This is a genomic window from Planococcus notacanthi (assembly GCF_030407825.1).
In the GTDB taxonomy this organism is placed as follows: Bacteria; Bacillota; Bacilli; order Bacillales_A; family Planococcaceae; genus Planococcus; species Planococcus notacanthi.
In genome coordinates, this window is the sequence record NZ_JASDCQ010000003.1 from 168043 (window position 1) to 281474 (window position 113432).

General features: G+C 45.0%; 119 protein-coding genes and 1 riboswitch (2 of these 120 only partly in view). Of the genes, 87 read left to right on the forward strand and 32 right to left on the reverse strand.

Annotated elements, in window-relative coordinates; genetic code table 11:
- Nucleotides 1-860 carry the 3' portion of an ABC transporter substrate-binding protein gene (locus QMA01_RS12105; RefSeq protein ID WP_290215089.1) on the forward strand. Its footprint begins 343 nt before the window's first position, so 860 of the gene's 1203 nt are visible here — the last part of the coding sequence; its start codon lies beyond the left edge, outside the window; the stop codon is at nt 858-860.
- 118 nt (nt 861-978) lie between these two features.
- Nucleotides 979-1554, forward strand: coding sequence for a TetR/AcrR family transcriptional regulator (locus QMA01_RS12110; protein WP_203340598.1), 576 nt, complete (start codon nt 979-981; stop codon nt 1552-1554).
- Between the two features lie 15 nt (nt 1555-1569).
- Here the strand turns inward: QMA01_RS12110 and QMA01_RS12115 are convergent, their stop codons facing one another.
- The gene (locus QMA01_RS12115) at nt 1570-2121 is read right to left on the reverse strand and encodes a methylated-DNA--[protein]-cysteine S-methyltransferase (protein ID WP_290215090.1); all 552 of its coding nucleotides are present in this window, start codon (nt 2119-2121) and stop codon (nt 1570-1572) included.
- Nucleotides 2122-2317: 196 nt separating this feature from the next.
- Here QMA01_RS12115 and QMA01_RS12120 point away from each other — a divergent pair, with 196 nt between their 5' ends.
- From QMA01_RS12120 to QMA01_RS12165, 10 genes are all read left to right on the forward strand, one after another.
- The gene (locus tag QMA01_RS12120; protein WP_290186248.1) at nt 2318-2470 is read left to right on the forward strand and encodes a hypothetical protein; all 153 of its coding nucleotides are present in this window, start codon (nt 2318-2320) and stop codon (nt 2468-2470) included.
- Between the two features lie 106 nt (nt 2471-2576).
- Nucleotides 2577-3539: a hypothetical protein gene (locus QMA01_RS12125; RefSeq protein WP_290186246.1), complete on the forward strand. Its 963-nt coding sequence runs from the start codon at nt 2577-2579 to the stop codon at nt 3537-3539.
- 160 nt (nt 3540-3699) lie between these two features.
- Complete coding sequence (locus QMA01_RS12130; RefSeq protein WP_290215091.1) at nt 3700-5364, forward strand: formate--tetrahydrofolate ligase; 1665 nt, start codon at nt 3700-3702, stop codon at nt 5362-5364.
- Nucleotides 5365-5526: 162 nt separating this feature from the next.
- A complete protein-coding gene (locus QMA01_RS12135; protein WP_290215092.1) occupies nt 5527-7026 on the forward strand; it encodes a carboxylesterase/lipase family protein in 1500 nt (499 codons plus the stop codon).
- A 31-nt stretch (nt 7027-7057) separates the two neighbouring features.
- Entirely contained in the window at nt 7058-7288 is a 231-nt protein-coding gene (locus tag QMA01_RS12140; RefSeq protein ID WP_290215093.1) for a hypothetical protein, read from the forward strand.
- Nucleotides 7289-7404: 116 nt separating this feature from the next.
- Nucleotides 7405-8718: a DUF4139 domain-containing protein gene (locus tag QMA01_RS12145; RefSeq protein ID WP_290186237.1), complete on the forward strand. Its 1314-nt coding sequence runs from the start codon at nt 7405-7407 to the stop codon at nt 8716-8718.
- A 120-nt stretch (nt 8719-8838) separates the two neighbouring features.
- A complete protein-coding gene (locus tag QMA01_RS12150; RefSeq protein WP_191715354.1) occupies nt 8839-9453 on the forward strand; it encodes a PH domain-containing protein in 615 nt (204 codons plus the stop codon).
- A 131-nt stretch (nt 9454-9584) separates the two neighbouring features.
- A complete protein-coding gene (locus tag QMA01_RS12155; RefSeq protein ID WP_191715355.1) occupies nt 9585-9989 on the forward strand; it encodes an acyl-CoA thioesterase in 405 nt (134 codons plus the stop codon).
- 76 nt (nt 9990-10065) lie between these two features.
- A riboswitch (purine riboswitch) is annotated at nt 10066-10167 on the forward strand.
- A gap of 148 nt (nt 10168-10315) precedes the next feature.
- Nucleotides 10316-10903: a xanthine phosphoribosyltransferase gene (locus tag QMA01_RS12160; protein WP_290186235.1), complete on the forward strand. Its 588-nt coding sequence runs from the start codon at nt 10316-10318 to the stop codon at nt 10901-10903.
- On the forward strand, nt 10900-12219 hold the full coding sequence (locus tag QMA01_RS12165) for a nucleobase:cation symporter-2 family protein (protein WP_290186233.1): 1320 nt from the start codon (nt 10900-10902) through the stop codon (nt 12217-12219). Before QMA01_RS12160 ends, QMA01_RS12165 begins: the two co-directional genes overlap by 4 nt.
- Nucleotides 12220-12262: 43 nt before the next feature.
- Here QMA01_RS12165 and QMA01_RS12170 read toward each other — a convergent pair whose 3' ends face one another.
- Nucleotides 12263-13258 (reverse strand): alpha/beta hydrolase, encoded by a 996-nt coding sequence (locus tag QMA01_RS12170; protein ID WP_290215094.1) that lies wholly within the window; start codon nt 13256-13258, stop codon nt 12263-12265.
- Between the two features lie 262 nt (nt 13259-13520).
- Here QMA01_RS12170 and QMA01_RS12175 point away from each other — a divergent pair, with 262 nt between their 5' ends.
- Together QMA01_RS12175 and QMA01_RS12180 are read left to right on the forward strand one after the other, a co-directional pair.
- On the forward strand, nt 13521-14258 hold the full coding sequence (locus tag QMA01_RS12175; RefSeq protein WP_290215095.1) for a hypothetical protein: 738 nt from the start codon (nt 13521-13523) through the stop codon (nt 14256-14258).
- A gap of 111 nt (nt 14259-14369) precedes the next feature.
- Entirely contained in the window at nt 14370-15308 is a 939-nt protein-coding gene (locus QMA01_RS12180) for a ring-cleaving dioxygenase (RefSeq protein ID WP_290215096.1), read from the forward strand.
- 93 nt (nt 15309-15401) lie between these two features.
- Here QMA01_RS12180 and QMA01_RS12185 read toward each other — a convergent pair whose 3' ends face one another.
- A complete protein-coding gene (locus QMA01_RS12185; RefSeq protein WP_290186229.1) occupies nt 15402-16310 on the reverse strand; it encodes a proline dehydrogenase family protein in 909 nt (302 codons plus the stop codon).
- A 246-nt stretch (nt 16311-16556) separates the two neighbouring features.
- On the opposite strand from QMA01_RS12185, the gene QMA01_RS12190 reads away from it, so the two are divergent.
- On the forward strand, nt 16557-17966 hold the full coding sequence (locus QMA01_RS12190; RefSeq protein WP_290186228.1) for a hypothetical protein: 1410 nt from the start codon (nt 16557-16559) through the stop codon (nt 17964-17966).
- 147 nt (nt 17967-18113) lie between these two features.
- On the opposite strand, the gene QMA01_RS12195 is transcribed toward QMA01_RS12190, so the two are convergent.
- A complete protein-coding gene (locus QMA01_RS12195) occupies nt 18114-18674 on the reverse strand; it encodes a shikimate kinase (protein ID WP_203340581.1) in 561 nt (186 codons plus the stop codon).
- A 186-nt stretch (nt 18675-18860) separates the two neighbouring features.
- Between QMA01_RS12195 and QMA01_RS12200 the strand changes: the two genes are divergently transcribed.
- On the forward strand, nt 18861-19901 hold the full coding sequence (locus tag QMA01_RS12200) for a lactonase family protein (protein ID WP_290186225.1): 1041 nt from the start codon (nt 18861-18863) through the stop codon (nt 19899-19901).
- A gap of 41 nt (nt 19902-19942) precedes the next feature.
- Here the strand turns inward: QMA01_RS12200 and QMA01_RS12205 are convergent, their stop codons facing one another.
- Nucleotides 19943-20272 carry a hypothetical protein gene (locus QMA01_RS12205; RefSeq protein WP_290186223.1) on the reverse strand — a complete coding sequence of 110 codons (330 nt, stop codon included), beginning with the start codon at nt 20270-20272 and terminating at the stop codon, nt 19943-19945.
- 3 nt (nt 20273-20275) lie between these two features.
- Nucleotides 20276-20854 (reverse strand): SCO family protein, encoded by a 579-nt coding sequence (locus QMA01_RS12210; RefSeq protein ID WP_290186221.1) that lies wholly within the window; start codon nt 20852-20854, stop codon nt 20276-20278.
- A 231-nt stretch (nt 20855-21085) separates the two neighbouring features.
- Here QMA01_RS12210 and glgB point away from each other — a divergent pair, with 231 nt between their 5' ends.
- The 8 genes from glgB to QMA01_RS12250 all read left to right on the forward strand — a co-directional run bounded on the left by glgB (nt 21086) and on the right by QMA01_RS12250 (nt 31294).
- Nucleotides 21086-22954 carry a 1,4-alpha-glucan branching protein GlgB gene (gene glgB / locus QMA01_RS12215; RefSeq protein ID WP_290215097.1) on the forward strand — a complete coding sequence of 623 codons (1869 nt, stop codon included), beginning with the start codon at nt 21086-21088 and terminating at the stop codon, nt 22952-22954.
- The gene (locus tag QMA01_RS12220; protein ID WP_290186216.1) at nt 22944-24095 is read left to right on the forward strand and encodes a glucose-1-phosphate adenylyltransferase; all 1152 of its coding nucleotides are present in this window, start codon (nt 22944-22946) and stop codon (nt 24093-24095) included. Before glgB ends, QMA01_RS12220 begins: the two co-directional genes overlap by 11 nt.
- Nucleotides 24092-25114, forward strand: coding sequence for a GlgC family sugar phosphate nucleotidyltransferase (locus QMA01_RS12225; protein ID WP_290215098.1), 1023 nt, complete (start codon nt 24092-24094; stop codon nt 25112-25114). The genes QMA01_RS12220 and QMA01_RS12225 overlap by 4 nt, the downstream gene beginning before the upstream one ends.
- Nucleotides 25111-26538 (forward strand): glycogen synthase, encoded by a 1428-nt coding sequence (locus QMA01_RS12230; protein ID WP_290215099.1) that lies wholly within the window; start codon nt 25111-25113, stop codon nt 26536-26538. Before QMA01_RS12225 ends, QMA01_RS12230 begins: the two co-directional genes overlap by 4 nt.
- A gap of 15 nt (nt 26539-26553) precedes the next feature.
- Entirely contained in the window at nt 26554-28941 is a 2388-nt protein-coding gene (locus QMA01_RS12235) for a glycogen/starch/alpha-glucan phosphorylase (protein ID WP_290215100.1), read from the forward strand.
- Nucleotides 28942-28960: 19 nt separating this feature from the next.
- Nucleotides 28961-29770: an SDR family oxidoreductase gene (locus tag QMA01_RS12240; RefSeq protein ID WP_290215101.1), complete on the forward strand. Its 810-nt coding sequence runs from the start codon at nt 28961-28963 to the stop codon at nt 29768-29770.
- Nucleotides 29771-29871: 101 nt separating this feature from the next.
- Nucleotides 29872-31029: an MBL fold metallo-hydrolase gene (locus tag QMA01_RS12245; RefSeq protein ID WP_290186483.1), complete on the forward strand. Its 1158-nt coding sequence runs from the start codon at nt 29872-29874 to the stop codon at nt 31027-31029.
- A gap of 4 nt (nt 31030-31033) precedes the next feature.
- Nucleotides 31034-31294, forward strand: coding sequence for a DUF3006 domain-containing protein (locus QMA01_RS12250; protein WP_290186207.1), 261 nt, complete (start codon nt 31034-31036; stop codon nt 31292-31294).
- Between the two features lie 45 nt (nt 31295-31339).
- Here QMA01_RS12250 and QMA01_RS12255 read toward each other — a convergent pair whose 3' ends face one another.
- The 4 genes from QMA01_RS12255 to QMA01_RS12270 form a co-directional block, all read right to left on the reverse strand.
- On the reverse strand, nt 31340-31639 hold the full coding sequence (locus QMA01_RS12255) for a DUF3219 family protein (protein WP_290215102.1): 300 nt from the start codon (nt 31637-31639) through the stop codon (nt 31340-31342).
- A gap of 3 nt (nt 31640-31642) precedes the next feature.
- Nucleotides 31643-32806 carry an acyl-CoA dehydrogenase family protein gene (locus QMA01_RS12260; protein ID WP_290215103.1) on the reverse strand — a complete coding sequence of 388 codons (1164 nt, stop codon included), beginning with the start codon at nt 32804-32806 and terminating at the stop codon, nt 31643-31645.
- A gap of 362 nt (nt 32807-33168) precedes the next feature.
- Nucleotides 33169-34227 (reverse strand): YkvI family membrane protein, encoded by a 1059-nt coding sequence (locus QMA01_RS12265; RefSeq protein ID WP_290186203.1) that lies wholly within the window; start codon nt 34225-34227, stop codon nt 33169-33171.
- Between the two features lie 256 nt (nt 34228-34483).
- The gene (locus QMA01_RS12270; protein ID WP_203340567.1) at nt 34484-34813 is read right to left on the reverse strand and encodes a YflT domain-containing protein; all 330 of its coding nucleotides are present in this window, start codon (nt 34811-34813) and stop codon (nt 34484-34486) included.
- 123 nt (nt 34814-34936) lie between these two features.
- Here QMA01_RS12270 and QMA01_RS12275 point away from each other — a divergent pair, with 123 nt between their 5' ends.
- The 5 genes from QMA01_RS12275 (at nt 34937) to QMA01_RS12295 (ending at nt 39349) form a co-directional block, all read left to right on the forward strand.
- On the forward strand, nt 34937-35671 hold the full coding sequence (locus QMA01_RS12275) for an MBL fold metallo-hydrolase (protein ID WP_290186201.1): 735 nt from the start codon (nt 34937-34939) through the stop codon (nt 35669-35671).
- A gap of 108 nt (nt 35672-35779) precedes the next feature.
- The gene (locus tag QMA01_RS12280) at nt 35780-36802 is read left to right on the forward strand and encodes an LLM class flavin-dependent oxidoreductase (protein WP_290186199.1); all 1023 of its coding nucleotides are present in this window, start codon (nt 35780-35782) and stop codon (nt 36800-36802) included.
- A gap of 108 nt (nt 36803-36910) precedes the next feature.
- Complete coding sequence (locus tag QMA01_RS12285; protein WP_203340564.1) at nt 36911-37552, forward strand: NAD(P)-dependent oxidoreductase; 642 nt, start codon at nt 36911-36913, stop codon at nt 37550-37552.
- Between the two features lie 158 nt (nt 37553-37710).
- Nucleotides 37711-37980, forward strand: a complete 270-nt coding sequence (locus QMA01_RS12290; protein ID WP_203340563.1) for a hypothetical protein — start codon at nt 37711-37713, stop codon at nt 37978-37980.
- A gap of 82 nt (nt 37981-38062) precedes the next feature.
- Nucleotides 38063-39349: a purine/pyrimidine permease gene (locus tag QMA01_RS12295; RefSeq protein ID WP_290215104.1), complete on the forward strand. Its 1287-nt coding sequence runs from the start codon at nt 38063-38065 to the stop codon at nt 39347-39349.
- A gap of 91 nt (nt 39350-39440) precedes the next feature.
- On the opposite strand, the gene pepF is transcribed toward QMA01_RS12295, so the two are convergent.
- Nucleotides 39441-41252, reverse strand: coding sequence for an oligoendopeptidase F (gene pepF, locus QMA01_RS12300; RefSeq protein ID WP_290215105.1), 1812 nt, complete (start codon nt 41250-41252; stop codon nt 39441-39443).
- A gap of 642 nt (nt 41253-41894) precedes the next feature.
- Here pepF and QMA01_RS12305 point away from each other — a divergent pair.
- The 3 genes from QMA01_RS12305 (at nt 41895) to QMA01_RS12315 (ending at nt 43789) form a co-directional block, all read left to right on the forward strand.
- Nucleotides 41895-42374 carry a PaaI family thioesterase gene (locus QMA01_RS12305; RefSeq protein WP_290215106.1) on the forward strand — a complete coding sequence of 160 codons (480 nt, stop codon included), beginning with the start codon at nt 41895-41897 and terminating at the stop codon, nt 42372-42374.
- A gap of 155 nt (nt 42375-42529) precedes the next feature.
- Nucleotides 42530-43480, forward strand: coding sequence for an ATP-grasp domain-containing protein (locus QMA01_RS12310; RefSeq protein WP_191715385.1), 951 nt, complete (start codon nt 42530-42532; stop codon nt 43478-43480).
- A gap of 105 nt (nt 43481-43585) precedes the next feature.
- On the forward strand, nt 43586-43789 hold the full coding sequence (locus QMA01_RS12315) for a hypothetical protein (RefSeq protein ID WP_225218483.1): 204 nt from the start codon (nt 43586-43588) through the stop codon (nt 43787-43789).
- 29 nt (nt 43790-43818) lie between these two features.
- Here QMA01_RS12315 and QMA01_RS12320 read toward each other — a convergent pair whose 3' ends face one another.
- Nucleotides 43819-44115 (reverse strand): hypothetical protein, encoded by a 297-nt coding sequence (locus tag QMA01_RS12320; RefSeq protein WP_191715386.1) that lies wholly within the window; start codon nt 44113-44115, stop codon nt 43819-43821.
- A 129-nt stretch (nt 44116-44244) separates the two neighbouring features.
- Between QMA01_RS12320 and QMA01_RS12325 the strand changes: the two genes are divergently transcribed.
- The gene (locus tag QMA01_RS12325; protein WP_191715387.1) at nt 44245-44922 is read left to right on the forward strand and encodes a hypothetical protein; all 678 of its coding nucleotides are present in this window, start codon (nt 44245-44247) and stop codon (nt 44920-44922) included.
- A 44-nt stretch (nt 44923-44966) separates the two neighbouring features.
- Here QMA01_RS12325 and QMA01_RS12330 read toward each other — a convergent pair whose 3' ends face one another.
- From QMA01_RS12330 to QMA01_RS12340, 3 genes are all read right to left on the reverse strand, one after another.
- Complete coding sequence (locus QMA01_RS12330) at nt 44967-45902, reverse strand: aldo/keto reductase (protein ID WP_290215107.1); 936 nt, start codon at nt 45900-45902, stop codon at nt 44967-44969.
- Nucleotides 45903-45992: 90 nt separating this feature from the next.
- Nucleotides 45993-47237, reverse strand: a complete 1245-nt coding sequence (locus QMA01_RS12335) for an erythromycin esterase family protein (protein ID WP_290215108.1) — start codon at nt 47235-47237, stop codon at nt 45993-45995.
- A gap of 91 nt (nt 47238-47328) precedes the next feature.
- Nucleotides 47329-47598, reverse strand: coding sequence for a GNAT family N-acetyltransferase (locus QMA01_RS12340; protein ID WP_203340554.1), 270 nt, complete (start codon nt 47596-47598; stop codon nt 47329-47331).
- Nucleotides 47599-47762: 164 nt separating this feature from the next.
- Between QMA01_RS12340 and QMA01_RS12345 the strand changes: the two genes are divergently transcribed.
- On the forward strand, nt 47763-48677 hold the full coding sequence (locus tag QMA01_RS12345; protein ID WP_290215109.1) for a catalase family peroxidase: 915 nt from the start codon (nt 47763-47765) through the stop codon (nt 48675-48677).
- Nucleotides 48678-49186: 509 nt separating this feature from the next.
- Here the strand turns inward: QMA01_RS12345 and QMA01_RS12350 are convergent.
- From QMA01_RS12350 to QMA01_RS12360, 3 genes are all read right to left on the reverse strand, one after another.
- A complete protein-coding gene (locus tag QMA01_RS12350; RefSeq protein WP_290215110.1) occupies nt 49187-50560 on the reverse strand; it encodes a Glu/Leu/Phe/Val family dehydrogenase in 1374 nt (457 codons plus the stop codon).
- A 106-nt stretch (nt 50561-50666) separates the two neighbouring features.
- On the reverse strand, nt 50667-52157 hold the full coding sequence (locus tag QMA01_RS12355) for a glycine betaine uptake BCCT transporter (RefSeq protein WP_191715393.1): 1491 nt from the start codon (nt 52155-52157) through the stop codon (nt 50667-50669).
- Between the two features lie 89 nt (nt 52158-52246).
- Nucleotides 52247-52807, reverse strand: coding sequence for an SLOG family protein (locus tag QMA01_RS12360; protein ID WP_191715394.1), 561 nt, complete (start codon nt 52805-52807; stop codon nt 52247-52249).
- Between the two features lie 187 nt (nt 52808-52994).
- Between QMA01_RS12360 and QMA01_RS12365 the strand changes: the two genes are divergently transcribed.
- The 14 genes from QMA01_RS12365 to QMA01_RS12430 all read left to right on the forward strand — a co-directional run bounded on the left by QMA01_RS12365 (nt 52995) and on the right by QMA01_RS12430 (nt 65419).
- Nucleotides 52995-53945 carry a threonine ammonia-lyase gene (locus tag QMA01_RS12365; protein ID WP_290186184.1) on the forward strand — a complete coding sequence of 317 codons (951 nt, stop codon included), beginning with the start codon at nt 52995-52997 and terminating at the stop codon, nt 53943-53945.
- 73 nt (nt 53946-54018) lie between these two features.
- Nucleotides 54019-54183 carry a YfhE family protein gene (locus QMA01_RS12370; protein ID WP_290186183.1) on the forward strand — a complete coding sequence of 55 codons (165 nt, stop codon included), beginning with the start codon at nt 54019-54021 and terminating at the stop codon, nt 54181-54183.
- Nucleotides 54184-54338: 155 nt separating this feature from the next.
- A complete protein-coding gene (locus QMA01_RS12375; protein ID WP_191715397.1) occupies nt 54339-55112 on the forward strand; it encodes an SDR family oxidoreductase in 774 nt (257 codons plus the stop codon).
- Between the two features lie 31 nt (nt 55113-55143).
- Entirely contained in the window at nt 55144-55701 is a 558-nt protein-coding gene (locus tag QMA01_RS12380) for a TetR/AcrR family transcriptional regulator (protein WP_191715398.1), read from the forward strand.
- A gap of 19 nt (nt 55702-55720) precedes the next feature.
- Nucleotides 55721-56143 (forward strand): acyl-CoA thioesterase, encoded by a 423-nt coding sequence (locus QMA01_RS12385; protein ID WP_191715399.1) that lies wholly within the window; start codon nt 55721-55723, stop codon nt 56141-56143.
- The gene (locus tag QMA01_RS12390) at nt 56133-57899 is read left to right on the forward strand and encodes an acyl-CoA dehydrogenase family protein (protein WP_290215111.1); all 1767 of its coding nucleotides are present in this window, start codon (nt 56133-56135) and stop codon (nt 57897-57899) included. The genes QMA01_RS12385 and QMA01_RS12390 overlap by 11 nt, the downstream gene beginning before the upstream one ends.
- A gap of 12 nt (nt 57900-57911) precedes the next feature.
- The gene (locus QMA01_RS12395; protein ID WP_191715401.1) at nt 57912-58886 is read left to right on the forward strand and encodes a quinone oxidoreductase family protein; all 975 of its coding nucleotides are present in this window, start codon (nt 57912-57914) and stop codon (nt 58884-58886) included.
- The gene (locus tag QMA01_RS12400; protein ID WP_290186179.1) at nt 58883-59866 is read left to right on the forward strand and encodes an MBL fold metallo-hydrolase; all 984 of its coding nucleotides are present in this window, start codon (nt 58883-58885) and stop codon (nt 59864-59866) included. The genes QMA01_RS12395 and QMA01_RS12400 overlap by 4 nt, the downstream gene beginning before the upstream one ends.
- Before the next feature lie 15 nt (nt 59867-59881).
- Complete coding sequence (locus QMA01_RS12405; protein WP_290215112.1) at nt 59882-60808, forward strand: ketopantoate reductase family protein; 927 nt, start codon at nt 59882-59884, stop codon at nt 60806-60808.
- A 171-nt stretch (nt 60809-60979) separates the two neighbouring features.
- Nucleotides 60980-62716, forward strand: coding sequence for a carbon starvation CstA family protein (locus QMA01_RS12410; RefSeq protein ID WP_191715403.1), 1737 nt, complete (start codon nt 60980-60982; stop codon nt 62714-62716).
- Between the two features lie 115 nt (nt 62717-62831).
- Entirely contained in the window at nt 62832-63095 is a 264-nt protein-coding gene (locus QMA01_RS12415) for a cory-CC-star protein (protein ID WP_191715404.1), read from the forward strand.
- A 24-nt stretch (nt 63096-63119) separates the two neighbouring features.
- Entirely contained in the window at nt 63120-64052 is a 933-nt protein-coding gene (locus QMA01_RS12420) for an ArsA family ATPase (protein WP_191715405.1), read from the forward strand.
- 5 nt (nt 64053-64057) lie between these two features.
- The gene (locus tag QMA01_RS12425) at nt 64058-65041 is read left to right on the forward strand and encodes a zinc-binding dehydrogenase (protein WP_191715406.1); all 984 of its coding nucleotides are present in this window, start codon (nt 64058-64060) and stop codon (nt 65039-65041) included.
- Between the two features lie 69 nt (nt 65042-65110).
- Entirely contained in the window at nt 65111-65419 is a 309-nt protein-coding gene (locus QMA01_RS12430; RefSeq protein WP_191715407.1) for a magnetosome magnetite crystal formation protein family, read from the forward strand.
- 200 nt (nt 65420-65619) lie between these two features.
- Here QMA01_RS12430 and QMA01_RS12435 read toward each other — a convergent pair whose 3' ends face one another.
- Together QMA01_RS12435 and QMA01_RS12440 are read right to left on the reverse strand one after the other, a co-directional pair.
- Nucleotides 65620-66060 carry a YtoQ family protein gene (locus QMA01_RS12435; RefSeq protein WP_191715600.1) on the reverse strand — a complete coding sequence of 147 codons (441 nt, stop codon included), beginning with the start codon at nt 66058-66060 and terminating at the stop codon, nt 65620-65622.
- A gap of 54 nt (nt 66061-66114) precedes the next feature.
- Nucleotides 66115-66336 (reverse strand): transcriptional regulator, encoded by a 222-nt coding sequence (locus QMA01_RS12440; RefSeq protein WP_191715408.1) that lies wholly within the window; start codon nt 66334-66336, stop codon nt 66115-66117.
- A gap of 129 nt (nt 66337-66465) precedes the next feature.
- Between QMA01_RS12440 and QMA01_RS12445 the strand changes: the two genes are divergently transcribed.
- From QMA01_RS12445 to QMA01_RS12475, 7 genes are all read left to right on the forward strand, one after another.
- Nucleotides 66466-67632 (forward strand): exonuclease SbcCD subunit D, encoded by a 1167-nt coding sequence (locus QMA01_RS12445; protein WP_290215113.1) that lies wholly within the window; start codon nt 66466-66468, stop codon nt 67630-67632.
- Entirely contained in the window at nt 67629-70718 is a 3090-nt protein-coding gene (locus QMA01_RS12450; RefSeq protein ID WP_290215114.1) for an AAA family ATPase, read from the forward strand. The genes QMA01_RS12445 and QMA01_RS12450 overlap by 4 nt, the downstream gene beginning before the upstream one ends.
- An 83-nt stretch (nt 70719-70801) precedes the next feature.
- The gene (locus QMA01_RS12455; protein WP_290215115.1) at nt 70802-71488 is read left to right on the forward strand and encodes a hypothetical protein; all 687 of its coding nucleotides are present in this window, start codon (nt 70802-70804) and stop codon (nt 71486-71488) included.
- Entirely contained in the window at nt 71469-71681 is a 213-nt protein-coding gene (locus QMA01_RS12460) for a hypothetical protein (protein ID WP_290215116.1), read from the forward strand. Before QMA01_RS12455 ends, QMA01_RS12460 begins: the two co-directional genes overlap by 20 nt.
- Before the next feature lie 114 nt (nt 71682-71795).
- Entirely contained in the window at nt 71796-73064 is a 1269-nt protein-coding gene (locus tag QMA01_RS12465) for an acetyl-CoA hydrolase/transferase family protein (protein WP_290215117.1), read from the forward strand.
- Nucleotides 73065-73181: 117 nt separating this feature from the next.
- Nucleotides 73182-73625 carry a MarR family winged helix-turn-helix transcriptional regulator gene (locus tag QMA01_RS12470; RefSeq protein WP_290215118.1) on the forward strand — a complete coding sequence of 148 codons (444 nt, stop codon included), beginning with the start codon at nt 73182-73184 and terminating at the stop codon, nt 73623-73625.
- Entirely contained in the window at nt 73618-74790 is a 1173-nt protein-coding gene (locus QMA01_RS12475) for an MFS transporter (RefSeq protein WP_290215119.1), read from the forward strand. The genes QMA01_RS12470 and QMA01_RS12475 overlap by 8 nt, the downstream gene beginning before the upstream one ends.
- 50 nt (nt 74791-74840) lie before the next feature.
- Here the strand turns inward: QMA01_RS12475 and QMA01_RS12480 are convergent, their stop codons facing one another.
- Together QMA01_RS12480 and trhA are read right to left on the reverse strand one after the other, a co-directional pair.
- Complete coding sequence (locus QMA01_RS12480) at nt 74841-75620, reverse strand: 2-keto-4-pentenoate hydratase (RefSeq protein WP_191715416.1); 780 nt, start codon at nt 75618-75620, stop codon at nt 74841-74843.
- A 370-nt stretch (nt 75621-75990) separates the two neighbouring features.
- Nucleotides 75991-76638, reverse strand: a complete 648-nt coding sequence (gene trhA, locus QMA01_RS12485; protein ID WP_290215120.1) for a PAQR family membrane homeostasis protein TrhA — start codon at nt 76636-76638, stop codon at nt 75991-75993.
- Nucleotides 76639-76779: 141 nt separating this feature from the next.
- Here trhA and QMA01_RS12490 point away from each other — a divergent pair, with 141 nt between their 5' ends.
- Together QMA01_RS12490 and QMA01_RS12495 are read left to right on the forward strand one after the other, a co-directional pair.
- On the forward strand, nt 76780-77358 hold the full coding sequence (locus QMA01_RS12490; protein ID WP_191715418.1) for a DUF1836 domain-containing protein: 579 nt from the start codon (nt 76780-76782) through the stop codon (nt 77356-77358).
- On the forward strand, nt 77351-77815 hold the full coding sequence (locus QMA01_RS12495; RefSeq protein ID WP_290186930.1) for a YaiI/YqxD family protein: 465 nt from the start codon (nt 77351-77353) through the stop codon (nt 77813-77815). The genes QMA01_RS12490 and QMA01_RS12495 overlap by 8 nt, the downstream gene beginning before the upstream one ends.
- 29 nt (nt 77816-77844) lie before the next feature.
- Here the strand turns inward: QMA01_RS12495 and QMA01_RS12500 are convergent, their stop codons facing one another.
- Nucleotides 77845-78948, reverse strand: coding sequence for an S-layer homology domain-containing protein (locus QMA01_RS12500; protein WP_290215121.1), 1104 nt, complete (start codon nt 78946-78948; stop codon nt 77845-77847).
- A 169-nt stretch (nt 78949-79117) separates the two neighbouring features.
- Here QMA01_RS12500 and QMA01_RS12505 point away from each other — a divergent pair, with 169 nt between their 5' ends.
- Complete coding sequence (locus tag QMA01_RS12505) at nt 79118-79813, forward strand: type 1 glutamine amidotransferase domain-containing protein (RefSeq protein WP_290186928.1); 696 nt, start codon at nt 79118-79120, stop codon at nt 79811-79813.
- A 13-nt stretch (nt 79814-79826) separates the two neighbouring features.
- Here QMA01_RS12505 and QMA01_RS12510 read toward each other — a convergent pair whose 3' ends face one another.
- Nucleotides 79827-80696 (reverse strand): glycerophosphodiester phosphodiesterase family protein, encoded by an 870-nt coding sequence (locus tag QMA01_RS12510; RefSeq protein WP_290186927.1) that lies wholly within the window; start codon nt 80694-80696, stop codon nt 79827-79829.
- Nucleotides 80697-80905: 209 nt separating this feature from the next.
- Between QMA01_RS12510 and QMA01_RS12515 the strand changes: the two genes are divergently transcribed.
- The 5 genes from QMA01_RS12515 (at nt 80906) to QMA01_RS12535 (ending at nt 84703) form a co-directional block, all read left to right on the forward strand.
- Entirely contained in the window at nt 80906-81187 is a 282-nt protein-coding gene (locus tag QMA01_RS12515; protein WP_290186926.1) for a hypothetical protein, read from the forward strand.
- A 92-nt stretch (nt 81188-81279) separates the two neighbouring features.
- On the forward strand, nt 81280-82368 hold the full coding sequence (locus tag QMA01_RS12520; protein WP_290215122.1) for an AI-2E family transporter: 1089 nt from the start codon (nt 81280-81282) through the stop codon (nt 82366-82368).
- Nucleotides 82369-82487: 119 nt separating this feature from the next.
- Nucleotides 82488-83276 carry a transporter substrate-binding domain-containing protein gene (locus QMA01_RS12525; RefSeq protein ID WP_203340525.1) on the forward strand — a complete coding sequence of 263 codons (789 nt, stop codon included), beginning with the start codon at nt 82488-82490 and terminating at the stop codon, nt 83274-83276.
- A 57-nt stretch (nt 83277-83333) separates the two neighbouring features.
- Nucleotides 83334-83978, forward strand: a complete 645-nt coding sequence (locus QMA01_RS12530; protein WP_203340524.1) for an amino acid ABC transporter permease — start codon at nt 83334-83336, stop codon at nt 83976-83978.
- Nucleotides 83975-84703 carry an amino acid ABC transporter ATP-binding protein gene (locus tag QMA01_RS12535; RefSeq protein ID WP_290215123.1) on the forward strand — a complete coding sequence of 243 codons (729 nt, stop codon included), beginning with the start codon at nt 83975-83977 and terminating at the stop codon, nt 84701-84703. The genes QMA01_RS12530 and QMA01_RS12535 overlap by 4 nt, the downstream gene beginning before the upstream one ends.
- Before the next feature lie 245 nt (nt 84704-84948).
- On the opposite strand, the gene QMA01_RS12540 is transcribed toward QMA01_RS12535, so the two are convergent.
- Together QMA01_RS12540 and QMA01_RS12545 are read right to left on the reverse strand one after the other, a co-directional pair.
- Entirely contained in the window at nt 84949-85389 is a 441-nt protein-coding gene (locus tag QMA01_RS12540) for a peptidylprolyl isomerase (RefSeq protein WP_146558378.1), read from the reverse strand.
- Nucleotides 85390-85466: 77 nt separating this feature from the next.
- Entirely contained in the window at nt 85467-86258 is a 792-nt protein-coding gene (locus QMA01_RS12545) for an SDR family oxidoreductase (protein ID WP_290186919.1), read from the reverse strand.
- 157 nt (nt 86259-86415) lie between these two features.
- Here QMA01_RS12545 and QMA01_RS12550 point away from each other — a divergent pair, with 157 nt between their 5' ends.
- Entirely contained in the window at nt 86416-87402 is a 987-nt protein-coding gene (locus tag QMA01_RS12550) for an NAD(P)/FAD-dependent oxidoreductase (RefSeq protein ID WP_191715428.1), read from the forward strand.
- A gap of 42 nt (nt 87403-87444) precedes the next feature.
- Here QMA01_RS12550 and QMA01_RS12555 read toward each other — a convergent pair whose 3' ends face one another.
- Complete coding sequence (locus QMA01_RS12555; RefSeq protein ID WP_290215124.1) at nt 87445-88944, reverse strand: BCCT family transporter; 1500 nt, start codon at nt 88942-88944, stop codon at nt 87445-87447.
- Between the two features lie 252 nt (nt 88945-89196).
- Between QMA01_RS12555 and QMA01_RS12560 the strand changes: the two genes are divergently transcribed.
- The 9 genes from QMA01_RS12560 to QMA01_RS12600 all read left to right on the forward strand — a co-directional run bounded on the left by QMA01_RS12560 (nt 89197) and on the right by QMA01_RS12600 (nt 96385).
- Nucleotides 89197-89988 (forward strand): LysM peptidoglycan-binding domain-containing protein, encoded by a 792-nt coding sequence (locus tag QMA01_RS12560; protein WP_290215125.1) that lies wholly within the window; start codon nt 89197-89199, stop codon nt 89986-89988.
- Nucleotides 89989-90245: 257 nt separating this feature from the next.
- A complete protein-coding gene (locus QMA01_RS12565) occupies nt 90246-90998 on the forward strand; it encodes a gluconate 2-dehydrogenase subunit 3 family protein (RefSeq protein WP_290215126.1) in 753 nt (250 codons plus the stop codon).
- A gap of 19 nt (nt 90999-91017) precedes the next feature.
- Nucleotides 91018-92730 carry a GMC family oxidoreductase gene (locus tag QMA01_RS12570; protein WP_290215127.1) on the forward strand — a complete coding sequence of 571 codons (1713 nt, stop codon included), beginning with the start codon at nt 91018-91020 and terminating at the stop codon, nt 92728-92730.
- A gap of 99 nt (nt 92731-92829) precedes the next feature.
- Nucleotides 92830-93054, forward strand: coding sequence for a twin-arginine translocase TatA/TatE family subunit (tatA, locus tag QMA01_RS12575; RefSeq protein ID WP_191715433.1), 225 nt, complete (start codon nt 92830-92832; stop codon nt 93052-93054).
- 10 nt (nt 93055-93064) lie between these two features.
- A complete protein-coding gene (tatC, locus tag QMA01_RS12580) occupies nt 93065-93919 on the forward strand; it encodes a twin-arginine translocase subunit TatC (protein WP_290215128.1) in 855 nt (284 codons plus the stop codon).
- Nucleotides 93920-94080: 161 nt separating this feature from the next.
- Nucleotides 94081-94554, forward strand: a complete 474-nt coding sequence (locus tag QMA01_RS12585; protein ID WP_290215129.1) for a GNAT family N-acetyltransferase — start codon at nt 94081-94083, stop codon at nt 94552-94554.
- A gap of 175 nt (nt 94555-94729) precedes the next feature.
- Nucleotides 94730-95137, forward strand: a complete 408-nt coding sequence (locus QMA01_RS12590) for an NUDIX hydrolase (protein ID WP_191715602.1) — start codon at nt 94730-94732, stop codon at nt 95135-95137.
- An 81-nt stretch (nt 95138-95218) separates the two neighbouring features.
- Nucleotides 95219-95386, forward strand: a complete 168-nt coding sequence (locus QMA01_RS12595) for a hypothetical protein (RefSeq protein ID WP_290215130.1) — start codon at nt 95219-95221, stop codon at nt 95384-95386.
- 57 nt (nt 95387-95443) lie between these two features.
- Nucleotides 95444-96385: a magnesium transporter CorA family protein gene (locus QMA01_RS12600; protein WP_290215131.1), complete on the forward strand. Its 942-nt coding sequence runs from the start codon at nt 95444-95446 to the stop codon at nt 96383-96385.
- Between the two features lie 36 nt (nt 96386-96421).
- Here QMA01_RS12600 and QMA01_RS12605 read toward each other — a convergent pair whose 3' ends face one another.
- Nucleotides 96422-96733, reverse strand: a complete 312-nt coding sequence (locus QMA01_RS12605; RefSeq protein WP_290215132.1) for a hypothetical protein — start codon at nt 96731-96733, stop codon at nt 96422-96424.
- 172 nt (nt 96734-96905) lie between these two features.
- Here QMA01_RS12605 and QMA01_RS12610 point away from each other — a divergent pair, with 172 nt between their 5' ends.
- The 3 genes from QMA01_RS12610 to QMA01_RS12620 all read left to right on the forward strand — a co-directional run bounded on the left by QMA01_RS12610 (nt 96906) and on the right by QMA01_RS12620 (nt 99621).
- Complete coding sequence (locus QMA01_RS12610; protein ID WP_191715439.1) at nt 96906-97043, forward strand: hypothetical protein; 138 nt, start codon at nt 96906-96908, stop codon at nt 97041-97043.
- A 97-nt stretch (nt 97044-97140) separates the two neighbouring features.
- Entirely contained in the window at nt 97141-98772 is a 1632-nt protein-coding gene (gene abc-f / locus QMA01_RS12615) for a ribosomal protection-like ABC-F family protein (protein ID WP_290215133.1), read from the forward strand.
- 87 nt (nt 98773-98859) lie between these two features.
- The gene (locus tag QMA01_RS12620; protein WP_290186907.1) at nt 98860-99621 is read left to right on the forward strand and encodes an STAS domain-containing protein; all 762 of its coding nucleotides are present in this window, start codon (nt 98860-98862) and stop codon (nt 99619-99621) included.
- Nucleotides 99622-99703: 82 nt separating this feature from the next.
- Here QMA01_RS12620 and QMA01_RS12625 read toward each other — a convergent pair whose 3' ends face one another.
- Nucleotides 99704-100033: a winged helix-turn-helix transcriptional regulator gene (locus QMA01_RS12625; RefSeq protein ID WP_191715441.1), complete on the reverse strand. Its 330-nt coding sequence runs from the start codon at nt 100031-100033 to the stop codon at nt 99704-99706.
- A 130-nt stretch (nt 100034-100163) separates the two neighbouring features.
- Between QMA01_RS12625 and QMA01_RS12630 the strand changes: the two genes are divergently transcribed.
- Nucleotides 100164-101012: a VOC family protein gene (locus QMA01_RS12630; RefSeq protein ID WP_191715442.1), complete on the forward strand. Its 849-nt coding sequence runs from the start codon at nt 100164-100166 to the stop codon at nt 101010-101012.
- A 41-nt stretch (nt 101013-101053) separates the two neighbouring features.
- Here the strand turns inward: QMA01_RS12630 and QMA01_RS12635 are convergent, their stop codons facing one another.
- Nucleotides 101054-101314, reverse strand: coding sequence for a hypothetical protein (locus QMA01_RS12635; RefSeq protein ID WP_191715443.1), 261 nt, complete (start codon nt 101312-101314; stop codon nt 101054-101056).
- Between the two features lie 142 nt (nt 101315-101456).
- On the opposite strand from QMA01_RS12635, the gene QMA01_RS12640 reads away from it, so the two are divergent.
- The 3 genes from QMA01_RS12640 (at nt 101457) to QMA01_RS12650 (ending at nt 104895) form a co-directional block, all read left to right on the forward strand.
- Nucleotides 101457-102527 carry an NAD(P)H-dependent flavin oxidoreductase gene (locus QMA01_RS12640; protein WP_290215134.1) on the forward strand — a complete coding sequence of 357 codons (1071 nt, stop codon included), beginning with the start codon at nt 101457-101459 and terminating at the stop codon, nt 102525-102527.
- Between the two features lie 96 nt (nt 102528-102623).
- Nucleotides 102624-103457: a DUF368 domain-containing protein gene (locus QMA01_RS12645; protein WP_191715445.1), complete on the forward strand. Its 834-nt coding sequence runs from the start codon at nt 102624-102626 to the stop codon at nt 103455-103457.
- A gap of 304 nt (nt 103458-103761) precedes the next feature.
- Nucleotides 103762-104895, forward strand: coding sequence for a CAP domain-containing protein (locus QMA01_RS12650; RefSeq protein ID WP_290215135.1), 1134 nt, complete (start codon nt 103762-103764; stop codon nt 104893-104895).
- A gap of 77 nt (nt 104896-104972) precedes the next feature.
- On the opposite strand, the gene QMA01_RS12655 is transcribed toward QMA01_RS12650, so the two are convergent.
- Nucleotides 104973-105803, reverse strand: a complete 831-nt coding sequence (locus QMA01_RS12655) for an undecaprenyl-diphosphate phosphatase (protein WP_191715447.1) — start codon at nt 105801-105803, stop codon at nt 104973-104975.
- Nucleotides 105804-105949: 146 nt separating this feature from the next.
- Between QMA01_RS12655 and QMA01_RS12660 the strand changes: the two genes are divergently transcribed.
- The 7 genes from QMA01_RS12660 to QMA01_RS12685 all read left to right on the forward strand — a co-directional run bounded on the left by QMA01_RS12660 (nt 105950) and on the right by QMA01_RS12685 (nt 113103).
- Entirely contained in the window at nt 105950-107032 is a 1083-nt protein-coding gene (locus QMA01_RS12660; protein WP_191715448.1) for an AI-2E family transporter, read from the forward strand.
- Nucleotides 107033-107144: 112 nt separating this feature from the next.
- On the forward strand, nt 107145-107588 hold the full coding sequence (locus tag QMA01_RS12665) for a MarR family winged helix-turn-helix transcriptional regulator (RefSeq protein ID WP_191715449.1): 444 nt from the start codon (nt 107145-107147) through the stop codon (nt 107586-107588).
- Nucleotides 107589-107591: 3 nt separating this feature from the next.
- Nucleotides 107592-110210, forward strand: coding sequence for an MMPL family transporter (locus tag QMA01_RS12670; protein WP_290215136.1), 2619 nt, complete (start codon nt 107592-107594; stop codon nt 110208-110210).
- 214 nt (nt 110211-110424) lie between these two features.
- Entirely contained in the window at nt 110425-110877 is a 453-nt protein-coding gene (locus QMA01_RS12675; protein ID WP_191715451.1) for a hypothetical protein, read from the forward strand.
- Entirely contained in the window at nt 110874-111164 is a 291-nt protein-coding gene (locus QMA01_RS18220; RefSeq protein WP_301610500.1) for a GNAT family N-acetyltransferase, read from the forward strand. Before QMA01_RS12675 ends, QMA01_RS18220 begins: the two co-directional genes overlap by 4 nt.
- On the forward strand, nt 111103-111345 hold the full coding sequence (locus QMA01_RS18225) for a GNAT family N-acetyltransferase (protein ID WP_301610499.1): 243 nt from the start codon (nt 111103-111105) through the stop codon (nt 111343-111345). Before QMA01_RS18220 ends, QMA01_RS18225 begins: the two co-directional genes overlap by 62 nt.
- A 108-nt stretch (nt 111346-111453) precedes the next feature.
- Nucleotides 111454-113103, forward strand: a complete 1650-nt coding sequence (locus QMA01_RS12685) for a serine hydrolase (RefSeq protein ID WP_290215137.1) — start codon at nt 111454-111456, stop codon at nt 113101-113103.
- Between the two features lie 235 nt (nt 113104-113338).
- Here the strand turns inward: QMA01_RS12685 and QMA01_RS12690 are convergent, their stop codons facing one another.
- Nucleotides 113339-113432 carry the 3' end of a cold-shock protein gene (locus QMA01_RS12690; protein ID WP_006830093.1) on the reverse strand. It continues 107 nt past the right edge of the window, so the window shows 94 of its 201 coding nt (coding positions 108-201); its start codon lies beyond the right edge, outside the window — the gene reads right to left on this strand; it ends in the stop codon at nt 113339-113341.

A 113432-nucleotide genomic window follows, 5' to 3' on the forward strand; every position in this document is an offset into this window, starting at 1 on the left:
AAGAAGACGCGAAGTTTATCTACAGCCCGCACAGCGGCGGTATTTACGCTATGCAAGTATTTAATGAAATGGAAGATTTCGTCATTATGGGTTACACAAGTGAACCGGGTGTCACAGATCAAGGCAATACATTGAACGTCCGGATTCCTCCTCGTTATGACCAATATTTAGAGCCGTTTACAGAGTATGAAATGGAACGTTTCGGTGAGAAAATTGCATTCCTTCCAACAGCAAGCCAATACGGAAAAGACTGGTCTGAAATGCTTCAGCCGGTTTGGGAAGAAAAAGGCGGGGAAGTGGTCTTTAATGAATCCATCGATTTCAGCAAAGACACAGATTTCCAGACCATTGTATCGAATGCTCTAGAACAGGATCCGGATGTTATGTTCATTGGCGGTCCCTCTGAACCGACAGCGCTAGTGGCAAAGCAGGCACGCGATCTTGGATTTGAAGGCGGATTCCTGATTATGGACCAAGCGAAACTGGATGAAATGGCTGCTGTTCTGGGCGGCGACTACAGCATGCTTGAAGGGGCGATTTCCACGACGCCATTGGTCAAATCGGAATTCCCGGGCACTGCGGAATATGTTGCGAAATACAAAGAAAATAATGACCGGGATCCGAGCGCAGAGTCAGCTTTCCATTACGTTTCAATGTATGTATTGGCAGAAGCGATGAAAGCTGCTGGAACGGTGGATGATACAAAAGCCATCATGGCAGCAATGGATGAAGGAGCCAAAAACCTTCCGGAAAACAAACAAGTGTATACAGTTCCTGGAGTCGGAGAAGACGGCGGCTTCGATTCAATGCTCCGCGTTTCTTATATCGAAGATGGTGAAATAATAGTGGTCGGTGATTAACGCTGAAACCAGAGGAGAGTACAGCCTGTACTCTCTTTTGCTTTATCTTTATGGATGGAGGCAAAAGAAATGTTATAATACGACAAGGCTTTTAAGACTAAGAAAGGCAGTGGGCTGCGTGAAAAGTGAACTAATCAAACAAAGCATCAATCTTTTTGTGGAGAAAGGATTCAGTGCCACTTCCATACAAGATATCGTTGATACAATCGGGGTAACAAAAGGTTCTTTCTACTATCATTTCAAAAGCAAGGAAGCACTTTTGATGGATATCCATTCGCATTATATTGATGATCTGTTAAGAAGGCAGAGGGCCATTCTGGATACTGAGAAAAGCCATAAGGATAAGTTGATGGCCATTGTTGAACTCATTATTGTCGATATTGAAAAACAAGGGGCAGTAGGCCGTGTGTATTTCCGTGAAATTCGCCATTTGAAAGAAGAAAATGCAGCCATCATCCGGGAAAAACGGGCTGATTTCCGCAACAATATCGAAGTGTTGCTGAAAGAAGGCATTGAAGCGAATGAATTCAGAAAAGAGCTGCAGCCTAAAATCATTACATTTGCCATTTTGGGCATCACGAATTGGAGCTACCAATGGTTCAATGTCGAAGGCAGTTTGACCGTAAAAGAACTTTCTGCGATGTACACGGATTTTATCCTGCATGGCATTCAATCTCCTGATGCGTCCAACTAAGAGCGTCTCCTAACTTCAATCATTGGAGTTGGGGAGGTGCTTTTTCTTATTGCCATTATTAGTTTCCAGCTCCAGCAAAAACCGCTTGAAATCAAGTCCGCCTCTGTAACCGCCGATGGTGCCATTTTTGCTGATGACCCGGTGGCATGGCACAGTGATGAGCAAAGGGTTTGCACCGATGGCGGAGGCGACTGCCCGCACAGCTGATGGCTTGCCGATCTGTTCGGCAATTTCGGAATAGGTGACGGTTTGGCCGTAGGGAATCTTATGGAGTGCTTCCCAGACTTGTTGCTGAAAAGTTGTTCCTGGTGCATCGGCAGACAAAGAAAATTCCTGTTGGGACCCATCCAGGTAAGCTGTTAATTCTTGTTTAGAGTCCGACAGCAAACTGTCGTTTTGTTCCAGGCTTGCCGCTGGAAAATGCTTATGGATATAAACCGATAACTCGCTGAAACTGTCACCGGGTGAGCCGATGTAACACAAACCGTTTTCAGTTTTGGCGATGTGCAGTTGCCATTGGCCATGTTCGAAAATAGACCAATAAATGCGGGAACCAGTTGTACGCATGCGCTTCTCATCCTTTCTGATAGTTGAAGAGTTTTCCTGGGTAGGATGGTTGTGTATCTGTGCTGTTACTTCTTACTTTCTTCAAAATAAGGTTTTAGTACAGGAAAAGCAAGCGGATAAAATAGTGGATGAAGAACAGTTTTAATCATTGCGATACGGGAATAAAGGGACTAGCAAAAGAAAGGGAGGGATTACGATGGCAAGAGATAAAAATTTGGAAGAACTGAAGGAAAAACAGTTGGAAAAGGAACAAAGAGAACAGGAGAAAGAGATGGAAATGACAGACAGCGGACGGATCCCCAATCTGGAAGACGACACGGAAGAGCGTACAGAAGAGAAAGAACAATAGCAGCTGACTTGATTTCCCGCATCCTGGTTTCGACCGGGGAGCGGGTTTTTCATGGGAAGGCGTGTTACTATAGACATTATCAAAAAACAAAGAGAGAGTGGTCTATATGTTCAACTCCTTAATTGAATTAATGGAAGCGAAAGATTTGAAAGACAAGCGTTCAATTCCATGGAATCAAATATGCCAAGAAGAGCGATTATCCGAACGATTTATTAAAGAAAACGTGGACCAAGTGAATTGGAAGCTGATTTCAACCCATCAGGAATTGTCTGAAACGTTCATCCGTAAGTATAGAAACCGTCTGTTTTGGGATGAGATCATCAAAGTTCAAAAGCTTTCCGAAGCCTTTATCGAGAAATTTGCAGATGAAAAGAAATGGCGTCCCATTGCAAAAGAAGAGCTGAGCAAAAAGCAGCAAAAGACATTCGAAAAAGAAGGGCAGCCATTCGATTCAACAGAATATTGGAAGTTTGTCTCGATGAAGCAGCAGTTGGCCAACTCCAAAGGGTTGTCGCCTGCGTTTATTGAAAAGCACCAAGACAAATTAGATTGGACAGAGTTGTGCCGCCATCAGTATTTACCGATGCCGCTGATCCATCGCCATGCCCGCAAAGTGAATTGGACACTGGTGACGCGCCATCAAGTTTTATCCGAACGTTTTATCGAGAAGTACAGCAATGACGTCGAATGGGAAACCATCACTTTTCATCAATCGCTATCCGAACGCTTCATCAACCGCCACCAAGCGAAAATGAGTTTTATTTCAGCGGAAGAAAGGCGTTCTGAAGCCTTTTTATATACCCATTTCAACAAGTTGGATGCGGCGTCGATTCTGGAACATCAACAATTACAGAATGTAAAAAAGTATGATCCTTTGGACGTCTATGTGCTGACTAAAAACAGCGAAAAGAAGTATATTTTGAAGTTTCACGATCTTACGGAAAGTTTAGAACCGGTCCGGAAAGCCGATGAAGAGGAACTTTACGAGCACTTGGAAGAACACGATTTATTGGCAACTGCAGGAGAAGATTTTCCTGAACTGTTGATCGTCGGTGACCTGCGGTTCTGATAAGGGTTAGTCCTTTACGGAAATTGCTGATGATCAGGAAAAATCGAAAACTGATTGATGTAAATAACCGCCTCTCTGCCAGATGGAGAGACGGTTATTTTTTGTTTTTGCGGAAAACAGGTTATACTGAATAAAAAAATTGAAAGTTGGGATTCTATACATGGCGTTTACTGATTTATCAATTGCGAGCGAAGCGACGATCCAGCCAATTTTGGAAATTGCAGAACAGGCGGGGATCTCTAAAAAAGCCTTGGAATTATACGGAAACTATAAAGCGAAAATAAACGTGGATCAATTGCCGCCAGTCCAAAAAATGGGACAAGTGGTGCTGGTGACAGCAATTAGCCCAACACCTGCAGGAGAAGGGAAGTCTACTGTAACTGTAGGGTTAGCGGATGCCTTCAAGCAATTGAATGAATCAGTGGCTGTTGCGTTGCGTGAACCCTCTTTGGGACCGGTAATGGGTGTTAAAGGCGGAGCTACTGGCGGCGGGTTTGCGCAAGTACTGCCAATGGAAGACATCAATCTGCATTTCACAGGAGATATCCATGCCATTACATCAGCGAATAATGCATTGGCAGCCTTGATCGACAATCACTTGCACCAAGGAAATGTCTTGAAAATCGACCCGCGCCGCATCACCTGGAAGCGTGCGCTGGACATCAATGACCGAGCTTTGCGGCAAGTGACCATCGGCCTTGGTGGGCCTGGACAAGGAGTGCCAAGGCAAGACGGTTTTGATATTACGGTAGCTTCGGAAATTATGGCGGTGCTTTGTTTGGCGGGTTCATTGGTGGACTTGAAAGAACGGTTGGCACAAATGGTCATCGGCTATACGTACGACAGAGATCCTATAACGGTAAGAGACCTTGGAGCGGAAGGGGCTTTAACGCTCTTGCTGAAAGAGGCTTTTAAGCCGAACTTGGTGCAGACAATTGAAGGTACACCTGCTATTATCCACGGCGGTCCGTTTGCGAACATCGCCCATGGCTGCAACTCACTGATTGCCACGAATACGGCAAGAAGAGTGGCTGATATTGTCGTCACAGAAGCGGGGTTCGGTGCAGATTTGGGTGCGGAGAAGTTCATGCACATCAAATCAAGAAAAGGCGGTTTCCATCCGGATGCGGTGGTCATTGTGGCGACTGTGCGTGCGCTTAAAATGCATGGAGGCGTTGCGAAAACTCTATTGGCTGAAGAAGATGCGGAAGCAGTCAAACGAGGCATGGTCAATTTAGCAAAGCATGTGGATACGATCCGGCAATTCGGTATCGAGCCGGTTGTAGCATTGAACCGCTTTTCTGGGGACAGCGAAGCGGAATTGGCTGCAGTGCTCGATTGGGCAGAAGCAGAAGGTGTGGCAGTTGCCATGACAGAAGTCTGGGAAAAAGGCGGAGCTGGAGGCATTGCCTTGGCGAGGCTGGTTAAACAGGAACTGGAGCGTCCGACAGATTTCCATCACTTGTATCAGGAAGACGATTCGATCGAAGAAAAACTTCGGACGATTGTCCAGAAAGTTTACGGTGGAGCGGATATTCAATTATCGGATTTGGCACAAAAGCAACTGGTTGAATTGAAGAAATACGGCTGGGATTCCTTGCCGATCTGTATGGCGAAAACCCAGTACTCGTTATCGGATCAGCCTAAACTGCTGGGGCGGCCAGAAGGATTCACCATCACGATCCGGGAAATCATTCCGAAGCTTGGAGCGGGATTCTTGGTCTGTCTAACGGGTGACATTATGACGATGCCAGGTCTGCCAAAACAACCGGCTGCTTTGAATATGGATGTTACTTCTGACGGCAAGGCTGTCGGTTTATTTTAAAGAAAAGGGCTCGCAGCTTATATGCGAGTCCTTTTTTGGTTTTTAAAAAATTGAAATCCTACTCGCTTTAATTTAACTTAATAATCAGAAAAAATAACGCCATTATGGGAAATGAATGGTAGAATATAGGTGTCAAAGCATCATCAGTAAGGGGAGGAAATTATGCCAGGGACCATTGTTGAAAGTATTTACGGAAAGCTGCGAGGCCAGCAACAGGGCAATGTCATTGTTTGGAAAGGCATCCCCTATGCGAAGCCGCCTACCGGCAACCGTCGCTTTCGGGCACCTCAGCCGCCGGAGCCGTGGTCGGAAGTGCGCGAAGCCCTTCTATTCGGACCATCAGCTATACAAGCCAGCAATGGCATCATGGAGTTTTTAGAAAATCGAGCAGACAACACCAGTGAAGATTGCTTGTACTTGAATGTTTGGTCGCCAGCAGCTGATAACCATCGCCGTCCGGTTATGGTATGGATCCATGGCGGGGCTTTTACTACTGGTGCCGGATCCAGCAAAACCTATGACGGCAGTTCTTTCGCAACTGAAGGAGACGTTGTCGTTGTCACTTTCAACTACCGTCTGGGTGCTCTTGGATTTTTGCATTTAGGGGGCATCGGAGGTGCTGACTTTTCGGGTTCCTGCAATTGTGGCATCTTAGATCAACTGGCTGCACTTCAATGGGTTCAGGACAATATTGAAAAGTTCGGTGGAGATCCGGACCGGGTAACGGTTTTCGGGGAATCTGCCGGTGCGATGAGCATAGGGGTCCTGATGGCGATTCCCAAGGCAAAAGGGCTGTTCCAACAGGCAATCCTGCAAAGTGGGGCAGCAGCAAATGTCCTCAGTTCTTCCATTGCGGAAAAAGTCAGCAGCCGTCTTTTGGCTGCATTGAACATCGGGCATGGAGAAGTAGACAAAATCAGGGAGATTCCAGCGCAGCAATTAGTGGATACGGCTGCTTTGCTTCCGGCGATGAGCCTGGTTCCAGTTATAGAAGGCGATTTGCTTCCAGTACACCCTGAGCAGGCACTTGCCAAAGGGATAGCTAAAGATATGCCGGTACTGATTGGCACAAATAAAGATGAATACCGGCTCTTCAGCTTTTTTGACCCTCGTTGGAAACAAGGGGATCAAGAGGAAATCATTTCGATTTTTGAACATACATTTGGCCTTAACTGGTTGGGAATTTCACAGTATTTGCTAAATGGAGAAGAATTGAACCAAAACATTTACGATAAGCTGATGACGATGAGCCTATTTACATTTCCCGCGCTGGAGCTTGCAGAACTGCAGGCTAAGCAGGGTGCTCCTGTTTGGATGTATCGTTTCGACTGGGAGACGCCGGTTTTTGGAGGAGAGCTGAAAGCTTGCCATAGCCTGGAGCTTCCGTTTGTCTGGAACACATTATCTAAAGAAGGCACCGAGCGGTTGACCGGGAACTCGGAGGAACGGCACAAACTGGCGGAAGAAATACACCATTCCTGGATCAGATTTGCCAGAAGCGGCAATCCCAATGCGCCGAAACTGCCGGAGTGGAGGGCTTATAATTTGGAACACCGCCCCGTCATGATTTTTAATCGGGAGAATGTGCTCGTCCATGATCCGAACAGCGAAGAACGAAAGAAATGGAAAAATCTCATGGTTCATCTGGAAAAGTCCCGTTAACAGCAGAAACGGATGAACGGGAGGGACGAATATGAAAAATGAAATCAGGGTCACAGATTTTATTGAACAAGGAACAGCGATCTACGTAAAGGCTGAAGTTTACGATCATCAACAAAACCAATGGTACGAAGAAGAACTGAGGTTTTTGGATGAGTTGCTGTATGGCGATTTGGTTCATCCCAGAAAGTCGCCTTTAACAGAACAATGCCGTTTGGAAACCATTGCCTATTTAAAACAGTATTTTGGACGCGCTACCGATTGAACTGACAAATTCCATCTGTGGATCTTGCAGAGCCATGTCCCGCCTTTTTGTGCAAGCGAGTTCTTTTGGTGAATCTAGTTATGGTCAAAACAGGTTCTTGAAAGGGAGAGGTCCGTATGAAATTCCAATCAACGCGCCAGCAACAGACAGCTTTAAGTTTGACTGTTTACAACGATGGATTCGCCTTAGTCAAAGAGACACGAATGATTCCAGGAAACCATGAATTGGAGGAAGTTCAGTTTATGGATATCGCTTCACGGATTGAGGCGGATTCCGTCTTGGTTGATGGGCTTCACGTACTCGAACAAAGTTATGACTGCGATTTGATCAGTAAGGAAAAACTCCTGGAGAAATACATTGATGAAGTGTTGACTGTCAGGAATGCGGAGTTGGGGGAAGAGATGCAAATCCGGCTTCTCAGTGTGACAGGCAGTATTATTGGGAAACGGGTCGATACAAAGGAAATCGTAATTGACCCTGTTGGCCAATTGATTCTTCCGGCGCTGCCGGAGGGGTTATTGACAAAACCGACTCTGGTTTGGAAAATAGCGCCTATTGAAACAGACACAGAAGCGAGAATTTCTTATTTGACTCAAGGCTTGGAATGGCGAGCAAATTATGTGGCGGAAATCCGCGATTCTAAGCTGGTTTTTTCAGGCTGGATTCAACTTTCCAACAATAGCGGGATGGATTTTTTCGATAGCCGGCTAAAATTGGCTTCCGGAAAGGTGAACCGATTTGCAGATGCCTATCCACTGAATGAATCAATCAGACTGTTTGCCAAAGCAGAGGAACCTGATTCGGCATTTGAAGAACATGGCTTTGCCGATTATCATGCTTACAGCATGGAACGGGCAATAACCATCATAAGGGAACAGACCAAACAAATCAGTTTCCTGAAAGTGGGGAATGCAGCATTTCGTAAGCTTTACAAAGTGGAAACTGGAAGCAAACAAGTAAAAGTCATTCTTGAATTTGATAATACGGAAGCCAATAACTTGGGCATGCCCTTGCCTAAGGGATTGCTCAAAGTATATGAACAAGACCAGGACGGTGAAATGGAGTTTATCGGAGAAAATGCGATTAACCATGTGGCAGCCGAACAGAAACTATCCTTGGTGATTGGAGATGCGTTTGATCTCATCAGTAAAAACTGGGAGAAAAAGCGCGACAGACGCGGACATTTTGACTATGTCACGCATGTTTATAAAATAAAGAACCAAAAGGCGGAGAATGTTCGGATCGATGTCAGCCATCGAATACCTGAGCGGATTTGGCAGATGGAATCATCTACACATGATTACGAAGTAAAGCAGTCAAATGAACTTGAATTCCGAGTCCGCATCCCTTCGGGGAAAACGGCCGAAGTGGAATTCACATATAAAGTGGATCGGACCGATGAGCGTCTTAAGCAAAGTCATGAAAAGTGAGAAGCATCCTCTTATTGGAAGCTGATAAAATTAATTTCCTTTTAATGGTGATGTTTTAGCTGAGGTTTGATAAAATTATTTTAAGCATCATCATTTTATGGACAAAGGGGAATTGGTAAGATGTTTAAAAAAATGGCTTCTGAAGCACTTGGATTATCGGATATTGGGAAAATAATTGACCCGCAGGATTTTGACAAAACGGATTCTGATGATTATGTCATGACTGAAGATGGAGAGAAAATCTATTTTCTGATCAAAACAAAAGCGGATGAATATTGCTTCACTAATTTGGCCATCATCCATGTCGATGGAGAAAGTGCGATGTCTTCAAAACGTACGTTGAGACGCTATCCATATTCTCAGTACAGCATTTCAAATGTTGTTCTTGAAACTGCGGGCAAGATCGATTTAGATGTTGAACTTGCGTTTACTGTAGGGTCGATTCCTTTTAAGATTGATGTCCAAAAACAGCAGGCGGAGCGTTTGACAGACCTGTATAAATCGCTTTTAAGAATCGCTGAACATACCCATGAAAATGCAATCATCATCAATATGGCCAACGACAGCCTGGAAAAAGCGGTGACGGTTCTGCAGAATTCAAGATCGGGTGATGTGGCATTAAGCGATCAGTATTCGAAGCTGACCGATTTTGGTTTTACCTGGATGACATCTGTCCGCAACCAATACCATGTCAAAGACTTTGGCGATGTATTTGAAAAGTACATCAACAATTGAAATGAAAAAGATGGATGCCGAATGGGTTCCATCTTTTTTTAGTATGGTCCTGCAACAGTGAAACTGAAAAATACGGACAGGAAATTAGAGTGACAGTCTAGAGAGCTGCCTGACAATGAAGGAGGAAGCCAATGTATAAAACGATATTGACGCCAAGGGTTTCAGAGACGGATGGTGTGGGCCATATCAACAATACAACCTTGCCGGTATGGTTTGAAGCAGCCAGAAATCCCTTATTCGATTTGTTCACACCCGACCATGATTTTGCGAAGTGGAAAATGGTCATCGTCAAGACTGTCTTGGAATTCACGGGACAAATCTATTTTGGCAAAGACGTGGCAGTGAATGTATGGGTCAAGAAAATCGGCAACAGCAGCCTGGAATTATACGAAGAACTTTACCAGGAAGGAAATCTTTGCGCACGGAACACGGCCGTTTATGTGAATTATGATTTGGACAGCCAGAAATCTGAAAAGATTCCAGAAGCGATCCGCCAGGAATTGGCTAAACACCTTTGGGAAGAAAAAGATAAATAATATTTTGTCTGAATAAACGGAATACTTATTTAACAGAAGCATCTCTTGAAAAGTGGAAACAGCGTGCTATAATAAGACCATTCAAATACGATTCACTCATATAATCGCGGGGATATGGCCCGCAAGTTTCTACCGGTTTGCCGTAAACGAACTGACTATGAGAAGCAACGAAGCACAGGAAATGCGTCTTTTTGGCGTTTATTTCTTTTTGTTTCCTTTCGAATTTTAAGCTCGAAGGACATTGCTCCACTCATGGTTATGGATGGATGCACGTTCTGAGGGCTTTTTTTCTTGCCTTCAGCCGTGACAGAAGAGGAGCTGACAGCATGAAGAAATTACAGGATAAAATCATATCGGACGGCAAAGTCTTGTCGGAATCGGTATTAAAAGTAGATTCATTTTTAAATCACCAAATTGACCCGCCGTTGATGCAGGCAATTGGAGAAGAATTCGCTTCACGCTTTAAAGAAGACGGCATTACAAAAATCCTGACACTGGAATCTTCAGGGATTGCTCCAGCGATGATGACTGGACTGGTCTTAGGCGTACCGGCGGTATTTGCCAGAAAACGCAAGTCGTTGACATTGGTTGACCACATGTACACTGCAAGTGTCCATTCATTTACGAAAAATGAAACCAATGATATTTCCGTATCAAAAGACTTTTTGAAAAAAGAGGATGTCGTGCTGGTCATGGATGATTTCCTAGCTAACGGGCAAGCGGCGCTGGGCTTATTGGACATCGTTGAACAAGCGGGCGCCAAACTGGCAGGCATTGGCATCGTCATCGAGAAAGGGTTCCAGCCAGGCGGCAAGTTGCTGCGTGAACGCGGCATCCGTATTGAAACCTTAGCGAATATTTCATCTTTGGAAAATGGCAGCGTGTCCTTTTATGAGGAGGCAAACATTCAATGAAGAAAGCTTTAGGAGAAACGGCTTTAGGATTCCAGCATGTATTGGCTATGTACGCAGGAGCCGTATTGGTTCCATTAATCGTGGGAGAAGCTCTTGGTCTGACGCCAGAGCAATTAACGTACCTGGTCGCAATTGATATTCTTCTTTGTGGAGTCGCGACCATTCTTCAAATCGTGAGCAACCGGTTCTTCGGTATCGGGCTTCCTGTTGTGCTTGGCTGCACATTTACTGCCGTTGGGCCGATGATTGCAATCGGTGGCCAATATGGCATTTCCGCCATTTACGGGGCGATTCTTGTTTCCGGAGTGTTTGTTGTGTTGATCAGCGGATTTTTCGGCAGCCTCGTGCGCTTCTTCCCACCAGTTGTTACAGGAACCGTCGTTACCATTATCGGTATTACGCTCATTCCAGTAGCCATCAATAACATGGGTGGAGGACAGGGAGCTAGTGACTTTGGTTCTCTTGCCAACATCGGTCTGGCTTTCGGAACGTTATTGTTCATTGTCATCATGTACCGTTTTTCTACAGGTTTTCTCAGAGCGATCTCTATTCTGTTGGGGTTAATTGTCGGCACTGTAGCTGCTGCTTTTCTTGGCAAGGTGGATGTTTCTCCTATCGCTGATGCTTCGTACTTTCACATGGTTGAGCCTTTCTATTTCGGAACGCCGACGTTTGAATGGCCAGCCATCCTGACGATGATTCTGGTGGCCATGGTGTCATTGGTCGAATCGACCGGCGTTTACTTTGCACTTGGTGATATCACGAAAAAGAAACTCAAGGAAAAGGATTTGGCAAAAGGATACCGCGCAGAAGGGTTAGCCATTGTACTTGGAGGAATATTCAACTCCTTCCCGTACACAGCATTTTCACAAAACGTGGGGCTGATTCAGATGTCGGGCGTCAAATCACGAAAAATCATTTTGATTACAGGAATCATGCTGATTACGCTTGGATTTGTTCCGAAAATCGCAGCGGTCACGACAATCATCCCGCCGTCAGTTCTTGGCGGCGCCATGATTGCGATGTTCGGCATGGTTATCGCGCAAGGCATTAAAATGCTCAGCACCATTATCACGGATTCACAAGAAAACTCCATGATCATCGCCTGTTCTGTCGGAATCGGCCTGGGAGTTACAGTAGTTCCTGAATTGTTTGTCCAGTTGCCTTCAAGCGTTCAGATTTTGACAAGCAATGGGATCGTAGCCGGCAGTGTTACAGCTATTGTCTTGAACATCCTGTTCAATATGCTTCCTTCTAAAAAGCGACAGCGTGCAACTGCTCCTGTGGTGAAAGAAAGCGCAATGAATCAAGGGTGAAAATAAAAATGAGCAAACCGCTTAATTGCGGTTTGCTCATTTTTTATTTGCTGTGCACAGAAAGAAATTGAAGGGTTTTCTTAAATGTGTCTTGTGCATCTTCCGTATTTAAATCGTATTGATATTCGTGCTTCAGGTTTTTCTGGGTTCCTTCAAAAAAGACGGAGCTGAATTGAACTTGATTGTTTTTCAAAACTTCAACCAGTTCAATGGACTGGGAAACGAATGGGTCTGCATCGCCGACTGTTATGAAAACCGGTGGGTATTCAGGGCTGATATGCTGGACTGTGGAAAGTTCATCGATTTTGGGAGAAGATTCAAAAGGTTCAGCCCCTGTATAAGCTGTCAAAAAATAATCGATATTTGGAAAAGCAGTGGCTCGTACAGTGTCTAAATTGTATAGGCCACACAATAGCAATGCTCCTTGCAGTTGGCTATTGGCAATGGCTGGTTGGATGGCCATGGTTTCAGCTAACTCAACATTTGATACCAGCGCTGCCACCTGGCTGGCAATTTGCGCCCCTGCAGAATCGCCTCCTACAAAGACCCGTTCCATGTCACCGCCATATTCAGCAGCGTGAAGCTGCAAATAAGCAAGAGCCTGGTTGGCCTGCAGCACAGGGCCTGGATAAAGGGCTTCTGGTGCTAATGCATAATCGATATTCGCTACTACATAACCGGCATCTGCTAATGCCAGCGCATAATCCTGGCGGCTGTCTTTGGATCCGCCGACATACCCGCCACCGTGAATCCATAAAATGACCGGCATGGATACAGTGGAATTTTTAGGATGGTAGATATCTAGAAAACTGTTAGCCGAATCACTGTACGACAAGTTTTTGATGATTTTGACCCGCTCAGTAATTTCATTGATGTCAGGTGGAGGGCTGAAAACAGCAGAACCCGAAAGTTGAAGGGATGCTGAAGCATCGGAAGAAGCATTAATTTCCTCAAAAATGATGACGGCAAACATAAGCGCGACCAGAGAGGCAGAAGCGATCCAATTTTTTTGAGTCCAAGTTCTGGGTTTAGCTCTCACACGATTCATCCTTTAAAGTGAATTTTCATTGATGGTGTCAAGGTGATAATCGATCCGTCAAGAATAAATTTGGTGTTCTATTGCCTGCTATATTGTCCAGCGTCTTTATATAATAGCTATGCTAACACGAATAAAGACAGGGACCAAAGAATTAAGTTCATCAAAAAGAAATATATTTGTAATGTTTAAAAGACGGGTATGTAATACAAAAAGGGTATTCAATCGGGTAAGGCTTTTTTAGGCTTTCGAAAGGAGTGAGCGGATGTTTGGATTAGCCGATTTAATATCGTTGATCATTTCTGCATTTATTATTTTACCAATTGTTGTTTTTTTGAGAGAATCGGGTTATTTAGTGATGAGTTTGATATTGGGAGTAAAGAATCCAAGAATGACGATTGGGTCAGGACCGCGTATCGTTAAGATTGGAATGTTTGATATCCGGAGATACTACCATTTATACAGTTGGTTTTCTTACGACTCACTGAAAAGACAAGGAAAGTTTGCCTATGTATCGTTGTATGCAGGCCCAATCTTAGTGAATATGATTGTAGCCTTAATCATAAATGCCCTGTTGGCAAATGGCATAATTGAAGAGTATGCGACGTTTTGGGACCGCTTTGTCTTTTACGCCTTTTATTATGTAGTATTTGATATTGTGCCGATGAAAACTGCAAACGGTATGCCGAATAACGGACTGATTATTTATGAAATGTTCCGATACGGCAGAAGAACCGACTTTAATAACGAGCCATTCCTACCGTCTACTTCTGAAGTAGAAGAAGAGTACCAAGAGGATATGGAAAAAATAGAAGAAGTTAAAGAACAGCAAAAAGAACAAATTGAAGAAGAACAGAAAAAGTCGAATATTTCTCCGGCTGAAGAAAAACAGATCAAAGAAGAAATTGAAGAAGACAAAAGAGAAACTCAGGAGTATTTGGAGAAAGTTAAAGATAATAAGCAAAAAGATCTGGAGAAGCATGAAGACAATCTGCCGAAATAATTTTGCTGTGTCTTATCGCTCTAAGAAATCAGAAGAGATATCTTTAGTTCGAGATAATGAAGTGATAAGATAAGTACGTAGATATAAAGTAAGACGAAGGAGTGCAGCAGAATGTCAAAACAAACAATGGGAATTCACCATATTACAGCAATTGTTGGAGATCCACAGGAAAACGTAGATTTTTATGCAGGAGTATTGGGATTGCGGCTGGTAAAGAAAACAGTAAACTTTGACGATCCGAACACCTATCATTTGTACTTTGGAGATGAAACGGCGAAACCCGGCACCATCATCACCTTCTTTCCGTGGGGAAATGCCTATAAAGGGAAAATCGGTGATGGCCAAGTAGGCGTGACAAGCTATGCAGTTCCATCTGGCGCTTTAGTGTTTTGGCAAAAGAGACTGGAAAAATTCAAAGTTCCGTTTTTAATAGAAACCCGTTTTGGAGAACAGTATATAAGTTTTGATGATCCACATGGCCTGCATCTGGAGCTGGTTGAACGGCAGGATGGAGAACCGAACACGTGGGAAATCGGCGAAGTGACGAAAGATGTGGCCATTAAAGGATTTGGCGGAGCCACACTGTATACAGCCAATGCAGAGAAAACGGCTGAATTGCTGGAGACGGTCATGGGCCTTGAAAAAATCGGCGAAGAAGATGATTTAATGCGCTTCCGCGCTGCAAGTGACCTTGGCAACCTGATTGATGTAAAATTGTCCCGAGTCGGTACAGGGCAGATGGGTGTTGGGACGGTTCACCATATTGCATGGCGGGCACAAGATGATGCAGACCAATTGGAGTGGAAAGAGCAAGTGGAAGCCTATGGACTCGGCGTAACTCCGGTCCAGGACCGAAATTATTTTAATGCCATTTATTTCCGCGAATACGGAGATCTTCTATTTGAAATTGCGACCGATCCACCAGGATTCGCGATTGATGAATCACCTGAAGCACTCGGCGAAGCTTTAATGCTGCCAGAGCAATATGAAAGCCAAAGAAAAAATCTTCAGCGGAACCTGCCGCCAATTCAAGTAAAAAACGTGGATTAAAGAAACATGGAAGTGGCCAAAGAGAAAAGTAGCAAGTGGCCATCAAATAGAAATAACAGAAAGCACCTCCAGAAAACCTGGAGGTGCTTTCTGTTATTTGGATACGAAACTTTTCAATGCCAAGTTGATATTTTGAGGGCGTTCAGCCAGCCGTCTCATGTAATAAGCGTACCAGTCTTGGCCAAAAGGGACATAGGTAGTGAAAGAATAACCTTCTTTTGCCAGGTCTTTTTGCATTTCTGTCCGAAAGCCATAGAGCATCTGGAATTCAAAGCTGTTCAAAGGAATGTTCTTTTCTTTTACAAAAGCTTTAACTTCTTCGATAATATGATGGTCATGCGTCGCAATGGATGTATATCCCGAAGATTGAAGGTGAATTTTAATCAGTTTCAGGTAGTTGTCATCAATTTCTTTTTTGTCCTGCAAAGAGACTTCTTCGCTTTCTTTATAAGCCCCTTTTACGAGACGGAGACGGACATTCTGCAGATTTTCAATGTCCTTTTCGGATCGGTATAAATAAGCTTGGATGACAGTCCCGACATTGTCGTAATCCTTCAGCAAGGCTTCGAGAATATCGAGTGTTTGCTGAAGATGGGCGTAGTCCTCCATATCCAAGTTGATGAAAATATCATAGCGGGCAGCAGCTGCCACGATTTCCTGAATATTTTTCAAGCAAAAAGCGAAATCGACGTCGAGGCCGATTTGTGTTAATTTAACAGACATATGAGCGTTCACACCGTAGACTTGAATGGCTTCCAACGTTTCCAGGATGGCCTCTTTAGCTTGAATCGCTTCCTCTTTGGTCCTTACGAATTCACCGAGATTATCGATAGTGGCACCGATTCCATTGGCATTTAGTTCCTTTACCGACTGCATCATACTGTTGATGTCAGTTCCCGCAACAACTTTGCCGGCACCCAATTTCAAGCCCCATTTTTTAGCACCGCTGTTTAACGCCTGATTTTTGGATAACGCAATGAAAAAGCTTCTTGTTACTCCCACTCCTAATTCCTCCAATACTGTTATAACACTATGTCGATAGGCCAAACTCTTAGAACAGGGAAACGCTTTGCTCAATGAAATACAATCGGTTTTCCGGAAGGAATTGCTGTATAATTCATTGTTATCTCAGAGCATATCACATATTTACTGAAAACAAAAAATATTGGGAAGGCGTAGGGTGCACCCTTTTGCACTTCCCGCCTTAAAATAAAAACAGGGTAAAAAAAGCCGAGAGGAGGATCTGAAGTGAATCGGTTTGCCGTTAAAGGATTTATATTTACAGTTTCTATCTACGCTTTATTGCATTTTATTACATACTTTTATGAAAACGCGGCTTTAAGCCTGCTGCTTTCTGCTGTCGGCGTCTTGGTCTTATTGTCGGCATTGCTGCTATTGCCTTTCAAGAAAATTCAATTGCAATTGTTTCTGATGTTGATGGCGTTGCTCGTATTGTATGCGACGAGCAATTCTTTTGGAGCCGATTTGATTCAGGCATTGCAGCAAATGAGGAGCCTGATCGGATTGCTGCTGATTGTGCCGATGATCAGTTGGGTTCTGAAAGAAGAGCCGTATATAGAAGAAATCATGAGTTTCGCACATAATTTCCTGAACAAAAGCCAGAAATTCTATTTTGGACTCATGGCGATGACACAAGTCATCTCCCATTTTCTTCTGTTTGGTTCAGTTCCGATGATGTATCGTTTTATCGATACCTTTTTGAAGGAACACAAAGACGAAGCCTGGGAAAATTTCAAAGGAACCGCAATCCTGCGAGGCTTTGGGCTTTCGACCTTATGGGTCATCAGCATTCCGAGTTTCATTTTTGCTGTGGAGGCGCTGGAAGCGACGCTATGGAAATCGATGGCACTCGGATTCGTCTTTGCCTTGGCAGGTACTTTCTTGTCGGTAATCTTTTCATATTATCAGGAAAAGAAATACGGAGTGGACTTTTCTTTGGTTCTGAAGCAGGAGATCGATAAGGCTCTGAAGAATTCACGGAATCAAGGGAAGTGGAACAAGGATGTTGCGGAATTCGTTTTCCTTTTCGTTTCTTTGTTTGGCACCATTTTCCTTGTCCATGAACTAACCGGATTGGAATTTTTGTTGACTATTCCGTTGGTGATTCTGGGATGGACCTTATTTTATTTTCTATTTAAGAAAAAATCCTCTAATCTTGTGGTGGAAACCCGCTACTATTTTTCGGCGGGCATTGCTAAACAAGCTCAGCAATTCAGTATTTTAATCGCGGCGGGTTTACTGATTTATGCCTTAAATCAATCAAATGTCGGTGATTATGTCATCAGCGGCATGAATTTATTGACAGACGTTGTTCCGGTACTGAATATCCTTTTCCTGGTCCCATTCATTGTCATTTTACTGGGCTTTATCGGGTTGGGGCCCTTGCCGGTTATTGTATTGGTGACAGGAGTCTTAGAAGCAATTCCATTTCCGTATCCGCCTGAATTGGTGGTGTTGGCTGTAACTTCCGGAAGCGTCATTTCTATCATCTTGTCGCCCTTCGTTATGCCGGTGATTATTTTGAGCAGCATCAATGGATTGAGCGGAATTCAGAACGGCCTCCGATTCAATTTGAAGTTCGCAATAGCTTTTTATATTATGGTCCAATTGTTCATCCAGACGCTCATTCATTTATGAAGGATTTTGACAAGCTAATCAGAGTGGAAATTGAAAGCTAATAATCGATGGCGTATAATCGAAATAACTGAAAATTGAAATGAAAGAGGGGATAACGGAATGAGTGTCCAATAAAAAACCGCCATACAAGGATGGCGGTTTTGAGTTTCACTGTGGTTGAGGTGCATGGATTTCCCAGGACAACTTCAAGGCATCTGCTAAATAATCGGCAGCTTCTTCAGCTTTGAAATTGTCTACTTGGAATTTAGAGTGGTTTAACGAATAAATGGTTTGCCGCTCAAGAAACAGCGTTTCAATCTCTTCAAGAGAACGTTCTTTTAACAATGGCCGGTTGTCAATGAGAATGTGGACACGGTCTTTCCACGACTCCCAAGAAATATCGAGAAATAGGACGATACAGTTGGCCATACAAATATCCTGAATTTCTTTTTGCAGAAACGCACCGCCGCCAACAGAAATGATATTCAATGGCTGCTGACTGTATTTCACAATCAATTCTTTTTCTTTGGCGCGAAATGCCTGCTCTCCGTAAACTTCGAATATTTGCGGAATCGGCATAGCGAATTCCTTTTCAATCTCTGCATCGATGTCTACAAAACTGCGATAAAGCTTTTGGGCAAGTAATTTTCCGACAGTTGTTTTTCCAACTCCCATAAAACCGATGCACACAATGCTTTTTTCACGGATGGATAAACCGAAATTTCTCATTGGCAACCCTCTTTCTCATGTTATGGACTGATCAGGTTTCATAGCTTACTTTACCTCATCTGCACCGGAAATTCACGGGAATTTGAAATTATGTAACTTTGGTTGGGAAGTTTCTTTTTAGAGGTGCTTTTCTTCAGGGTGTTCAGCAGTTGTATAATTTACTTTAGAAAGTCGAGGAGGAATTTGATGGCAACCAGCTACCTGCTGACAGGATCGTATTCATCAGAACAAGAACCAGGCATTAAACTATGGGAATTCGAAGACGGTACCGGCGAAATGATAGAATTGGTGGGCGTACCGGGTATTGAACGACCTTCTTTTATCGCTGTCCATCCCAACGGCACAAGCTTTGTTGCAACAAGTGAAGTGGGGAATGGCGAGTTGGTGAGCTACTGGATCCATCCAGTTTCAAGAAAAATAATGGAAATCAACCGGCAATCTTCCAATGGAGACCATCCGGCGCATGTCACCATCGATGAAACCGGAAGATGGCTATTGTCCGTTACATACTCAGGCGCTACTGTAAATGTTCATCCGCTCCACTCCGACGGAGCAATCGGGGAACTGGCGCATTCGGTAAAGCATGAAGGCTCTGGACCGAATAGGGAACGTCAGGATGCAGCCCATCCGCATTCCGTCATACAGATGCCTGGGAAAAATTTATTTTTGGTATCCGATTTAGGGACGGACACCATCTCTACTTATAAAATGGATTCCAGTAATGGGGAATTGACGTTTCAATACAAGGTCCAAACAGAACCGGGTGCCGGTCCCCGCCATTTATGCTTCCACCCTACAAAGCCGCTGGTCTATTCATTGAATGAAATAAATTCCACCCTTATGGTCTATCGAATCAGTCAGGAAGGGCAATTGGAATTTTTGCAACTGCTGCCGTTATTGCCTGACAGCTACAAAGAGCCGAACACCAGCGCAGAAGTTGCTGTTTCCAGTAATGGCCGTTTTGTCTATGCATCGAACCGAGGCCACGACAGCATAGCTTCATTTGCCATTCAAGACAACGGAACTCTGGAGAACTTGGGGTTAACCGGATCAGGAGGTGAAGGACCGAGGCACTTCGCTGTCATTCCCGGCAACAACTGGATGGTGGTGGCCAATGAAAACTCCCATACACTTGCAGCTTTGAAAATGGGACATTCAGGCGCACCGTGTACAGTTGAACAAATTGTCCAAACCACTGCTCCAGTGTGTGTCAAAGTGATCAAGTAAAAGAAAAACAGACAGAGAAAATTCTCTGTCTGTTTTTTTTCTTACCAATCTTTCGATTCTTTTTCCATGACGCCTAATTCTTTCATCAAGCGGATAAATCCACTGTCCCGATTGCCTTCGAAAGCTTCTTCTGTGCAGGAAGAATGCGGTGGATACTCCAGCTCCTGAGCTTTTGCGAGCGTCGATTCTTCCAGGAAGTTGGTGGCATCAGCCTCTTCAAAGCAGGAAGGGGCAATGTAGGTACGGAACGAATGCTCCAGGATGACGCGGCTTTCAGGTGCCGGAACGTTTTCTCTTGGCATGAAAAAGAGCAACAGCAAAACAGCAGCGGCAAGGAGCAGCACAACTATCCAGATTTTTCTTCGCTTCATTTTTTATTCCTCCGTCAGCAGGATTTCCGCATCCGACAAAATTTCTTCAACTGGCGGATTTAATCCATCATACGATTTCATGATGACGCCTTCCTGATTCACCAAGTAGAAGTATGTGCCATGAATGACTTGGTCATCATTTTCAGGTTTCCGGGCCAAAGTCTGGAAATTATCCACAGCAAATTCATCGATTTCCTGTGGGCTGTAGCCTGTCAACAAGTTCCAACTGGATAAGTCGGCCCCGTAATTCTCAGCATAAGATTTTAAAGTTTCCGGCTGGTCGAACGTTGGATCCACGCTGAATGAAACAATCTGTACATCCAACCCTTCAGCTTCCAATTGTCCCTGCAAATCAGTCATATTCGCCATCATCGGGAGACAGACGGTGGTGCAGTTGGTGAAAACAAAATCAGCAAGCCAGACTTCGCCTTTCAGGTCGGCCGATCCAAATTCTTCGTTATTGTGATTAGTGAACGTAAAATCTTCTATTTCCCATTCAAGGGGGTCTTCAATCCCCTGGTTGCATGCAGCTAAAAACAGGGTAAGCAGCAAAGCGAGTAAAAGTCCTCTATATTTTGGCACGAATCTTAGCCTCTCTTTCAATAAACAGATATCCTCCTAAGCCTAGTGGATATTCTTCCTTCAAACAAGGGTATATGGGAAAAGAAATGTGTAAACATTTCGAACAGAAGGGTCGAAAGCTATTTCAATTTAACGAAATATTTGAATAATTATCATTCTTAACAAGGGATTTACATGGCTTATGTAGAATTAAAAGAGACGCGGAACTGTAAAAATTTTGGAGGTGTGAAGATGAATGAGCTGCAAAGTCTGCTTACGCAGGAAAAGCTGGAAGCTTTCCATGCTGGTCTCATGCAAGATGCCTACCTGTACTTTGGGGCACATGCCAATGGAGAGGGGACACGGTTCGTTCTTTGGGTCCCGGATGTTTCCCATGTGGCGGTAGCCTGTACAAATCCTGAAAATATGGAGGAAGCAGTTTATCAAATGGAACAGCATCCCCAGGATGCAACAGTTTGGCAAGTACACATTCCCCATAAAATGATCGGTTATTCATATGAATATATTATTGAAATGTCGAATGGGGTGTTGTTTCGGAAATCTGATCCTTATGCTCAGGCCAGCGAACTGAGACCCAATACTAAATCAGTAATCGCTCCGGTATCCAAACACAGCTGGTCAAAAACGGTTTTACAACGAAAAAAAATCCAAAATAAAGATCATCGTGAAAAACCGATGGCGATTTATGAATTACATATCGGAACTTGGAAACGTACTGCCCAAGGCGGGTTTCTGAATTACCGGGAATTGGCTTCGGAACTGATTCCGTATATTTTAGAAATGGGCTTTACCCATATAGAAATTCTGCCGATAACAGAGCATCCCTTGGATGAATCCTGGGGATATCAGACAACCGGTTATTTTGCGCCAACCAGCCGATATGGAACTGCAGATGATTTGAAATACTTTATCGCCAAATGCGCTGAAAATAAAATCGGACTCATCTTGGATTGGATACCCGGACATTTTTGTGTCGATGAGCATGCACTTGCTCTTTTCAACGGAGGTCCCTTATACGAAGAAGAACGGTTGGAACGGCGCGCCAATCCGGACTGGGGGACATTGAATTTCGATGTCCAAAAAGGAGAAGTCGTCAGTTTTCTGCTATCAAGCGCCCATTACTGGATGAATGAATTTAAATTTGATGGATTCCGAATGGATGCACTGGTGTGTCTGCTGTTTATCCCCAACAGAGAAGAACGGCCCCATAATCCCGAAGGAACTGATTTTCTCCGGAAACTGACGAATAGTTTAAAGGAATTCTATCCGGAAGCGCTGTTGATTGCAGAAGATGCCTGGCATTACCCAAAAGTGACGCATGATGTCTCAGAAGGCGGCGTCGGCTTTCATTATAAATGGAATTTCGGCTGGATGCGCGACACATTGGATTACATGGAAACGCAGCCTTCCAAACGTTCCGAAGTCCATCAAAAGATGAATTTTTCCTTGGTATATCAATACGAAGAACGTTATCTTTTGGCACTTTCCCATGATGAAGTGGTGAATGGCCAAGGCTCTTTATTGAACAAACTTCCCGGGACACTGGATGAACGTTTTCTGCAGTTGCGGCTGTTGCTCGGTTTTTGGATTGCCCATCCGGGAAAGAAATTGCTGTTCATGGGCCAGGAGTTCGGCCACTTCGAGGAATGGGAATTTAAACCCGAATTGGATTGGCCATCACTGGAAACCGAAGAGCATAGAAAAATGGCGGAGTTTACAAAAAATCTTCTGGCTTTCTATAAAACCGAAAAAGCATTTTTTGAATTGGATGACCATCCGGATGGCTTCACCTGGATAGATGCAGATAATCATGAACAAAGCGTGGCTGCTTTTATTCGCAGAGGATATCTGCCACAGGATGAGTGCATCGTTGTCTGTAACTTCTCTGACCGCCATTATGAAAAGTTTAAATTGGGGGTTCCGGAAAGCGCAGAATACGAAGGGATTTTTTCAAGCGGATATGAGTATCAAAAAGCAGCAATTAAAGCGGCGGATATCCCATATGATGATTTGCCGTATTCAGTGGAGATGGATTTGCCTGCATTCACCATGACTGTATGGAAACAAAAAAAGATGGGAGTGGAGCAAGATGAACGATAAAGTAATCGCAATGCTGTTGGCCGGTGGACAAGGAAGCCGGTTAAAGTCCTTAACTTATACGATAGCCAAGCCCGCGCTTCCATTTGGCGGGAAATATCGGATCATCGATTTTCCGTTATCCAATTGCACGAATTCGGGAATTGAGACGGTTGGCGTGTTAACGCAATACCAACCACACGTACTGCATCAATATATCGGCTTGGGAACACCCTGGGACTTGGACCGTCGGAGCGGCGGAGTAACCATGCTTCCGCCTTATGCAGAAATCGATGGCATTAAATGGTACGCAGGAACAGCGAGTGCCATTTACCAGAACATCAGTTTTTTAAAGTCCTGTGACCCGGCATATGTGCTGATTTTATCAGGGGACCATATTTACAAAATGGACTACGAGGCTTTAATTGACTACCACAAAGAGCATCAGGCGGATGTCACGATTTCCGTGTTGGAAGTGCCGTGGGAAGAAGCCAGCCGTTTTGGAGTCGTCAACGTTGATGATGGAATGAATATTGAGGAATTTGATGAAAAACCGGAAAATCCGAAAAGCAATTTGGCTTCGATGGGGGTCTACGTCTTTAATTGGAACGTCCTGGAGGAATACTTGAAATTGGATAACGCAGATGAAGAATCCAGCCATGACTTCGGCAAAGATATCTTGCCAGCTATGCTCGATAAAAAGCAAAAGATGGTGGCTTATCCTTTTAAAGGTTATTGGAAAGATGTGGGGACGGTTGAAAGCCTTTGGGAAGCGAACATGGACTTGCTCGATTTGAATGCAGGATTGAATCTTCATGACCCGGGCTGGCGTATTTATTCTTCGAATCCGCAGCTGCCTCCACAAGTCATCAATGAAACAGGCAATGTCCAAGAATCCATGGTAAATGAAGGGTGCGTCATTTCCGGGGAAGTGTTCAAGTCCGTCATCTTTCAGAATGTAACAATTGAAGAAGGAGCCTCCGTATCGGAAAGTGTGGTCATGAGCGGGGCTACAATCCGTAAAGATGCAAAACTTAGCCGGGTCATTGTACCGCCGAAGTTAGATGTGCCTGAAGGGTTTGAACTTCTCCAGCAAAAAGAAGGAGAAGTGGTCTTGTTGACACAAGAACAGATGGATGAATGGAAGGAGCGTGTCGGAAAATGAAGTTATTGGCTGTAATTGATACGTCTGTAAAAAAAGAAGGGCTGCAGGATTTAACAATACACCGGGCCGTTTCATCCATTCCTTTTGCCGGACGTTACCGGTTAATTGACTTTCCATTATCAAATCTTGTCAATTCAGGGGTTACTACAGTTGGCGTCTTTCCATCCTATCCGTTTGCTTCTTTGCTGGACCATATTGGTGTGGGTAAGAGCTGGGATTTAGATAGAAGAAAAAACGGACTGTTTTTCCTGCCGATTACTCAGCGGGATGGAGGGTTATCCACTGTTGGAGCTTTTGCGGGTCTGGAAGAGCATATGCAGTTTTTTACAAAAAGTATTCAGCCCCATGTAATCGTCAGTAATGGTTTTGTCATCAATCAACTGGACGTTAAAGATATGCTGGACAACCACATCCAATCGGGTGCAGATATTACGGAAGCTGTGATGGATGGGGTTTCGTTAAAAAAATATATTTTATCCAAAGATCTGTTGGTTGAATTAATCCAGACCCACCGCGAAAAAAATGTCGTGAGTGTGGAAGATGTGGTGAATTTGAAGAAGAGCCCCTATACATTCAATCAATATGAATACGAAGGGTATTATGCCATCATTGATTCCGTCCAAAGTTATTTCCAGGCATCATTGGCATTGCTGGATGAAGAAAACAGAAAGCAGCTGTTTCTTCCAGACCGTCCGATCTATACCAAGGTGAAGGATGAGCCTCCAACACGGTATATTGCGGGATCCAAAGTTAGGCGGGCACTGATTGCGAACGGAAGCACCATCATGGGTGAAGTGGCGGACAGCATCATCAGCCGTGGCGTGTACATCAAGAAAAACGCACGTTTAGAAAAATGCATCATCATGCAGAAATGCGTGATTGAAGAAAATTGTAATCTGTCTTATGTTATTGCGGATAAAGATGTCTATATCGGTGAAGGGGTTGAGCTGCATGGAACCGCTGAGCAGCCAATTGTTTTGCGTAAAGGGGAGACGGTCACCAAGGAGGATTTACGATGAAAATCATTATGGCAGCAGCAGAATGCGCACCTTTCGCAAAAGCTGGTGGACTGGCGGATGTGATGGGAGCATTGCCGAAAGAACTCAGCAGATTAGGCCATGAAATCATGGTCGTCGTCCCCAAATACAGTTTGATTGCCGCAGAATACAACGCAGAATTCGTTTTGAAGGAATCGGTTGAATTCAGTTTCAAGGGGCAGCAAAAGACTTTTGGCGTTTTTCAATATGATCAGGCCGGAGTGGAATTTCTGTTCGTGGAAAATGATAGCTACTTCAAAAGAGATCAGATTTATGGACAGCCAGACGATGCCGAGCGCTATGCTTTTTTCAACCGGGCCGTACTGGAAATCGTTCAGCGCGAACAGCAGCCGCCGGATGTGGTTCATGTCCATGACTGGCATACCGCTGCCATTCCATTTTTGCTGAAGGAAGATCCACGGTACGCGTCCGTCCAAGCAGTAAAAACTATTTTGACGATCCATAATCTGCAATTTCAAGGGAAGTTCTCCAAACAGACATTCCTGGAGAACTTTGAGATGGAGGAGCATTATTATGACGAAGGGATTGTGTCTTGGAAAGGTAACTTTAATGCCTTGAAAACGGGCATTTCCTATGTAGACAAAGTGACGACAGTCAGCCCTACTTACCGAAATGAAATCTTGACGGAGTTTTACGGCGAGAAGCTCCATACTTTGTTGCAGGAAAAAGAGCAGGACTTGATCGGTATATTGAATGGCATCGATACCGGGGTCTACAACCCTGCAACGGATCTGGCCATTGAACGGGAGTTTGACGTCATGAACTTGGAAGAGAAGCAAGTCAACAAACGGGCAGTACAATTGAAGGCGGGCCTTCCGGAACGTGGAGATGTACCTTTGTTGACCATGATCTCCAGGTTGGCAGGGCAAAAAGGGATTGATGTTCTGCAAGAGGTGCTTCCTGCTTTATTGGCGGAACAGGAAGTTCAATTTGTATTGCTGGGTTCAGGTGAAGAGAAGTATGAACAGTTTTTCAAAGGACTGGCGGCTGATTTTCCCACTAAAGTTTATGTCCATGTCGGTTTTGATGAAGCATTCGCCCATTTGTTGTATGCCGGGGCAGACATCTTTTTGATGCCTTCTCATTTTGAACCTTGTGGCTTGAGCCAGTTGATATCGATGCGTTATGGAACTGTTCCTGTGGCCAACAAAACCGGGGGGTTGAAAGATACGGTTATTGAATACGATGAAAGCTTGAAGAGCGGAAATGGGTTCTTAAGCGACTTTCAACAGGATGAGCCCTATGATGTAGCCTTGAACCGCTGCCTATCTTTTTATCAGCAGCCAGAGCATTGGGAAGCCATCAAAAAAAATGGGATGGAAGGCGATTATTCCTGGTCGCGATCTGCGGCGGAATACGCTAAACTTTACGAAAGGCTAATCTAAAGGGGCGTGCCAATTATGTTTTCTTCCAAAGAAGAGTTTAAACAAAGCTTTGTCACTCGCATGGAACACAAGGGACTGGAAAAGACTTCGGAACTGGCCTACGAAACACTTTGGGAAATGATGCAGGAATGGATACAGGAACGGTGGAACCGGACTAGCCAATTGTACAAAGAGAATGGCGAAAAGCAGCTGTATTATTTCTCTATTGAATTTCTGATCGGACGAGTCTTAGGGCAAAACCTCATTAATGCAAATCATTACAATCTGGTCAAAGAAGGGTTGGAGGAACTCGGTTTTCAACTGTCCGAATTGGAAGAACTTGAGACGGAACCCGGACTTGGAAATGGCGGGTTGGGAAGGCTGGCTGCCTGCTTCCTGGATTCCTTGGCTTCACTTGAACTGCCGGGACATGGGTATGGACTGCGCTATAAAGGCGGTTTATTTACCCAGCACTTTGTTGATGGCTACCAAACTGAGCAGCCCACTCAGTGGATACAGGAAGAAAACAACGTCGACGTTCGGCGCGAGGAATTGGCAGTGGACATCCCTTATTATGGAGATCCCCAATTAGTCATGGGACTGGATGGCTTAAAAGTGAAAGTGGAGAATGCGGAATGGGTCAAGGCCGTGCCTTATGACCTTCCTGTAGTCGGGGCAAATGGAGGCACTGTCAATACACTTCGTCTATGGCAGGCGGAAGTGTCTGATCGGCCATTTCCCGGGAATAAGGATTACGCAGTCTATCAAAGCGAAACGGCTAAAATCACTGACCGGCTGTATCCCGATGATTCTTTGGATGCCGGAAAAATTCTACGCCTCAAGCAGCAGTATTTTCTTTGCAGTGCATCGCTCCAAAACATTTTGAACAACCGCAATTTTGCTGTAGAGACACTTCCGGACAATGTCGCCATCCAAATCAATGATACCCATCCGGCACTGGCCATTCCGGAATTGATGCGTCTTCTGGTTGACGAGCATGCCTTGAGTTGGGAAGAGGCCTGGGGTATTACGACACGCACTATTTCCTATACCAATCATACAATTCTGGAAGAAGCTATGGAGAAATGGGACAGCCGATTGATTCAATCTTTGCTGCCCCGAATTTACTCCATCATCGAAGAAATTGACCGGCGCTTCAAAGAAAGCTTAGAACAGCAGCCAATGGATGAAGAATCCCTCCATAAACTTTCCATCATCGAAAACGGAATCATTAAAATGGCAGTGCTGGCGGTAGTGGGAAGCTATAAAGTGAATGGCGTGGCAAAATTGCATACGGAAATTTTGAAGAAGCGTGAAATGAAAGAGCTGAATGAGCAATTCCCCGACAAGTTCCATAACAAAACCAATGGCATTACACATCGCCGGTGGTTGCTCAAAGCGAACCGGGAGTTGTCCGGATTGATTTCGGAGACGATTGGGACGCAATGGATCAAAGAGCCTGAGCGATTGAAAGAATTACATTATTTTGCTCAAAATCATTCTTTTCTTCAAGACTTCCAAGTAATCAAAAGCTTGAAAAAAGACCATTTGATCCATCATCTCCAACGCGATCAGAATGTCATTGTGGATCCGGATTCTATTTTTGATATTCACATCAAACGATTCCATGGCTATAAACGCCAATTGATGAATATTCTTCATATCCAGATGCTGTATGACCGGATCAAACGGGATTCAACTTATCGTCCCTATCCGCGCACCTTCTTTTTTGGAGGAAAAGCGGCGCCAAGTTATCATTTTGCAAAGCAAGTCATCAAGATGATCAATACAGTTGCTATGAAAGTAAACAGTGATCCTTTGGTGAGGAAACACCTCCATATCGTTTTTGTTGAGAACTACAACGTCACGCAAGCGGAATACCTGATACCGGCAGCGGATGTCAGCGAACAAATATCGACAGCGTCTAAAGAAGCTTCGGGTACAGGAAATATGAAGCTCATGATGAACGGTGCCTTGACCATTGGTACCTTTGATGGTGCGAATGTCGAAATATTCGATCAGGTCGGCAAAGAAAATGCTTTTGTCTTCGGAATGCGTGCAGAACAGGTGATGGAATATGAAAAAGAACAATCCTACAATCCGAAAGGCATCATCGAAGCCGATCCGGAAATAGCCCAATTGATGGAAGAGTTGGTTAAAGGGGAATGGACAGAAGGAAAAACGAATGTTGACTTTATTGTAGAGCAGCTGTTGGAAGACAGGGATCCATATTTCGTATTAAAGGACATCCGCAGCTATTCCAAAGCGCATGAGCAATTATTGGAGGTTTATGCCCAACCGGAAAAATGGGCGGAAATGTGCGTCAAGAACATTGCGGCATCGGGTATTTTCTCGAGCGACCGCACCATCCAGCAGTATTCAGATGATGTTTGGCATTTAACGAAGATCCCCAGTGTGCATTAGAACATGAAAGGGTGGAACTATGGAAGATAAAGGGTTTGATAATACCGATTTAAAAGATTATAAAGCCAGTGGAGCGCTGGCTGGAAAAGTGGCGATTGTCACGGGGGCAAGCAGCGGCATCGGTCAGGCTGTGGCAATTGCTTATGCCAAAGAAGGCGCAAAAGTGGTCATCGGTTACCTTGGTGACGACGAAGGCGCTCAAAAAACAATCGAGTTGATTGAGGGCTATGGAGGAAAAGCCAAAGCGCTAAGTGGCGATTTAGGGAAGTCGGAGAATTGTGACCGGTTGGTCCAATTCACATTAGCGGAATTTGGCCAAGTGGATATTCTGGTCAATAATGCCGGGTATCAGTATCCTCAGACATCTCCGCTTGATATCACAGATGAACAAATGCTGAAGACTTTTGAAATCAAGGCGTTCGCGATGTTTTATCTGACACGGGCGGCTCTTCCTCATTTGAAGAAAGGTTCACGCATCATCAACACGGCTTCGATCAATGCTTATCGGGGACATTCGGATTTGATTGATTATGCAGGGGCCAATGGTGCGATGGTGGCGATGACACGCTCACTGGCTCGCCGGCTGGTACGCGAGGAAATTGCAGTGAATGGCATTGCCCCGGGACCGATTTGGACGCCATTGATCACCAAAACTTTCGGTGGCTTGAATCCCGATGTCGGTGAAGATTTTGGTGAGGACGTTCCGGCAGGGCGTCCGGGACAGCCTTATGAGCTGGTAAAAGCTTATGTATTTTTGGCCGATCCCCAAAATTCCTATATGACAGGCCAGTTTCTTCATATGAATGGCGGAGACTATATGTCTACTTAAATCAAAGCATGCAGGGCAAGGGAATTTCTTGCCCTGCTTTTTCATTTCTGTTTGCATATGGTAAAATTCACTGAAGAAAGAGGAGTGAGTTTTTGAAAAAGATGATATGGTCTTTACTAGCAGTTGTTGTTTTGGTCTTGTTGGCTGCTTGTGTTGAGGTTTCTGAAAAACCAAAAGAAGAACGCGAACCTGCAGAAGCGAATCAGGAAAGTGAACCGGCAAAAGTGGAAGAGTCTAAAGACATTGAATATTCAGATGGAAATAAGAAACCTGTGGGAGAAGAAGTGGCTTTAGAGGGGTTGACCGTGCATTATATCAATGTTGGACAAGGGGATTCCACATTGTTGGAATTTGATGGGTTTTCAATGTTGATTGATGCAGGAAATTGGAATTCCAAAGAAGCTGTGGATTACTTGAAGCAACAGGAAATCAAAGACATTGATATCGTGGTCGGAACGCATCCCGATGCTGACCATATTGGCCAATTGGCTCAGGTGATTGGGGAGTTTGAGATCGGGGAAGTATGGATGTCCGGCAACACAAGCAGTTCCAATACATTCCTTAACGTGCTGCAAGCCATTGAAGCTAGCGGATCGGATTATGTGGAACCGAGAAGCGGTGATGTATTTGATGTGGGATCCATGAAAATTGAAGTGCTCTATCCAGATGAAATTACCGGTTCGGCGAATGAAGAATCGGTTTCCTTGAAAATGACTTACGGCGATGTCCGATTTGTTTTCACAGGAGATGCAGGAATCAAGCAAGAGCAGGAAATGATCGATAGCGGCATGGATCTCGATGCGGAAATCCTGCACCTGGGACATCATGGATCCAATACATCGACAAGTTCTGCCTTTTTGGAAGCGGTAACGCCTGAAGTGGCGATTTACAGTGCTGGTGACGATAATTCCTACGGGCATCCGCATGCAGAGGTGATTGCGGCGGTGGAAAATGCTGGAGCTAAAGTTTATGGAACAGACGTCAATGGGACTATTCTTGTTAAAACAGATGGAAAGTCCTATAACGTGGAGATCCAACAGGAAGGCGTGCCGACTGAAGGCGAGAACCGCTGCATTGATTTGAATGTCGCATCTTCCGCAGAACTACAGGGAATTTCCGGAATCGGAAAAACTTATGCGCAGGCGATTATCGACCAGCGGCCTTTTGAGAGCGTCGAAGAACTGCTGGACATTAAAGGGATTGGCCAAGGAACGCTGAGTGCTATTCAAGAGCAGGGCTTGGCATGCGTAGGAGGATGATGAAATGAAAGGGATTTTGGATCGAATTGAAGACGGCAGACATGCGGTCATTTTGGTTGAAGAAGAAGGGGTCGAACTGGTCTTGCCTGCCAATCGCCTTCCTGAAGGAAGCCAAGTCAATTCCTGGTTTACCATCGATGCGGAAAATGGACAATTAGCTGTCACGTTGGATGAAGAAACATCCATCGCCAAGACTGGACAAGCTGAAGAACTGATGACAAGGCTCCGAACGAAGAAAAAAAGAAGCCGCTTCAAGCGGAATTAAAAAGAAGCCCATAACCTGGATCAGGTTATGGGCTTCTTCTCATGTTTAGACCTGTTCAATCAATTCCAAATAGTAATCGGCTACTTGCCCAGGTTTGTAAAGGTCAGTGATGGATGTTGAATAATTGGAAATGGAAGCATCAAATTCCAAATCTTGTTCGGGGACACGAATCCGGAAATTCATTTTATAGAGAAGTACGGCGACGTCATGGTATTCTTCGCTGGTCACTTTAAAGTCAAAGCTGATTTTTCTTTTTTGCTGCCTGGAATTGGCATCGTTGGCTGTCTCTTCTTTAAAGTTGTATGCGTTGATCTGTGTGTCATTGATCCAAACAGTAGTTTCCATATTTTATTTCACCTCTGACTTTGATGGTTGCGTAAAACTTTTGATTGCTTTTGTGGCCAATTGGCCCTTGACCATATCCTCCATTGGCGGGTTGTAGAGCCCTGCACGGACGTTTAGGTAATGGCGGTGCATTGGATTGTCTTCTGAAAGGGCACGGGACCCAACGATTTTCATGGCTTTGTCTACGACGGCCATCGCTGCCTGCGTGACAGCAATTTTTGTGACGTTCAAAGCTTCGTCCATCTCACTCTTATTGCGGGCAAGAGCATAACGTTCTGCCGTGCCATATAAAAGATGGCGGGCAGTCGCTAGTTCCAGTTCCATTTCACCGATGGTTTGCTGAATGGCAGATGTTTCTGCAATGGGTTTGCCGAGAGACGCAGGTATGTAATTGGCTGCGAATTCAACTGCGTAGGCTCTTGCTGCAGCGGCGATTCCAATATAGCAAGCTGGAATATGCAGCAGCCAACCTTTAGCAGGGGCAATGCCCATGGGTTTCAAGATATAGGTTTTGGGAATCCGGACATCGTTGAGGACCAGTGTGTGGCTTGCTGTGCCCCGCATCGCCAGCATGTCCCAGGTTTCATCAATCGATACTCCCTCGGCGTGGCGAGGAATGATGACAGTAATGACTTCGTCATTTTCTGCAGCAGCCGTCACAAAAATATAATCGAGTGCAGGTGCCATGGAAGTATAGGTTTTTTCTCCGTTAATAATATAATGGTCTCCGTCGGACACGGCGGAAGTGCGCGGCAAAGCGCCACGGGCAGGGCTGCCGGCATTCGCTTCTGTAGCGGCAGTGTTGATGAGAGCACCTTTTGCGATTTCAGCCATCAGCCATTCTGCTGATTTTGTGTGCCAATGACGGTTTTCTGCATACTCGAGAACGATTCCAACATGCCAGCCGATGGAAAGAGCGGTCGCCCCTGAACCTTCCGCTATGGTTTCCTGTGCCAGTACATATTCGTATAATCCAAAACCCTGGCCGCCAAATTCCTTCGGCAAGGTCAAGTTATGATAATTCATTTTTTTCAGGTCTTTGATGTTTTCAAAAGGGAAGGAGCCGCGTGCATCCAGCTCCGGCTCACGCGCCTGAAAAACGGGCTGAAGGGCACGGAGTTGATCGACTAACGCTTGCTGTTCAGGTGTTTTGATAAATTGATTCATAAAAAAGACTCCTTCTTCTTTTGTTATCGGGTTGCGGCGCCCAGTTGCATCATTTCTTTGTCCAGACTCCAGCGGCCAGATTCTCGGGATCATAAGTCAACCCAGCTGTGCGGCAAAGAACGCCACCCTGCTGATCTGCCTTATGCCTGTCGAATCTAGACGGCCGCTTCCGCTTTTCTTTGTCCAGTTGCGGCGCCCAGCTCCTCGGGGTCTTAAGTCAGCCCAGCCCAGCGGCACAGATACGCCGCAAGACTGATTTGCCTTAAGCCTGTCGGAGCTCCATGAACGCCTCCACATTTCCTTTATTTACCGTACCATAAAAAGCCGCCAAAGCTGTATTGCAGGCTTTGGCGGTCTGGGTGTTATGGGCGGTTCAATTTTTTATGTGGTTTTCGGATGTCAGCAACGATTAAGACTACAACGAGGACCAGTCCAAGATAACCGACAATCGGATAAAACAGTCGGACGAGCTCAGTGAACCCGACAAAACTTAAGATATAAGCGACAATCCCAACGATGATAACGAAAATACGGAATTTTGCTGTACCCATCACGACAAAACGCGCTGAGAATGAAAACAGCATACTGACTGCCGTATTGTAAATCATCCCGAAGAGAATAAATGACATAAAGACACCGAGAACCGGTGAAATGTCATCGGCGATTTGCAGCAATGGCATTTCTGCGCTGCCGACTACGTCCACTTTGGAGAAAATCGCCAAATGGCTCAGGATAATCAACGCTCCGAGAATAAGGCCGCCGATCAACCCGCCGCGTGCTGCGATTTTTTCGTCCTTTTCTGTTCCACCCATGACGATAGCCATCGAAGCGCCAACGGCAATATTAAATGACACATAATTGATGGCGGATCGGAACCAGTTCGGCAATGCTGAAACTTGTTCTTTGGCAATATCATCCAGTGATGCAAAGCTGGCATCCATTGTCAGCAAACTGTATGCAGACAAACCGACGACAGCAATAATTAGAAATGGCGTGATGCTGCCGATAATGGCAATGACTTTTTTGACATTCAACATAATGGTCAAAACGACCAGAACGGCCATAACAGTGCTTCCTAACGGAGCCGGCAATCCAAATTGCTGGGAGAAAATAGAGCCTGCCCCTGCAATCATGACAACGCCTACACCAAACAAAGTCAGAATGATGATGTAATCGATGATCGTCCCGATAATTCTTCCACTGACGCCAAAAATGGCTTCTTTATGCGATGTGGTTTTCATTCGGCTGCCGAGTCTTGTTAAACTCATACCTAAATATGCAAATAATGCTGTTGAGAGGATGGCGGCAACAGTCCCCATATAGCCGAAGCTTGTAAAATACTGAAGAATTTCCTGTCCGGAAGCAAATCCGGCCCCCACGATGATGCCGACAAAGGCACTCCCCATTTTTAAACTTTTCATGCTGCTCCCCCTTGGTGCAAACTATCGCGCTAGTAAGTTTTTTAAAAATTAAAAATCCCTATCTAAATATAGCAAAAAAAGCATTTACACTCAATGGAAAATAAGGTGCATATGTATAGTTCACTCTATATACCTAGAAATGGATTTGGGTAAAAATAACATAGGAGAATAATAAAAAAATTAGAATTTTTTATTGGTTAAAAAATCTCAACAGAAAAGCATCACCGAATTAATCGGTGATGCTTAGGGGTATGCTTTATTCTACGCTTTTATTCGCGACAATAACCAATTTTCCTTTATCAAGTTCTTCTTCGTATTGTTCTGCTTCCTGATCGGATAATCCGGCAGCTGCCAATTTAGCGCGAAGTTCATCGCCACGTGAACTCGTCATGTTTTTCATGCTGTCCAGGAAGCCTTGTTCTTTCAAACCGACTTCTTCTGTATCCAATGCTTTAGTAATGTCTTTCGTGCGTTTCTTATCATGTGCGAAAATGTAGATGTCATCAAGTGTATAACCTTGCGTTTCTAGTTTTTCGATTTCCTTTTTGGCTTGCAATGCGTTTTCGACTGTCATTTTTAAAGTCAATGTAATCCCTCCAAGTAATTTCTATCTTATTACCATGCATACCACGATGAGCAACAGGTTAAACAAGAGGATCTGTTGGCAATCGGGTATACTGTAGAAAATCAGAAACAGGGAGTGATTTTTTTGAACATTATACCGATTGGCATTTGGGGTGGCTACCCCAATAAAAATGAGGCGACTTCTTCGTTTTTAATCGAACAAGATGGGTTCCGTTGTTTAGTGGATTGCGGAAGCGGAGTTTTGGCAGCTGTTCAAAACTACACAAAGTTAAGTGATTTGGATGCGGTGATCATCAGCCATTACCATCCGGACCATGTGGCGGATATTGGTGTACTGCAACATGCTGCGATGGTGGGGATGCAGTTGAAGGAATGGGAAACGCCTTTGCTGATTTATGCCCATGACAGAGAACCGGCAGAATTCGAGAAACTGTCATATAAAGGCGTTACAGAAGGGCGGGCCATACAAGAAGCGGAAACCTTGGAGCTGGGTCCATGGCAAGTATCGTTCTGTGAAACGATCCATCCGGTGTATTGTTTAGCCCTGAAATTCACTTCTAATGGCAGGAGTGTCGTATTTACGGCAGATACCAGCTGGAAAGAAGAGTTGATCGGGTTTTCAGAAGGGGCGGATCTTTTGGTTGCCGAATCCAACCTTTATGAAAAATACTTGGGCATCATCCAAGGGCATCTCAGCGGCAGCCAAGCAGGAGAATTGGCTGAACGCGCCGGTGCCAAACGCTTGCTGTTGACCCACTTACCGCAATATGGAGAACTCAATGAAATTTTGGACGCGGCAAAGTCCAGTTATTCAGGCAAAGTGGAGTTCGCAGCAATAGGCGAACGCTATGAAATTTAAACGGCCGGACATCTCTGCATGATTCAGCTGAAAGCAGGCAGATAGTTTGTATACCAGATATTTTCCTTTTATCCTTAAAGCATATGAAAGATGAAAGGAAGTTAAAAAATGCCACAACCGATAGATTCATTTCCGATTTCCGTTCTGGATTTGGTTCCAGTCCGTGAAGGAGGAACGACGAAAGACGCATTGGATGAAATGGTTGCAATCGCTCAGCACGCAGAGAAGTTAGGTTACAACCGTTTCTGGTTATCTGAGCATCATAATACAGCTACACTTGCCAGCTCTGCTACGGCAATTTTGATTTCCAAAGTTCTTGAACATACGGATTCCATTCAGGTGGGATCGGGCGGCATTATGTTGCCAAACCATACACCACTAGTGGTCGCGGAACAATTCGGCACCTTGGAAACCATGCATCCAGGCCGCTTGAACTTGGGCCTTGGGCGCGCTCCGGGTACGGATATGCAGACAGCGCATGCGCTCCGCAGAACAACACAGGAAACGGCATTTGCTTTTCCGCAGGACGTGGTTGAATTACAGAATTACTTGAAGCCGCTTGATAGTCAGGGGCCGGTTCAGGCGCATCCTGGTGTGGGAACGGCAGTGCCGGTTTATATCCTCGGCTCAAGCACCTCAAGTGCCCAATTGGCCGCAAGTCTTGGCCTGCCTTATGTATTTGCTGCACATTTTGCGCCGCAGCAGCTTGAACAGGCCCTGCAGATTTACCGCAACGGCTTCAAACCTTCTGAATACTTGGCGGAACCATATGTAATGGTCTGTGTAAACGTCGTTGCTGCCGACTCCAATGCAGAAGCGGAGAAATTGGCGACATCCAGTGATCAGTTCTATTTGAACGTTGTGAGAGGCAGCAAGAACTTGCTTCAGCCGCCTTTGGATACGATGGACGGCCAATGGAGTTACCGTGAAGAAATGATGGTGCGTGGCATGTCACAATACACCTTCAAAGGCGATGAACAGACAATCAGCGAACAGCTGGGGAAATTTGTAGCTCAATTGCAGGTTGACGAAGTGATTGCAGTGTCCTATATCTACGATCAGGAAAAAAGAAAACGTTCATTTGAAGTGCTAAAGCAAGCAGCAAATCGTTTCAATGTGACGACTGCCTAATATTTACTTGAACTGTTCCACGGCAGTTGCTCTTCATGATTCACTGGTTTCAAACCAGAACGAAGCTGTTCGTTTGTATGTAGATCATAGAGACTGGAGGAGAAGTAAATGAAAATAGGGATAATTGGTGCGACAGGAAAAGCGGGTAATTTAATTTTAAAAGAAGCGTTAAAAAGGGGCCATGAAGTAACGGCCATCGTCCGAAATTCACAAAAGGTCGAGAACCCGGATGTTCCGGTATTTGAGAAGGATGTTTTCAGTTTAACCGCAGAAGATTTGGCGCCTTTTGATGTGATCGTCAATGCATTTGGCGTACCGCCTGAAAAAGCAGAACAGCATATCGAAGCCGGCAGAATTCTGATTGACGCACTCAAAGAAGCTCCTGATACTCGTCTGATTGTAGTCGGAGGTGCTGGCAGCTTGTTTGTTGATGAAGCACGGACCACTCGTTTGGCTGAAACTCCAGAGTTTCCTGAAGCGTTCAAATCGATTGCCAATAGCCAAGCGCAAAACTTGTCTGATTTAGAAGCCTCGGAAGGAATCCAATGGACATTCTTGAGTCCTGCGGCATTCTTTGATCCGGAAGGCCGCCGAACAGGGCGCTACCAAAAAGGTGACGATGGTTTTATTGTCAACAGCAAAGGAAAAAGCTATATCAGCTATGCAGATTATGCACTGGCGTTAGTCGATGAAATCGAGAGCGGCGAACATAAAAACAGACGATTTACCGTGGTTTCGGAAAATCCTTAATCGTTTTGGAGAAAAGCCGATTTCACTGGAAGTCGGCTTTTCTAGTAGATCTGCATTAGCGTAACTTGCCATGAAATGTTCACGTTCCTTGAGAAAACAGAACCCTCAATCATGTATAATGAAATGAAACTTGAGGTTTAAAGGTGGGAATCAACACAATGGATTTTTTATATTTTCCTGAAGACAAATCAGAATACATCCCTGGAATTATTTCAGTCGTGATCATATTCATTTTATCCGTGCTGATTGTGCGGTTATTGGTTAAAGCTTCGCGCAAGCAAGTGAAGCAATTAGAAGAACAAGGTTATCCGGTTGTCTACAAGGACGGTTTTGACGCGGAGAAACCAAACGAAGACCGTATCGATCCGCAAGAAAAAGTCTACAAAGTGAATAAAGAAAAAGCAGCTCGCGAGAAACCGAAGTCCTGACAACCGTCAGGGCTTTTTTTGATCTTTTCAATAGGTGTATACTGAATGCAAACAAGGCACTGAAGAAGTGGGGACGACGATTATGAAAAATATTTTTGGCGGTGTGCAATGGGCGGTCTTCTTGATTGCATCTTCCATTGCAGCGCCGATAGCAATTGCCAGCATCTTTGGCATGGACACGGCAGATACTGCACTGTTTGTGCAGCGGACCATGTTTGTGCTTGGCATCGCCTGCTTGGTGCAGGCATCCATCGGACACCGCATGCCGATCAATGAAGGGCCCGCTGGTTTATGGTGGGGCATCTTCATTGTTTATGCCGGCTTGGTCGGCATCATGTATGGCACCATGGAAGAATCCCTGCAGGCATTGCAAAGCGGATTATTGTATAGTGGCGTCTTGTTCATCGTGTTCGCTTATACCGGTTTGGTCGATAAATTGAAGATCCTGTTTACACCAACCATCACATTTGTGTACTTGCTGCTGTTGGTTCTCCAAATCAGCGAATCGATTTTAACGGGTTTATTGGGCATCGTCTCAGAAGGCGATCCTGTGGATGGTGTAATCCTGATGGGCGGAATTGCGGTTATTTTGCTGACATTCTTTTTCATGGGCCACAAACGGCCTTGGATCAGCCGTTATTCCATTCTGTTCGCGATTGCAGCAGGCTGGCTGATTTTCTGGATTCTTGGCAAAGCGCCGGAAGCGGAAGGTGCGGCGGGTGCTTTGGTTTCGTTGCCGGAAATGCTGGTCTTTGGGCCTTTGCTTTGGGACAGCGGAATGTTCGTTACAGCTTTGTTCTTGACCCTTCTGCTGATCGCCAATATGATGGCGTCTGTCCGCGTGATGGAAAGCGTTTTGAAGAATTCCTTTTCGATTGAAGCGCCAGACCGCATCAAGCAAGCTTCGACAGCTTCTGGCATCAATCACATCATTGCAGGCTTGTTTTCCTCCATCGGCCCTGTGCCGATTTCGGGAGCGGCAGGATTTGTCAGCGCCACCCGGACACCAGGTCTGAAGCCGTTCGTCTTCGGTGGGATCATCGTTGTGCTGATCAGTTTTTTTCCTGCGCTCATGGCTATTTTAGCTTCTTTGCCGGCACCGGTTGCCTATGCAGTCATTTTTGCAGTATTCACCAAAATGGTGGAAATGGCGTTCACGGAATTGGAAAATGAAAAGAATCGCCAGCATTCTTATAAAGTGGCGGCATTTGGGTTGATGAGCGGCGTCGGCATCATGTTTGTTCCGCCTGAAAGCATGGCGAACCTGCCTTCGGTTTTGGCTGCCACTTTATCGAACGGCTTGATTACCGGTACCATCATCGCCATCTTTGTGGAACAGCTTTTGTTGTGGCGCAATAGGAAATCGTGAGATGTTTTGTACTCCAATGAAAAGCGGCGCTTAACAGAAGTATCCCAACAATTTAAAAAGCCGTACGCATTAGGCGCACGGCTTTTTAAATTTATTCTTTTTCGATCTCTTCAGTCAAACGCTCCAATTCATCCACCAGTTCGCCGATATAGGCAACGGTGTCACGCAATGGCTGTTCGGTTGTGATATCGACTCCCGCCATTTGTGCGAGCTCTACAGGTGTTTTAGTGCCCCCGGCTTTCAGGACCTCAAGCCATTCTTCGACAGCTGGTTGGCCTTCATTCAAAATCCGTTTGGACACTTGAGTCGAAATGGTCAATCCGGCACTGTATGTGTATGGATACAAGCCCATGTAATAATGCGGCTGGCGCATCCACGTCAATTCAGCGCCATCTGTGATATCGACGGCATCTCCCCAGAATTCCTCCAGCACGCCGCGCTTGATGTCATTCAAAATTCCGGCATTGACGCTTTGTCCGGCATCAATCCGCTCGTATACTTTGCGTTGATACGCTGCTTCAAGCAGATGGGTAACGAAGTTGTGGTAATAAGTTCTGGCCACAATCGAAGAAATCACCCAGCGTTTGAATTTCGGATCTCCCGAGCTTTTCAGCAGGTGGTTGGCTACCAGCATTTCATTCATCGTCGAAGGAGCCTCGATAAAGTAAAGGGATGGACGTGCATTAAGGACGTTCTGTTCGCGGTTTGCATTATAGAAATGTCCGGCATGCCCAAGTTCATGAGCCAGTACAAAAACTTCGTTCATGCGGCCGGTCCAGGAAATCAAAATATACGGATGATTGCCATACGGGCTGGAACAGAAGGCACCGGTCGATTTGCCTTTATTTTGCGCAAAGTCGATCCATCTTTCCGAATACGACCGATCGACCATTTCAATATAATCAGTCCCCATAATGGAAAGGGCATCGTCGATATATTTTTTGGACTCTTCCACTGTTATTTCCGGTTCGTAGCTTGGATCTAGGGAAATCTTCAAATCGGCGAATGTCATGTGGTCCAGTCCATGAGCTTTCTGCAGGAGCTTGGCGTACTTTTGCATATGCGGCGCCAGTTCCTTGGTGATCAAGTCAATTTGCCGGTTGTAGAGAGAACGGTCCACTTCCTGGTTAAAGAGAAGATAATCGAAAATGCTGTCATAGCCGCGCAGGTCTGCGGTTGTTTTTTCCATCTGCAATTGCATATCGTAAGTTTTGGCAGTTGTGTGCTGGTAATCCTTCAGTTTGTTCGAGAACGCTTCAAATGCGGCACGGCGAAGCTCTGTATTAGGCTCCGCTTCCCAGTCTCCTTCAAAGGATACATAGCTGAGCGGATAGGTTTGGCCATTTACTTCAAAATCCTCGAAGTTCATGTCGACCATTTTAGTGGTGTTGTAAAGGCCATAAGGCGCGCTGAAAGTAGAGGAATAGGCGGCAAGGCTTTTTTCCACTTCCGGATGCAGCTGATGGGGTTTTCGGCGCAGCAATTTCTCCAAAAACACGTGGAATTCTTCAGATTCCTGCATCGCCTGTTCCAACGTTTCTTTCGGCAGCTCGAGAAGTTCGCTGTTGATGAAAGACAGCTTGCTGCTGATTTTGGCAGCGGCTGCGCCGAATTTGCTGGACTGTAGTGGAACCTCGTTATTGGTTTGGTCTGTGCTGATCGTTAAACTGGCATAAGTGCTCAGCGGCACTAACTTTTCCAAGAAGGCCACGTAATCCGTTAAAACCTGAATGGCAGAAGAAGCATCTACAATAGTGCCTTGTGCTTTTTTACTGAGAGCATCTGCATCTTGCTCTAAGCTTTCCAAAGCCTGATCAAATTCTTCAGAACTTGAAAATAAACTCGACAAATCCCAAGTCTCTTCAACCGGGACAGCTGAACGTGCAGGTAAACTTTTAACCATATGATCTCTCCTCTATGTATTACGGAATTCGAACTAATTATCAGTATAGAGGCTGGATAAGAAAAAGTAAAAATATTCTTCAGAATTTAATAAAAATTTTAGAAAAACAGGTTTATATTTATGGAGAAGGTGGGTACTATAACAATACAAGGCGGAATCACCGTCGGAAGAATACGACTGGATTCGATCCAGAATCGCCTTCAGACGAGAAACTGCACAGCCTTGGCGGGAAATTTGCTTTACTGACGATATTCACTCTTGTCAGGGACCATTGTTATTCGGGTTTCTATCCGGAAAGTGTTTCAAACAGTAAGCCGTAAGTTTTTTGTGGAAGTGCAATTGAAAGCCTGACTGCAGAACCAAAAAATTCACTGAGATGTATATGTGAACCTTATTGCCCTATCGGCAAGTGACAGTCAGCGCAACTAAACTGCAATGACGAGAGTTTCGTATTCGTCAGAGATGTACAGTTTGTAGGAAGAATTTAATAAAATTTTCCGCGTGCAAAAAATCCCTCAGGATTTTCGAGGGATGGAAAAAGGAAAAGCATGATCTGATGAAAAGGATCATGCTTTTTCCTTTGTCTGATGAAAAGCGTTAATGTCTCTGGATTACATACTTCAATGAAATGAGGAAAAAAACATGGAAAAACAGTTAGTAAATGCGATACAGGATGAATATGCAGAAGAATTTGCCTGGTGTTACGGCTGCGGCCGCCTCAATAAAGAAGGGCACCAGTTCCGCACCGCATGGGACGGCGAAGAAACAGTCACTTTGTATGAACCAAAGCAAGCGCATACAGCGATTCCCGGTTTCGTATACGGTGGATTGATCGCTTCGCTGGTGGATTGCCACGGGACAGGTTCGGCTTCATTGGCACTTCACCGGAAAAATGGTTTTGAGCCGGAGAGCGGGGAAGAACCCCCGCGTTTTGTTACAGCTAGTTTGCATGTGGATTACTTGAAGCCGACGCCTCAAGGAGTTGTCTTGAAGGCAGTGGGCACGGTTGAGGAAATTCATCCGAAAAAGTTCAAAGTGGCAGTAAAAGTATATGCGGGTGAAACGTTATGTGCGACAGGGGAAGTCGCAGCAGTTGTCATGCCTGCTTCTTTCGCTAAATGATGGAAGGGTCCTTTCCAGGGAAGAAGATAAAGTCTAGTTTACTGGTAAGAATATCTTGGATTATTGTATACTGATTTTATTCTAGAAGATTGAATTTTGTGAGCAGCACCATAAAGAAAAGCGTTTAAAGCGCTTCACATCTGGGAGGATACGGCATGTCTGAGAAAATTTACGTTATACATGAAAACGAAGAATGGACTAACCATCTTTTTAAACGGCTCGATGAATTGGGGCTCCCTTATGAAGATTGGTTTATTAACGAAACCTTGGTTGATTTGAATGAAACACCGCCGGAAGGCGTATTTTACAGTCGTATGAGCGCTTCTTCGCACACTAGAGGGCATCGTTTTGCGCCTGAAATGACTGAATCTGTGCTGGCTTGGCTGGAACATCATGGCCGTACGGTTTTTAACGGCAGCCGTGCCCTGCGACTTGAAGTCAGCAAAGTCAACCAATACATGGCATTGAATGCAGCGGGAATCCGGACGCCGAAAACGATTGCGGCAAACGGCAAAGAGCAGATTTTGAAAGCTGCTGAAAAAATGGCTGTCCCGTCATTCATCACCAAACATAATCGGGCGGGCAAAGGATTGGGTGTGCGTTTGTTCCATTCACTTGAAGCGTTGAAGGAATATGTTGATGGCCCTGAATTTGAACCGTCCATTGATGGAATTACCTTGATCCAGGAGTATATTCAGGCACCACAACCTTTTATCACGCGCTGTGAATTTGTCGGCGGAAAATTTGTCTACGCAGTTCAAGTGGATACTTCAGAAGGATTTGAACTATGCCCAGCAGATGCCTGCCGCATCGACGACTTGTTCTGTCCGGTAGGAGAAGAAGCTGAAGAAAAACCGAAGTTCCAAGTGATTAATGGGTTTGATGATCCGATCTTGAAAAAATACGAAGCGTTCCTGAGCAGCAACGGAATTGATGTGGCCGGTATTGAATTTATCCGCAACGCTGAAGGGGAAATCTTTACGTATGATGTCAACACCAATACGAATTACAATGCCGATGCAGAAGCAGTGGCTGGAAAATTTGGCATGCTCGAGCTTGCTGAATTTCTTGGGCGAGCATTAAAAGACATGAAACTGCCTGTCTAACAAAGAATGGCGGCTGTCGATTCATTAGAGAAAGCCGCCTCTTTTGTTTACAAAGGGCTGAGCAAGGGGAAAATTCAGTTAAGGAAAATCACAAAGGGGTGTTTGATGGTGGTGGAAGAGAGAAAAGAAGAAGAATTGGCAGAACGTCCAGAGCCTGTAGAAGCCGAAGAAGCGGAAGGCGCTGAACCGGTCGAAGATGATTCGAAGTTCGATAAAATCTACAGCAATGTAGCATCCAACCGGTATGAGAACTTGCGCACGAGCTATATTGAAAACAAAGCCAAAGAACTGCGGAAACGCAAAAAATAAAAGATCGAGTGCTTGCGCACTTCGATCTTTTATTTTTTAGGGAACTTGTCAATTTCTTCAGAAACGACAAAAGCCAGATCATCATTTCCAAACATCTGCAGGACATCGAGCAACGTTTCGTGGTCGATTTCCAGTTCTTCTGTACCTGCTTGCTCGATGGCAGCAGACAGAACGGGGCTTTGCAATTGTCCGGGATAGGCACGCTGGTATAGTTCAGCGGCGTCCAATTGATGGTTCATGCACCATTGAACAAAAAGTTGGACCATCACTTCTTCATCCTGCTGGTATTTTTTTATGATGTATTCGTCTCTATTTTCGTTGTCCATGTATAGGAACCTCCATCACTAATCGTTTTGTGATAGTAGCATACCAAACAATTCAAGTGCTTGCATGGACTTCTACCCATTTTTCCTCTAGAATGAAGCCATGGCAATGACAGTATCGGAGGGCAAATTATGAAATTACTTCAAGTAAGAAAAGGACAATTCGTCTATTACCAAAATGAATTGCACAAAGTGTATTCTGTAAAACCGTTGGCTAAAAAGTCGGTGCTGATGTTCCGCATCAAGGATATGGAGCAAGTCGCCAGCAAGGCTGAAGAAGTCACGTTCTACAAACCGAAACATATGGATTCTTTCCTATTTTTTGGTGCTAGGTACACGTTGCATGAAGACCGTCCGGCAGAAGAAGGCGGCTATATCTTAATCACTAAACCGGATCCTGATTATATGGATCATTACTCATTGAATGAATTCGAAAAAGTGGAATCTGTTGAAGGCAAGAATGTCATCACCACTCGCCAAAACACAGTGAAATCGAGAGAATTTCTCGTTATGGTGTCTGGAGAAGAACAGGGCAGCAACGATATCGTCTACTTGGATAAGTCAAAAGTTTCAGCTGAACAGCTGGAGCAGGACTCTCAGCTAGAGGAAGTGTTGCGTGAAAAGAATGCGGTCCGTCCGTCTATCGGGGATGTTTATTTGAACCTCGATAACACTGGGACAGCAATGGTAGTAGCAATTGCCGGAGAAGAAGTGACACTTGGAACCGGTGAACGCATTACGTTCCATGAATTGTATAAAGCGGATAACTGGAGTTATTTATATAATATCAATGATGGCGAATTCAGATGAAATCACAAAAAGGCGATCCCTGGGGATCGCCTTTTTTATTTGGATTAACCTTTAAAAATAGAACCGATTTCCAGAATTTCTTCCGTGCTCAATTGGACGTCGAGTGCGCTTAAGTTCGACAATACCTGGTCGGCACGTTTAGCACCGGGAATTACGCCGTCAATTTCGGGGCGCGCCAGATACCAGGCCAACACCACGTGTGCTGTTTCCGTGCCTTTGGCTTCTGCAATATTCGTTAGTTTTCGTACCTTCTCCAAGTTGCGCTCAAATTCGTCTCCTTGAAGGTGGGGCATGTTTGTCCGCAAATCATCGAAAGTTTTGTTTTTATCGTATTTCCCCGCCAACAAACCGGCAGCAAATGGGAAGTAAGGGACGTAGGAAATTCCGTGTTCTTTTACATAAGGAAAATAATCTTCTTCAGCCTGGCGCTTCAACAGATTGTACTCGCCTTGAAAAACATCGACGTAACCGTCTTTATTGGCATCCTTTAATTGGTCCATGGAGAAATTGGAAACGCCGATCGAACGGATTTTCCCTTCTTCTTTCAGGCGCTGCAATGCGCCGACTGCTTCTGCTTTCGGTGTTTGCTCATCAGGAAAATGAATGTAGAACAAGTCAATATAATCAGTTTGAAGGCGTTTTAGGCTATCTTCCACCGACTGCTTCAAAAATGCCGGTGAGTTATCAGTGACATGCTCATCACCATGGCGGCGCTGAGCACCTTTAGTGGCAACCACCAGCTCATGGCGTGCCCCGGATTCCTGCAGCACTTCACCCAATAATTCTTCTGATCGGCCATAGCCGTAGGAATAAGCAGTATCAATAAAGTTCAACCCATTGTCAATGCCGGCGTGAACCAGCTCTTTGCCGGTGTCTTCGTTTAAATCCGGATAAAGATTATGTCCGCCTACAGCATTGATGCCGAGGCCGATGGGATTGATGTATAAGCCTGTTTTTCCAAGTTGCGTCTTTTCAGTCATGAATAGTCCAGCTCCTCTGAGTAAGTCTGACTTTATCATAACATTCTAAAATTTTTGGGAGAAAGATAACGCTCAGGAAAGACTATCCGTTTAAAGAGGCCGGAGCGCATGGGTGCGATCAATGAAAATAAAGGCGTCATATCGCTGCGACATTTTTGACGGGACATAATTGCCATATGCTTCGTGTTCAGGGTTATAGACGACGCCGATTGCGCGGTGACCGACCCAACGATCAAAAAGAGCGAAATTCTCCGAATGAAACAAAAAGAATTTATTGAAAGCGCCGGTTCGGTGCAGAACATCTTCCCACGTATTGGGCGTGGCAGGCGGGATTATCATTTCTTCGGCCGGGTCTCCCCAAGAAGGGGCGGCAATGACCGTTCCGGAGTGCGTCCCGAAGCCGACTGCATAAACATCCTCTAAGCGGTTTTGTTCACGCAGAATCTGCCCTACATTGGTCATTCCCTCCTTTCTCATATCCGTGGCACTGGCATCTCCGATGTGGGTATTGTGCTCCCAAATGATAATTTTTGCCTCTCTGCCATGATAATCCCGAACTTCGTTGATCGCTTCCACCATATGTTCATCACGGATATTCCAGGAAATTTCACCACTTTGCACCATCGCCCGGTAATAAGCTTCTGCATTTTTTAGGACCAGCGCATTGATCTTTAAATTCAGATCTTCCTCATATTCATCCTTGTACAGGTCTTCGTTTGAACGGATGGAGGCCAACAATTTTGTGACTTCCTCCACGCATGCCTTGGAAAAGTCCATAGCAGTCACTGCGTAATTTTCCGGTTCACGGTTAAATGGTTCAAAGCAGGAAAATGCTTTCTTGGCCAATTCAGCATCTCCGCCGGACGGATTAATGTCGGTTAAATAGCGAATCACTTCTTCCATCGATTCCCAAAGACTGTATACATCAATGCCATAAAAACCAACTTTTTGGGAAGTTGCTTGATTGTACTCTCTCAGCCAACTGACAAAATCAGCGATTTCTTTATTGGCCCACATCCAGGTCGGCCATCTGGTAAAAGCCGCAAGCAGTTCATCCGGTTTTTTCCCGTTCCCTTCAAAGTCTTTGATGTAGCGGTTTACCTGTTGGCAGGAAGGCCAATCACCTTCAACGGCAATCAGCGAAAAGCCTTTTTCCAAAATTAATCTTTTGGTCAACGCTGCCCGCCAGGTATAAAATTCGGATGTTCCGTGTGTTGCTTCTCCCAGAAGAACAAATTTCGCATCACCGATCGCTTCTAATAGTGGCGTCAATTCTTCAACTGAGCGGAAGGGTTGTGCGCACATTTGCACGGCTTCCTCAAGCGATGTCTTCATCTGTTCCACCCCTTTTTACTGTTCATGTTCCCCTTGTTAAAGCTCTCAAACAAAGGCAAAAGAAAAAGCATCCGCTTTTGCGGATGCTCTCTCATTTAGCCAATACGTCTTGGAATTCAGGTGTTTTTTCAATGACACTGTGTGCAAATGGACATTGAGGGTCGATTGTTTTGTTTTCGCTGCGTGCGAACTCAACGACCTGTGAAACTAATTTTTTGCCGATTCCTTGGCCCTCCAGTTTGGGGGATACCTCGGTATGGTCGACGGTCAATACATCCCCATTTTCTACATAACTCAGGTAAGCCAGTTCTTCGGAATTCTCCACAGCCGAGAATTTATTGTTTTCATGTTTGAAATCCACTGATGTTGCCTCCTTTAGTTTGTATGATGCGTTCTTTTTTTGTATTCCCTCTATAATATAGAATATTCAATCCCAATGAAGAAATTATATTGCGGGAAAAATAAATATACAGATTTACTCCTTGTATAAACAGGGTATGGATTCTCATGAAGAGGTGATAAGGAATGAAAAAGTCACAGTTAGCAGAAACAGCCATTGACCGAATTGAAAAGGTATTTGGCAGACATCAAGGGTACCGAAGAGCCCATGCCAGAGGGAAAAGTTACCGAGCCCGTTTTACAGCGACAGGTTCCGCCAGTGAGTTGACAACAGCATCGCATCTGCAAAAAGGGGAAAGCAGAGCTTTTGTTCGTTTTTCGCATTTCTCTCCAGACCCGACATGGGCAGATGCAATGTCTCCAGTCAAAGGAATGGCCGTCCAATTCGAATTGGCGAACGGAGAGGCGACCAATATCGTGGGTGTCACGTCTCCCATTTTCTTTGCAAAAACACCCGAAATTTTCACAGAAATGCTGGGTGTCGCAAAATCGTTCAAGAAAGGCAAGCCCAGCATAACGGAACTGGCAGGCTTGCTGAAAGATTATCCGGAAAGTGGAGCGATGCTCAACAACATCCGCAAAATGCAGGCACCGGCCAGTTTTGCGACCGGCCAGTATAACTCGGTCCATGCATTTTATTTTATTGGCCTAAACGGCCAGCGTAGACCGATTAAATACGTATGGGAACCGGAAGGAGAGGTGGAAACCTTGTCGCCGCTCGATGCCGTTAAATTGCCAGTCGGTTCTTTTGAAGCGGATATTGAGGACCGGATTGCAAAAGGTCCGGTGAATTTCCGACTGGATGTCATTTTGGGGCAACCGGAAGATCCTGTCGACGATCCGACAAAAGAATGGCCGGACGACCGGGAAAAGCTGACGATCGGTTATTTGGCGATCGTGGAAGAGGCGCCGGAAGCGGACGAGATTGTTTTTGATCCGACGCTTGTTACGGAAGGCATTGCATGTTCAGAAGACCGTATTCTAAACTTCCGCCACGACGCGTACAGAATTTCCCACCAACGAAGAATGTCCGAGCAGTAAAAAACGCACAGCCCAATTTTAAGGGCTGTGCGTTTTAAGTCATTTTCTACTTTTAGGCGCTTGCGCTTTTCTTTGTCCAGACTCCAGCAGCCAGCCTCTCGAGTCGCTTCAGCCTTACCAGCAATGGCAAAGACCGCCATTACCGATAAGGCTTCCAGCGCTTGTCGAGGCTAAACGGCTGCTTGCGCTTTTCTTTGTCCAGACTCCAGCGCCCAGCTCTTCGGGTCATAAGTCAACCCAGCTGTGTGGCAAAAAGCGCCACTTCGCTGGTCTGCCTAAAACCTTATTGCTCCTGCAGCACTCTGTGCTTCGTCGCAAAGAGATGGCTCAAACTACCTTTGAGCCATCTCTTGCCTGTCAGAACTACACGGGCGCTTGCGCTTTTCTTTGTCCAGACTCCAGCAGCCAGCCTCTCGAGTCGCTTCAGCCTTACCAGCAATGGCAAAGACCGCCATTACCGATAAGGCTTCCAGCGCTTGTCGAGGCTAAACGGCTGCTTCCGCTTTTCTCTAGTAAAGCTTTCCTTGCCGGTAAATTACAGTGGATAATTTCTTGACGGCATGGATAAAGCAATTTTGGCGCAGTGCGTATGGATCTCCATAATATTGTGGAAGCATCATATCCATTGTTTCCTGCATTTTTTCGATCAATAATCGATAAACTTCTTTTTCTGTATAGAACTGCGTTTCACGGCCTTGCAGCCATTCGAAATAAGAAACGATAACCCCGCCGGCATTTGCCAGAATGTCAGGGATGACAACAACGCCTTGCTCATTCAGGTATTCGTCGGCTTCAGCTGTCGTAGGTGCGTTTGCACCTTCTATGATAATCCGTGCCTGTACGTCTCTTACATTGTCTTCGCGGATTTGGTTTTCGAGTGCCGCCAATAGCAAGACATCTACTGGCAAGGTGACCAGGATCTCGCGTTCTTTTATTTCCGCTTTGATGCTGGCACTTTGCAACTGCTCTTCTGTTGCTGGCAAATCTCCACGGTTGGTTTTGGTAAATTCGATCAAAGCGGGAATATCCAGTCCGTCTTCGTTATACAAGGTTACGTTGCGGTCACTGACAGCAACGATTTTGTGGTCGATCAACTCACATTTATAAGCCTCTAGAGCAGCTACGGAACCAACATTCCCAAAGCCTTGGACAGCCATCTTCAATGGGCGGTCGTAGAGCTCCAAAGTCGTCTTGGCAAAAGGGTTATCACTGGTGGACAGCAGCTGTTCGTTGGCTTTCACGTAATCGTGAAGAAGGTAGCGGAATGTGAAATAAACGCCTTTTCCGGTTGCTTCCCGTCTTCCAAGCGACCCGCCGTTTACAACGCTTTTACCGGTGAAACTTCCAAGGTACGGGGTACCGTGATGGACTTTTTTGTATTCTGCCATCATCCAGTCCATTTCCCTCTCGCCAGAACCCATGTCAGGCGCGGGGATGTCTTTATCCGGACCAATAACATCTGAGAAATAGCGGACGTATTTTCTGGAAATGAGATTCAGTTCTTTTTCCGAGTATTCGCGGGGGTTAAGGACAATGCCGCCCTTGCCGCCGCCGAACGGCACTTTGTGGAGTGCGTTTTTCAAAGTCATCAGAAATGCCAGGTTGATGACTTCTTCTTCATTGACGCTTTCGTGAAAACGGATGCCGCCTTTATAAGGGCCCATTGCATCGTTGTGCTGTGCACGGAAAGCGGGAATCCGAACGACACTCCCGTCATCCAAAGGGACCCTCAGGAAGGCTTTATGTATTTTGTCAGGTGTAGAAAGAATGGCGCTCAGTGAAGCGAAAGCCTGCTTGCGGTCCGCCAAATCAGGCAGGAATGAATCGTTTTCAAGCAAAGCATCCAATGATTCCTGAATAATTTTTTTGGTTTCTGTCTGCATATCCGGAACACCTCCAAGTGTAATGTCTACTTAATCTATACCCAGTCCTTCTCTATTTAATCAATAAGAAAAGCCGTCTTCGGAATATCCCGAAGACGGCAGTTGTTTACTTTTTGTTTTTAATCAATTGCAATTCCAGATTCAGTGCTTTAAACAGCGCAAAGACCATGAGGATCATCACGAATGAGAAAGGCAATGCCGCGATAATAATGGTGTTCTGCACAGCCGTCAAGCCTCCCACGGACAGTAGGATGGCTGCCACCATTGACTGGGCAATTCCCCAGAGGATCTTGATTTGGTTGCTTGGCACCAAAGAGCCGTGTGTTGACTGCATCCCCAATACGAAAGTAGCGGAGTCAGCAGATGTAATGAAGAATGTTGTAACGAGCAGAATGGCAATGAGCGACATGATAAAACCGAGCGGCATCTCGTTAAACATCGCAAACAATGTCTGTTCTGTAGGGAAAGCTGTTAAATCGATCCCGCTTTTTTGAAAATTGATTGCTGTCGATCCGAAAGTAGCGTACCAGATTCCCGCAAAGGCGCTTGGTGCAAGTACTACGCCAACCAGGAATTCACGGATGGTGCGGCCTTTGGAAATGCGGGCGATAAACATACTGACAAATGGTGCCCATGAAATCCACCATGCCCAGTAGAAGATGGTCCATCCATCCAGCCAGCTGCGATTTTCTGCATCAAGTGGAGCGGATTGGAAGCTCAGGCTGATTAAATTTTGAAGATACTCTCCGAAAGTTTCAGTGAACATATTCAAAATTAGTAGTGTAGGGCCTAATATTAGGACCAGTATCAACAAAATAACTGCTAAAACCATATTGGTATTAGACAGGTATTTGATTCCTTTGTTCAGTCCCGACCATGCAGAAGCGATGAACAAAATAGTCACGGCACCAATGATCAGCATTTGTACCCAATATTCTTGAGGTGCGCCGAACAGATAAGCAATGCCGCCATTAATTTGAGCAGCGCCAAAGCCGAGTGAAGTTGCTACGCCAAAGACTGTAGCAAAAACAGCGAGTACGTCAACGAGTGTTCCCAAGGGACCATTCATCTTATCGCCAAAAATCGGCTTCAATGTTGATGAAATTAATGCAGGTTCGCCTTTTCTGAATTGGAAAAAGGCTAAAGAAAGAGCGACCATTCCATACATCGTCCAGATATGGATGCCCCAGTGGTAATAAGATCGCTGCAAAGCTTCCTTAAACGCAGCATCAGATCCGATTTCTGCCGTTGCAGGTTGAATGGCAAAATGGGATAGCGGCTCTGAAGCGCCATAGAAGACGAGGCCGATGCCCATCCCCGCAGAGAATAACATGGAGATCCAACTGAAAGTCGAAAACTCAGGGCGATCAGAATCTTTGCCAAGCCGGATTTTTCCATAGGGGCTGACGATAATGATGGCAACGAGGATTAGCAGAATGGCCATAATCATTAAATAATACCAGCCAAATGCTGTATTGATATAGTTACGGATGTTTCCCGTGGCAGTTTCAAAGATTTCAGGCGCAATAACGCCGAAAGCGACAGTTAAGATAACCAACGCAAATGTGATGTAAAAGACTTTCGAAGCTTTCTTCATAGTTCCTCCTGAAGTAATTTTTTTAACATAGTTGTTAAGGTTACCTAAAAGCTTACTTATAGTCAACCTAATAAAAGAAAGGAGGGATATTAATTGTCCCATTCCTTCATTTGTTCTTCTTCTGCCACAACTCGCAGGTCATCACCGGAAATCGTCAAAACTTGATAATCAGTTGTTTCCGCATAACGCTCCGCTTCTTTCTTGATGAATTTGGGGGAACCATCAGTTTCTTCATCATAGACTATGAGGATGCCATCGGAATTGCGCAGGAAGAACTTGTTCTTTTCGATGAATTGCCAAGGTGCTTCATAAGGTTTACTGGTCAGGCTGCGGTGAAAATCAGCCTGTTCGATAATCATGCGATAATTTTCCTGCTTGGTTTCATTCCATCTTCCTTCCTGGTCGAGAAAAGGTGTAAGCACAGCGTATTTCAATTCCGGAAATTCTTCCTTCATCTCTAGCACAACTTCAGCAGCCCAGGTTTCAACACCCAGCTGTCCGCTCAAAATTATCCATTCCAATCCTTCATCAAGCAAAGCACGAAAACGATTTTCCAATGCTTTTTTAATGAAAAAGACACCTGGATTCTTTTCGTCAAATATGCCCAGTTCATGTTGCTTATAGCCGGTGACCACCAATCGTTTCAACAATTTGTCCACTCCTCTTGAGGTTTTGCCATCTTACTCTATAGTATAGGCGGCAGAGCGTAAACTCGCATTAATTTCTCCGCATAACGGATGGATTTTTAAATCTGATTATTCAATTTAAAAAGAACGTTTATGATAAGATACAGGAAAAATAGAACGGATTTATTAGTGAACCAAAGGAGTGGATTAAATGGTAAGCCTTGCAGATGTGAAGAAAGCACAGAAAGAAATCCAAGAGACAATCCATCGAACACCGATCTTGACGTCTTCGCTTCTGGATGAACGCTGCGGAATGGAAGTCTTTTTAAAAGCGGAACATCTGCAGAAGACGGGCTCCTTTAAAATAAGGGGAGCCACGAATGCGGTAAAACAAGCAGCAGCGGCTGGAGCACGTTTCATCACAGCAGCGTCTTCAGGCAATCATGGCCAGGCTATTGCTTATATCGCCGGTCGAATGGGCATCCCTGCGATCATTATTGTGCCTGAAGATGCCAATCGCGCCAAAGTGGAAGCGATTAAAGCATACGGGGCCAAGGTTGAGTATTGCGGATTGACTTCCGCTGAACGAATACCGAGAGCCGAGCAATTGGCAGAAAGAAATAATGGGGTCTATATCCCACCTTATGATCACCCCGCGGTCATTGCCGGCCAGGGAACCGTTGCCTTGGAGATTCTTGAACAGGTGCCGGAAGCGGACACCATTGTTGTGCCGGTTGGAGGGGGCGGCTTGATCAGCGGAATTTTATCGGCAGTAAAAAATAGTAAACCCAGCATCCGTATTATCGGAGTCGAACCTGAGACAGCCAATGATACGTTTCTCTCTCTTCAAAAAGGGGAAATCACAGCCATTTCCGGAACTTCAACCATCGCGGACGGATTGCGCACTTCACAGCCTGGTGATTTGACCTTTCCGGTTTTGAAAGAGCATCTCGACGACTTGGTCTTGGTTTCTGAAACTGAAATTAAAGAGGCATTCCGTTTCTTGTTGGAACGCACCAAACAACTAGTAGAACCTTCAGGCGCGACGGCTTTGGCTGCAGTCATGGCAGGTAAGAATGAAATGGAAATTAAAAAGGCCGTTGTCGTTTTAACAGGAGGGAACATCGACCTTCTTAAGATTTCTCATGTACTAGAAAATTGAGGTTTAGATGAACGTCACGCGGGAAAAGTGCCAACAACAGGATGGAAACCAATTGATGAAAGGAGTGGGAGTCATGAGCAAAGAAAAAGAGCCACATGAAAAATTGGCGGATAAAGAACTGGATTTGAAGGCCGCTCAGGAAGTGCATTACAATGACGATTTTAAGAAAGCAGACAATGTTGCCAAGGCGGAAAATCAACAAAACGAAAGCAAGTCCGAAAAATCTGATGACAAGTGATTGAAAAGCTGATTATTACTTAAAGTAATAATCGGCTTTTTTGTATTGAATCGTTTCTTGCAAAAAGAAGTTGAAAGCGGTAACATTAATTTAAGAATTCTGAACATACTAACTAGTTAGTATGTATGTTTTATCAATAGACAGGGGGATGGAAGATGAACGTAATGGATTTATTCAAATTGGAAGGCAAAACGGCAATTGTAACAGGAGGTGGCCGTGGCCTTGGTGCCATGATGGCTGAAGCGTTTGCAGAAGCGGGAGCGAATGTCGTCGTGTGTTCACGAAAAGTGGAGGCCTGCCAGGAAACGGCGGAAAAATTGGATAAAATGGGCGCCGGAACGCTTGCGCTGGCATGTGATGTCACGAATGAAGACGATGTGAAGAATGTTGTTCAGCAAACGCTTGAAAAGTTCGGCTCTATTGATATTCTGGTCAATAATTCCGGAGCTACGTGGGGAGCGCCGGTTGTCGATATGCCGCTGGATGCCTGGCAAAAAGTGATGGATGTCAATGTAACAGGAACATTCCTCATGAGCCGTGAAGCAGGAAAGGCGATGATTGAACAAAAGAGCGGAAAGATCATCAATATTTCATCAGTTGCCGGATTAGGGGGAATCAATCCGACGCTGATGGATACGATAGGCTATAACACCAGCAAAGGTGCGGTCATCACTTTTACGAAAGATTTGGCTGCCAAATGGGGGCAGCATAACATTAACGTCAATGCGATCGCTCCTGGTTTCTTTCCGACCAAAATGTCGAAAGTGGTGATGGAAAAAGGACAGGAGGGCTTGCTTGCCCAAACGCCATTGAATCGTTTCGGCACGGAAGAGGATTTGAAAGGAGCCGCTTTATTCCTGGCATCCAAAGCTTCTGATTATATAACTGGTGATGTCGTTATCGTCGATGGCGGCATGCACGCACTGTAAATTATGGGAAAACGAATGGCGGGGTATGACCATGAAAGCGGAAATCAAACAGAAAAGCATTCTCCTGTTTGAGGAAAAGGGTTTCAGTGAAACTTCCATACAGGATATCGTCGAGGCGTTAGGTGTCACGAAAGGGACTTTCTATTATTACTTCTCAAGCAAAGAACAACTGTTGATGGATATTCATTTAGGCTATATCGACGATCTGCTGAACCGCCAGGAGAAAATCCAGCAAAAGCAAATCAGCAATCGTGAAAAACTGACGCAGCTCATCGCTTTATTGATTACCGACATCGCGAAACATGGACCAAGCGGGAAAGTATTTTTTAGGGAAATGCGCCATCTGGGCGAAGAGAATGCCTTCCAAGTGAAGGGCAAACGTGAAAAATTTCGTAAAAACCTGGAAAAAATCATAATGGACGGTATCGTTCAAAAAGAATTCCGGCAGGGACTTGATCCTGATATCATCGCATTTGCCATTTTAGGTGTCGCTAATTGGAGCTACCAATGGTTCAATCCCTCAGGTGGGATTACAGCGGATCGGTTGGCGGACATATACAGTGATCTGATTCTTAACGGCATCGTTTGAAGATAAAGGAGGAAATGCAATGGCACATGAAATTCCGGTAAAAGTGCGGTTTAGTGAAACTGACGCCTTAGGGCATATCAGCAATATCAGCTATTTTATCTACCTGGAAGAAGCGCGGACTGAATTTTTTGCTGAACTGGGTTTTGGGCGCGACATCAAGAATTGGAAGATCATTCTTGCTTCAGCTTCCTGTGACTTTGTCAGTCAGGGCTATTACAACCAAAAGTTGGTCGTCCGGACAGAAGTCAGCAAAATCGGCAACTCAAGTTTTCAGGTGGTACACGAAATCAATGATGCAGAAAGTGGGGAACTGATTGCAAGAGGACAGGCAAGCGGTGTCCATTTCAATTTCGAAACACAAAAAAGCGAGCCTTTACCCGAAGCAAACCGCCAACAACTGGAAAAGCATTTAATCAAGGAGGCAAGCCATCATGGAAACTAAGACCACAGGATATAAAGGGGCATCCTTCCTTTATAAACCGTCGCAAGATTTTTTCACACCGGAAGATTTCACGGATGAGCATCAATTGATTGCCAAAACAGCAAGGCTTTTTCTTGAAAAGGAAGTACGGCCAAACAATGAAGCTATCGAAAACCAGGATTTCGATTTGGTTAAGGAGCTGTTTGCTAAAGCGGGAGAGCTTGGGCTGCTTGGCCATAGCATTCCGGAAGCATACGGTGGCCTTGGACTGGATAAAATCAGCAAAGGGCTGGTCGGCGAGTCGCTGGGCTCAGCTGGAGGATACGGCGTAGCGCATTCCAATCATACATGCATTGCGACGTTGCCAATCACTTATTTTGGCACGCGAGAGCAAAAAGAGAAATATTTGCCGAAGCTGGCTTCGGGTGAATTTATCGGTGCTTATTGCCTGACGGAGCCGGGAGCAGGGTCCGACGCGCTTTCTGCCAAAACTACTGCCAAGCTCAATGAAGCCGGAACCCATTACCTATTGAACGGAACAAAGATGTTCATCACCAATGCCGCTTTTTCCGATACATTCATTGTTTACGCAAAAGTTGATGGGACAGCCTTTACGGCGTTCATCGTTGAAAAAGACCACCCAGGCCTATCGCTTGGGCAGGAAGAACAGAAGATGGGCATTAAAGGTTCTTCCACGCGATCCGTCATTTTTGAAGATTGCGAAGTGCCGGTGGAGAATTTGCTTGGGGAAATAGGCAAAGGCCATATCATTGCCTTAAATGTCTTGAATTTGGGACGCTACAACCTGGGATCTGCCTGCATGGGTGCAGCAAAATATGGATTGGAGCTAGCATTGAAATATACCAGCGAACGCCGTCAATTCGGCAAAGCGATTGCGGAATTTACGGCTACTCAAGAAAAATTGGCCAATATGGCTCTTCGCATCTACGCCTCTGAATCTCTTCAATACCGGACTGCGGGGTATTTGGAAGATGCGCTGGGTGGGCTTTATGAATCGGACGATTACGACTTTATTGCTAAACAGCTGATGGAGTATGCAGTTGAATGTGCGGTCTGCAAAGTGCATGGCTCGGAAACGCTCGACTTTGTAGCTGATGAGGCACTGCAGCTACATGGCGGTTACGGTTTTATTAAAGAATATAAAGTGGAGCAAATGTACCGTGATTCACGGATCAACCGGATCTTTGAAGGCACAAATGAAGTCAATCGGTTGCTGATTCCAGGGAATTTGTTGAAGCAGGCGGCTAAAGGTAAGCTGCCATTGCCGCAATTGACAGCATCTGCTATTGAAGAAATGAAATCTCCAAAAGCCGTAACAAACTCGCCTATTTCCCGGGAAATAGAAGCCGTCCAGGCAATCCGCCGCATCTTTCTGTTTTGTACTGGCATGGCCTATGAAACATACGGAAACAGTCTCGGTGAAGAGCAGGAAGTGCTGATGGCATTGGCGGATATCGCTATTGCTTTATACGCTCTCGAATCTGCGGTGATGAGAACGGAGAAAGCAATGGCAACAGAAAGCGAACAGCAGCATGCGCTGAAAATGTTGATGATCCAGGCTTTGGCGAGCGATACACTTATGGAAGTGGAAATGGCGGCCCGTAAAATGATCCAGGCAGTTTCTGATGAAAATCAATTGGCGCGCAATACAGCCGCAGTGATAAACGAACTGAACCGTCTGCAGCACGGGGGCATGGATAAAGTGAAGCGGCAGATTGCTAAGGATTTATTAGAAGCGGAACACTATATTTGCTAGGGGGAATTATTGATGAAGGTTATTAAATTTGAAGAATACGGTGGACCTGATGTCTTGCAGTTCGTGGAAGCTGAAAAGCCGGATCCATCTGCTACAGAAGTCATTATTGAAGTGAAAGCAATCGGCGTCAATTATGCAGATACAGCGAGGCGTGAAGGGAAATATGTCGTCCCGACGGAACTGCCGTATATTCCAGGGTCGGAAGTGGCTGGCGTAATCGTCGAAGTGGGGGGAAACGTCGAAAAGTTTAAAACGGGCGATCGTGTTGTTGCGCTCATCGGTTCTGCAGGCTACGCCGAATATGCAGCTGTCGACCAAAGTGTGCTGACAGAAGTGCCGGAAGGCGTCGACTTTGATCAGGCTGTGGCGCTGCCGCTGCAGGGATTAAGTGCTTATCATATTTTAAAAACCATGGGCCGTCTGGAACCAGGGGAGACAGTATTGATTCACGCTGCTGCAGGTGGTGTCGGCGCCATCGCCGTCCAATTAGCCAAGATTTTTGGGGCTGGAAAAATTATCGCAACAGCGAGTACGGAAGAAAAACTATTTCATGCGCAGAAAATGGGTGCTACCCACCTGGTCAACTACACGGAAGAAGGATGGGTAGAAAAAGTGAAGAGCCTTACTGACGGTAAAGGCGTAGACTTGGCGCTGGAAATGGTCGGCGGTGAAGTCTTCAATAAAACGGTGAAATGCTTAGCTCCATTCGGCAGGCTTGTCATATTCGGTGCAGCCAGCGGAGAACAGGCGTCATTCAACCCTGGTCAATTGATGCGCAAAAACCAGTCAGTCATCGGCTTTTTTCTGCCACAGATTATGCGTTACCCGGAATTATTCCAGCGAAGCTTCAGTGAATTATTGACTTATATGAAGAGTGGAGAGTTGATTTTGACGATCGGCGGTACGTATCCATTGGAAGAAGCAGCGAAGGCTCATCATTCGTTGCAGGGGCGAAAAACCATCGGGAAGCTGGTTTTGAAGCCGTGACGCAGCATGTATCAAATAATGGCTTTGAAACTGCGGCGATGCTGGAAAAATTGGGAGTTGAAGCGATCCGGATTGATTTGCCTTTTCGTTTAAATCACGTCAACTGCTTCTTGGCCGAAACTGGGCAGGGGTGGACAGTCATTGATGCTGGATTAAACAATGACTATACGAGAGCTTTATGGGAACGCAAGCTGCAAGGCAAACAGGTCACTGATATATTGGTGACCCATTATCATCCGGACCATTTCGGCTATGCAGGTGGATTGCAGGAAAAGACGGGAGCAAAAGTTCGAATGACCCAGACGGATGCGGCAGCAGGAATGGCGTCGTGGGCAGATCCTTTTTTGGAAACCATTCCTGAAAACTACAGAGCGTCGGGAATTCCTGAAAGCCAGGCAGTGCAGATGGCAAAGAATACGGAAGAATTCAAGCCTTTGGTATCGCCTTTGCCGAAAATCGAACAGTATTTAGCAGAAGGGGACCTTGTGCAGATCGGCCACAATGAATACCGGGTGATCTCTACGCCAGGCCATTCCGACGGCATGATTTGCTTCTATAATGAAGAGCACCGGACATTGTTTTCAGCAGACCACATTCTGCCTAAAATAACACCCAATATTTCGTATTGGTTTCATGGAGAAAAGGATCCTCTAGCGTCATACTTAGCGTCTTTGAAAAAAGTTAGGAAATTGGATGCGGGATTCGTCATTCCGTCTCATGGAAGCCCATTTTATGATGCCAATCAGCGAATCGATGAACTGTTGAGGCACCATGACGAGCGGCTTGAAGAAACGCTGGAGGCAATCACTGCGCCGAAAACCATCTTCAAAGCATGTGAAACATTGTTCCGGCGGCCTTTGAACGTTCATGAAATGCGTTTTGCTGTGGGAGAAACACTGGCACATCTGGAACACTTGAGGCACAAAAAGGAATGTAGACGCGAAATGACAAATGGCATTTGGCTATATGAAAAAGTATAGAAGAGGGGTGCAGTCATGAAAATTCTGATTGTAGGTGCAGGAGCGATTGGTGGATACTTTGGCGGACGATTGCTCGAAAAAGGGGAAGACGTCACTTTTCTGGTGAGGGAAGGAAGAAAAGAGAAGCTGCAGCAAACTGGCTTGAATATCCAAAGCAAACACGGGGATCTGCAGCTTTCTCCTAAACTGATCACAAAAAAAGAACAAAGTGCGCCTTTTGATGTGGTGTTGTTGTCCACCAAATCCTATCAGCTGAAAAACGCGATAGAAGATGTAAAGGCGTTTGTCGACAGCAATACCATGATTCTGCCTTTGTTGAATGGGATCGCTCATTTGACTCCGTTGGTCGAAGCTTTTGGAGAAGAACGCGTCATCGGAGGCTTATGCTTTGTCGAAACGACATTAGCGGAAGATGGCACCATTGTCCAGACAAGTCCCACTCATCAATTGATCTACGGTGAACGGACAGGCGACGATACGCAACGTATACAAAGATTGGAACAGGCTTTTAGTGGAACCAAGGCGGATTTCATCAGGAGCGATAACATCGAACAGGAAATGTGGCATAAGTATTTGTTTATCACAGCCATGTCGGGCATCACTTCCATGATGGAATCGCCTATTGGGCCGATACGGGAACTTGAATCGGGACAGCGTACAATCCAGACATTGCTGGAAGAGCTTGCAGCTATTATGGGAAAGATGGAAGCTCCTATCCAACGGGAAATTGCGGATATGCAATTAAAGCGGATCAACAGCATGTCGGCAGAAATGAAATCTTCCATGCAGCGGGATATCGAAAAAATGCAGGCTACGGAAGCTGAACATCTGCAGGGCTACTTGCTCGCGCGGGCTAAAGAATTAGAAATGCAGGTTCCTGTTCTTGAAATCATCTATACGAAATTAAAGTTATATGAGCAAAAATTGACTAAAGATGCTTAAGCTCCTTGTCTATTAAAGGCAAGAAGCGTTGTATAAAATGACTTTGCCACTCAAGTTGGTTTAAGCGAAATAATTATTGTCAGAACATTTACAATATTATCGCACTCCTCTATGATTGGTGTACAAGCAATTTGGAAAGCTTGCAAAAAAATAGGAAAAGGGGTTGGAAATGTGAATGCCATTGCGTTGGCCGCTATTGGAATTTTCATATTTATTCTGGGGTACCGCTTTTATTCTAAATTTGTAGCAGAAAAGATTTTCAGGCTTGATCCGAATTATGTAACACCGGCCCATCGCTTTAAAGATGGAGTCGATTTCGTACCTACCAATAAATTTGTATTATGGGGACATCATTTTACTTCCGTTGCGGGAGCTGCTCCAATTTTAGGGCCAGCTATAGCTGTCTATTGGGGCTGGTTGCCGGCAGTATTATGGGTAGTTCTCGGAACGGTTTTTGCTGCCGGTGTCCATGATTTCGGCACACTGGTTTTGTCGGTCCGGAACAAAGGGCAATCAGTCGGGACGCTCGCGCATCGTTTGATCGGCCAGCGCGGAAAGGTTTTGTTTCTGTTCATCATTCTGATTCTGGTTTTGATGGTCAATGCTGTATTTGCCTGGGTAATCGCTAACTTGTTTATTTCTTACCCCGCCAGTGTTATACCGGTTTTCATCCAGATTCCATTAGCAATTTGGATCGGTCATGCTGTTTATAAAAAGAACAAGAAAATGCTAGTCCCATCACTTATCGCTTTGGCAGTCATGTACATAACTGCTGTAGTTGCCAGCCAAGTGAGCTTTTTGCAAATCGACCTGGTGCAATATATGGGTGGAGAAGATGGAGCAGGATTATTTGGGTTAGGTTCAATTTCAACAGCCTTCTTTATCTGGATCATCATCTTGATGGTCTACGTCTACATCGCTTCCACTTTGCCCGTCTGGAAATTGCTGCAGCCGCGTGACTTTATCAACTCGCATCAATTGATTGTCGGACTAGGCATCCTGTATTTGGGGTTACTGTTCACCAACCCGGACATAACTGCACCAATTACCAATCCGGATGCTGATATTTCCTGGTTCCCATTGTTGTTCATTACGATTGCCTGTGGTGCGATATCCGGTTTCCATGGACTTGTGTCTTCCGGTACTTCATCTAAACAGCTCGATAAAGAAACCGATGCCCGTTTTGTCGGTTATTTAGGCGCTGTGGGTGAAGGGGTCTTAGCGCTGATTTCCATCATTGCCGTTATTACCTTGTTCCCGGACAAAGAGACGTTCTTTGCGACTTACAGCAGCTTCCAGGCTTCTAACGGAGCCGGGTTAGGTGCTTTTATCGAAGGGGCCACCAATTTAGCTCAAGGCCTGCTGATTCCTGCGGAAGTGGCGTCAACCATTGTTTCCATCATCGTGGTGTCATTTGCAGCTACAACGTTGGACACGTCAGTCCGCTTAATGCGCTACATCATTTCAGAGCTGGGTGTCGAATACAAAATTCCATCTCTTGAGAAAAAGCATGTCGCGACTACTATCGCAGTTGGAGCAAGTGCTGCACTGGTCCTGCTTCCGGAAGGCCCGAATGGTTTCGGTTCAGGCGGCTACTTGTTATGGCCGTTATTCGGTACCGCCAACCAGCTGCTTGCCGGCATCAGTTTGCTGCTGATTTCCATCTGGCTCCGAAAACTTGGTCGAAATTACATGGTGACGATCATTCCGATGATCTTCCTGATGTTTATGACGCTATGGGCCATGTTCCAGCAGGTCTTCCTGCAATGGGCTTGGTATGCGGACCAGCCAAGTACGCTGCTGTTCGTATTTGGTGCGATCATCTTCGTCTTTACACTTTGGATTATCTTGACGGCAATTCAAGCGTTGCTTAAGAAAGCAGACCCTGACTTTTCAGGTGACGAATAAAGAGCGGTTTCAGTTAATGGAGAGTCTGCCTCAATGACTGGACAAAATAGGACGATGGCCAAGGGATCATGCAATTTGTGGTCCCTTCCATTTATATTAAGGAAGAGGTGCTGTTATGTTGGTGTTCGATAAACTGAAGCAGTTGATTGCTTATTATGAAGCCGTCCTTGAATTGCCGCACCGTACTGAAATTGCACGTGAACTTCGGGATGAGGACGACTTGTTTCTGTTGATGCTCTACTCGGAGATGCTTGGAATTCCCAACCCTGTTTATTACTACACATTGGAGTTGTATCCTTACATGATTGAAGAGTTTCATGACTGGCATCTGCGGATGGGGATGGATAAATCACCGTTAACCGGTATTCGTTGCTGTTAGTTTCATTAGGAATGAGGGAATGGAATGGATGTACTGTCAAAAAGCATCATTTTTGTAGGAGGAAAAGGCGGCGTTGGAAAATCGACATCAGCTGCGGCCATAGCCTGGAAGTCAGCGGAAGATGGCAATAAAACCTTATTGATTTCGACAGACCCAGCACATAATGTGGGAGATATTTTCAACCAGAAAATCGGCGGCAAAACGAAAGCGATCGCCGATAACCTGTATGCTCTTGAAATCGATCCGGAAATTGAAACGGATAATTATATCAAAACGGTGAAAGCCAATATCAAAGGTACGGTCCATTCCAGTATGATGGAAGAAGTGAACCGCCAATTGGATACCGCCAAAGCGTCCCCGGGTGCAGACGAAGCAGCCCTGTTCGATAAGTTGATCCACATCATCTTGGAAGAACGCCAAAACTTCGATAAACTGGTATTTGATACAGCTCCGACTGGCCATACGATCCGGCTGTTGACGCTGCCTGAACTGATGGGGGTCTGGATTGAAGGGCTATTGGAAAAACGGCGAAAAACCAATGAAAATTACACACAGCTATTGAATGACGGCGAACCGAGAGAAGATCCCATCTACGATGTGCTGAGAGAACGGCAGGAACGGTTTTCAAAAGCACGGGATCTTCTGCTGGATGAACAAGTAACAGGGTTTATCTTTGTATTGAATCCAGAACGGCTCCCGATATTGGAAACTAAAAAAGCGCTGGATCTTCTGCATAACTATCACCTGCATGTCAAAACACTCATCATCAATAAAATATTGCCGGAAGAAGCAGATGGTGAATTTTTATTGGAACGGAAAAAGCACGAGAAGAAATACTTGCAGTTGATCGCAGAGACATTTCCGAAACAAAAGCTGGTCCGTGTCCCGTTATTTTCGCAGGACATTGTCAACAAGACGCAGCTGGAGCTATTCAGTGAATATTTTAAGGAAGGGTGACTGGAGTGAGAGCATTCGTAATCGAATCCGGTGAACTGAAAGTGAAAGATATGGAAGAACCTAAAGCGAAACCCGGTGAAGTCGTGGTGTCTTTAAGAGCTGCCGGCATTAACCGTAGAGATTTGGGCTTGCCCAAGCGATACGGGGATAAGCCTGATGCCCTCATCATCGGCTCAGATGGAGCAGGCATAATCGAATCTGTAGGTGAAGGTGTAACCGACTTTGCTTACGGGGATGAGGTGATTATCAATCCTGCTTTGCGTTGGCATGCCAATAGCGATGCACCGCCTCCGGAATTTGATATTTTGGGCATGCCGGACCATGGAACATTTGCCGAGAAAATTGCCATATCTGCTGGGCAGGTGGAAAAGAAACCCCGTTACATGAGTTGGGAAGAAGCAAGCAGTCTGGCTTTGCCGGCCTTGACGGGCTACCGTGCCTTGTTTACAAAAGGACGATTGAAAAAAGGGGATACCTTGTTTATTCCGGGCGCCGGCAGTGGAGTCGCAACATTTTTGATTCAATTCGCCAAAAGTGTGGGGGCGCGAGTAATTGTTACGTCACGAAGCGAAGAAAAATGCCGGCATGCCAAAGACATTGGTGCTGATTTGGCCATTGCGACAGACAGCGACTGGCCGGAAGAATTAGCGGGTGAAACTGTGGATCTCGTTATCGACAGTGTAGGAGCAGCCACTTTCAACCGTTCACTCGATGTTTTGAAAAAAGGTGGCCGAATCGTCATATTCGGTGCGACGACTGAAGACAATGTCGATTTCAATTTGCGGAAATTCTTCTATGGGCAATACCAGCTGTTCGGTTCAACGATGGGAAGCCGTGAAGAACTGCGGGCCATGCTGTCGCACATGGAGTCGAATCAGCTCCGGCCTGTCATCGATAAAGTATTTCCTTTGGAACAGGCACAGGAAGCGTTTGATCATTTAGCTTCCGGCAGCCAGTTTGGAAAAGTCGTTTTGCGCATTCGTGAATAAAAATTTGAAACTTTTCAGTCAGCCAGCCGTATAGTAAGTATAAGAAAGATTTGACTGGAGGTTTATGTGATGGAAAACACAGGTTTGAAAATACTCGTCCACGCCAGTGCGTTTTTTGCTCCGTTTCTTGTCCCGGTAATTGTTTTTCTGATTTCTGCTGACAAAGAAGTGAAGAAGCTGTCTATTCAGGCATTGCTTTTTCAATTAGTCTTGGGTGTACTGATTTTTATTTCTAGCTTGTTGATCGTTTTCCTTGTCGGCATCCCGATGTTGATTGTCTTCGGGCTGATGGGCATCATCATTCCGATAATGGGGATTATCAGAGCTCTGAACAATGAACAGTTCGACTATCCGATTGTCGGAAGCTGGTACCAATAAAAAAAGCCCTTTGGGGCTTTTTTTATTGGTCTATTCAGCTTAACAATCAGTGGAGGATGAAGAATCCCCGCTAATCGAAATTTCTTCTTACATACAAAAAACAGCCACTGCTCCCTTGGATTTTTAGGGAGAAAGTGGCTGTTTTTATGCTGCTTTAACGGTCAGTGGGGGATTAAGTCCCTACTGATTAAAGTTTCTTTTTATTCGAGGATATAGGCTAGAGCTTTAATCGCCTGGTCGCAGGTTTCGACTGTGGCGTTTGCTTTTCGTGACAATTCTTTTAATGGATGATGCAGCTTCTCTGGACGGATAATGATGACCGGCTTGCCTGAAGCAAGTGCTGTGCTGGCATCCATCGCCGTATTCCATTGCTTGTACTGCTCGCCGAAAAGAGCGATGACCAAATCTGCTTTGTGCATCAGCACGCCGGTGCGCAAATTGTTGAAGCTTGAAGCGGCATGGTCTTTAGCGACGGCATCATGCTGTGGACCAAGAATGTCTTCACCAATGTCATCTGAGCGGCCATGATTTTCCATAGGCCCCACAAAGTCGATCGGCAAATCTAAAGCTGCTGATTTTTTCTTGATTTCTTCACGCCAGGTGCTGTGGATTTCTCCGGCAAGATAAACAGTTAATCTCATCATTTCACCCTCCAAAAGCCATTTCCTCCAGTGTATCATAGTAAGATAGAAGGGTTAAATGATCTGGCGCTCTTTCTGCGTAACGGGCATCAGTGAAAGCACATTATCCATTTTAAATGTGCGTTTCTTGTGGCGAAGAAAGCAGTAGGCCTGGAATGAGTTTCCACTGACTTTTAAAATTTTGACGCGGCGTTTGCTGATGCTGCCATCATTGGCCATATACATCATATCGACAAGCTGCTGGTATTTAAATGCTTTTAGGATTTGTGCTTTCATGATTAACCCTCCCTATAATAAGAACATTTGTTCTTATTATAGAACATGCATTCGATAAAAACAAGTAGACCGTATCGTGTATAATGGAACGAACATATATTCTTTTAACGTGAAGAAAGGAGCAATACGATGAAGTTTTTTCATACTGCCGACTGGCATTTAGGCAAGCTTGTGCAGGGAATCTATATGACAGAAGAACAGCAATTTGTGCTGGCGCAATTTATAGATGCAATAAAAGAGGAACAGCCCGACGCGGTCATTATTGCAGGAGACTTGTATGACCGTGCAGTACCGCCGACCGATGCGGTCAATTTATTGGACGAAGTGCTGGCGAAAATCGTCTTGGAGTTGAAGACACCGGTATTGGCGGTAGCCGGAAACCACGATAGCCCAGGGAGATTGAATTTCGGCAGCCGGGTGATGAAGATGAACGGAATCCATATCGCTGGCCATGTCCATAAAGAACATCAGGCTGTTATTTTGAACGATGAGTTCGGGGAAGTCCATTTTCATTTGGTGCCCTATACGGATCCATCGATGGTTCGCTATGCATTTGAAGATGATGCGATCCGCAGCCACAATGATGCGATGAAAGCCATTACTGAAAACATAAAATCTTTATACGATCCGCAGGCTCGCCATGTTTTTGTCGGCCATGCTTTTGTGACGCCTCATGGGGAGCAGGAAGAGAACACCAGTGACTCTGAACGTCCGCTGTCGATTGGAGGGGCGGAACACGTTGATGCCCACCATTTCAAAGGGTTTCATTACACAGCACTTGGCCATTTGCACAAAGCCCATTATGTGTTGAATGAAACCATCCGTTACTCGGGATCTCCTTTAAAATATTCAATTTCAGAAGAACATCACCAAAAGGGTTTTCACATTATTGAAATGGATGCGGCAGGAGAAGTATCTGTAAGCAAGCGGCTGTTTTCGCCGAGGCGCAATATGCGTACCGTCGAAGGAACGATAGAGGAAATTCTGCGCCATGAAATCAGCGATGATTTTGTTTTCGTGACTTTATTGGATGAGGCACCTGTGTTGTTTCCAATGGAAAAAGTCCGCTCTGTTTATCCGAATGCCATGCATGTGGAGCGGAAAAAGTTTTCAGGAAGCATGCTGCAAAGCGAAGCTGTTTCGCGCAGGAAAATGGATTCATTGTCTTTATTCCATGCTTTTTATGAAGAAGTGAAAGGCGAAAAAGCGGCTGCTGAAACCACGGACATTTTTAAAAATGTACTTCAGGAATTCCTGCATGAAGAACCGGCCGGCAAAGAAGAGGTGAAGTCATGAAACCCTTAAAACTGAAAATGACCGCATTCGGTCCATACAAAAATACCGAAGAAATTGATTTTGCCGATTTACAGGGAAACCAGCTGTTCGTCATTTCAGGCAGCACCGGTTCAGGGAAGACGACCATCTTTGATGGCATCTGCTTTGCCCTGTACGGGTCGGCGAGCGGGTCCGACCGCAGCGAGTCGCGCATACTGAGAAGTGATTTTGCGGATGATGCCAGCCATACCTGTGTTGAAATGGAATTCGAAATGCACGGCAAGGTCTACCGCATTTTGCGCCAGATGGGCCATGTGAAAAAAGGGAATAAAAGCGCAACCGGGGAACGCTATGAGTTTTTTGAACGCACGGAAGAAGGAGAAAAACCTTGTGTCGAACGGCAGATCGTTTCGGAGATCAACCGCCGCGTTGAAGAGGTTATTGGACTGACACAAAATCAATTCAGCCAAATCGTCATGCTTCCGCAAGGTGAATTCCGTAAATTGCTGACGTCGGAGACAGACAACAAAGAAGAGATTCTGCGCAAGATCTTTAAGACGGAACCGTATAAGCTGATCAGCGAACGCCTCAAGCAGAAGAAAGATGCAGCAGCAAAAACGTTTGAACGTGAACAGCAGGAGCTGAATATTTACATCCAGCGAATCGCGACATCATTGCCGCATCGCGATTCGGAGCTTTTCGAAGTGTTGGGCCGTGAGCATATGAATATCAATCAAGTGCTTGCCGGATTGGAAAATGAGGCCGCTTATTACAGACAGAAGATCAGCCTGGACGAACAAAAGTATCAGGCCGTCTATCAACTGCATGCCGACAAAATGAGCGCTTATCATGAGTCGAAGAAGTGGAACGACCGTTTTGGCGAGCTGGAAGTGAAAAAAGATCAGCTTGACCGTCTTGAACAGCAGCAAACACACTATGCAGAAAAAGAAAAAACGCTTCAATTGGCGGAACGCGCCAGCTATATTACGGGCATCGAAAACCTGTTCCATGAGTTGCGCACGAATGAACACGAGAAAAAGGAGTTGCTGAAGACTGCAACCCGGAAAAAAATGCAGGCGGAGCAAGCAAAACTCTCGGCTGAGCAGGCATTTAATGAACAGCAGGAACTTCAGGGAGAACGGGAAAAACTGCGTGAACAAGTTCTTTATTTCGAAAAGTTGTTGCCCGCCATTAAGGAATTAGCCCATAAAAAAGAAAAGTTGGCCCTTCTGGAGAAAGAAGCGGAGCAATCGGAAATTCACCTTAAACAGGCCGAAAAAGAGTTCAACGCCCAAAAAGAAGAGAAGCAGAAGTTGGATGGACAGATTGCTGAACTGGAAATTTTTTTGGAAGCAGCTGATGAAACGCAGCAGGAGCTGGCCAGCGTCACAGAAAAGCACAGAGTGGCTGCAGAATACGTTTTATTGAAACAGCAACGCCGAAAACAGGAAGCTGTCCAGGAAGCGAAGAAGAGGGATTTTGAACAGGCAAATACGGCTTATCGTGGACTGGAAGCTCAGTGGTTTGCCAACCAGGCCCATATTCTTGCAGACCAATTGCATGATGGGGAAGCCTGCCCTGTCTGTGGAAGCCTGGATCATCCGGGAACGGAGTTGAAGCCAGGGCAGACAGTATCAAAAGAACAAGTCGAATCGGCAAAGTCCGCCTTTGATCAAGTGGATGGTGATTACCGGAATGCGTCTGCTCAGCTCTTTGCTTTGGATGAACAGCTGAAGAAACAGAGCAAGCATTTGGCCAGCCTGGAAGTGGATGCGGAACAGGCAGAAGTACACCTGCGCCACCTTGAAGAGGAGAAAGATCAGTTAACAGAGCTGATTACAGAACAGCAGGCAAGAAAACAGGAGTTGCGGAAATGCAAAGAACAAGTGGCTGTCTGTATCCGGAAAATAGAGCAATTGGAACAGAACAGACGCGGGTTGGAGGAGGAAGTGCAGAAGCGTTCATCTTCCTTCCAGGCAGCAAAAGCCGTGTTCGAAAATGAATTGGCTGCCGTTCCTGAAAATCTGCGGGAGTTGCCTGTTCTGAAACAACAGCTCGAACAAGCTTCTGCTAAAAAACAGCAGCTGGAGCAGGGCTGGATCAATGTCCAGGAGCAGTTCCAAACATCAAAGGAGCAATTGGCAAGTGCAGTGGTTTCCGTGCAGCATGCCAAAGCGACAGCGGAAGAAATAGCAGAAAAGAGAGAAAAAGCGCAACAGCAATTTGAAGAGGCTTTGATAAAATCGGCATTCGATTCTGAAGAATCCTACCAGCAGGCGAAATTGGCAGATGCGGCATTTGCAGCCTTGAAAAAAGATATTGTAGAGTTTAATCAGGCTCGCCATACTTTATTGCAGCAGGTCAGTGAACTGGAGGGACTGTTGGCAGGCCAAAGACTGAAAGACTTGAGCCAGGCCGAAGCAGAGTTATCGGAATTGAAAGAAGCCTACGAGCAGGCACTTGTGGAACGCAACCGCTCACAGGATTTTGAAAGAGCCGGATTGGGGCTGATTGCCAACATTCAAGGAGTGATTGAAAAAGCTGTAGAAGCTGAGCAGGCTTTAAACCGGATTGCGGACCTTCATGACATGATCCGGGGCCAGAATGGCTTGAAGATTTCGTTTGAGCGCTACTTGCAAATTGAATATTTGGAGCAGATTATCCTGTCAGCCAATGAACGGCTGAAGAATCTCTCCAATGGCCAGTTCCATTTGATCCGCAGCGACCGGCAGGAAGCACGCGGCAAACAAAGCGGGTTGGGCTTGGATGTCTATGATGCCTATACAGGACAGACACGTGACGTGAAAACCATGTCGGGTGGAGAAAAATTCAATGCTTCGCTGTGCCTGGCACTCGGGATGGCAGATGTCATTCAGAGCTTCCAAGGCAACGTCTCGATTGATACGATGTTCATTGATGAAGGATTCGGTTCACTGGATGAAGAGTCACTCAATAAATCAATCGAAACTTTGATTGATCTGCAGAAATCAGGTCGCATGATCGGTGTCATTTCACATGTGCAGGAATTGAAGGCAGCAATTCCCGCCATACTGGAAGTTGAAAAATCAAAAGAAGGCTATAGCCGGACGAAGTTTCTCCTCAAATAAATCCAAGTTCCGGAATCAGACGTTTAGAGCCCCCCTGAAAAGTGAATGGTAAGAGTAATCGGTAAATTACGGAAGGTGATACAGTGGATACGGCGCTTTATTTTTTCTTCACTGCCGCTTACATTCTCTTGGTGATATGGGGGTTCAAGCAGCAGCGGACCTGGAGCTTTACAGCATTTTTATACTTGGTGCTGTTCGGTTTGATATATGACAATGGCATCATTGCAATCGGCAAGTCCATTGGAGAAGGAACGTTTCTGGAAACAGTAAACCTCATGCGTTTTTGGAGCCATGCTTTCTTTACGCCGTTATTGGTGTTGTTCTGCTGGGGAGCCATAAATCAGGCTGGTGTCCGATGGGCAAAGAAAAACATCGTTTTTTACGGATTTCTGTTGTATACAGCGGCGTTGATGGTCATTGAACTGGTTCTCGAAACTTGGGGCCTCGAAATTATTCCGGAGCAGCAGTATGGCGTATTGCGCTATGTATCCGCAGAGACTGCATCGGGACCGCCGATAATGGTTCTTCTGGTGACAATCGTCCTTGTTTTTACCGGAATCGTGCTTTGGAAAGAAATCGGCTGGAAATGGATGTTGATTGGTGCAGTAGTTATGGGGATCGGCAGTGCTGTGCCGATCGAAGTGGAAAGTTCAGCGGTTACCAACGCTTTTGAGCTGTTCTTGTTATTTACGCTAGTTTGGACAAAAAACCGTGTGGAAAAAACCAATGAAAACCAAAGGGGTTTAAAAAATGAAGCATTTCAGTTTTAAAGCGCGGCTTATTTACTTTGGTGCAATCGCCCTGATCAGTTTGGCTTTTTTTACTTTGCAGCTGATAGCGGTAATGGAAGGCAGCGATGGCATAGGGTCCATTATTCTGATGGTCCTATGGGGGCTTATGGCTTTATTTGGCTTGTCAGGCATCGTTTTTGCCGTGAAAAATCGGAACCGTCAGAAAAGCTGACGGTTTTTCTTTGCCTAAAAAAAGACGGAATTGCACAGAAATTCAGCAAATATTATGGGCTCTGTAATATATGGTAAAGTTGTAGAATAACGAAGCAATACGGGAGGTAACAGAATGACGAAAAAGTTGAGTCCACAGGAAGTCATCGAGTTGATTGAGTCGAAAGCAGACCTGATCGTTCCAATCGCCAATGGGGAACCGGTTCGGTTATTGGATATATTGGAAGAAAATGCAGCGCAATTGGATGGAGTGAAAATTCACCAGATGCTGGCTTTGCGGTCACGTTCATACATTCAAGGTGAAATAGAGCAATTGCGGCATGTATCTTATTTCTTGAGCGGTGCTACACGGAAAGTTTATCAGCAGGCGAAGATGGAACTCGTTCCAAACAATTTCCATGAAGTGCCGCGCATGCTTCAAAAAGTTACTAAGATGTCGATGGTTTTGACAGTAGCTTCGCCGATGGATAAACATGGCTATTTCACGCTGGGAACACAGGCTGATTACATTGCCGAATTTATTGGAAAAGTGCCATTCATTTTAGAAGTAAATGATCACATGCCTCGGACATATGGCCGCAACCAAATTCATATCAGCCAGATTGCAGGGTATGTCGAGCATCATGCACCGCTGTCAGAAGAGAAAGTTCCGGAAGTCAGCGATAAAGACCTGCTGATAGCTTCGACGATCATTCAGGACATTCAAGACGGGGATACGTTGCAGATTGGCATTGGCGCTGTTCCAAACGCCGTCATCAGCATGCTGAAAGACCATCGCCATTTAGGGATTCATACAGAAATGCTGCCGGACGGCGTTGCGAAGCTCGTCGCTGCAGGCGCTGTGGATGGTTCACGGAAGTTCACCAACCCCGGTAAGATTGTTGCGACTTTCGCTTTCGGCTCCAAAAATCTGTATGATTTTATTGATGATAACCCAGCTGTCGAATTCCTGCCGGTCAGCGTGGTCAATGATCCGCGGGAGATAGCCAAAGAAAAGAACATCGTATCCATCAATGCGACAACCGAAGTGGATCTGTACGGCCAATGTGCTTCCGAGACAGTCGGCGGCAAGTATTATTCCTCTAGCGGCGGCCAAATTGACTTTGCACGCGGTGTCCGGTTTGCTGAAAATGGCAAGGGTTATATTTGCATGGCATCTACGGCAAAAAATGATACCATATCGCGGATTAACCTGCAGTTGACGCCGGGTTCCGTAGTGACTACAGGGAAAAACGACGTGGACAATATCGTTACTGAGTACGGGGTAGCCCGTTTGCATGGCGTTTCCATTTCAGAACGCGTCAAACGTTTGGCTGCCATCGCACATCCGAAATTCCGTGAAGAATTATTGTTCGATGCCAAGAAGCACGGCCTTTTAATTTAATCGAACCAAAACCATTTCCTCTAAAAAAGGAAATGGTTTTTATTTTAGAAACCGAAATACTTTTCTTTACAGAAAAAGAAAAGGGGTATAAACTTACCTAGGTAACTAAATGCGAGGGTGAGACTATTGAATAAATTATTATTCCACGAAATTCATCAAAAATCCCGGCTGTCGATCAAGGAAGTGAACGACGCCTTAAAGGAATTCGAACTGTACAGTTCGCAATGGTCGATTCTGTTCTGTCTGAAACAATTCGGTTCCATGACACAAAAAGAAATATGGCAGTATTTGAATGTGGAAGCTCCCACTGTGACAAGAACGATTGTCCGCTTGGAAGAGAGCGGCTGGATAAACCGGAGAGAAGGAACTGATAAGCGCGAGAGGATCGTCCAACTTTCTTCTTTGGCTGAACAGAAGGTGCCGGAGATAGAAAAACGGATTCGGCATGTGGAAGAAAAATTACTGTCTAAGCTTTCCGATGAGGAACAGGATCAGTTGCTCCATCTATTGAAAAAAATAGGGTTAGAAAGTGCTGAAGAAAAGGATGTAAAGAATGGCTGAAAAAAGACCAATTTGGACAAAAAGTTTTATCAATATATCAGTTAGTACCTTTTTTATTTTTGTAGTATTTTATGCATTGCTGACATTTACGCCCTTGTATGTGCTGAACGATTTAGGTGGTACAGCTACAGAAGGGGGATTGGCTGTTTCGGCCTTCTTGCTGTCTGCCATTATCATGCGTTTCTTTGCAGGAATGATTTTAGAGAAGTTTGGGAAAAAGAAGATCTTAATCTTTTCTCTTTTTCTCTTCACTGTCAGCACGGTGCTCTATGTATTTGTCGGAAGCTTTACTGTGCTTTTGCTGCTGCGCTTTTTCCAGGGAATCTGGTTCAGTTTGCTGACAACTGTAGCTGGTGCGATTGCCGCTGATATTATTCCCCCGGAGCGGCGTGGAGAAGGGTTGGGCTATTATGGCATCGCAATGAATCTGGCGGTGGTGGCCGGCCCATTCATCGCATTGTCCTTACAGCCGTATGTATCGTCACAGGCCATTTTCATCATTCTGTCAGTTATTATGATCATTGGTTTCTTTTGTGCTTTAGCTGTCCAAGTGGATGAAGGATCTTTTGTTAAAGAAGGAAAACACAAATTGACAATCAATGATTTTCTGGAGAAAAAATCGATGCCGATTGCGACCGTCGGCTTTTTCATCTCGTTTGCGTATGCCAGTATCCTGACGTTCATTTCGGTTTATGCGGAGTCGCTTGGACTGATCAAGGCAGCCAGTTTCTTCTTTGTCGTTTATGCCATCGCCATGTTGCTTGTCCGGCCTTTTAGCGGAAGAATATTTGACACCATGGGGCCAGGCATTGTCATTATCCCATCCATTATCATCTTTGGAATAGGGCTTATCTCATTGAGCTTTACTGCGTCTTCATGGATGCTGTTGTTGTCTGGTGCGTTAGTGGGCCTTGGGTACGGAACCTTGCTGCCAAGCTTTCAAACTCTGGCCATACAAGCTGCAGATAAACATCGCAGCGGATACGCCACTGGAACTTTTTTTGCTTTTTATGATAGCGGAATTGCTATTGGGTCGGTCTCGCTTGGCTTGATCGCAGGGGTTGCAGGTTATTCCAATTTGTACTTGATGCTGGGGATTTTTGTAATCCTCATTGTCTTTTATTACAGCTGGATCATGTCGAAAAACCGTAGAACTGCCCGATAGTAAAATAATCTAAAAAGGTCCGCAAAAACTTTGCGGACCCTTTTTTATCGTTATTTAACTGTTAAAGTGACCGATCCAAGCTCACCGTAGCTGGCTTCGTAAAGACCTCTTTCCAGCGTCTTCGGCAAAATGAAAGTGCCTGATGAAATGGCCATTCCTTTTTTTACTGTCAACCCGTGGCCATCCAATTCCTTGACCAGCCATTGCAGTGCATTTACGGGATGACCCAGGACTTCAGCAGAAGTGTCTCCCGCAATTTCCTTTCCATTTAAGCTTAGTTTGCCAGGCAGCCGCTCAAGCTGGCTGTAGCTGATGCTATCCAGTGGCTGGCCGACGATGATTTTCCCTGCAACTGCACTGTCTGCGACTACTTGCCCAAGGCTGATTTTTGGGAACCAGTCATCGTATCGGGAATCGGGGACTTCGATGCCAGGTGCCACTTGGGTTTTCTCCAGAAGCGCCTGAACATCGTCCGTTGCCGATAAGTCTTCCTTCGCAATAAAAATCAATTCGATCTCAATTAAAGGAGAAGACATCGAATCCAATTCAATGATGCCATCCGATAAAGCGGAAGTAGTCAGCGCACCATACAAAGGAGTTTCCGATTGGAATAGGTCCTGTGTTTCTTTGCTGGTCAGGCTGATTTTATAGCCTCTTAATTCCTCTTGCCCATTCCGGGTTTTAGTATCCGTAACCGCATGCTGGATTGCATAAGCCTGGTTCTTTTCCAAAGAGGCTGGAATTTGCTCTTTCGGAATTGTTTGCCTGTTGATGTAGGCTTCATATAAAACGGTTGCCATATCAGTTTGCTGTGAATCCAGATTTTTCATAAGAAAGCCCCTCTCAGATGGTATACCTCTTATCATATCATTCTGACAGTTTATTTTGAATGTTTCGTGTTGCTGATTTTTATTGGGCTTCTGCTCTTGGACAGCTTCCGCTTTTCTTTATTGTCCAGACTCCAGCGCCCAGCTCTTCGGGATGTAAGCCACTCTGGCTGTGCGGCTGTAAACACGCCGCTTCGCCAGACCGTCTTACCCCTGTCAGAGCTACACAGGCGCTTCCGCTTTTCTTTATTGTCCAGACTCCAGCGCCCAGTCCCTCGAGTCGCTTCAGCTTTACCAAGACTGGCAAAGAACGCCATTCCCAGTAAAGCTTCCAGCGCTTGTCAGAACTACACGGCCGCTTCCGCTTTTCTTTTTACAATACATAAAAATAAACAGACAAGAAGTGGCAAAGGCTTCCGAAAAGAATGAAGAGATGGAAGATCTCATGAAAACCTAAGTGTTTGGAAGACAGGAAATTGGGTTTTATTCCATAAATGATTCCGCCGACTGTGTAAGAAACACCGCCTGCCACAAGCAGCAGCAAACCTGTTAACGATAAGCTGTCAGCCAAGGGTACTACGGCGAAAATGATAATCCAGCCCATTGCGATGTAAATGGCAGTCGACAGCCATCTAGGGGAATGGAACCAGACCATTTTAAAAAGAATGCCGCTTATTCCCAATACGGCGACAAGGGAGAATAAGGTCCAGCCGAGCGTTCCGCCTAAAGCGATCAGACAAAATGGGGCATAAGAGCCTGCAATCAACGCGAAGATCATGGAATGATCAAGTTTTCGCAAAAAAGCGATGATGTGCGGATCTGAAATGGCTGAATGATAAATGGTGGAAGCCGTATACAATAAAATCAAACTGATGCCGAAAATAGCGACAGCTGTTACATGCAAAGCGGGTGCATTGGCATAAGCGGTTTTGATGACCATCGCTAAAAGTGCAGCGAGGGATAAAACAGCTCCAGCTAAATGGGACAATGCATTAAAAGGTTCTCGGATATAAGCAGTCATGTAAAGCAGCTCCTCGTTTTATGTAGTTATTGAAACTATGTATAACGATACTCGCATTGATAAACGGAGTCAAGTTTGGAGAAAATTTGATAATGGGGTAAAATAACTAGTATGAAACACCGCAAGGGAGCGTGGAAGTACATGGGAAAAGCTGATGAAATCATCAAATCGATGGCTTTCCATAATCAGGTTCTGCCGGAAGACATTCCGAAGATCGATCTGTATATCGATCAGGTCATTCAATTATTCGAAACCAGTTTTGCCGAGTCGAAACGGTATCCAGATGAAAAAATCCTGACGAAGACCATGATTAATAATTATGCCAAAGGGAAGTTGTTCTATCCGGTCCAAAACAAAAAATACAGCCGCAACCACATTATGCTGATCAGTTTGATTTATCAGATGAAAAGCGCATTATCGATCAATGACGTCAAGCAGGTGCTGCATGGCATCAATGAAAAGGCGGCACAAAAAGAGTTGGATCTGGAGCAGTTTTACAGCAGTTACTTAAATCTTCAGCAAGGCAATGCAGAGATTTTCGAAGCAGGCTTAAAGCGCCAATCGGAAGAAGCTGCTGAACAGGTGGCGGGTGCTGATGAATCGGAGGAACTGGAGCGCGTCCTGCTCATCGCATCATTGGTTCATACCAGCAATCTTTACAGGAGAGCGGCGGAGAAACTGGTGGATGAGATGGCGAAAGGAGCGGACACGAATGGTTAAAGTTCTCATTGATGCAGATGGCTGTCCGGTGGTCACCCAAACCATCGATTTGGCTAGAGGCTACCGGCTTCCAGTCATCTTGATTTGCGACACTTCCCATGAAATGCACAGAGAAGGGGCAGAAACCATCACGGTATCAAAAGGCGCGGATGCAGTCGACTTTGTGCTGGTCAACCGGGTCAAAAAAGGCGATATTGTCGTCACCCAGGATTACGGCCTTGCCGCTATGGTGCTTGCAAAAAGAGGCATTCCAATCGATCAGAATGGCCGCGTCTATTCAGATGAAAACATCGAGCAACTGCTCCATGGCCGACATGTCGCCAAAAAAATCCGGCAAGGCGGCGGCCGGATGAAAGGGCCGAAAAAACGGCGTCCCGAAGACAATGAAAAATTCGCAGCGGCTTTAACGGTCCTGTTGAAACAAAGTAAGGAAAATGAAAAAGGACCCGGCAGTTGAATGCCGGGTCTTTCTTTGTCTATTTTGGGTTAAATGGTCCAGCGGTCATTAATGATCGCCACCAATACCCAGTCACCGTTGCTGTTCTTCTCGAATACCATGTTCAAGCTCTGCCAGTCCATTTGGTCATATTGATCAGTTCCAGGAAAGTAGTACTCGACAATGGTTGCTTCAGGGTACACTCGGTGAATAAATTCATGTGTAGTTGGCTGGATGGTGCGTCCATAGCGTTCTTTAGTGGTATATTCCGCATCCATCAAGTATTCGTCGTAATACTCAGCAGGCGTCAAATTAATCTCAAAACCGCTGCCGTCCTGATAACCCCATAAATAATCATTGGCATCATTCATGAAGTTAGGAAGTTGGGCCTTGGTGAAAGTCACTCCGCCACTGTCGATGCAACCACCACTGTAAGGGCAGAACGTCAATCCCTCTGTAGAGCTGACATAAGCTGCGACATCACCGAAATCCTCCGCTTGCAGTTCAGCCAGAATATCATTGGCTGTCATCAATAATTCCTGTTTTTCAGGAATGAAAGAAGGTTCGATGGCACGGGCGAGAAATGCAGAAAATTGAGCACGTGTTACCGGAGTGTCAGGGCGGAAAGTATTGTCCGGGTAGCCACGTGCGACTCCTTGATAAGCAAGCCTTGATACGGCATCAAAAGCAAAATGGTTTTCCCTCATGTCCCGGAAAGTATTGTCCGGCGCTTCAGGGAAATAAAAAGCTCTGTCCAGCATAGTCACAGTCTGGGCTCGGGTGACAGTCCAATTTGGACGGAAATAGTTATTCTGAAAACCGACAATGATTTCCTCTTCAACAGCGGAAGCGATGTAGCCGGAAAACGGATGGTTTGCGGGAACATCTCTAAACCCCGTTGAACGGGAGGTGTCGTCCAGATTCAAGGCACGTCCGATCATGGCGACAGCATGGGCACGGGTAACAGGATCATTCGGTCTGAAGGTTCCATCCGGATAGCCATTGATGATTCCTTCTTCGTACAAATAAGCGATTTCAAAAGCGAACGGGTGAGTGGCAAAGACATCATCAAACAAAACAATCGCTTTGGCGGGAGACAAAAACGAACTGAACATCAGGATGGCAGCTGCAATTAAAGACAATAAAGTCTTCATATTTATCCCTCCCTATTTGATCTTATTTTACCACGAATAAAAGTATAAAGTAACAATAAAATGTTATAAAAAATAAAATAATGAGTATAAAAGAGCTCTAAGAGTATTTTTCTACCAGAAGGGGAATAAAAGATAAAATACTTTAAACTGATGTGGGAAGGAGACGAATATGAAAAAAATCCTCATTGTTGTGACGAATGAAGCCAATGTTGGGATCAAGGGGAAAAAAACGGGGCTGTGGCTTCGGGAAATGACTGATTTTTACCATGAAATAAAAGATTATTTTGACGTGGATATCATTAGCACCGCTTCCAACCGCGTGCCGATTGACCCGCTCAGTTTGATGGAAGCGGTCGTCCATAAGCAGACGCGCCATTATTATTTGGACGATGAGCTGATGGGCAAACTGAAGAAACCGCTGACGCCAGAGCAGGTAAAGGCACATGATTATGCGGCTATTTATTTTACCGGCGGCCATGGTACGATGATCGATTTTCCGAATAACCCAAGCTTGCAGAAACTGACTGCCTCGATCTACGAAGCAGGTGGGGTAGTGGCTGCTGTATGCCATGGACCGAGTGCTTTGTTGAACATTCCTTTATCTGATGGCCGTAATTTACTGGCGGGGCATGTCGTGACCGGCTTTTCGGATTTTGAAGAAAAAATCATGGGAATGTATCGCGATATTCCTTTTTCCCTGGAGCAAAACTTGAAAGAACAAGGAACTTTATTTCAAATCTCTCAAGTGCCGTTCACATCCTGTGTGATTGAATCAGGGCGGTTGGTGACGGGGCAAAATCCGGCTTCCGCAAGCCAGGTGGGCGAAAAAGTAAAAGAACTCCTGACAGAAGTGAACCCGGCTTAAAACACAGCCGGGTTCATTTATTTGATTTTTTTTCCGCATAGTCCATGAACTGCAGCGGATAATTGGTCTGAATCAGGCTAAAGCCGCGGTCGATGAACCATCCCCAGCCTTTATCGGGGTCTAATAGCGAAAGAGCATCCGAGCGCCGGGCGTTTTCAGCAAAATCAAGGGCGTTGCCCCATAAATTCGTTTGGTTTTTAAGTTTGCTGACGACAGCTTCGGAAATCACCTCATCCTCCTCTGTATAAAAAATCAATTCGATTGCGATTGGCGAAATCTCATTGAGCAACAGGTCGAGTTGATGAAGATTTTGGTCATTCAGTTTATGCATGTAGCACATGTTTCGTGGTTTCGATTCAAAAAAGTCCTTCAATTGCTCAACCGGTTTGTCGCTTTTCAGCATGAAGTGATCTAAGAGGTCGTGCTTCTCTACCAGTTCATAAAGTTCGTGCCGTAAATCCCAAGCTTTGTCGGCGTTGATCATGGCTTTTCCTTTAATCATTGGCAGAACTTCGAGAAGAGTAGGCACTTTTTCAGTTGAAATTTTCGCATTGGGGCCGCCGTTCAATTCTTTTAACGACAATTCTTTTATTTCTTTTAATGTCAGCTGATCTATTTCTCCGGTACCGTTCGTCGTCCGGTCTACAGTAGCGTCGTGCATGAGAATAATGTGTCCGTCCTTGGTCAATCGCATGTCCAATTCAATCAAATAGACTTTGCGGTCGATGCAATGTTGAATGGAAGGGAGCGAATTCTCTGGCGCGGGATTCCACAGACCACGATGGGCGACGGGAGTCAAGGGGTGCAGTTTTTCCTGTAAAGCTTGATAAAAACTCTTATAGTTGCTTAATCGCCATCCAAGTAGCTGCTGATTAACTGCCATAAGCGTCCTCCTTATCTATTCCTCTTCAGTATACAAGGTTCCGTTCCATAAGTTTATTGCAAAGCTTAATAAGGTAATTTTGGAATACTTAAGGCTGCCGATTGAAATTATGAAGAAATAAAAAAATTATAAGTACCTAGTTAAAAAATCATATATAGGGTATACAAGAAGAAGTGAGAAAAAAACCACGTATTTTTGGAGGGATTTTGATGAAAAAGTCGACAATGAATACACTGATTGGCAGCGCGCTTGCAGCGGCCTCTGGAATTTTTGTTTATAAAGCATACCAGGAGAAAAATTCAGTGCAGGTAAGAGAAGATATGGATATGCGCAACAGCAATGAAGTGGATCAACGTGAAAGTGTTGAAGCTCTGGAAGATTCTGCTGAACAGGGCTTGTCCCAGTTAGACTCTGCCTACCGTGATGAATGGCAGGCCAATGCATTTCCGCAAACCCATAAAGAAATGCGGGAACTTGAAGAAGATAAATAAGGGCATCACATCAAGCGAAGGCAAAGTTTCTTTTTGCTTTCGCTTTTTTGTGTGCAGAAAATACGATAACCATTGGAAAAGGAGAAGCAAGTATGTGGATTAGAAAACCATTTTTTGAATATACGACAGCGATTTTATTGGTTTCAGTGACCTTGTTTTTTCTTGGCAAGATTGATTATATTTTTGAGCCGCTTCAGATCGTCATCGCTACCATTTTTGCGCCGGTCCTGATCGGGGGCCTGCTTTATTATTTGCTGCGGCCTTTTGTAAAATGGTTGATGCGCTATGTACCTAAAATTGCTGGAATCGGAATCGTTTTTACCGTCATTATTTTAACTTTATCTATTCTGATTTACTTTTTGGGTCCATTGGTTACCAACCAGGTCGAGAGTCTCGCAGACCTGGCGCCGGGAACCGTTGAAGAAGTGACGGAGGAATCAAACAACATCCTGTCCGGTTTTCAGCTGGGCGGAGTTTCAGGTCCGGAGATAAAAGCATGGGCTTTGGATTACTTGGAGAACCTTTCAGAAGGACTGCTGAATAATGTGATGAACATTTTGACGATGTTGATGAATATTGCAATTGTCCTCATTGTTGTCCCGTTTGTGCTGTTCTTTCTATTGAAGGATGATGAAAAATTCATTCCTCATTTAATAAAGTATTTACCGGAAGAACACAAGCTTGAAGGTGAAAAAGTATTGAAGGATGTCGATCAGACATTGTCTGCGTTTATAGTGGGCCAGGCGATTGTCGCTGCTGTAGTGGGAACCTTGATGTACATTGGTTATTTGATTATCGGATTGGATTACGCTTTGAGTCTGTCGATCTTCGCAATGTTCTTGATTATTGTGCCTTTCCTCGGACCGCTCATCGGCATCATTCCTGCTTTATTTGTCGCTTTGATGAGTGGAGATGCGTGGATGGCAATAAAAGTCATCCTTGTGCTGCTCGTTGTCCAGCAGCTTGAAGGCAATCTTGTGACACCGAATATCATGGGCAATCGCCTGAACATCCATCCACTGACGATTATTTTACTGCTGATGATTGCCGGTGCATTGTATGGATTTATCGGTATTCTGATTGCGATTCCCACTTATGCTGTTTTAAAAACCTTGGTTCATAATATCCGTTTATTTAACAGGCTGCGCAAAAAGAGAGCAGTCCAACAGACAAACGGTTAATTAGTACTGCATAACTTTATTGAATAGTGGTTATTTTCTCTCAAAGGTACTAGAATTGAGAAAATTATGATATATTATTCTTTAGAATGACCGATATGCAAAAACAAGGGGGAACTAAGATGAAGAAATGGAGTCTTTTAGCACTACTATTAGCAATGCTGCTCGTACTTGCTGCCTGCGGATCCGATGAAAGTGAAGAAGGTTCAACAGGCGGGGAAGGCGGCACTGAAGGGGAAACTTATACAGTGGGAATCGATACAACTTATCCGCCTTTCGAATTTGAAGTGGATGGCGAATATACAGGAATCGATATTGATTTGATCAAAGCGATTGCTGAAAATCAAGAATTCGAAATTGAATTCAGTCCGATGGATTTCGGTGGCATTATTCCTGCCTTGCAAGCCGGCCAATTGGATGTAGCAATTGCCGGTATGAGTATTACCGATGAACGCAAAGAAGTGGTCGATTTTTCTGATCCGTACTTTGATGCCGGTTTATCGCTGGTAGTAGCTGAAAGCAACACGGATATCACAGCCTTGGAAGATTTGGAAGGCAAGACAGTAGCGGTTAAGAGCGGAACAACCGGTGCCCAATTTGCCCGTGACAATGAAGGTGAGTTTGGTTACACAATTGCTCAATTTGAAGACAGTCCATCCATGTTCCAGGAAGTGTCAAACGGCAATGCTGATGTGTTGCTTGAAGATTATCCCGTTATCGCTTATGCCATTGCTGAAAGCGGACTTGATCTGAAAACAGTAGGTGAGCGCTTAACTGGTGACCAGTACGGAATCGCTGTATTAAAAGGGGAAAATGCAGAGCTTCTTGAGAAGATCAATGCAGGTCTCCAGGAATTGCGCGACAGCGGAGAATACGATGAAATTCTAGCGAAGTATATCGCAGCAGAATAAAAATGGATGCAGCGCGCAGAAGCGCGCTGCATTTTTTGATGCAAAGGGGATGTGGATATGGATACAATTATCAACGCTTTTCCGTACTTAATGGAAGGGCTGCAAGTTACGCTCTATATTTTTGCTATCGCAATTGTGATCGGATTCCTGATTGGTTTAATCGTTGCGCTATTCAGATTGGCGCCGCTGAAAATCCTGAATTGGATCGCGAAAATCTTTGTTGATGCCATTCGGGGCACGCCGTTTATCGTCCAGTTGTTCTTCATCTATTTCGGGCTGAATTCCTTGGACTTTATCTCGTTGGACAATACGACAGCAGGGATTGTAACAGTAGCCATCAACGCAGGCGCTTACTTCTCTGAAATTATCCGTGCGGGTATTCAGTCGATCGATAAAGGACAAACAGAAGCGGCGCGTTCACTGGGACTGAATTCAACACAGAACATGCGCTATATCATTTTACCTCAGGCTTTCAGACGAATGCTGCCGACCATCACCAACCAGGCGATTATTTCATTGAAGGATACGTCGCTGTTATCGGTTATTGGAGTGGCGGATTTGACGCAAGAAGGCCGTATCCAGGCCAGTGCTACATTTGATGCTTTTAATGTGTACTTGATCTTAGGGATTATTTACTTTGTGGTCATATATCTGCTCTCCATGCTGGCGAGCTTTGTAGAAAGGAAGTTTGTTTTGCGATGACAATGATCAGAGTGGAAAATTTGAAAAAATCATTCGGCAACCTGGAAGTTATAAAAGACATGAGCACTGTGGTAGAAGAAAAAGAAGTCATCTGTGTAATCGGCCCATCCGGTTCAGGGAAAAGTACATTTCTGCGCTGCTTGAACCGGTTGGAAGAAATTACGGGCGGACATGTCTATATAGAAGGTGTTGACATCACGGATTCTAAAATAGACATCAATAAAATTCGCCAGGACGTCGGAATGGTGTTTCAACAATTCAATTTGTTCCCTCATAAGTCGGTATTGGAAAATGTCATTTTGGCACCGATGAAAGTGAAGAAAAGCGACAGAAAAGTGAGTGAAGCGAAAGCCTATGAGCTGCTTGATAAAGTTGGTTTGCGGGAAAAAGCAAAAGCTTATCCGGGGGAACTGTCAGGCGGCCAAAAACAGCGCGTGGCAATCGCCCGGGCATTGGCGATGGATCCAAAGATCATGCTTTTTGATGAACCGACGTCTGCACTTGACCCGGAAATGGTGGGGGACGTACTCGATGTCATGAAACAGTTGGCGCGTGAAGGCATGACCATGGTCGTTGTGACGCATGAAATGGGATTTGCAGCTGAAATGGGTGACCGTGTATTGTTTATCGATGGCGGATATATCGTGGAAGAAAATGTGCCGAAAGAATTGTTTGGCAACCCGCAGCATGAACGGACAAAAGCGTTCTTAAGCAAAGTATTGTAGAAAAATGCGCCTGCGGGCGTATTTTTTTCTGCTTTTTTATTGGAAGAATCTTATTTTGGCGCGTGGGCGCGTATTTCTGGAAAATTCCAAACACCAACCGTTCTGGCGATAGATCCAGAACGGTTGGCGTTTTTCAATTTTCTAACAGTTAACTAGTTTATCGTGCTATTTTTTTCGCTTGATCAGGATACAAATCAAAGAAAAAACCGGCCAGGATGAAATCCTGGCCGGTTAAGCTTATTGGCTTATTCTTCGTCAAAGACGTGAACTTTTGTCATTTTGTCGCCATTGCTCATTGCTTTAGCCGTTTCCAATCCTGAAGTCACTTGTCCGAAAACAGTGTGGACTCCGTCAAGATGTGGCTGTGGTGCATGAACGATAAAGAATTGGCTCGAGCCAGTGTCTTTGCCGGCATGCGCCATTGATAAGCTTCCTGCTTGGTGCTTATGCGGGTTGCCTTCAGTTTCGCATTTGATTGTTTTGCCGCTGCCGCCAGCACCAGTGCCGGTTGGGTCGCCGCCTTGGCTTACGAAGCCAGGAATTACGCGGTGGAATGTTACGTCGTTATAGAAGCCAGAGTTTGCAAGCTCTTCAAAGTTTGCAACTGTGTTAGGTGCTTCGTTCGGGAAAAGTTCGAATTCGATGATTTCGCCGTTTTCCATGTGGATGTGTCCTTTTTTAGCCATTCTAAAACATCTCCTTTATAATTGGTTCATTTTCCAGTATATCGATTTTTGGGTTGGCTGTATAATCATTTGGCACATTATAGAGCTTTTAATGAACCGCCTTCTACGACAAGCGATTGGCCGGTCATGTAAGAGTTGGCTGCCGAAGCTAGAAAAACAATGATTTTCGCAAATTCTTCCGGTTCTCCGTAGCGGCCAGCGGGAATAGACGATTGACTTTTCTTAGAGATTTCTTCTGCAGATACGCCTTGTTTGTCTGCTGCGATCTGATCCAATTCCGCCACCCGGTCTGTTGCAAAGCGGCCAGGTCCAACTGTGTTGACGAGAATGTTGTCACCTGCGACTTCGCGCGCAAGGGTTTTCGCAAAACCGATCATTCCTGCACGAAGTGTGTTGGATAGGATCAAGCCATCAATCACTTCTTTCGTTGAAGAAGAAGAAATGTTGATGATGCGTCCAAACTGCTGTTCCTTCATATAAGGAAGAACGGCGCGGGAGGTGCGGATATAGCTCAATAAATTCTGGTCGAATGCCTTATACCAATCAGCATCTTCCACTGCGTCGAACCCGCCGGCTTTTGGCCCGCCTGTGTTATTGATCAACACATCAATCCGGCCGAATTGATCAGCTGCGAATTGGACCAGTTTCTGGATGTCTTCTTCTTTGGAGATATCGCAAACGTGCGGAAATACTTGCTGGTTTCCAGAAGCCTCTTTAATTTCAGCGGCTGTTTCGTCTAGGGATTGCTGATTGCGGCTTGAGATGATCACTGTCGCGCCTTCTTTTGCAAATTCCAGCGCTGTTGCTTTGCCGAGCCCTTTGCTTGAAGCCATCACGATTACAATTTTTTCTTTGATTCCTAAATCCACTGCACTCATCCTTTCTTATGTATCCATCCTTCAGTTTACGAATAAAATACAGATAATTCAAACTTTTATTTTTTGAATTTCCGTCATAAGTCCAATGGCGTGAATCTGGGGTAAATATGATAGGATATAGTTATTGAGTAGATTAGGAGTGTTATAAATGGAAGAACGCGAAGTTTTTGATATAACGATTATCGGCGGCGGGCCAACTGGCTTGTTTGCTTCCTTTTACGGCGGTATGCGCAAAATGAAAGTAAAAATCTTGGATAGTTTGCCGCAGCTTGGCGGACAGCTTACTGAATTGTATCCGGATAAATTCATTTACGATGTAGGTGGATTTTCAAAAGTGTTGGCAAAAGATTTAGTGGACAATTTAGTCCAGCAAGCAAAATACGGCGATCCGGAAATTTGTCTGGAAGAAACCGTAACAGCTGCTGAGCGCCACGGAGACCACTTTGTCATTCAGACTGACAAAGGACTGCATTACACAAAAGCCATTTTATTGACTGCGGGAGTTGGGGCATTCCAGCCGCGTAAATTAGCGGTCGAAGGCTGTGAAGCTTTCGAAGGCAAAACGCTTCATTATGGAGTTAAAGATCTGACTGTTTTCAGCGATAAGAAAGTAGTCGTTTTAGGCGGCGGCGATTCAGCGGTCGACTGGTCGATGATGCTTGAAAATGTAGCATCCCACGTAACATTGAGCCACCGGAGAGATAAAATGACAGCGCATGAGGCAAACATCGATGTCTTGATGGCATCGACAGTGGAAGTGAAAAAACCTTACGGCGTGAAAGAACTGGTTGGAGAAAATGGCCAAATCAGTGAGCTTGTATTAGTTGATAAAGAAGGCAATGAAGAACGCCTTGACGTGGACCACGTCATTGTCAACTACGGCAACATCACTTCGTTAGGCGCTATCAAGGAATGGGGACTCGAGATGGATAAAAACTCGGTCATCGTCAACTCTAAGATGGAAACAAGTATCCCAGGCATCTACGCTGCAGGCGACATTGCCACATACGAAGGCAAAGTCAAGCTGATTGCTGTAGGCTTCGGTGAAGCACCGACAGCCATCAACAACGCGAAGTCTTATTTGGATCCGAAATCTAAAGTCCAGCCATTACACAGTACCAGCGTTTTTAAATAAAACCAAAAAAGATCCGGTGCATTCTCATGCACCGGATCTTTTTTAATGTCTTCTATTCTTTTTCGCCAAGGGATCTAATGAAGCGGCTTTAAGGAAGGAAACGCCCATTAAAATGATGACCAGCGAGAAGGGCAGTGCTGCAATGATCAATGAATTTTGCAGGCCCTGTGTGCCGCCTGTGTAAATAACGATGGCTGCCACAGCTGATTGAATAAGACCCCACGTGATTTTGACCAGATTCGGCGGGTTCAGCATACCGCCCGTTGTCTGCATGCCCAGGACAAATGTCGCTGAATCGGCAGAAGTGATGAAAAAGATGGCAATAACGAATAAGGTGATGATCGACAGCAAAGTGCCAAGCGGATAGTACTGCAAAACACCGAAAGTAGCAGTCTCGAGACTGTAATCGGAAATTTTAGCGATGTTGTTCTGCTCCAGGTTTAATGCAGAAACACCGAACACCGCGAAAAAGATGAAGCATACCAGTGAGGGCACCAGCAGCACCCCAAGCATAAACTCTTTAACTGTGCGTCCCCGGGAAATACGGGCAATGAAGATGCCGACGAATGGTGCCCAAGAAATCCACCATGCCCAGTAAAAGACAGTCCAACCGTCAACCCAAGCACGGCGTTCTTCATTGATTGGCTCCAGATTAAAGCTCATGGAGAAGAAGTTGGACAGATAGCCGCCAATCGCATCTGCAAATGAATTGAAGATGTAGAGCGTCGGTCCGACGATCAATAAGAGCAAAAGAAGAATGAAGGCCAAAATCATGTTTATATTACTTAAATATTTGATGCCGCGCCCGATGCCTGATGAAGCAGAGGCGATAAAGAGAGCCGTTGCAATCGCAAGGATCAGCATTTGAAAGGCAAAATTATTGGGTGTGTCGAAAAGGAAGGAAATCCCTTCATTCATTTGGGCAGATCCGAATCCAAGCGTGGATGCGACGCCGATGACTGTAGCGAAGACAGCCAGCGTATCGATCAATTTCCCCAGTGGCCCAGCCATCAGCTTTTTCCCGAATAACGGAATAAGAGTAGCGCTGATCAATCCTGGGGCATCGTTATGAAATTTAAAGTACGCCAGAACCAATGCAACGATTCCGTAAACGGCCCAAGCATGCAGACCCCAATGGAAAAAAGAAAATTGCATCGCTTCCTGGATTGCTTGATTGGACCCCAATTCAGAGCGTGGAGCGCTTATAAATGCGTGGGAGATCGGTTCAGCTGTTGTCCAGAAAACCAAGCCCATTCCCATGCCGGCACTGAACAGCATTGCAAACCAGGATGGCAGGGAGAATTCCGGTTTATCATCAGGCTTTCCCAACTTTAAATTGGAAAACCTGGAGAAAATCAAATACACACAGAAAATGAGTATCAGGAAAACGGTCAGAAGATAGTACCAACCGAATGTGCTGGAAATTGCGGCTGTCAATTCCCCTGTTTGTGATTTGAATCCTTCAGGCGAGGACAATCCCCAAACAACCAAGCCCATACATACTGATAATGCAATCCAAAAAACCGATGTTACATTCTTCAAACGAATTCCCCCTATAAACTGTTCTTTAATTAACATTTACATATTCCCTGATTTTCATATGCTAAACTGCTTTTTCGTGCTTGAACCCTGTATGCAGGATACGGCATTGGAATTATTAGTTTTATTACAAAATGTAACAAAGCGCAATTCCCTGTCATGAAATTGTTATGTTCCATCTGCCGTTCTGTCATGTTCCTGCAATGTGGAGGTGTTATGATCGTTCAAGTTAGTGAAAAGGAGGAATTTCAATTTATGAAAAAGCAAATCGTTACACTAACTGCTATCGCAGCTTTAAGTGTGGGAGCAGCAACGTCAGCAAGTGCATCATCTTATACAGTACAATCAGGTGACACTCTGTGGGGAATTTCACAAGACAAGAATGTATCAATAGAAAGCTTAAAAGGGTGGAATAACCTTTCATCTGATTTGATCTTGCCAAGCCAGGAACTAAAAGTCGATGGACAAGCAACATCAGAAAAGAAAGCCGACAGCTCAACATATACAGTTAAATCAGGAGATACTTTGGCGGAAATCGCCAGCGCTCATGGAATTCCATTGGACAGCTTAATGAGCTGGAATGGCATTTCTGGATACATGATCTATCCAGGCGAAACTTTGACAGTTAAAGGCGGCACAGCAGCAGAAAAAGCACCTGCTAAAACTGCAGCAGCGCCAGCTAAAGAAAAAGCACCAGCACCAAAAACAGCAAGCGCTCCTGCACAAAAAGCACCAGCAGCAGCTTCAGCTCAATCCGGTAAAACGATGACTGTTTCTGCGACAGCTTACACAGCTTATTGCGCAGGATGTTCAGGTACGACAGCAACTGGAATTGATTTACGTTCAAATCCAAACCAAAAAGTAATCGCAGTAGATCCTTCAGTAATTCCGCTTGGCTCTAAAGTCTGGGTCGAAGGTTACGGAGAAGCAATCGCTGGAGACACTGGCGGAGCAATCAAAGGCAATAAAATCGATGTATTCATTCCAACACAAGGCGCAGCTTTAGAATTTGGCCGCAAAAACGTAACAATTAAAGTTCTTAACTAATAGGATTTAAGCTACACAGCCGAGGTGACCATTCCCTTGGCTTCTTTTTTTGTCCGAAATACTTGTAAAAACGGTTTCGAGAATCTTCTCGGGACCGTTTTTGTGTGTGGTTCGAAATTTTCATACCAACTCAGTCTGACTGGTTTCCTTATATTTGAAATTAATTTTTTTAAAATTAATGAATAAGAAAAACAAGAAAGGGTATAACATTAAATATTATGAATATTCTTGAAATAAGTTAGGAGGGGGACAGTAAAATGGTGAAAAAAGATAAGAATTTTTCACGGCGTGATTTTTTGAAGACTTCAGGAATTGCCACGGGTGCTTTAATTGGCGGCGGTATTATCGGAGGGTTGATAGGAGCTAATACCAACCAGCAGGGTTCGACATCCACTGCGCCTGGAACTCCGCAGGAATCAATGGGGTCTGCTGGCGGAGTCAGGGGTCTGACATTCTTCAAGAATAACGCCGAGTTCGAGATACTGAACCAGGCCACTGAACGGATTTTTCCAGAAGATGATTTAGGTCCCGGCGCAATTGGTTTAGGCGTAGCTTACTTTATTGACCAGCAGTTAGCGGGCAGCTATGGGGAAAATTCGAAAGAGTATATGCAGGGCCCTTTTTTTGAAGGGGAAGGAACACAAGGCTATCAGAGTCGGTTAAAGCGGAATGAAATGTTCCGCCAAGGAATCCAAATTATGCAACAGGAAGCCCAGAGCCGATTTAATGCCAACTTTGTTGATTTGGAAGGTGGGCAGATGGATGAAATTCTAACGGCTTTCCAGGAGGATGAAATTCAAATGAGAGGTACGACTTCGTTGTTCTTTTTCCGTCTGTTGAGGCAGGCTACTTTGGAAGGAGCCTATGCAGATCCGATATACGGCGGCAATCATAATATGGAAGGTTGGAAGATGAAAGGATTCCCGGGTCACCAAGCGGCTTATATTAATGAAATTGACAGTGAAGATTTTGTAGAAATCGAACCTCAATCACTGGGGATGGAGCATTAATTAAAAAGGGGGAACTTGCATGGTAACGACTCTAGATAGCGTAGATGTAGTGACGGTAGGTGTTGGTTGGACAGGTGGGATCATTGCGGCAGAATGTGCGAAGGAAGGCCTTAAAGTAGTTGGGTTGGAACGTGGGCGCGAACGCGGTACAGAGGATTTCAGCATTGTCCATGATGAATACCGTTATGCTGTCCGCTATGAGCTGATGCAGGATTTATCGAGGGAAACCATTGCATTCCGTAATAATCGCCAGCAACGCGCTTTACCGATGCGTCAGATGGGCTCTTTTTTATTGGGAGAAGGGTTAGGGGGATCAGGCACTCACTGGAACGGGCAAAATTGGCGCTTTCTTCCCTATGATTTTCAAATCAAAACAATGACTGATGAAAAATATGGTGCCAATAAACTTCCGGCTGAATACACCCTGCAGGATTGGGGAATCACTTACGATGAACTAGAACCATATTTTGACCGTTTTGAAAAGACGGCAGGCATCTCTGGTGAGGATAATAATCCATTTTGGGGCAAACGTTCAAGTCCTTATCCGACACCGCCAATGAAGAAAACGCCGATTCTGCAGCGTTTTGAAACAGCCGCCACCAACTTGGGACTGTCGCCTTTCATGATGCCATCAGCCAATCTGTCAGAAGCTTACGAGAACCCGGACGGCCAGCAGATCAACGCATGCCAATACTGTGGGTTCTGTGAACGCTTCGGTTGTGAGTATGGAGCTAAAACTTCTCCGGAAATTACCGTTGTGCCTACTGCCAGAGAAACAGGAAATTATGAAATTAAATTTAACGCCAACGTCGTTGAAATTATGAAAGAAGGCGACCGGGTGACAGGCGTACGCTATTACGATACAGAAACTTTTGAGGAATTTATTCAGCCGGCAAATGTCGTTGTCTTAACTAGCTATATTTTAAATAACGCCAAACTATTGATGGTTTCTCAAATTGGCGAGCAATACGATCCGGAAACAGGGCAAGGAACCCTGGGCAAAAACTATGCGTATCAGATTTTGCCGGGAGCATCCGGATTCTTTGATGAACAAATGAATACCTTTATGGGAGCCGGGGCTCTTGGAATGACAGTAGATGATTTTAATGGAGATTCTTTTGATCATTCTGACCTTGACTTCATACATGGTGCCAGCTTGTCGATCACGCAAACCGGTTCCCGTCCGATTCTGCATAATCCAATTCCACCGGATACGCCTTCTTGGGGCGCAGATTTCAAACGTGCATCGATTGAAAATTATACAAGATCGTTGAGTATCGGCGGCCAGGGTGCTTCCATGCCGCACAGAGAAAACTATATGGCACTGGACGGAACTTATAAAGACATCTACGGCGTGCCATTGTTGCAGCTTACCTATAATTTCACGGATCAGGACCGGGCGCTCCATAGTTATTTGACGGAAAGAGCGGGCGAAATCATGCAGGAAATGGGGGCGAAAACTGTAGTCGGCGGCAATCCAATATCAGATTATGACATTGTTCCTTATCAGACTACCCATAATACTGGAGGAACCATCATGGGTGCCGACCCGGGCACTAGTGTCGTCAATAATTTCCTTCAGCATTGGGATGCAGAAAATTTATTTGTCGTAGGAGCTGGGAATTTTGCGCACAATGGAGGCTACAACCCGACCGGAACCGTTGGGGCATTGGCTTACCGCTGCGCAGAAGGTGTTATCCGCTATAGCCGCGAAGGCGGATCGCTTGTTTAGTAGTAGAAAAGAATTTCGCTCAGAGGAGAGTTATTCTCCTCCACTGAGTGTTAGTTGAACCATACTGACCGTTAAAGCGGGATAGAGGAGGAAAACAATATGGGTGGATTAGCATCAATTGGCGTACCAGGACTGATCATCATTTTGGTCATTGTGTTAATTATATTTGGGCCTAAAAAGTTGCCTGAAATCGGTGGGGCAGTCGGCAAAACTTTTTCTGAGTTCAAACGCTCGACCAAAGGGCTCATGGATGACGATGATGAAGAAGTTGTAAGAAAAGAAACGGTCGAAGACAAGGATTTAAAAAAATCTGACAAGCTATGAAGGTGGTTAAATGGATCCGTATGGAGACAGAAATTTAACGAGTCCGTTGCGTAAAAAAAAGGTGCAGCCGGAAAAACCTGCAGAAAAGAATGAGGAAAAAATACCGGAGCTGCCTATCAAAAAGCCGGATCCGCCAGTGGAAGAACCGGAAATGCAAGTGGAAACTCTAGTCGACCATCTGGGAGAACTGAGAAAGCAATTGATTAAAAGTGCGTTTGTGTTCTTGTTCTTTTTGCTGGTCGTTTTCTCCACATTAAACTTCTGGTTTCCTTACATTGTTAAAGGTTATGATCTGGTCATTTTAGGGCCGCTAGAAGTTATTAAATTCTACACTTCTATTTCTGCTACATTGGCTCTCGGGCTGTCCTTGCCATTTTTGATTCATTTCATTTGGCAATTCGTAAAACCTGGCCTCGAAGAAAAAGAGGCGCGCTTTCTTGGACTGTATTCCCCAGTCATGCTGCTGCTTTTTGTGCTGGGAATCGCATTTGGCTATTTCATCGTCAACCCATTGAGTTTTCAATTTTTGATCGGTATGGGTATGGCCAATTTCGATGTCATGATTTCTGCAAATGAGTATATTCATTTCCTGATTATGACAACGGTTCCTTTAGGATTGCTTTTTGAAATGCCGATTATTGCACTTTTCTTGTCTTCTATTGGTGTATTGACTTCTGTTTCAATGAAGAAAATTCGGAAATGGTCTTATCTTGTTCTGGCGATTGTCTCGGCATTGATCACGCCGCCAGATTTTCTAAGCCAATTGCTGGTCTTGATTCCGATGGCCGGTTTATATGAAGCAAGCATCTTCATCATCAAGAAAACAGAAGACAAAAAAACTGCAATTGAAGATACGGTTCTCTAAACCTGAAGGCTGCATGAGTATGCAGCCTTTTTAATTATAGTTAAAAGAAAATTCTGATATTTATTGGTAATCCCTTCTTAACTGCTATACACTGAAGGAGCAGGTGAATGTCAGGAAATCCGTAAGTGGAAAGTGATTATCCATAATGAGGAGGATGAGACATGACAGTGAAAATTACAAAAATCGAAGACTTAAAAAAAGTGGATGTTTCAAAGCTGGTGGAAGAAAGTGAAGCGGAAGGCTACCGTTTTCTGAGAAGGCTTGTAGACCAGTATGAAGATGGAAGCAATACATTCAATAAAACAGGCGAAGTATTATACGGTGTGTGGGATCACCATGATCAATTAATCGCTATCGGGGGATTGAACCGTGATCCTTATTCCGATAAGGAAGGGATCGGCAGGCTTCGGAGGTTCTACATTTCCACGAGCGCCCGCAGGCAGGGAATTGGTACGAAATTACTGCAACAGATTCTGAAAGATGCTCAAGGCCATTTCCGGGAGTTGGTTGTCCGCACAGACTCCTCCGTAGCAGATGCTTTCTATCGAGCGAATGGATTTTCAGGAGACCTGGGATTGCCGGATGCTACCCATGGAATTGTTTTGGAACAGGAACATCGGAAAAAGGCAGAGTAACACCCCAAGTGAACGGCTTGCTCAGGCAAGCCGTTTTGTCTTGCCCTGAATTCTTTTGGAAAACTCCCGGCACAGCAAAATATATGGTAACGTAAATAGAAACGGCAGTGTATCTTTTTTTAGAAAAAGAAACACTGCCACAAACGAAAAACAGGCTAGGAGAGATTGGATGGAAATGTCGAACTGGAAAGGCGCAGCAGGCGTCTGTGTCAATGAGAAGAACGAAGTCTTGCTGGTATTGCAAGGTGTGCCGGGAGAAGAAAAGAAATGGACGGTGCCGGCGGGAGGAGTGGAAGGGAATGAAACGCTGGAGCAATGCTGTGTGCGTGAATTTTTCGAAGAAACCGGTTTGACTGTTCAGGTTATCGAAAAGCTGAACGTGAGAGCAGGAGAATATGAAGATTCGGCTGTGTCTTTTGAAGTCACTTACTTCAAAGTGGAAGTGACAGGGGGCAAAATCATTTTACAAGAAGGCGACGAATGGATTGCCGATGTAGCTTGGAAACCGATTTCTGAATTGGAAGAGCTGGAATTGGCATACCCCGACGATGCCACGCTGATTGGGTCATTGGCGATTCAGTAAGCGGTTAGGTGTTTATTTGGATTATAAAAAAAGTAAAACGGGTAATTACGGTAATAACAACAATCCAAGGAGGGATTTTGGATGAAGAAAGACCGTGAAAACAAGGAAGGCGAAGAACTGCTTCCGGAAGTCGAACCGCGCCGCAATATGCCGTCTGAAAAAGAGATGGATCCCATGCCGGATCGGGACTTGGAGTATGAAGAAAATTCGAATGAAAAGTACAGGGACAACACTCAGCAAAAAGAGTAAGCAAGCCAGTACTGGCTTGCTTTTTATATAGCAGAGCGGTCGAAAGGGGTCATGATAATGCCGCACCATACATTCAAACATGCGGTTTGGCATGAAGAGGAAAGCGCTGAAGAATACAACTTCCGTAAATTCCTTCCGAAAAATGAAAAGATGCAGAATTGGATTGATAAATCAAAAAATCCATCCGTTAATATTCTTCATACCCATACGGTTGAGCGGGGTAAAGAGTCTATATGGGGTTCGTTGATTTACAGGCAAAGTGCGAAATCTGAAGATTCCCGTGAAGTCTTCCATTTTTACTTGTCCCGGGATGTCTTTGTAACCAGCGCAATTGACTTTGAAAAAGATGCGGATTTGGAGAAAGAAGAAATTCTACGCCAAATGGAAGAGGCCAATTCTTCGGTAGAAGTGATGATGATCATTCTCGGTGAAATGGTAGCTTCCATCCTACATAAAATCGACAGTTTTGAAGAGCGTCTCCATGATCTTCTGTGGGCAATCAAAGAAAAGAACAATAAGAAGACTTTGGAAAAGATTGAGAACGTCCGCCATGAAATTCTTTTATGGAAGCATTTGATTATGGGCTTTCAGGAAATTGAAATGGCCATTGAAGAGACATTTGGAAAAAGTGTCACAGAAGAAGTGGAATACCAGAGGACTGCCGTTCGTATCGGCCGCTGTGTCATGCTCGTCAATTCATACGAAGACGAAGTCAATAATATGGTCGATATTGAAAATGTAGTGGCCAATTACCGAGGGAATGAAATAATGAAAACCTTAACGGTCCTAACGACTTTGTTTACACCGATTATGGCGTGGGGAGCTCTTTGGGGCATGAATTTCGAAAACATGCCAGAACTGAAATGGCAGTTTGGTTATGTCGGCGCTTTGCTGGTAATTTTGGCGTCCACCTTCTTCCTCTACCTCTATTTAAAGCGAAAAGGATGGATGGGGGACATCCTGCAGTCCATCGGGAAAAATGTTTCTGGAAAAGACTAGAAAAAGCAGGAGCCTCATCTAAGGCTCCTGCTTTTGTTATTTCGCTTTGTCGCTTTCGAGTTCCTGTAGGAGTTCGGTGTAACGGTGGAGGTCCTGGTCTCCGTACTTTTCAACATAATTGGTGATCATTTCTTGTAAATCCTTCCGCTGTCGCTCTACAGTAACCAGCTTTTCCTTCATCGACTGGCGTCTCCACAGTTCCGCATCCTGGACATCTTCCATTTTTTCGAGCATATCGATTTCAGCAAGCAAACGCAAAGCTTCGTTTTTCTTGGTCTCGTATTTTTTCAAGGCCTTCTCTATCTTTCGGGTATCGTTATCAAAAGCCAACTTGGAATACATGGACATTTTCTGATTCCCCTTTCTGCTAGAGTGCTGTTATTGTATTGTTTCCCCGATTTTAAGGAATTTATACCTACATTTTAATTCGATGTAATACAAAAAGAATATTCTAACAATATATTGACGGAAACTGCGGGCGATTGTATGATGTAAGAGATAAAACAAGGAGGTGGGTAAGATGAATCAAACTGGTAAGCGCATGACGGAGTGTCAGGAATATCTATACATTCTTCATGGCGTTACTTTCACTGGGGTAGCTGGACGGGAGAAGTCTGTCCTTTTTCAGCTAACTGAATGGAGTGGAATTTACCAGTAAGAGACATCTGCCTGCAAACGGATTTTAAGCAAAGGCATGCCTCTTGGCGTGCCTTTTTTGCTGTGCATGTGTCTCTTCATCAGAAAGGAAGAGAACCATGATCATTAGCCAATTTCAACAAATATTGTGCCACTTTGCGACACAGAAATTATTCAACCATATAAAAGGAGAAGTGATGGAAGGCCAACGGATTGGCCTTGTCGGCAGAAACGGGGAAGGTAAATCAACATTATTGAATATATTGGCGGGGACTTTGCAGCCGACAGAAGGAAGTGTCACGTGGAAAAAAGGCAGCCGGATTGGGTTGCTGGAGCAATCACCCGACGAACCGGATGAATTGACAGTGGAGCAGCTGATGCTGGCTGTTTTCTCAGAGCTGACCGCGATGCAAGAGCACTTGGCGAAAATGGAGAAGTTGATGGAGGATGCTTCTCCGGAAGAAATGGACCGTTTATTGGCGCGCTATGGCACGTTGCAGGATGAATTTATTCAGCGCGGCGGGTATGAGCTGGACATGAAAATCGATCAAGTCTTGAATGGATTGAAGATCAAACAGCTGAAATATGAACGCTGGGGCCATTTAAGCGGCGGTGAAAAAACCAAAATCGGCTTAGCGAAACTTTTGCTGCAACAACCAGACCTCTTGCTTTTGGATGAGCCGACGAATCATTTAGATTTGGATGCCATTGAATGGTTGGGTGCATTCATCAGCCATTATAAAGGCACGATTGTCCTCGTATCCCATGACCGTTATTTTCTGGATGAAACGGTGACGCATATATGGGAATTGGATCAAGGCGACTTGATTCAATACAGTGGGAATTATTCAAGCTATATCAAAGAGCGGGAAGCCCGGTTGTTAGTTGAGTTTCAGCAGTATCAGGATCAGCAAAAGAAAATTCAAAAGATGAAGGAAACCATCAAGCGTTTGAAAGAATGGGCGAACCGGGCCAATCCGCCGAACGCTGGCATGCACAGACAGGCTAAAAGCATGGAGAAAGCTTTAGCGCGCATTGAAATCCTAGATCGGCCTGTACTGGAGAAAAAACAGATGGCGCTGGACTTCCGTATGGACAAACGAAGCGGAAAAGATGTTGTCTTGTTGGAGGAAGTTTGGAAGGGATTTGGGGAACGGATTTTATTTCATGAAATTTCCATGCATGTGCGTTATGGAGAACGTGCGGCAATTGTTGGGGCTAATGGCAGTGGGAAAACGACCTTGCTTAACATGATTATGGGGAAAGAACCAGTCGATGCCGGGGAGGTCAAGCTGGGCAGCGGTTTGTCTATTGGCTATCTGTCACAGCATACGTTGGAAATGGACAATAACAGAACCATTATCGAAGAATTTCGCGATGCTGTTGCAGTTTCCGAATATGAAGCGCGTCCCCTACTGGCTAAGTTCCTGTTTTTCGGCAATATGGTGTTCCAACCGGTTCGGCAGCTCAGCGGCGGCGAACGGATGCGGCTACGTTTGGCCCAGTTGATGCATCAGCACCACAATCTGCTGATTTTAGATGAACCTACGAATCATTTGGATCTGGAAGCTAAAGAAGTGATGGAAGAAGCCTTAAGTGAATTTCCTGGGACACTCATTGCGGTATCTCATGACCGTTACTTTTTGGATAAAATGTTTCCAGTGACTTATTGGCTGAGAAATAACGCACTTGAGCGCTTTGATGGCAACTATTCAGCTGCCCGTGAAAAAGTCATGGTGCCGACAAAATAATTTTTTGAAGGACGGTCATTCTTTATGTTGCTGTGGCATACTAGGTAAATACGAATTAGTGGAAAACAGAGGATAAGGTGGAACCGCATGCCAGCCATAGGAAAGATTCCGGAAAATATATTTTTGCTGAGTGCCCTGGACGTCATTGGGGAAACGATAATGATTGCGGACAGTTCCTATACCATCAGGTGGATGAATACTGAAGCCTGCCGGTTGATGAGTGAAGTTGCTCCTTTATATGGCATGTCAGACTGTGAAGAAATGATCGGCATGAGTATGGATTCTTTCCATACACATCCACAGCATCAGAAACAGGTGATGCAGGAACTGACATGCACCCACAGAACACGCATAACCATTCGAAATCAGGTGATGGCCGATATTGTCATCACACCGATCATGAATTCCGGAAACCAGCCGGAAGGATATGTAGTCATGCTGATGGATGTTACCATGCAGGCTGAAGAACAGAAGCGCAGTGCACAATTGATCAAGGAACTGTCGATTCCCATCTTGAATATTTGGGATAGCACGATTGCCTTGCCGTTGATCGGAGAATTCGACAGAGCCCGGACGGATCAATTGGTTGCGACGGTTTTAACGGAATGTGCCGACAAAAAAATTGACTATGTCTTGATTGATTTAAGTGGCATCAAGGAATTTGAACACCAGATTCGGTATCAGATCCTAATGATGACGGAGACCTTGAACCTCATTGGAACTAAGTGCATTCTTGTAGGCATCAGCCCGAAGTTGGCCATGTCGATTGTCGAATTGGACCGCAAGACGCCGATATTCAGTTCCGCTCATGAAGGTTTGAAACATATCATTTATTTGCAGACAAAATAAAATAAGAGCTTATCCAATTAAAATGGATAAGCTCTTATTTTGTTGAATTAAGATGAAGTCATGCCGTATGGTTGCAGAGCACTTATACTTTTGTTGTTTCTGCTGGATCTATCCAGACTTGTGACCAATTCTGAATCTCATCCATAACCGGCTTTAAGGAAAATCCTTTTTCGGTCAATGCATATTCTATGCGTACAGGTGTTTCCGGATAAACGGTTCGTGAAACGAGTCCTTGGGCTTCCAGGTTTTTCAATCGTTCAGATAATAGCCGGCCACTGATGCCGATTACTTCTGTTAAATGGCTGAAGCGTTGAGGTCCTGATAGCAATTGATAAATAATTAATCCGGTCCAGCGTTGGCTGAGAAGGGAAATGGCAGTCTCGAAACGAGGGCAAATGACGGATGTATCCATACTTCTCACTCCTTTTCTTTTATAATAGCATAGATACTAGATACTTTAAAGGAATTAAGTTACTTGACATACAATGGTTTTATAAATATAATTGGTTACATAAAGTAACTAAGAGAAAAGAGGAATATAAATGAATTTTCATCAGAAGCCTGTCACTTATGTCGGTGAAGTAGGGTTAAAAGTAATGGATATTGAAAAGATGAAACGTTTCTATAAGGAAGTAATCGGTTTAGATGTTATTTCAGAAGATGGACAGAAAGTCGAGCTGGGAGCGGGCGGAAATATCTTGCTTAAGCTTGAAAAAATGGAAGGCGCAACACCGAAACAAGGCCGTTATGCAGGCCTTTACCATTTTGCAATTTTATTGCCGACAAGAGAAGATTTGGGGAAAATACTGATTCACCTTCATCAGCAGGGGATTCAGTTAGGGTCTTCAGATCACCTCGTCAGTGAAGCGTTGTATTTGTCAGATCCAGAGGGCAATGGCATTGAAATTTACCGTGATCGTGGACCGGAACAATGGAACTGGAGCAACGATGAAGTTTCTATGACAGTAGATCCAATTGATTCTCAAGGTCTGGTAGAAGAAGCTCAAAAAACACCGGAGCCCTGGAAAGGAATGCCGGATGCAACAGTGATGGGCCATATCCATCTGCATGTCTCCAACTTAATCGAAGCCAAAAACTTCTATGTCGAAGGGCTTGGTTTTGAAGTGGTGTCTCGACTGGGAGGACAGGCTTTATTCCTGGCAGATCAGAAATACCATCACCATATCGGCATGAATGTCTGGAATGGCGTGGGCATTCCGGCGTTGCCAGAGAAAGAAGCTGGGTTGCATTACTATACATTGATCATGGAAGAGGAAAAGCGCAGCCAAGTGGTTGATAACCTTCGGACGATGGGAATTGAAGTTGTGGACCACAAGGACTATTGGGAAGTCAAAGACCCATCAGGCAATGCTGTCCGTTTGTGTGTTTAATCATAAAGAAAAATCCGACTCGAGCTTCGAGTCGGATTTTGTCATTCCAGGGACGCTCTTTCGCAACTGTTGTCCATCGCCATAAACGCGGTAGTCGTAAAAGCTGCTTGAGCAGGAATTTCTGCAGTTACTTGATTTCTTTCCGGTACTTCCGGAAAGTCGTTTTGTCTCGTTTCAATATATGCGTACATTCTTTCTTGGCTGATCGCTTTTTCCAAAGGGTTGCCATAGAAAGATAAAAGGATTAATCCAAATGCCCCAACAATTAAAGTGATGCCTAAAAGTGAAAGGAATCCCTTCATAGTAAATCCCGCCTTCTCATGTTTACTTACTATACAGAACGAAGCATTCTGCAGAAAAGTTCCCTATTGCTGTATATTACCGTTTGCGGGATACTGAAGGCAATAGAAAAAGTCAGAGAGATCAAGGACAGGAGGACTATCCATGATTAACTTAGAAACAGAAATCTGCCGCTTACTGAATATCGATTATCCCATTATCCAGGCTGGAATGGCCGGAGGGCCAACGACGGTCGAGCTGGTTGTTGAAGTCAGCAATGCAGGCGGCCTTGGAACGTTGGGGGCTGCCTACATGGCGCCGGACGCATTGCGGCAAGCGATAGATGAAATCCAATCGAAAACCCAAAAGCCGTTTGGGGTCAATATTTTTGCCGCGGCGGTCAACGATGATTTCAGCCGTTTGGCAGAGGTGCAACAGGCGTTAAGCCCTTTTCGTTCGGAGCTGGAGATCAAGGAAATGCAGTCTTCTTATCAATCGCCGGATTGGAGCGAGGAGCAGTTCGCGATCTGTTTGGAAAAAGGAGTGCCGATCATCAGTACAGCTTTCGGCTGTTTGTCTGCTGTTCAGATGGAAATGGCCAAAGAACAGCAAATTAAAATCATAGTCATGGTTACAACAGTAGAGGAAGCTTTGCAGGCAGAAGTTTCAGGAGCAGATGCTGTCGTAGCACAAGGAAGTGAAGCAGGAGGGCATCGCAGCACTTTTTCACTTGAAAATCATCCAGCAGGCGCGCAAATCGGCACTATGGCATTGGTTCCGCAGATAGTAGATGCGATTAAAATTCCAGTCATTGCCGCAGGAGGCATCACCGATGGTCGGGGCCTGGTCGCTTCGTTGGTTCTCGGGGCACATGCAGTGCAAATCGGTACCCGTTTTGTCGGTTCCAAAGAATCTGGAGCACATGTTGCCTACAAGCAGGCTATATTTAATAGCAATGAGGAAAGCACCGTGGTGACCAAAAGTTTTTCCGGACGTCCAGCACGAGGCATTAAAAATCGATTTATTAAAGAATTCGAACAGAGCGAAATTGATCCACTGCCGTTCCCTTCACAAAATACCATCACCAAAGATATTCGGACGGCTGCCGCAAAAGCGCATAATCCTGAATTTATGTCTTTATGGGCAGGGCAATCGACGCGCAGTCTGATTGAAGAAATCGGTGCAGCCGAGATCGTAGAAGCAATTATAGAAGAAGCGAAAGCTATCGTAAGTTAATTTTGTCTTTTAAAAAATGATTTAAGTGAAGCTCGAGTTTCCATTTCCCTCATGATATACTGATAAAAGTGATTTTAAGATGAGGAGATTAGACGAATGGAATGGAAGAATATATACCGTGGTATTCTAATGGGAATCAGTGATTTGATTCCGGGAGTAAGCGGAGGAACGATTGCGTTTATTTTAGGGATTTATGATCGCCTATTGGAATCCATCAGTGGCTTTTTCAGCCGTGACTGGAAAAAGTATCTTGGGTTTTTAGTGCCTCTTGGCACAGGAATCGCCATCACCTTGCTTTTGTTCAGCCGTGTCATTGAATACTTGCTCGAGCAGCATTATGAAGCGACACAGTTTTTCTTCATGGGACTGATCATCGGCGTTATTCCTTATATCATGAAACAAGCGGAAGTCAAAAAGAACTTTACTGCACGCCACTTGGTTATTCTGGTAGTGATTGGAGCAGCATTGGCTGTTACTGCTTTTATTCCGACTGAGGAAAATTTAGCGCCAATTACATCCCTGACCTTGCCGGTTTTCTTTTTGCTGTTTTTCTCCGGCTGGTTGGCCAGTATGGCAATGTTGTTGCCGGGCATCAGCGGTTCGTTTATCCTGTTGCTGTTGGGTGTTTACTCGACAGCCATTAATGCACTATCCTCTTTGAACATCCCGATTGCCATGGCGATCGGAGCAGGCGTCATCGTTGGCTTTATCGTCAGCAGTAAGGCGATCCAGTATTTATTGGAACACTTTACTTACGTTACCTACGCAGCCATTATCGGATTGATCCTAGGTTCTCTGTTTGTGGTATTCCCTGGATTCTCGGCAGATTCAACTACGCTTATCACCAGCCTGATTACATTTGCGCTGGGCTTGGTATTCACTTTGCTTTTTAGTTCACCTAAAAAGACCGCCATTACAGAAGAAGTATAAATGGATGATTTGAAAAAGAGCGGCCATCATTTTGATGGCCGCTCTTTAGTATAGATGAAAATGGAGCGTGGAAGTCGCGCACTTAGGTTAGCTTCAGCGATTGGCTGCCTCCGCTTTTCTTGTTGTCCAGCTCGAGCGCCCAGATTCTAGGGTCATAAGCCAATCTGGCTATGCGGCAAAGAACGCCGCTTCGCCAGCCTGTCTTATGCCCGTCAAATCTACACGGGCGCTCTCGCTTTTCTTGCACAAAGGCTTTTTGCTTTATGGATGGTGTGTTTGCGATTAAACTGTAGGATAAGAGGTGATGTGTGTGCGGAAGCTGTTTTGGTTGATGATTCTGTTGCTGGCCGTGTTTTTTGCGCGCCCGATTTGGGAGGAACCGGTGGGTGAATATGTCGATTTAAGTTTCTTGGATTCTGTTGATCGGACAATTGAGAACATCACCGAAGATCCGAAAGTTTCTGAAGCTCTTGATGAAGCCGGAAATTTCACTTCGCGTATCGGCGCCCAATTACAGTCTTTGATTGCTTCCAACTCACTTGAATTGCCGGAAGCTGTAGCGAAGCCTGAACTGGTGGAAACGGATTCTTTGATTGCCATTCACAATGTAACGCTCGGCATGGATAAGGAGGAAGCCCAGGGAAAGGTCGGCCTTCCGCTTCGGTTGATGCAGAATGAGTATGGCACTGACTGGCATAGCTATCACCAAAATTATCAAAACTATGTGCTGCTGTCCTATGACCAAGAAGGCAAAGTGAATGGGATGTTCACCAATCAGGATTTGATTTCTTCGACGGAAGGCATTTCGATGGATTCCACAAAAACGGAAGTCCGTTCTTTGCTTGGTGCCCCACTGAAGAGCCTTCAAAAAGGAAATGTTCAATATATACTCGATACACGTGAAGAATACGATGTTTTTAAAACTGATAATACGTATACTACGGTTTTTTATGATATCCACGAAGGCGATACGGTGACAGCGGTGCAGGTGATCCGTGAAGATTTGGAGAAGGCACGCTCTGAGATATACGCTGAGCCGAATGAAGAGTTAAGGGAAGGTTATGAATTCCTGCTTTTCGAGTTAACCAACTCGGCACGGATTCAGCGTGATTTGCCCCTGTTGCAATGGGATGAACAAACAAAGGTGACGGCCCGAAAACACAGTGAGGACATGGCAGAGAACCAATACTTCAGTCACACCAACCTGAAGGGGCAGTCGCCGTTTGACCGGATGAATAAAGATGGAATTGCCTTTTATGTAGCGGGTGAGAATCTGGCATATGGCCAATACAGCAGCATCTTTGCTCATGAAGGACTCATGAATTCCATGGGCCATCGTGAAAATATTGTCAAACCGGAGTTCGGGTATTTAGGCATCGGAACTGCCTTCAATTCAGAGAACCAACCTTACTACACGGCAAATTTCTTTAACCGATAGAAAAACAGGCTGCCAATGGAAATTGGCAGCCTGTTTTTTAGCTTACATACGTACAGTTTTCAGTTTTTCTGCTTTTTTTAATTCAATACAAGCCACGCTAAGACGACAAGCGGACCGACGATAAAGCAGTAAATGGCAAAATACTTCAATTGCCCTTTTGCCATGATGTTCATAAACCATTTTAATGAAAAATAAGAAGCGACCAGAGATCCAAGGAATGCCATGATGTATGGAACGGCCATAGACCCTAGGTTATCGTCACTGATGATATCTGTGATGCTGAGAACAGCACCTCCCAAGCTAATGGGGATAAACAGCAAGAAAGAGAAGCGCAATGCGGTTTCCTGGTTAATGCCCCGTGCCATCGCCGCCACAATCGTAGCGCCGCTTCGGCTGATGCCGGGGATTAGTGCAATTGCTTGTGCGCCGCCGATGATGATGGCGTCTTTCATTGTCAGGTTGCCATCTTTTCGCTGTCCGCGCATATTGCGGATCCACCAAAGGCCAAGACCGGTTACGATCAATGTCAGACCGACTGTCAAGATGGTCGACAAGTTATCATCGATTGCATCCTGAAACAAGAGGCCGATGACCCCGGCAGGAATGGTTGCGACTACAAGATAGACCACAAACATGAAATCCCGTTTTGTTTCGGCATTTTTTACAGTGAAGTATTTCAATCCGTTGACGACAAGGCGTTTGATGTCATCGCGGTAAATGATCAAAACCGCAATAAGGGATGCGCTGTTGACCAGTAAAGCAAAGGTTGAAACGCTTCCTTCAATTTGAACATCCAAAAAGTATTGGGCAATCAACAGATGTCCGCTGGATGAGATGGGAATCGGTTCAGTTAATCCTTGGAAAAGTCCGAGAAGCAAAAATTTGATTGTAAGCCATAATTGATCCATTAAATAAAATCCTCCATTGCTTGTGTACTTATTTTATCTATCAGTGCAGCTTTTTTATCCAATAACTTCAAAACAACATAAAAAATATAATACCATATTTTCGTGGTAAACTGGGTATACTATTGAAAAGAAAGGAAGTGACGTGTTTGACGAACAAGCTTTGGTTTCAAGTGGGAGTAGGAATAATCCTAGCTTTAGTCATTATTCGTTTATTTATTGAAGTACAAGGGATTTTCGATCCTTTATTTATTATTGCAGGGACAATATTTGTTCCATTGCTGTTAGGAGGTGTCTTATTCTACTTGACGAGACCGGTCCTGAATTTCTTAATGAAGAAGAAATTCCCGAAATGGGCAGGGGTTTTGACCGTCCTTCTAGCGATTGTCTTAGTATTCTACTTGTTCTACATCATGATTGGCCCGATTGTCACTGGCCAAATCAATACATTGGTGGACAATGCACCTGAAATAATTGACAGTGTGGAAGAATATGGCCAATACATATTCGATCAGCGTGACCGTCTTCCGGGTTCAATTGAAGAGCAGTTGAATGACATGACTGGCCAAATCGGTGACCGGATCGGGGATGTTGGCGGATGGGTACTTTCCTTCATTGGCAGCTTTATATCCGGTGTGGTTACATTGGTGTTGGTTCCGTTTTTCCTGGTTTACCTTTTGGTTGACCATAAGAAATTCGTTCCATTTGTTTCCGGTTTCTTTTCAGGAGAACGAAAAAAATGGATTCGGAAAACATTGCATGACATCGACGAAACCCTTCAGGCGTATATCCAGGGGCAACTATTCGTCAGTTTCCTTGTGGGGATCATGCTGCTGATCGGTTATTTGATCATTGACCTGGATTACGCTTTATTATTGGCTTTAATTGGTATGGCGACTAACGTTATCCCGTTCTTGGGGCCCTATATTGCGGTAATTCCGGCCATCATCATTGCACTTGTACAAGACCCGATCATGGCGGTCTACGTCGCTATCATCATGCTGGTTGCACAGCAGATTGAAAGTAATTTCATCACCCCTAACGTCATGGGCAAGTCACTCGACGTCCACCCATTGACAGTCATTACCTTGATCTTGGCAGCAGGAAACATCGCTGGATTATGGGGAATCATTTTGGCGGTACCTGTATATGCTGTTATCAAGACGATTGCCAAGAACATCTATGCGAGACGCAGTGAAATTCGTGACACCGCTACACGCGAAATTGAATAAAAGAGAACCTGTGAATTCTATTCACAGGTTTTTTCTTTGGAAAAAACATCCTGCTTGACCTTGAAAGGTTTACCCCCTAAACTATAAATATTGGTTGAGGGGGTAAACTACTTTGGATGGACGAATAAAAGAAGCGGTGGATCTTTTTCAAGAAGTGATGATGTATGGAACCGAGCGGGTCATCAAATCGGTCGACCATCCTTTATGGAACGAATATTCACCTGAGCAGATTCAAATGCTGAAGTTGATCAGCAAGGAAAAGCGCGTTACTTCAGCGAGGTTAGCCGTACTGCAAGCCGTACATAAAAGTGCGATTTCCAGCCGTATCAAGAAATTGCTGCAAAAAGAAGTGATCCAAGTTGTCCAGACTGAGGACCGTCGGGAAAAAATGCTGGAGCTCACGGATAAAGGGCAGGCAATTTTGATGGAACTGGAGAAAGTGTTGACGGATTACATTGAGAAATTGATATCCGAAAATATCGCGGACGAAGAAATAGATCAATTTCTAACGATTTTCCGGAAGCTGAAAACAATTATAAAAATGGATGGAGTGTAATACATGAAGAGTGTATTGAAATTTAAATGGCCGATTGCAATCGGTTTGATTGTGTTGACGGTCGTCTTATTCCTGCTGGCGCCCAATTTAACGGAGCAGGCGGAACAAGCCGGGTCATTCCAGTTATCGGATGAAGCGTCTTCGCAAATTGCTTCAAGAATTTTGACGGATGCGGATGCTGCAGATCAAACCATCTCGCTTGTCATGCCTTTGGAAAGTGAACTAACAGATTCGATGCGGGAAACGCTCGAGCAGATGGTTGCGGACATAGAAGCATTGGGAGATCCTGTAACCAGTGTATTGAATCCCGTAGAAAGCGAAGAATTGGAAGAGCAACTGATTTCGGAGGACCGCCAAACGGTATTGATGCCGGTTACGGTTGACGGTACGGACGAAGAAGTGAATGCCGTGGCTGACACAATCAGGGAAACGATTATTCCTGAAGACATGACAGCCTATCTGACTGGAGAAGCCATCATCAACAACGACGTCAACATCAGTGCTCAGGAAGGCTTGAAGCGTACGGAAATCATAACAGTCGTTTTGATTTTCGGGTTATTGCTGGCAGTGTTCCGCTCAATCGTAACGCCGTTCATTCCACTTGTGGCAGTCGGGATTTCGTATTTATTGAGCCAATCAATCGTAGCATTTTTCATCGATTGGTTCGGATTCCCAGTGTCAAACTATACACAGATATTCTTGGTGGCGATTCTGTTCGGGATTGGAACAGACTATTGTATCCTGTTGTTGAGCCGTTATAAAGAAGAATTATCGGCTGGACATGGTGTCGAGCAATCGATCATCAATACGTATAAAACTGCAGGGCGAACTTTGCTGATCAGTGGTATAGCCGTGTTTATCGGATTCTTTGCCATCGGCTTTGCTGAATTCCCGATTTTCAAATCAGCAGTGGCTGTAGCGGTCGGTATCTTTGTCTTATTGCTGGTCCTTTACACGATTGTGCCGTTCTTTATGTCTCTTTTGAAGGAAAAATTATTCTGGCCTTCGAAGAAAACAGCGTCCCACAGCGACAGCAAATTGTGGATCAACATGAGCAAGCTGTCGATCAATCGTCCATTGTTGTCGATGCTGGTAGTGGCAGTGATTACTGTGCCGTTGTTGTTTACGTATGACAATGACTTATCTTTTAATACGGTAGATGAAATCGGTTCGGAATACGAATCGGTGAAAGGCCTTCGCGCAATTGAAGAAGGTTTTGGAAAAGGAGATTCTCTGCCGGTTCAAGTAATCGTCAAATCAGATGATGCCTTGACGGATCGGTCGACTGTCCCTTATTTCGAAATGTTAAGTAAAGAAATTGAAAAAATTGATGGCGTTGAAACGGTTCGATCGATTACACGTCCGACAGGCGACGTAATTGATGAACTGTACGTGGATGAACAACTTGGCCTTATGGCAGATGGCTTGGGCGAGGCACGTGATGGACTGGGCGAAGTGCAAGCGGGGCTTACAGAAGTCCAGACCAACCTAAGTGCTATTGCTGATCAAGCAGGCAATGCAGGGGTATTGAATGAAGCCGCTGCAGGGCTTGGCCAGATCAACCAACAAATAGGCCAAGTTTCACAAGGCTTGCAAGTAACTGGCAACATCCCTCAAACGGTTGGTGCATTAACACAAATCAGCGGCGGGTTGTCGGAAATTCAACAAGGCCTGGCTGGAGCAGCTGGCCAAACAGCAGAGCTTAGTGCCGGCTTAACTCAGCTGGCAGAAGGCGTAGGCGCATCGAACGACGGCCTTGCTGAAATACAAAACGGCTTAACAGAAGTTGTTGAAATGATGCAGGAAATGAGCGACAGTGAAGCTGTGCGTGACACCGGTTTATTCATTCCGGAAGGAACGCTGGAAAGCGAGGACTTTGAACAAGTTCTCGATCGTTATTCATTTGCGGACGGCACCGGAATGATGATGGAAGTGATTTTATCAGAGGATCCTTATTCTCATGAAGCGATCGGCATCACTTCTGAAATCAAAGAAACGGTTGAACGCACTGCAGCAGGAACGCCGCTTGAAGAAGCGGAAATTGCCTTCAGTGGAATTTCCAGCATCAACAGTGACTTAGAAGAAGTATCCTCCAATGACTTTACCAATACGGTGGTCATCATGCTGATCAGCTTGTTCGTTGTCCTGGCAATTCTTTTCCGTTCATTGATTATGCCATTGTATATGATCGGATCGCTTTTGCTGACGTATTATACTTCGATTTCCATTGCGGAATTGATCTTTGTAAATGGTCTTGGTTATGATGGCATCAGCTGGGCAGTGCCGTTCTTCGGCTTTGTTATGCTGGTGGCGTTGGGAGTCGATTATTCGATCTTCCTGCTTGACCGGTTCCGCGAAGAATCATTTAACGGAATCACAGTCCGCGATGCGATGCGTACATCGATGGCGAAGATGGGAACTGTCATCATTACGGCAGCGATTATTCTGGCGGGTACATTCGGTGCCATGATGCCATCTGGTGTCTTAAGCCTCGTACAGATTGCGACGATCGTTATAACAGGACTGCTGTTGTACGGACTGATTGTGCTGCCGCTATTGATACCGGCGATTTCAGTATCCTTTGACCGGGGCGTCTGGTGGCCGTTCGGCAAGAAAAAATAATAGGACTATAGTTGATAAGAGCTGCGTTCGCGCAGCTTTTTTCTATGGATGTGGGATTGCGCCGGTCGTGGTATACTAAATGGTAATTGAAAATGCGAAACGGGTGTAACCATATATTTCTGCGAGTTTCAGTATATAGCGAACAGATTTATGTCTTGGATCTTAACTAAGGTTTTTGATGAAATAAATGAAACTACGAAACGAGGTAATGAGATTGTTAACATTTGAGCAAAAACTGGAAATCATTGAATCTTTTCCGGAATTGACGAGAAAAGATGTATCGATGAAACGCGTGAACTTCCATTATGAAGAGAGTTTGTACGACAAGAAAATCGTCGTCTATCATTTGCATCCAACGGGCAATGGTTTTGTCTATGTAGGCAACTTGCCGCAGTATGAAGTGGATAAAAAAGGCTTCGTCAATATCCGTGATTTTTCCGAAAAAGAATTGCGCAGCGTTTTAGCCGATTCGCTGGATTATTTATCTTTAGAACCGGAACCGCCGTATGACAAGACGTGGGTCAGCCGTGATAACGTGAAATTGGATTTGGTCTACGAAGAACCGTTCTGGAATGTCTATACAGGAAAAAACCTCGAAGAAAGCTTCGGAACGTTTGATGATGCTGAAAATTACTTGCTTGATCAGGGCTTTAAAGAAAAGAAATGATGAAATTTCGTCAGCTGCAAGTTTCTGAACCGTTGCCGATGGATCTATTATTGGAAGCGGACCCTTCAGAACAATTGGTGCGTGCTTATTGTGCATCCGGCTGGTGCGTGGTCGCTGAAGAACGGAATGGTCCAACAATAGGCGTCTACGTGTTGCTTTCTTTGTCAGAAACCACAGTGGAAATTAAAAACATAGCGGTTGCGGAAAGCGTTCGAGGCATGGGCTATGGGCTATGGGCGGCAGCTTCTTCAGCATGCTTTGGCAGAATCGGCACGGCGAGGTTTTGAGTTCGTGGAAATTGGTACCGGCAATTCAAGTCTGGGCCAGCTGGCTCTTTATCAGAAATGCGGTTTTCGCCTCCATGCAATCGATCCTGACTTTTTCAGGAGAAATTATCGGGAACCGATTTTTGAAAACGGCATTGAATGCCGTGACATGGTCAGGCTTCGGTATGCCATCAGTAAGTAACGGTTATAGGACGCTAACAAAAAAAGAGGAGCTCTGCTCTTCTTTTTTTGTGGTTAAAAGAGGTAATAAATCCGATTTTTCGGTATGCTAAAGGCAAGGAGTGAGGACATGTTTAAAAAGGTGACCTTGTACACAAACCAGTTAGAAGACATGAAGGGGTTCTATGAATATCAATTAGGTTTTCGGATTGTGGAAGAAGATGAAACCAGTTTTATCCTGTCAATTGGAGAATCTCAATTGGTTTTCCGTGAATCTGAACGAGCGGCTGTCTATCACTTTGCGCTGAATATTCCGGGCAATCAGTTTACGCTCGCCAAATGGTGGGCCAGTGAGCGTGTAACTTTAAATCGCCAGGAAGGGATGGATGAAGTTTTTTATGCCAATTTCGATGCCGATGCGTTTTATTTTCAAGATCCTGCAGGGAATGTCGTGGAGTTTATCGCACGCCGCAGCGTCGACCGTATGGGCAATTTCACTGTCGATTCACTGCTCGATATCAGTGAAGTGAGCATCACCACACCCGATGTCGAGGAAGTCGGTGAAGCAATCGAAAGTATGGATATTCCGGTCCGCGGCAATAAAGGGATCGACCCGAAATCGTTGAACTTTCTTGGCAGTGGACATACGTATATCATCTTAGTGGCACCTAAACGTACGTGGTATTTTTCGAAACAGAAAAGCGAAACACATCCGCTTTCGATAGAGCTATCCGATGGACGCCAGATTGATATTACGGAAGAAGGGCGATTTGGGCAGCAGAAGCCGGTCAACCCGATTATGGATAAGATGGATGAAATCGATTTCTCGGGTGTCGCCTACCTCCAAAAAGGAGAGACTTGGACAGCTGCAAGAGGATTTGCTAATCGTGCAGACGAAAGGCCGAATGCCATAGACACACGCTTTGGCATTGCGTCCGGCAGTAAGCTTTTCACCGCTGTGGCGGTATGCCAATTGGTGGAGGAAGGGAAACTGAATTTAAGTGACCGATTATCCGAGCTGCTGCCGCAAACGTTTCCGAATTTTAACGTCACGATCCATCAATTATTGACGCATACATCCGGCATACCGGATTATTTTGATGAACAGGTCATGGATGATTTCGAAGATCTATGGAGACGGCAGCCTATGTATTTGATGCAGACGGCTTCCGATTTTATTCCCTTGTTCAAAGAGCAGCCGATGATGTTCCAGCCTGGCGAGCGGTTCCACTACAACAATGCCGGTTTTATCGCACTTGGGCTCATTGTGGAGCAATTAACGGGAAGTGAGTTTACCGATGTGGTGCAGGAACGGATTTTTGGTCCTGCCAACATGCTGAATTCAGGCTATTTCCGTCTGGACCGTCTGCCAGGCCAAACGGCTTTCGGCTATATCGAAGAGGAAGGTGCATGGCGGACTAACCATTACGCTATTCCAATCCGTGGAGGAGCTGACGGAGGCGCTTATGTCACAGCAGGTGATATGGCGAATTTCTGGTATGCGTTAATGGAAGGCCATTTAGTGGGGAAAGACATGGTGAAGGCGATGCTCGAGATCCACGCTTCGGGAGAAGACGGCGATTACGGCTATGGCATGTGGATTCAAAGGAAAACAGAAGGCGTTCTAAAATATCATGTGATGGGCTATGACCCAGGGGCCAGTTTCCATTCGGCATTTTATCCGGCAGACGGCAGCATCCTGACGGTTTTATCGAATAAAAGCGCGGGAGCCTATGATATTGTGGAAACCATACAAGAGTTGAGAATTGAAAAGGAGTGAAAGTATGACCGGAAAGAAATTGGCGTTGGCGATCGTTTTCGGGACGCTGGCAACATGTATTTTGATTTTTGGTGTTTTCCAACTTTATTTTTGGTTGAATTAAGGGGGATGGAAAGCGGTAGTTGCTGTTTTGCGCAACTGCCGTTTTTTAATGGAGAAAGAATGAAGGGAACGGCATTGAAAAAAAGACAAAAAAATAAGCTCTTCCGAAGAAGAGCTCATTGATAAGTTGAAATTAAGCTTTTTGAACGTTAGTAGCTTGAAGACCGCGTTGGCCTTGCTCGATATCAAACGTTACTTCTTGACCTTCGTCAAGTGATTTAAAGCCT

Excerpts from the sequence above, each read along its gene's own strand:
- QMA01_RS12500 (WP_290215121.1), bottom strand. The coding sequence starts at position 78,948 with ATGAAGACTTTATTGTCTTTAATTGCAGCTGCCATCCTGATGTTCAGT.
- QMA01_RS12295 (WP_290215104.1), top strand. The coding sequence starts at position 38,063 with ATGAAAAATATTTTTGGCGGTGTGCAATGGGCGGTCTTCTTGATTGCA.
- QMA01_RS12175 (WP_290215095.1), top strand. The coding sequence starts at position 13,521 with ATGTTTGGATTAGCCGATTTAATATCGTTGATCATTTCTGCATTTATT.
- QMA01_RS18225 (WP_301610499.1), top strand. The coding sequence starts at position 111,103 with ATGGGCTATGGGCGGCAGCTTCTTCAGCATGCTTTGGCAGAATCGGCA.
- QMA01_RS12405 (WP_290215112.1), top strand. The coding sequence starts at position 59,882 with ATGAAAATTCTGATTGTAGGTGCAGGAGCGATTGGTGGATACTTTGGC.
- QMA01_RS12510 (WP_290186927.1), bottom strand. The coding sequence starts at position 80,696 with ATGGCAGTTAATCAGCAGCTACTTGGATGGCGATTAAGCAACTATAAG.
- QMA01_RS12420 (WP_191715405.1), top strand. The coding sequence starts at position 63,120 with ATGGATGTACTGTCAAAAAGCATCATTTTTGTAGGAGGAAAAGGCGGC.
- QMA01_RS12280 (WP_290186199.1), top strand. The coding sequence starts at position 35,780 with ATGCCACAACCGATAGATTCATTTCCGATTTCCGTTCTGGATTTGGTT.
- QMA01_RS12490 (WP_191715418.1), top strand. The coding sequence starts at position 76,780 with ATGGGAAAAGCTGATGAAATCATCAAATCGATGGCTTTCCATAATCAG.
- QMA01_RS12415 (WP_191715404.1), top strand. The coding sequence starts at position 62,832 with ATGTTGGTGTTCGATAAACTGAAGCAGTTGATTGCTTATTATGAAGCC.
- QMA01_RS12120 (WP_290186248.1), top strand. The coding sequence starts at position 2,318 with ATGGCAAGAGATAAAAATTTGGAAGAACTGAAGGAAAAACAGTTGGAA.
- glgB (WP_290215097.1), top strand. The coding sequence starts at position 21,086 with ATGAATGAGCTGCAAAGTCTGCTTACGCAGGAAAAGCTGGAAGCTTTC.
- QMA01_RS12255 (WP_290215102.1), bottom strand. The coding sequence starts at position 31,639 with ATGGAAACTACTGTTTGGATCAATGACACACAGATCAACGCATACAAC.
- QMA01_RS12625 (WP_191715441.1), bottom strand. The coding sequence starts at position 100,033 with ATGGATACATCCGTCATTTGCCCTCGTTTCGAGACTGCCATTTCCCTT.
- QMA01_RS12650 (WP_290215135.1), top strand. The coding sequence starts at position 103,762 with ATGTGTGTGCGGAAGCTGTTTTGGTTGATGATTCTGTTGCTGGCCGTG.
- QMA01_RS12160 (WP_290186235.1), top strand. The coding sequence starts at position 10,316 with ATGAAGAAATTACAGGATAAAATCATATCGGACGGCAAAGTCTTGTCG.
- QMA01_RS12180 (WP_290215096.1), top strand. The coding sequence starts at position 14,370 with ATGTCAAAACAAACAATGGGAATTCACCATATTACAGCAATTGTTGGA.
- QMA01_RS12350 (WP_290215110.1), bottom strand. The coding sequence starts at position 50,560 with ATGCAGACAGAAACCAAAAAAATTATTCAGGAATCATTGGATGCTTTG.
- QMA01_RS12115 (WP_290215090.1), bottom strand. The coding sequence starts at position 2,121 with ATGCGTACAACTGGTTCCCGCATTTATTGGTCTATTTTCGAACATGGC.
- QMA01_RS12195 (WP_203340581.1), bottom strand. The coding sequence starts at position 18,674 with ATGAGAAATTTCGGTTTATCCATCCGTGAAAAAAGCATTGTGTGCATC.
- QMA01_RS12480 (WP_191715416.1), bottom strand. The coding sequence starts at position 75,620 with ATGAAAAATCTGGATTCACAGCAAACTGATATGGCAACCGTTTTATAT.
- QMA01_RS12230 (WP_290215099.1), top strand. The coding sequence starts at position 25,111 with ATGAAAATCATTATGGCAGCAGCAGAATGCGCACCTTTCGCAAAAGCT.
- QMA01_RS12585 (WP_290215129.1), top strand. The coding sequence starts at position 94,081 with ATGACAGTGAAAATTACAAAAATCGAAGACTTAAAAAAAGTGGATGTT.
- QMA01_RS12465 (WP_290215117.1), top strand. The coding sequence starts at position 71,796 with ATGACGAAAAAGTTGAGTCCACAGGAAGTCATCGAGTTGATTGAGTCG.
- QMA01_RS12460 (WP_290215116.1), top strand. The coding sequence starts at position 71,469 with ATGAAGCATTTCAGTTTTAAAGCGCGGCTTATTTACTTTGGTGCAATC.
- QMA01_RS12530 (WP_203340524.1), top strand. The coding sequence starts at position 83,334 with ATGGATACAATTATCAACGCTTTTCCGTACTTAATGGAAGGGCTGCAA.
- QMA01_RS12225 (WP_290215098.1), top strand. The coding sequence starts at position 24,092 with ATGAAGTTATTGGCTGTAATTGATACGTCTGTAAAAAAAGAAGGGCTG.
- QMA01_RS12520 (WP_290215122.1), top strand. The coding sequence starts at position 81,280 with ATGTGGATTAGAAAACCATTTTTTGAATATACGACAGCGATTTTATTG.
- QMA01_RS12655 (WP_191715447.1), bottom strand. The coding sequence starts at position 105,803 with ATGGATCAATTATGGCTTACAATCAAATTTTTGCTTCTCGGACTTTTC.
- QMA01_RS12325 (WP_191715387.1), top strand. The coding sequence starts at position 44,245 with ATGAAATTACTTCAAGTAAGAAAAGGACAATTCGTCTATTACCAAAAT.
- QMA01_RS12605 (WP_290215132.1), bottom strand. The coding sequence starts at position 96,733 with ATGTCCATGTATTCCAAGTTGGCTTTTGATAACGATACCCGAAAGATA.
- QMA01_RS12540 (WP_146558378.1), bottom strand. The coding sequence starts at position 85,389 with ATGGCTAAAAAAGGACACATCCACATGGAAAACGGCGAAATCATCGAA.
- QMA01_RS12370 (WP_290186183.1), top strand. The coding sequence starts at position 54,019 with ATGAGCAAAGAAAAAGAGCCACATGAAAAATTGGCGGATAAAGAACTG.
- QMA01_RS12155 (WP_191715355.1), top strand. The coding sequence starts at position 9,585 with ATGTATAAAACGATATTGACGCCAAGGGTTTCAGAGACGGATGGTGTG.
- QMA01_RS12560 (WP_290215125.1), top strand. The coding sequence starts at position 89,197 with ATGAAAAAGCAAATCGTTACACTAACTGCTATCGCAGCTTTAAGTGTG.
- QMA01_RS12245 (WP_290186483.1), top strand. The coding sequence starts at position 29,872 with ATGATATGGTCTTTACTAGCAGTTGTTGTTTTGGTCTTGTTGGCTGCT.
- QMA01_RS12645 (WP_191715445.1), top strand. The coding sequence starts at position 102,624 with ATGGAATGGAAGAATATATACCGTGGTATTCTAATGGGAATCAGTGAT.
- QMA01_RS12375 (WP_191715397.1), top strand. The coding sequence starts at position 54,339 with ATGAACGTAATGGATTTATTCAAATTGGAAGGCAAAACGGCAATTGTA.
- QMA01_RS12330 (WP_290215107.1), bottom strand. The coding sequence starts at position 45,902 with ATGACTGAAAAGACGCAACTTGGAAAAACAGGCTTATACATCAATCCC.
- QMA01_RS12495 (WP_290186930.1), top strand. The coding sequence starts at position 77,351 with ATGGTTAAAGTTCTCATTGATGCAGATGGCTGTCCGGTGGTCACCCAA.
- abc-f (WP_290215133.1), top strand. The coding sequence starts at position 97,141 with ATGATCATTAGCCAATTTCAACAAATATTGTGCCACTTTGCGACACAG.
- QMA01_RS12570 (WP_290215127.1), top strand. The coding sequence starts at position 91,018 with ATGGTAACGACTCTAGATAGCGTAGATGTAGTGACGGTAGGTGTTGGT.
- QMA01_RS12440 (WP_191715408.1), bottom strand. The coding sequence starts at position 66,336 with ATGAAAGCACAAATCCTAAAAGCATTTAAATACCAGCAGCTTGTCGAT.
- QMA01_RS12445 (WP_290215113.1), top strand. The coding sequence starts at position 66,466 with ATGAAGTTTTTTCATACTGCCGACTGGCATTTAGGCAAGCTTGTGCAG.
- QMA01_RS12335 (WP_290215108.1), bottom strand. The coding sequence starts at position 47,237 with ATGAAGACATCGCTTGAGGAAGCCGTGCAAATGTGCGCACAACCCTTC.
- QMA01_RS12135 (WP_290215092.1), top strand. The coding sequence starts at position 5,527 with ATGCCAGGGACCATTGTTGAAAGTATTTACGGAAAGCTGCGAGGCCAG.
- QMA01_RS12235 (WP_290215100.1), top strand. The coding sequence starts at position 26,554 with ATGTTTTCTTCCAAAGAAGAGTTTAAACAAAGCTTTGTCACTCGCATG.
- QMA01_RS12305 (WP_290215106.1), top strand. The coding sequence starts at position 41,895 with ATGGAAAAACAGTTAGTAAATGCGATACAGGATGAATATGCAGAAGAA.
- QMA01_RS12430 (WP_191715407.1), top strand. The coding sequence starts at position 65,111 with ATGGAAAACACAGGTTTGAAAATACTCGTCCACGCCAGTGCGTTTTTT.
- QMA01_RS12525 (WP_203340525.1), top strand. The coding sequence starts at position 82,488 with ATGAAGAAATGGAGTCTTTTAGCACTACTATTAGCAATGCTGCTCGTA.
- QMA01_RS12565 (WP_290215126.1), top strand. The coding sequence starts at position 90,246 with ATGGTGAAAAAAGATAAGAATTTTTCACGGCGTGATTTTTTGAAGACT.
- QMA01_RS12125 (WP_290186246.1), top strand. The coding sequence starts at position 2,577 with ATGTTCAACTCCTTAATTGAATTAATGGAAGCGAAAGATTTGAAAGAC.
- QMA01_RS12380 (WP_191715398.1), top strand. The coding sequence starts at position 55,144 with ATGAAAGCGGAAATCAAACAGAAAAGCATTCTCCTGTTTGAGGAAAAG.
- QMA01_RS12205 (WP_290186223.1), bottom strand. The coding sequence starts at position 20,272 with ATGAAGCGAAGAAAAATCTGGATAGTTGTGCTGCTCCTTGCCGCTGCT.
- QMA01_RS12550 (WP_191715428.1), top strand. The coding sequence starts at position 86,416 with ATGGAAGAACGCGAAGTTTTTGATATAACGATTATCGGCGGCGGGCCA.
- QMA01_RS12220 (WP_290186216.1), top strand. The coding sequence starts at position 22,944 with ATGAACGATAAAGTAATCGCAATGCTGTTGGCCGGTGGACAAGGAAGC.
- QMA01_RS12265 (WP_290186203.1), bottom strand. The coding sequence starts at position 34,227 with ATGAAAAGTTTAAAAATGGGGAGTGCCTTTGTCGGCATCATCGTGGGG.
- QMA01_RS12140 (WP_290215093.1), top strand. The coding sequence starts at position 7,058 with ATGAAAAATGAAATCAGGGTCACAGATTTTATTGAACAAGGAACAGCG.
- QMA01_RS12475 (WP_290215119.1), top strand. The coding sequence starts at position 73,618 with ATGGCTGAAAAAAGACCAATTTGGACAAAAAGTTTTATCAATATATCA.
- QMA01_RS12635 (WP_191715443.1), bottom strand. The coding sequence starts at position 101,314 with ATGAAGGGATTCCTTTCACTTTTAGGCATCACTTTAATTGTTGGGGCA.
- QMA01_RS12590 (WP_191715602.1), top strand. The coding sequence starts at position 94,730 with ATGTCGAACTGGAAAGGCGCAGCAGGCGTCTGTGTCAATGAGAAGAAC.
- QMA01_RS12435 (WP_191715600.1), bottom strand. The coding sequence starts at position 66,060 with ATGAGATTAACTGTTTATCTTGCCGGAGAAATCCACAGCACCTGGCGT.
- QMA01_RS12385 (WP_191715399.1), top strand. The coding sequence starts at position 55,721 with ATGGCACATGAAATTCCGGTAAAAGTGCGGTTTAGTGAAACTGACGCC.
- QMA01_RS12240 (WP_290215101.1), top strand. The coding sequence starts at position 28,961 with ATGGAAGATAAAGGGTTTGATAATACCGATTTAAAAGATTATAAAGCC.
- QMA01_RS12685 (WP_290215137.1), top strand. The coding sequence starts at position 111,454 with ATGTTTAAAAAGGTGACCTTGTACACAAACCAGTTAGAAGACATGAAG.
- QMA01_RS12535 (WP_290215123.1), top strand. The coding sequence starts at position 83,975 with ATGACAATGATCAGAGTGGAAAATTTGAAAAAATCATTCGGCAACCTG.
- QMA01_RS12620 (WP_290186907.1), top strand. The coding sequence starts at position 98,860 with ATGCCAGCCATAGGAAAGATTCCGGAAAATATATTTTTGCTGAGTGCC.
- tatA (WP_191715433.1), top strand. The coding sequence starts at position 92,830 with ATGGGTGGATTAGCATCAATTGGCGTACCAGGACTGATCATCATTTTG.
- QMA01_RS12630 (WP_191715442.1), top strand. The coding sequence starts at position 100,164 with ATGAATTTTCATCAGAAGCCTGTCACTTATGTCGGTGAAGTAGGGTTA.
- QMA01_RS12250 (WP_290186207.1), top strand. The coding sequence starts at position 31,034 with ATGAAAGGGATTTTGGATCGAATTGAAGACGGCAGACATGCGGTCATT.
- QMA01_RS12320 (WP_191715386.1), bottom strand. The coding sequence starts at position 44,115 with ATGGACAACGAAAATAGAGACGAATACATCATAAAAAAATACCAGCAG.
- QMA01_RS12365 (WP_290186184.1), top strand. The coding sequence starts at position 52,995 with ATGGTAAGCCTTGCAGATGTGAAGAAAGCACAGAAAGAAATCCAAGAG.
- QMA01_RS12505 (WP_290186928.1), top strand. The coding sequence starts at position 79,118 with ATGAAAAAAATCCTCATTGTTGTGACGAATGAAGCCAATGTTGGGATC.
- QMA01_RS12260 (WP_290215103.1), bottom strand. The coding sequence starts at position 32,806 with ATGAATCAATTTATCAAAACACCTGAACAGCAAGCGTTAGTCGATCAA.
- QMA01_RS12310 (WP_191715385.1), top strand. The coding sequence starts at position 42,530 with ATGTCTGAGAAAATTTACGTTATACATGAAAACGAAGAATGGACTAAC.
- QMA01_RS12610 (WP_191715439.1), top strand. The coding sequence starts at position 96,906 with ATGAATCAAACTGGTAAGCGCATGACGGAGTGTCAGGAATATCTATAC.
- tatC (WP_290215128.1), top strand. The coding sequence starts at position 93,065 with ATGGATCCGTATGGAGACAGAAATTTAACGAGTCCGTTGCGTAAAAAA.
- trhA (WP_290215120.1), bottom strand. The coding sequence starts at position 76,638 with ATGACTGCTTATATCCGAGAACCTTTTAATGCATTGTCCCATTTAGCT.
- QMA01_RS12390 (WP_290215111.1), top strand. The coding sequence starts at position 56,133 with ATGGAAACTAAGACCACAGGATATAAAGGGGCATCCTTCCTTTATAAA.
- QMA01_RS12165 (WP_290186233.1), top strand. The coding sequence starts at position 10,900 with ATGAAGAAAGCTTTAGGAGAAACGGCTTTAGGATTCCAGCATGTATTG.
- QMA01_RS12145 (WP_290186237.1), top strand. The coding sequence starts at position 7,405 with ATGAAATTCCAATCAACGCGCCAGCAACAGACAGCTTTAAGTTTGACT.
- pepF (WP_290215105.1), bottom strand. The coding sequence starts at position 41,252 with ATGGTTAAAAGTTTACCTGCACGTTCAGCTGTCCCGGTTGAAGAGACT.
- QMA01_RS12450 (WP_290215114.1), top strand. The coding sequence starts at position 67,629 with ATGAAACCCTTAAAACTGAAAATGACCGCATTCGGTCCATACAAAAAT.
- QMA01_RS12315 (WP_225218483.1), top strand. The coding sequence starts at position 43,586 with ATGGTGGTGGAAGAGAGAAAAGAAGAAGAATTGGCAGAACGTCCAGAG.
- QMA01_RS12595 (WP_290215130.1), top strand. The coding sequence starts at position 95,219 with ATGAAGAAAGACCGTGAAAACAAGGAAGGCGAAGAACTGCTTCCGGAA.
- QMA01_RS12395 (WP_191715401.1), top strand. The coding sequence starts at position 57,912 with ATGAAGGTTATTAAATTTGAAGAATACGGTGGACCTGATGTCTTGCAG.
- QMA01_RS12515 (WP_290186926.1), top strand. The coding sequence starts at position 80,906 with ATGAAAAAGTCGACAATGAATACACTGATTGGCAGCGCGCTTGCAGCG.
- QMA01_RS12285 (WP_203340564.1), top strand. The coding sequence starts at position 36,911 with ATGAAAATAGGGATAATTGGTGCGACAGGAAAAGCGGGTAATTTAATT.
- QMA01_RS12290 (WP_203340563.1), top strand. The coding sequence starts at position 37,711 with ATGGATTTTTTATATTTTCCTGAAGACAAATCAGAATACATCCCTGGA.
- QMA01_RS12600 (WP_290215131.1), top strand. The coding sequence starts at position 95,444 with ATGCCGCACCATACATTCAAACATGCGGTTTGGCATGAAGAGGAAAGC.
- QMA01_RS12130 (WP_290215091.1), top strand. The coding sequence starts at position 3,700 with ATGGCGTTTACTGATTTATCAATTGCGAGCGAAGCGACGATCCAGCCA.
- QMA01_RS12355 (WP_191715393.1), bottom strand. The coding sequence starts at position 52,157 with ATGAAGAAAGCTTCGAAAGTCTTTTACATCACATTTGCGTTGGTTATC.
- QMA01_RS12640 (WP_290215134.1), top strand. The coding sequence starts at position 101,457 with ATGATTAACTTAGAAACAGAAATCTGCCGCTTACTGAATATCGATTAT.
- QMA01_RS12670 (WP_290215136.1), top strand. The coding sequence starts at position 107,592 with ATGAAGAGTGTATTGAAATTTAAATGGCCGATTGCAATCGGTTTGATT.
- QMA01_RS12200 (WP_290186225.1), top strand. The coding sequence starts at position 18,861 with ATGGCAACCAGCTACCTGCTGACAGGATCGTATTCATCAGAACAAGAA.
- QMA01_RS12345 (WP_290215109.1), top strand. The coding sequence starts at position 47,763 with ATGAAAAAGTCACAGTTAGCAGAAACAGCCATTGACCGAATTGAAAAG.
- QMA01_RS18220 (WP_301610500.1), top strand. The coding sequence starts at position 110,874 with ATGATGAAATTTCGTCAGCTGCAAGTTTCTGAACCGTTGCCGATGGAT.
- QMA01_RS12150 (WP_191715354.1), top strand. The coding sequence starts at position 8,839 with ATGTTTAAAAAAATGGCTTCTGAAGCACTTGGATTATCGGATATTGGG.